This window comes from Lysinibacillus irui (assembly GCF_028877475.1).
Classification (GTDB): domain Bacteria; phylum Bacillota; class Bacilli; order Bacillales_A; family Planococcaceae; genus Lysinibacillus; species Lysinibacillus irui.
Genome location: NZ_CP113528.1, coordinates 115,344 through 230,686, shown reverse-complemented (window position 1 = coordinate 230,686; position 115,343 = coordinate 115,344). Strand labels below are relative to the sequence as shown.

General features: G+C 33.7%; 113 protein-coding genes (1 of these 113 only partly in view). 29 read left to right on the top strand and 84 right to left on the bottom strand.

The window, feature by feature from the left end; translation table 11 throughout:
• From OU989_RS23575 to OU989_RS23560, 4 genes are all read right to left on the bottom strand, one after another.
• Positions 1 to 3,798 carry the 5' portion of a leucine-rich repeat protein gene (locus OU989_RS23575; RefSeq protein WP_274797497.1) on the bottom strand. The gene continues 603 nt to the left of window position 1, outside the view, so the window shows 3,798 of its 4,401 coding nt (coding positions 1–3,798); the start codon lies at positions 3,796 to 3,798; its stop codon lies beyond the left edge, outside the window.
• Between the two features lie 262 nt (positions 3,799 to 4,060).
• On the bottom strand, positions 4,061 to 4,960 hold the full coding sequence (locus OU989_RS23570; RefSeq protein WP_274797496.1) for a tyrosine-type recombinase/integrase: 900 nt from the start codon (positions 4,958 to 4,960) through the stop codon (positions 4,061 to 4,063).
• Between the two features lie 409 nt (positions 4,961 to 5,369).
• Positions 5,370 to 5,648, bottom strand: a complete 279-nt coding sequence (locus OU989_RS23565; protein WP_274797495.1) for an AbrB/MazE/SpoVT family DNA-binding domain-containing protein — start codon at positions 5,646 to 5,648, stop codon at positions 5,370 to 5,372.
• Positions 5,649 to 5,732: 84 nt separating this feature from the next.
• Entirely contained in the window at positions 5,733 to 6,860 is a 1,128-nt protein-coding gene (locus tag OU989_RS23560) for a hypothetical protein (protein WP_274797494.1), read from the bottom strand.
• 325 nt (positions 6,861 to 7,185) lie between these two features.
• Between OU989_RS23560 and OU989_RS23555 the strand changes: the two genes are divergently transcribed.
• On the top strand, positions 7,186 to 7,524 hold the full coding sequence (locus tag OU989_RS23555) for a YolD-like family protein (RefSeq protein ID WP_274797493.1): 339 nt from the start codon (positions 7,186 to 7,188) through the stop codon (positions 7,522 to 7,524).
• Between the two features lie 64 nt (positions 7,525 to 7,588).
• Here the strand turns inward: OU989_RS23555 and OU989_RS23550 are convergent, their stop codons facing one another.
• Entirely contained in the window at positions 7,589 to 8,911 is a 1,323-nt protein-coding gene (locus OU989_RS23550; RefSeq protein ID WP_274797492.1) for an ISL3 family transposase, read from the bottom strand.
• 44 nt (positions 8,912 to 8,955) lie between these two features.
• Entirely contained in the window at positions 8,956 to 9,405 is a 450-nt protein-coding gene (locus tag OU989_RS23545) for an AraC family transcriptional regulator (protein WP_274797491.1), read from the bottom strand.
• 228 nt (positions 9,406 to 9,633) lie between these two features.
• On the opposite strand from OU989_RS23545, the gene OU989_RS23540 reads away from it, so the two are divergent.
• Positions 9,634 to 9,894, top strand: coding sequence for a YhjD family protein (locus OU989_RS23540; protein ID WP_274797620.1), 261 nt, complete (start codon positions 9,634 to 9,636; stop codon positions 9,892 to 9,894).
• A gap of 109 nt (positions 9,895 to 10,003) precedes the next feature.
• Here OU989_RS23540 and OU989_RS23535 read toward each other — a convergent pair.
• The 26 genes from OU989_RS23535 to OU989_RS23415 all read right to left on the bottom strand — a co-directional run bounded on the left by OU989_RS23535 (position 10,004) and on the right by OU989_RS23415 (position 38,544).
• Positions 10,004 to 11,577, bottom strand: a protein-coding gene (locus OU989_RS23535; RefSeq protein WP_274793282.1) for an IS3 family transposase whose coding sequence is annotated in 2 segments (ribosomal slippage) — positions 10,004 to 10,935 and positions 10,935 to 11,577 — 1,575 coding nt in all. Because the reading frame shifts where the segments join, the coding sequence is not laid out codon by codon here.
• Positions 11,578 to 11,736: 159 nt separating this feature from the next.
• Positions 11,737 to 12,315: a hypothetical protein gene (locus tag OU989_RS23530; protein WP_274797490.1), complete on the bottom strand. Its 579-nt coding sequence runs from the start codon at positions 12,313 to 12,315 to the stop codon at positions 11,737 to 11,739.
• 16 nt (positions 12,316 to 12,331) lie between these two features.
• Positions 12,332 to 12,844 carry a hypothetical protein gene (locus tag OU989_RS23525; RefSeq protein WP_274797489.1) on the bottom strand — a complete coding sequence of 171 codons (513 nt, stop codon included), beginning with the start codon at positions 12,842 to 12,844 and terminating at the stop codon, positions 12,332 to 12,334.
• Between the two features lie 9 nt (positions 12,845 to 12,853).
• Positions 12,854 to 13,186: a hypothetical protein gene (locus OU989_RS23520; protein ID WP_274797488.1), complete on the bottom strand. Its 333-nt coding sequence runs from the start codon at positions 13,184 to 13,186 to the stop codon at positions 12,854 to 12,856.
• 434 nt (positions 13,187 to 13,620) lie between these two features.
• Positions 13,621 to 14,133 (bottom strand): hypothetical protein, encoded by a 513-nt coding sequence (locus OU989_RS23515; protein WP_274797487.1) that lies wholly within the window; start codon positions 14,131 to 14,133, stop codon positions 13,621 to 13,623.
• A 72-nt stretch (positions 14,134 to 14,205) separates the two neighbouring features.
• Positions 14,206 to 14,823 (bottom strand): hypothetical protein, encoded by a 618-nt coding sequence (locus OU989_RS23510; protein WP_274797486.1) that lies wholly within the window; start codon positions 14,821 to 14,823, stop codon positions 14,206 to 14,208.
• A 4-nt stretch (positions 14,824 to 14,827) separates the two neighbouring features.
• Entirely contained in the window at positions 14,828 to 15,202 is a 375-nt protein-coding gene (locus OU989_RS23780) for a transposase (RefSeq protein WP_404809749.1), read from the bottom strand.
• A gap of 86 nt (positions 15,203 to 15,288) precedes the next feature.
• Positions 15,289 to 15,783, bottom strand: a complete 495-nt coding sequence (locus tag OU989_RS23505; RefSeq protein ID WP_274797485.1) for a hypothetical protein — start codon at positions 15,781 to 15,783, stop codon at positions 15,289 to 15,291.
• 7 nt (positions 15,784 to 15,790) lie between these two features.
• Positions 15,791 to 16,459 (bottom strand): hypothetical protein, encoded by a 669-nt coding sequence (locus tag OU989_RS23500; protein WP_274797484.1) that lies wholly within the window; start codon positions 16,457 to 16,459, stop codon positions 15,791 to 15,793.
• A 12-nt stretch (positions 16,460 to 16,471) separates the two neighbouring features.
• Positions 16,472 to 18,652 (bottom strand): peptidoglycan DD-metalloendopeptidase family protein, encoded by a 2,181-nt coding sequence (locus OU989_RS23495; protein ID WP_274797483.1) that lies wholly within the window; start codon positions 18,650 to 18,652, stop codon positions 16,472 to 16,474.
• Positions 18,649 to 20,577 carry a hypothetical protein gene (locus OU989_RS23490; RefSeq protein WP_274797482.1) on the bottom strand — a complete coding sequence of 643 codons (1,929 nt, stop codon included), beginning with the start codon at positions 20,575 to 20,577 and terminating at the stop codon, positions 18,649 to 18,651. The genes OU989_RS23495 and OU989_RS23490 overlap by 4 nt, the downstream gene beginning before the upstream one ends.
• 17 nt (positions 20,578 to 20,594) lie before the next feature.
• Complete coding sequence (locus tag OU989_RS23485) at positions 20,595 to 23,372, bottom strand: hypothetical protein (protein ID WP_274797481.1); 2,778 nt, start codon at positions 23,370 to 23,372, stop codon at positions 20,595 to 20,597.
• Positions 23,373 to 25,400 (bottom strand): VirB4 family type IV secretion system protein, encoded by a 2,028-nt coding sequence (locus OU989_RS23480; protein WP_274797480.1) that lies wholly within the window; start codon positions 25,398 to 25,400, stop codon positions 23,373 to 23,375. It abuts the gene before it with no gap.
• Positions 25,384 to 26,280, bottom strand: coding sequence for a hypothetical protein (locus OU989_RS23475; RefSeq protein WP_274797479.1), 897 nt, complete (start codon positions 26,278 to 26,280; stop codon positions 25,384 to 25,386). The genes OU989_RS23480 and OU989_RS23475 overlap by 17 nt, the downstream gene beginning before the upstream one ends.
• 12 nt (positions 26,281 to 26,292) lie before the next feature.
• On the bottom strand, positions 26,293 to 26,595 hold the full coding sequence (locus tag OU989_RS23470; RefSeq protein WP_274797478.1) for a hypothetical protein: 303 nt from the start codon (positions 26,593 to 26,595) through the stop codon (positions 26,293 to 26,295).
• 63 nt (positions 26,596 to 26,658) lie between these two features.
• On the bottom strand, positions 26,659 to 26,973 hold the full coding sequence (locus OU989_RS23465) for a TrbC/VirB2 family protein (RefSeq protein ID WP_274797477.1): 315 nt from the start codon (positions 26,971 to 26,973) through the stop codon (positions 26,659 to 26,661).
• Between the two features lie 178 nt (positions 26,974 to 27,151).
• Positions 27,152 to 27,595 carry a hypothetical protein gene (locus tag OU989_RS23460; protein ID WP_274797476.1) on the bottom strand — a complete coding sequence of 148 codons (444 nt, stop codon included), beginning with the start codon at positions 27,593 to 27,595 and terminating at the stop codon, positions 27,152 to 27,154.
• Between the two features lie 411 nt (positions 27,596 to 28,006).
• Complete coding sequence (locus OU989_RS23455) at positions 28,007 to 28,717, bottom strand: hypothetical protein (RefSeq protein WP_274797475.1); 711 nt, start codon at positions 28,715 to 28,717, stop codon at positions 28,007 to 28,009.
• A 49-nt stretch (positions 28,718 to 28,766) separates the two neighbouring features.
• Positions 28,767 to 29,783, bottom strand: coding sequence for a hypothetical protein (locus OU989_RS23450; protein WP_274797474.1), 1,017 nt, complete (start codon positions 29,781 to 29,783; stop codon positions 28,767 to 28,769).
• Between the two features lie 14 nt (positions 29,784 to 29,797).
• Entirely contained in the window at positions 29,798 to 31,933 is a 2,136-nt protein-coding gene (locus OU989_RS23445; protein WP_274797473.1) for an SNF2-related protein, read from the bottom strand.
• Between the two features lie 71 nt (positions 31,934 to 32,004).
• Positions 32,005 to 33,126 (bottom strand): DNA polymerase III subunit beta family protein, encoded by a 1,122-nt coding sequence (locus tag OU989_RS23440; RefSeq protein ID WP_274797472.1) that lies wholly within the window; start codon positions 33,124 to 33,126, stop codon positions 32,005 to 32,007.
• 250 nt (positions 33,127 to 33,376) lie between these two features.
• Positions 33,377 to 34,258, bottom strand: coding sequence for a hypothetical protein (locus OU989_RS23435; RefSeq protein ID WP_274797471.1), 882 nt, complete (start codon positions 34,256 to 34,258; stop codon positions 33,377 to 33,379).
• A gap of 59 nt (positions 34,259 to 34,317) precedes the next feature.
• Positions 34,318 to 34,542, bottom strand: coding sequence for a hypothetical protein (locus OU989_RS23430; protein ID WP_274797470.1), 225 nt, complete (start codon positions 34,540 to 34,542; stop codon positions 34,318 to 34,320).
• Between the two features lie 13 nt (positions 34,543 to 34,555).
• Positions 34,556 to 36,577 carry a DNA polymerase III subunit gamma/tau gene (gene dnaX / locus OU989_RS23425; protein ID WP_274797469.1) on the bottom strand — a complete coding sequence of 674 codons (2,022 nt, stop codon included), beginning with the start codon at positions 36,575 to 36,577 and terminating at the stop codon, positions 34,556 to 34,558.
• Between the two features lie 30 nt (positions 36,578 to 36,607).
• Complete coding sequence (locus OU989_RS23420; RefSeq protein WP_274797468.1) at positions 36,608 to 37,450, bottom strand: ThiF family adenylyltransferase; 843 nt, start codon at positions 37,448 to 37,450, stop codon at positions 36,608 to 36,610.
• Complete coding sequence (locus tag OU989_RS23415; RefSeq protein WP_274797467.1) at positions 37,447 to 38,544, bottom strand: hypothetical protein; 1,098 nt, start codon at positions 38,542 to 38,544, stop codon at positions 37,447 to 37,449. The genes OU989_RS23420 and OU989_RS23415 overlap by 4 nt, the downstream gene beginning before the upstream one ends.
• A gap of 285 nt (positions 38,545 to 38,829) precedes the next feature.
• Here OU989_RS23415 and OU989_RS23410 point away from each other — a divergent pair, with 285 nt between their 5' ends.
• Complete coding sequence (locus tag OU989_RS23410) at positions 38,830 to 39,051, top strand: transcriptional regulator (protein ID WP_274797466.1); 222 nt, start codon at positions 38,830 to 38,832, stop codon at positions 39,049 to 39,051.
• A 29-nt stretch (positions 39,052 to 39,080) separates the two neighbouring features.
• Here OU989_RS23410 and OU989_RS23405 read toward each other — a convergent pair whose 3' ends face one another.
• From OU989_RS23405 to OU989_RS23355, 11 genes are all read right to left on the bottom strand, one after another.
• A complete protein-coding gene (locus OU989_RS23405) occupies positions 39,081 to 39,914 on the bottom strand; it encodes an SH3 domain-containing protein (RefSeq protein ID WP_274797465.1) in 834 nt (277 codons plus the stop codon).
• A gap of 48 nt (positions 39,915 to 39,962) precedes the next feature.
• Complete coding sequence (locus OU989_RS23400; protein WP_274797464.1) at positions 39,963 to 40,715, bottom strand: HNH endonuclease; 753 nt, start codon at positions 40,713 to 40,715, stop codon at positions 39,963 to 39,965.
• A gap of 309 nt (positions 40,716 to 41,024) precedes the next feature.
• Entirely contained in the window at positions 41,025 to 41,861 is an 837-nt protein-coding gene (locus OU989_RS23395) for a type II toxin-antitoxin system PemK/MazF family toxin (RefSeq protein ID WP_274797463.1), read from the bottom strand.
• A gap of 155 nt (positions 41,862 to 42,016) precedes the next feature.
• The gene (locus tag OU989_RS23390; protein ID WP_274797462.1) at positions 42,017 to 43,102 is read right to left on the bottom strand and encodes a hypothetical protein; all 1,086 of its coding nucleotides are present in this window, start codon (positions 43,100 to 43,102) and stop codon (positions 42,017 to 42,019) included.
• A gap of 17 nt (positions 43,103 to 43,119) precedes the next feature.
• Positions 43,120 to 43,632 (bottom strand): hypothetical protein, encoded by a 513-nt coding sequence (locus OU989_RS23385; protein WP_274797461.1) that lies wholly within the window; start codon positions 43,630 to 43,632, stop codon positions 43,120 to 43,122.
• A gap of 10 nt (positions 43,633 to 43,642) precedes the next feature.
• Positions 43,643 to 43,981 (bottom strand): hypothetical protein, encoded by a 339-nt coding sequence (locus OU989_RS23380; protein ID WP_274797460.1) that lies wholly within the window; start codon positions 43,979 to 43,981, stop codon positions 43,643 to 43,645.
• A 35-nt stretch (positions 43,982 to 44,016) separates the two neighbouring features.
• Positions 44,017 to 45,102: a hypothetical protein gene (locus tag OU989_RS23375; RefSeq protein WP_274797459.1), complete on the bottom strand. Its 1,086-nt coding sequence runs from the start codon at positions 45,100 to 45,102 to the stop codon at positions 44,017 to 44,019.
• Positions 45,099 to 45,566, bottom strand: coding sequence for a hypothetical protein (locus tag OU989_RS23370; protein WP_274797458.1), 468 nt, complete (start codon positions 45,564 to 45,566; stop codon positions 45,099 to 45,101). Before OU989_RS23370 ends, OU989_RS23375 begins: the two co-directional genes overlap by 4 nt.
• Before the next feature lie 11 nt (positions 45,567 to 45,577).
• On the bottom strand, positions 45,578 to 45,910 hold the full coding sequence (locus tag OU989_RS23365; protein WP_274797457.1) for a hypothetical protein: 333 nt from the start codon (positions 45,908 to 45,910) through the stop codon (positions 45,578 to 45,580).
• An 85-nt stretch (positions 45,911 to 45,995) separates the two neighbouring features.
• Positions 45,996 to 46,892 carry a 5'-3' exonuclease gene (locus OU989_RS23360; protein WP_274797456.1) on the bottom strand — a complete coding sequence of 299 codons (897 nt, stop codon included), beginning with the start codon at positions 46,890 to 46,892 and terminating at the stop codon, positions 45,996 to 45,998.
• Positions 46,893 to 46,904: 12 nt separating this feature from the next.
• A complete protein-coding gene (locus OU989_RS23355; protein WP_274797455.1) occupies positions 46,905 to 47,156 on the bottom strand; it encodes a hypothetical protein in 252 nt (83 codons plus the stop codon).
• A gap of 365 nt (positions 47,157 to 47,521) precedes the next feature.
• On the opposite strand from OU989_RS23355, the gene OU989_RS23350 reads away from it, so the two are divergent.
• The 3 genes from OU989_RS23350 (at position 47,522) to OU989_RS23340 (ending at position 49,796) form a co-directional block, all read left to right on the top strand.
• Positions 47,522 to 48,472: a hypothetical protein gene (locus OU989_RS23350; protein ID WP_274797454.1), complete on the top strand. Its 951-nt coding sequence runs from the start codon at positions 47,522 to 47,524 to the stop codon at positions 48,470 to 48,472.
• Between the two features lie 122 nt (positions 48,473 to 48,594).
• Positions 48,595 to 49,419 (top strand): DUF4121 family protein, encoded by an 825-nt coding sequence (locus OU989_RS23345; RefSeq protein WP_274797453.1) that lies wholly within the window; start codon positions 48,595 to 48,597, stop codon positions 49,417 to 49,419.
• Between the two features lie 44 nt (positions 49,420 to 49,463).
• Entirely contained in the window at positions 49,464 to 49,796 is a 333-nt protein-coding gene (locus OU989_RS23340; RefSeq protein ID WP_274797452.1) for a hypothetical protein, read from the top strand.
• Between the two features lie 57 nt (positions 49,797 to 49,853).
• Here OU989_RS23340 and OU989_RS23335 read toward each other — a convergent pair whose 3' ends face one another.
• The 24 genes from OU989_RS23335 to OU989_RS23220 all read right to left on the bottom strand — a co-directional run bounded on the left by OU989_RS23335 (position 49,854) and on the right by OU989_RS23220 (position 69,826).
• The gene (locus tag OU989_RS23335) at positions 49,854 to 50,954 is read right to left on the bottom strand and encodes a hypothetical protein (protein WP_274797451.1); all 1,101 of its coding nucleotides are present in this window, start codon (positions 50,952 to 50,954) and stop codon (positions 49,854 to 49,856) included.
• A 23-nt stretch (positions 50,955 to 50,977) separates the two neighbouring features.
• Positions 50,978 to 51,556, bottom strand: coding sequence for an AbrB/MazE/SpoVT family DNA-binding domain-containing protein (locus OU989_RS23330; protein WP_274797450.1), 579 nt, complete (start codon positions 51,554 to 51,556; stop codon positions 50,978 to 50,980).
• A gap of 644 nt (positions 51,557 to 52,200) precedes the next feature.
• On the bottom strand, positions 52,201 to 53,271 hold the full coding sequence (locus tag OU989_RS23325) for a hypothetical protein (RefSeq protein ID WP_274797449.1): 1,071 nt from the start codon (positions 53,269 to 53,271) through the stop codon (positions 52,201 to 52,203).
• A 339-nt stretch (positions 53,272 to 53,610) separates the two neighbouring features.
• Complete coding sequence (locus tag OU989_RS23320; RefSeq protein WP_221682561.1) at positions 53,611 to 53,838, bottom strand: hypothetical protein; 228 nt, start codon at positions 53,836 to 53,838, stop codon at positions 53,611 to 53,613.
• Between the two features lie 948 nt (positions 53,839 to 54,786).
• Positions 54,787 to 55,059, bottom strand: a complete 273-nt coding sequence (locus OU989_RS23315) for a hypothetical protein (RefSeq protein WP_274797448.1) — start codon at positions 55,057 to 55,059, stop codon at positions 54,787 to 54,789.
• A 41-nt stretch (positions 55,060 to 55,100) separates the two neighbouring features.
• Positions 55,101 to 56,600, bottom strand: coding sequence for a DNA cytosine methyltransferase (locus OU989_RS23310; protein ID WP_274797447.1), 1,500 nt, complete (start codon positions 56,598 to 56,600; stop codon positions 55,101 to 55,103).
• Positions 56,601 to 56,732: 132 nt separating this feature from the next.
• Positions 56,733 to 56,870 (bottom strand): hypothetical protein, encoded by a 138-nt coding sequence (locus OU989_RS23305; RefSeq protein ID WP_274797446.1) that lies wholly within the window; start codon positions 56,868 to 56,870, stop codon positions 56,733 to 56,735.
• A 54-nt stretch (positions 56,871 to 56,924) separates the two neighbouring features.
• Complete coding sequence (locus tag OU989_RS23300) at positions 56,925 to 57,152, bottom strand: hypothetical protein (protein ID WP_274797445.1); 228 nt, start codon at positions 57,150 to 57,152, stop codon at positions 56,925 to 56,927.
• 75 nt (positions 57,153 to 57,227) lie between these two features.
• Positions 57,228 to 57,671 carry a hypothetical protein gene (locus tag OU989_RS23295; RefSeq protein ID WP_274797444.1) on the bottom strand — a complete coding sequence of 148 codons (444 nt, stop codon included), beginning with the start codon at positions 57,669 to 57,671 and terminating at the stop codon, positions 57,228 to 57,230.
• Positions 57,672 to 57,836: 165 nt separating this feature from the next.
• Positions 57,837 to 58,430, bottom strand: coding sequence for a hypothetical protein (locus tag OU989_RS23290; RefSeq protein ID WP_274797443.1), 594 nt, complete (start codon positions 58,428 to 58,430; stop codon positions 57,837 to 57,839).
• 40 nt (positions 58,431 to 58,470) lie between these two features.
• Positions 58,471 to 58,719, bottom strand: a complete 249-nt coding sequence (locus OU989_RS23285; protein ID WP_274797442.1) for a hypothetical protein — start codon at positions 58,717 to 58,719, stop codon at positions 58,471 to 58,473.
• A 236-nt stretch (positions 58,720 to 58,955) separates the two neighbouring features.
• Positions 58,956 to 60,101 (bottom strand): DNA polymerase III subunit beta, encoded by a 1,146-nt coding sequence (gene dnaN, locus OU989_RS23280; RefSeq protein ID WP_274797441.1) that lies wholly within the window; start codon positions 60,099 to 60,101, stop codon positions 58,956 to 58,958.
• 96 nt (positions 60,102 to 60,197) lie between these two features.
• Complete coding sequence (ssb, locus tag OU989_RS23275) at positions 60,198 to 60,740, bottom strand: single-stranded DNA-binding protein (protein WP_274797440.1); 543 nt, start codon at positions 60,738 to 60,740, stop codon at positions 60,198 to 60,200.
• Positions 60,741 to 60,768: 28 nt separating this feature from the next.
• The gene (locus OU989_RS23270) at positions 60,769 to 62,157 is read right to left on the bottom strand and encodes a DNA primase (protein ID WP_274797439.1); all 1,389 of its coding nucleotides are present in this window, start codon (positions 62,155 to 62,157) and stop codon (positions 60,769 to 60,771) included.
• Between the two features lie 405 nt (positions 62,158 to 62,562).
• Positions 62,563 to 62,778 carry a hypothetical protein gene (locus OU989_RS23265; RefSeq protein ID WP_274797438.1) on the bottom strand — a complete coding sequence of 72 codons (216 nt, stop codon included), beginning with the start codon at positions 62,776 to 62,778 and terminating at the stop codon, positions 62,563 to 62,565.
• A gap of 65 nt (positions 62,779 to 62,843) precedes the next feature.
• A complete protein-coding gene (locus tag OU989_RS23260; protein ID WP_274797437.1) occupies positions 62,844 to 63,659 on the bottom strand; it encodes a hypothetical protein in 816 nt (271 codons plus the stop codon).
• A gap of 93 nt (positions 63,660 to 63,752) precedes the next feature.
• Positions 63,753 to 64,979, bottom strand: a complete 1,227-nt coding sequence (locus OU989_RS23255; RefSeq protein WP_274797436.1) for a resuscitation-promoting factor — start codon at positions 64,977 to 64,979, stop codon at positions 63,753 to 63,755.
• A 181-nt stretch (positions 64,980 to 65,160) separates the two neighbouring features.
• Complete coding sequence (locus OU989_RS23250) at positions 65,161 to 65,451, bottom strand: hypothetical protein (RefSeq protein WP_274797435.1); 291 nt, start codon at positions 65,449 to 65,451, stop codon at positions 65,161 to 65,163.
• A 63-nt stretch (positions 65,452 to 65,514) separates the two neighbouring features.
• Positions 65,515 to 65,964 carry a hypothetical protein gene (locus OU989_RS23245; RefSeq protein WP_274797434.1) on the bottom strand — a complete coding sequence of 150 codons (450 nt, stop codon included), beginning with the start codon at positions 65,962 to 65,964 and terminating at the stop codon, positions 65,515 to 65,517.
• Positions 65,965 to 66,008: 44 nt separating this feature from the next.
• Positions 66,009 to 66,626 (bottom strand): hypothetical protein, encoded by a 618-nt coding sequence (locus OU989_RS23240; protein ID WP_274797433.1) that lies wholly within the window; start codon positions 66,624 to 66,626, stop codon positions 66,009 to 66,011.
• 33 nt (positions 66,627 to 66,659) lie between these two features.
• A complete protein-coding gene (locus OU989_RS23235; protein WP_274797432.1) occupies positions 66,660 to 67,193 on the bottom strand; it encodes a hypothetical protein in 534 nt (177 codons plus the stop codon).
• A 353-nt stretch (positions 67,194 to 67,546) separates the two neighbouring features.
• A complete protein-coding gene (locus OU989_RS23230) occupies positions 67,547 to 68,005 on the bottom strand; it encodes a hypothetical protein (protein WP_274797431.1) in 459 nt (152 codons plus the stop codon).
• Positions 68,006 to 68,026: 21 nt separating this feature from the next.
• A complete protein-coding gene (locus OU989_RS23225; RefSeq protein WP_274797430.1) occupies positions 68,027 to 68,980 on the bottom strand; it encodes a DNA-methyltransferase in 954 nt (317 codons plus the stop codon).
• A 270-nt stretch (positions 68,981 to 69,250) separates the two neighbouring features.
• Complete coding sequence (locus OU989_RS23220; protein ID WP_274797429.1) at positions 69,251 to 69,826, bottom strand: hypothetical protein; 576 nt, start codon at positions 69,824 to 69,826, stop codon at positions 69,251 to 69,253.
• A gap of 165 nt (positions 69,827 to 69,991) precedes the next feature.
• Here OU989_RS23220 and OU989_RS23215 point away from each other — a divergent pair, with 165 nt between their 5' ends.
• Entirely contained in the window at positions 69,992 to 70,087 is a 96-nt protein-coding gene (locus OU989_RS23215) for a putative holin-like toxin (RefSeq protein WP_221682545.1), read from the top strand.
• A gap of 289 nt (positions 70,088 to 70,376) precedes the next feature.
• Here OU989_RS23215 and OU989_RS23210 read toward each other — a convergent pair whose 3' ends face one another.
• Positions 70,377 to 72,701 carry a hypothetical protein gene (locus tag OU989_RS23210; RefSeq protein WP_274797428.1) on the bottom strand — a complete coding sequence of 775 codons (2,325 nt, stop codon included), beginning with the start codon at positions 72,699 to 72,701 and terminating at the stop codon, positions 70,377 to 70,379.
• 530 nt (positions 72,702 to 73,231) lie between these two features.
• Here OU989_RS23210 and OU989_RS23205 point away from each other — a divergent pair.
• Complete coding sequence (locus OU989_RS23205) at positions 73,232 to 73,429, top strand: hypothetical protein (RefSeq protein ID WP_274797427.1); 198 nt, start codon at positions 73,232 to 73,234, stop codon at positions 73,427 to 73,429.
• Positions 73,430 to 73,524: 95 nt separating this feature from the next.
• Positions 73,525 to 75,098 (top strand): IS3 family transposase gene (locus OU989_RS23200; RefSeq protein WP_274793282.1). Its coding sequence is split into 2 segments (ribosomal slippage): positions 73,525 to 74,167 and positions 74,167 to 75,098, totalling 1,575 coding nucleotides; the frame shifts between segments, so codons are not numbered across the junction.
• Positions 75,099 to 75,299: 201 nt separating this feature from the next.
• Here the strand turns inward: OU989_RS23200 and OU989_RS23195 are convergent.
• From OU989_RS23195 to OU989_RS23135, 13 genes are all read right to left on the bottom strand, one after another.
• A complete protein-coding gene (locus OU989_RS23195; RefSeq protein ID WP_274797426.1) occupies positions 75,300 to 75,641 on the bottom strand; it encodes a hypothetical protein in 342 nt (113 codons plus the stop codon).
• A 138-nt stretch (positions 75,642 to 75,779) separates the two neighbouring features.
• Positions 75,780 to 77,711, bottom strand: coding sequence for a vWA domain-containing protein (locus OU989_RS23190; RefSeq protein ID WP_274797425.1), 1,932 nt, complete (start codon positions 77,709 to 77,711; stop codon positions 75,780 to 75,782).
• Entirely contained in the window at positions 77,711 to 79,159 is a 1,449-nt protein-coding gene (locus OU989_RS23185) for an AAA family ATPase (RefSeq protein WP_274797424.1), read from the bottom strand. The genes OU989_RS23190 and OU989_RS23185 overlap by 1 nt, the downstream gene beginning before the upstream one ends.
• 153 nt (positions 79,160 to 79,312) lie before the next feature.
• Positions 79,313 to 79,918 carry an NYN domain-containing protein gene (locus OU989_RS23180; RefSeq protein ID WP_274797423.1) on the bottom strand — a complete coding sequence of 202 codons (606 nt, stop codon included), beginning with the start codon at positions 79,916 to 79,918 and terminating at the stop codon, positions 79,313 to 79,315.
• A 59-nt stretch (positions 79,919 to 79,977) separates the two neighbouring features.
• Positions 79,978 to 80,418: a hypothetical protein gene (locus tag OU989_RS23175; protein ID WP_274797422.1), complete on the bottom strand. Its 441-nt coding sequence runs from the start codon at positions 80,416 to 80,418 to the stop codon at positions 79,978 to 79,980.
• A gap of 252 nt (positions 80,419 to 80,670) precedes the next feature.
• The gene (locus OU989_RS23170) at positions 80,671 to 81,129 is read right to left on the bottom strand and encodes a hypothetical protein (RefSeq protein WP_274797421.1); all 459 of its coding nucleotides are present in this window, start codon (positions 81,127 to 81,129) and stop codon (positions 80,671 to 80,673) included.
• A 29-nt stretch (positions 81,130 to 81,158) separates the two neighbouring features.
• Complete coding sequence (locus OU989_RS23165; RefSeq protein ID WP_274797420.1) at positions 81,159 to 81,611, bottom strand: DEAD/DEAH box helicase family protein; 453 nt, start codon at positions 81,609 to 81,611, stop codon at positions 81,159 to 81,161.
• Between the two features lie 63 nt (positions 81,612 to 81,674).
• Positions 81,675 to 82,055, bottom strand: coding sequence for a hypothetical protein (locus OU989_RS23160; protein ID WP_274797419.1), 381 nt, complete (start codon positions 82,053 to 82,055; stop codon positions 81,675 to 81,677).
• 11 nt (positions 82,056 to 82,066) lie between these two features.
• Positions 82,067 to 83,248 carry a replication-relaxation family protein gene (locus OU989_RS23155; protein WP_274797418.1) on the bottom strand — a complete coding sequence of 394 codons (1,182 nt, stop codon included), beginning with the start codon at positions 83,246 to 83,248 and terminating at the stop codon, positions 82,067 to 82,069.
• On the bottom strand, positions 83,226 to 84,071 hold the full coding sequence (locus OU989_RS23150; RefSeq protein ID WP_274797417.1) for a S1 RNA-binding domain-containing protein: 846 nt from the start codon (positions 84,069 to 84,071) through the stop codon (positions 83,226 to 83,228). Before OU989_RS23150 ends, OU989_RS23155 begins: the two co-directional genes overlap by 23 nt.
• Before the next feature lie 200 nt (positions 84,072 to 84,271).
• Positions 84,272 to 85,213 carry a hypothetical protein gene (locus OU989_RS23145; RefSeq protein WP_274797416.1) on the bottom strand — a complete coding sequence of 314 codons (942 nt, stop codon included), beginning with the start codon at positions 85,211 to 85,213 and terminating at the stop codon, positions 84,272 to 84,274.
• A 152-nt stretch (positions 85,214 to 85,365) separates the two neighbouring features.
• Complete coding sequence (locus tag OU989_RS23140) at positions 85,366 to 88,611, bottom strand: type IV secretory system conjugative DNA transfer family protein (protein WP_274797415.1); 3,246 nt, start codon at positions 88,609 to 88,611, stop codon at positions 85,366 to 85,368.
• A gap of 158 nt (positions 88,612 to 88,769) precedes the next feature.
• Positions 88,770 to 90,191, bottom strand: coding sequence for a hypothetical protein (locus tag OU989_RS23135; RefSeq protein WP_274797414.1), 1,422 nt, complete (start codon positions 90,189 to 90,191; stop codon positions 88,770 to 88,772).
• A 506-nt stretch (positions 90,192 to 90,697) separates the two neighbouring features.
• On the opposite strand from OU989_RS23135, the gene OU989_RS23130 reads away from it, so the two are divergent.
• From OU989_RS23130 to OU989_RS23050, 17 genes are all read left to right on the top strand, one after another.
• Complete coding sequence (locus OU989_RS23130) at positions 90,698 to 91,903, top strand: ParM/StbA family protein (RefSeq protein ID WP_274797413.1); 1,206 nt, start codon at positions 90,698 to 90,700, stop codon at positions 91,901 to 91,903.
• The gene (locus tag OU989_RS23125) at positions 91,896 to 92,474 is read left to right on the top strand and encodes a hypothetical protein (protein WP_274797412.1); all 579 of its coding nucleotides are present in this window, start codon (positions 91,896 to 91,898) and stop codon (positions 92,472 to 92,474) included. Before OU989_RS23130 ends, OU989_RS23125 begins: the two co-directional genes overlap by 8 nt.
• An 805-nt stretch (positions 92,475 to 93,279) precedes the next feature.
• On the top strand, positions 93,280 to 93,975 hold the full coding sequence (locus OU989_RS23120) for a hypothetical protein (protein ID WP_274797411.1): 696 nt from the start codon (positions 93,280 to 93,282) through the stop codon (positions 93,973 to 93,975).
• Between the two features lie 821 nt (positions 93,976 to 94,796).
• Positions 94,797 to 95,543, top strand: a complete 747-nt coding sequence (locus OU989_RS23115) for a hypothetical protein (RefSeq protein WP_274797410.1) — start codon at positions 94,797 to 94,799, stop codon at positions 95,541 to 95,543.
• 105 nt (positions 95,544 to 95,648) lie between these two features.
• Positions 95,649 to 96,704, top strand: a complete 1,056-nt coding sequence (locus tag OU989_RS23110) for a hypothetical protein (protein WP_274797409.1) — start codon at positions 95,649 to 95,651, stop codon at positions 96,702 to 96,704.
• Between the two features lie 130 nt (positions 96,705 to 96,834).
• The gene (locus OU989_RS23105) at positions 96,835 to 98,259 is read left to right on the top strand and encodes a hypothetical protein (protein WP_274797408.1); all 1,425 of its coding nucleotides are present in this window, start codon (positions 96,835 to 96,837) and stop codon (positions 98,257 to 98,259) included.
• A 44-nt stretch (positions 98,260 to 98,303) separates the two neighbouring features.
• The gene (locus tag OU989_RS23100; RefSeq protein ID WP_274797407.1) at positions 98,304 to 99,263 is read left to right on the top strand and encodes an SAF domain-containing protein; all 960 of its coding nucleotides are present in this window, start codon (positions 98,304 to 98,306) and stop codon (positions 99,261 to 99,263) included.
• A complete protein-coding gene (locus OU989_RS23095; RefSeq protein WP_274797406.1) occupies positions 99,263 to 100,147 on the top strand; it encodes a P-loop NTPase family protein in 885 nt (294 codons plus the stop codon). Before OU989_RS23100 ends, OU989_RS23095 begins: the two co-directional genes overlap by 1 nt.
• 7 nt (positions 100,148 to 100,154) lie before the next feature.
• Positions 100,155 to 100,961, top strand: a complete 807-nt coding sequence (locus OU989_RS23090) for a hypothetical protein (protein WP_274797405.1) — start codon at positions 100,155 to 100,157, stop codon at positions 100,959 to 100,961.
• A complete protein-coding gene (locus OU989_RS23085) occupies positions 100,958 to 102,898 on the top strand; it encodes an ATPase, T2SS/T4P/T4SS family (protein WP_274797404.1) in 1,941 nt (646 codons plus the stop codon). The genes OU989_RS23090 and OU989_RS23085 overlap by 4 nt, the downstream gene beginning before the upstream one ends.
• On the top strand, positions 102,899 to 104,962 hold the full coding sequence (locus OU989_RS23080) for a hypothetical protein (protein WP_274797403.1): 2,064 nt from the start codon (positions 102,899 to 102,901) through the stop codon (positions 104,960 to 104,962).
• A gap of 59 nt (positions 104,963 to 105,021) precedes the next feature.
• Entirely contained in the window at positions 105,022 to 105,495 is a 474-nt protein-coding gene (locus OU989_RS23075; protein WP_221682518.1) for an ABC transporter permease, read from the top strand.
• Positions 105,496 to 105,558: 63 nt separating this feature from the next.
• Positions 105,559 to 105,933 (top strand): hypothetical protein, encoded by a 375-nt coding sequence (locus tag OU989_RS23070; protein WP_221682517.1) that lies wholly within the window; start codon positions 105,559 to 105,561, stop codon positions 105,931 to 105,933.
• Positions 105,934 to 105,952: 19 nt separating this feature from the next.
• On the top strand, positions 105,953 to 106,510 hold the full coding sequence (locus OU989_RS23065) for a hypothetical protein (protein ID WP_274797616.1): 558 nt from the start codon (positions 105,953 to 105,955) through the stop codon (positions 106,508 to 106,510).
• Positions 106,507 to 107,493 (top strand): hypothetical protein, encoded by a 987-nt coding sequence (locus OU989_RS23060; RefSeq protein ID WP_274797615.1) that lies wholly within the window; start codon positions 106,507 to 106,509, stop codon positions 107,491 to 107,493. Before OU989_RS23065 ends, OU989_RS23060 begins: the two co-directional genes overlap by 4 nt.
• A 13-nt stretch (positions 107,494 to 107,506) precedes the next feature.
• A complete protein-coding gene (locus tag OU989_RS23055) occupies positions 107,507 to 108,094 on the top strand; it encodes a hypothetical protein (protein WP_274797614.1) in 588 nt (195 codons plus the stop codon).
• A 288-nt stretch (positions 108,095 to 108,382) separates the two neighbouring features.
• Positions 108,383 to 109,237, top strand: a complete 855-nt coding sequence (locus tag OU989_RS23050; RefSeq protein WP_274797613.1) for a helix-turn-helix domain-containing protein — start codon at positions 108,383 to 108,385, stop codon at positions 109,235 to 109,237.
• A 193-nt stretch (positions 109,238 to 109,430) separates the two neighbouring features.
• Here the strand turns inward: OU989_RS23050 and OU989_RS23045 are convergent, their stop codons facing one another.
• Positions 109,431 to 110,330: an ATP-dependent DNA ligase gene (locus OU989_RS23045; RefSeq protein WP_274797612.1), complete on the bottom strand. Its 900-nt coding sequence runs from the start codon at positions 110,328 to 110,330 to the stop codon at positions 109,431 to 109,433.
• Positions 110,331 to 110,498: 168 nt separating this feature from the next.
• The gene (locus OU989_RS23040) at positions 110,499 to 112,277 is read right to left on the bottom strand and encodes a hypothetical protein (protein ID WP_274797611.1); all 1,779 of its coding nucleotides are present in this window, start codon (positions 112,275 to 112,277) and stop codon (positions 110,499 to 110,501) included.
• 293 nt (positions 112,278 to 112,570) lie between these two features.
• On the opposite strand from OU989_RS23040, the gene OU989_RS23035 reads away from it, so the two are divergent.
• The gene (locus tag OU989_RS23035) at positions 112,571 to 112,852 is read left to right on the top strand and encodes a hypothetical protein (RefSeq protein WP_274797610.1); all 282 of its coding nucleotides are present in this window, start codon (positions 112,571 to 112,573) and stop codon (positions 112,850 to 112,852) included.
• Positions 112,853 to 113,316: 464 nt separating this feature from the next.
• On the opposite strand, the gene OU989_RS23030 is transcribed toward OU989_RS23035, so the two are convergent.
• The gene (locus OU989_RS23030; RefSeq protein WP_274797609.1) at positions 113,317 to 113,988 is read right to left on the bottom strand and encodes a hypothetical protein; all 672 of its coding nucleotides are present in this window, start codon (positions 113,986 to 113,988) and stop codon (positions 113,317 to 113,319) included.
• 408 nt (positions 113,989 to 114,396) lie between these two features.
• Here OU989_RS23030 and OU989_RS23025 point away from each other — a divergent pair, with 408 nt between their 5' ends.
• Positions 114,397 to 114,945 carry a hypothetical protein gene (locus tag OU989_RS23025; protein ID WP_274797608.1) on the top strand — a complete coding sequence of 183 codons (549 nt, stop codon included), beginning with the start codon at positions 114,397 to 114,399 and terminating at the stop codon, positions 114,943 to 114,945.
• 174 nt (positions 114,946 to 115,119) lie between these two features.
• Positions 115,120 to 115,317 (top strand): hypothetical protein, encoded by a 198-nt coding sequence (locus OU989_RS23020; protein ID WP_099805584.1) that lies wholly within the window; start codon positions 115,120 to 115,122, stop codon positions 115,315 to 115,317.
• The last annotated feature ends 26 nt before the right edge of the window (positions 115,318 to 115,343 follow it).

The window sequence follows — 115,343 nt, the reverse complement described above, 5'->3', positions numbered from 1 at the left end:
ATCCGTATTATAGTGAGGAACTGTGGAGTAAACCCCTTTTCCTTCTTCACGAATAACTCGTTTTTTATCATAACTAGAAAGGCCGTTACTAATTGCGGAATCATATTGCTTTCCATCAATCGTCAGTTGAATGGAATCTTCATCTACTACAATATCTACAGTATCTTTGATGGAAGGATTACCTGGTTGAATATCTAAAACTAGGTCTCCATTTTCATTTTCTTCTAACTTACCGCCCGGTGTTGTTGAAGAATCTTTGTCCGCTTCATTATTTCCCTCACCAGTGTTACCATTGTCAGAACCGCCGTTGTGTCCTTCGCTTGTGCTGCCACCTTCAGAACCACCGTTGTTTCCTCCGCCTGTGTTCCCACCTTCAGAGCCACCGTCGTTTCCTCCGCCTGTGCTGCCACCTTCAGAGCCACCGTTGTTTCCTCCGCCTGTGCTGCCACCTTCAGAGCCACCGTTGTTTCCTCCGCCTGTGCTGCCACCTTCAGAGCCACCGTTGTTTCCTCCGCCTGTGCTGCCACCTTCAGAGCCATCGCTGTTTCCTCCGCCTGTGTTGCCACCTTCAGAACCGCCGTTGTCTCCTCCACCTGTGTTGCCACCTTCAGAACCGCCGTTGTTTCCTCCACCTGTATTATCATACGGTAAAACAGCTAACGAGAAGTTGACCGGAGATGGAATCGTTCCACTTGCTGTTTCTGCTTGAACTGAGATATTGTACATTCCTACTTGTTTTCCTTCGACCACCAGCTTGCCATTCACTAAGCGAATGTTTAAGTTTGCGTCATCATGGAGCGTAGTTGTTGTTACGCCTGCAGGTACTTCGAATACAAATGTATCAGTTGCATCGTTATTTGATACACTTAACGGCATCATATCAAGAGCAGCCATTAAGCCTTTACGATTCGTCGCATTGGTTACAAGTGTTGCCTCGTTGTCTACTTCCGAGTCTGGAGCGGTACCGTTTTCACTTGGTTCTTCTGTAGACGTTCCTTCACTACCTTCGGAAGTTGAAAGTTCAGTTTCAATTTCAATTTCTACCGGCTCTTCCTCAACAGGTGAAATCTCTTCCACTTTGACCTCTTCTGTCAGGCCCTCCCCATCTTTTGTTACGTCAACCTTGTATGTTACGCTTTCGCCATTAGCTGCATCCGCATACACATCATCTAGCTTCACCACATAGGCTTCAGCTCCCAATTTGATTGAACCATTCGCAATATAGTTAGGTGCTGTATTGGACGTTTCTAAGACATCAATCATGAATAAGAGTGCCGCTTTATTACCAATCTCATCTTGAATTTGGAGTTGCACATTACTAAAGCCAGCTTTTAAAGCTTCAAATGTTAAAGTTTTATTTTCGCTATCATAGACGGTTCCAACGGATTTTCCATCGGTTGTCTTAATAGTTGGAATTACTTTATCTAAATCAAATTCGTTGAGTAATCCATCCACAAAAATGACCTTCTTCGTGCCAATACCAACTAAAGGTGTGTTTTCAACCAACTTATAATTTAAAACAGGTGGCAATTTCCCTTCATCTACGGGAACCTTCGGTGGATCTGTGGGCTCAGTAGGCGGGTCAATTGGTGGTTTAACTTGTTCATCTACAACATTCACTGTAAAGGATAATTCTTCACTACGTCCTATACCATCTGTTGCGGATACAGTCACCCTATATTGGTCTTTATAAGCTGATGTAAACTTAAGTTCACCATCTGCTGTAACCCAAGCTTTTGAGGCCACATCATCTGATGTCTTGGCGCTAAAGGATAAATTATCCCCTTCAGGATCTGAAAAGTGTTCATTTAAGTCAATTTTTAAAATGTCGTTTTTAACTACTTCTTGGTTGTCTATTGTTTTCAACACTACAGGAGGATTATTTGACTTAATCTTGAAGGAGTAGGTTTTCGTTTGTTCAAATAAACCATTTATAGCTTTGACAACTAGGATGTTCTCACCACTATTTGTGATTTCACTAACACCATCGTAAGGTTTACCATTTAATGTGTACTCAACCAACTCAGCGTCTTTGATTGTGAAGGTAGGTGTCATGGAGCCCATATATGTTGTACCATTGACTATGTTTGAGCTTATACTCGGCATTTTCAATTCTTCATCTAATAGCGCGAAGCCTTTGCCCATAAATTGTTGTTGCGTGGTACTACCTTCATATCCATAAATATTACCATCAGTACCGAAATTGGCTATTTTGCTATTAGAAACGTATCCTTGATAATTTAGAAACTTATTTAAAACAATAATTTTATCTACCGTCTTAGTTGTTTCCGGTAAAAGAATATCTCTAAATGCATCTAACCCAATACTATTTAAACTTTTAGGTAGAATAATTGTTGATTTACTAAAATCATTTCCAGAAAACGCTCTATTCCCTATATGTTTTACAGCACCAAATGAAACATTCTTTATATTAGAATAATCAAAAGCTCTAGACTCTATATATTCAACAGAAGGTAAATCTAATGTTGAATTTCCAAATTTCGCATGACTAAAGGCACTATCCCCAATAGTTTTTAGTTTATTTCCTATTTGTAAATTACCTATTTGTGCATAAAGAAACGTATTCTTAGGAATATAATTAGCATTCTCTAAATTTAAATTGTCTATAGATGCATAGTCGAATAACCCCATACTATTTGGGTAGCGGAGTTTATAGTCTGTCATCCCATCTTCAGCTTGGAAAATCAAGTTGCCAATTTTAGCCCTGTAAAAAGCTTCTTCGCTACTGGTTAATGTTTTTGGTAATGTCAATTCTGAGATGATAGCACTTCCAAACGCTGCACTACTTCCAACCACTTCCACTCCTTCTCCCAAGATAAGTTTACCAATTTCTACACCACCAAAACCTTGTAACCCCTTAAAGCCTTCTTCAACTTCTAAAGTACCAAACTTACCAAATTTAAAAGTTGAATCTTTAAAACTTAGGTTTTTAGAAAGGAATAGCTTCTCAAAATGCACCTTGTTAAAAGCATTTACATCTATTTCAATTGCATTTGAATTTCCAGCTAAATTTAACCCTTTAAAAGGTTCTTTATTTACACTTGTAACTTCTTTAAAAGCAGAATCATGGATTTTCTTAATAGTAGAAGGTATCACAATATCAGGAATTGTAGCTCCATTTAGAAAACCAATAGGGATTTCTTTCATACCTTCGGGTAATTCTAATCTGTTTAAATGTACACCCTTAAACGCGTTGCTCTTAAACTGAATATCAGGTTTCTCAATTACTAACTCTTTTAATTGCGAGTTAGCAAAAGCACCGGAACCTACACTTGTAACTTTGTTAAAATCAAAATTAGTTAATCCACTTAACTCAAATGCATAATCACCAATTGCAACATTTTCTGAACTTATCACTAAAGAATTTAAATTACTTGTACCTTTGAATGCTGAGCTTGGTATAGCTGTAATGCCTTTGCCTAAAACAACCGAAGTTACTTTTGAGTTTTCAAAAATAGATCCCCCCATACTTACAACACTATCCGGCACTACAACTTGGCTTATATTTTCATTATCTTTAAATAAATTTGCATACAATGACTTAACTGGAAAACCATCTATTTCTTCAGGAATCACAACAGTTGAATCAGTACCAGTATATTTAGTAATCACTACTTGTCCTTGTACAATGGAATAAGTAAAGTTCTCTTTAGCTGTACTTTCTGCTGCCTTCACCGTATCAATTCCTACAACCATAGATGGTACAATGCCGCTAGTCGCAACCGCAAAAGCTAAACCTACATTAGTTATTATTTTTTTATTGTTCTTTTTTGACATTTAAAACACCTTTCTTGGTCGATTATTTAGTAATTTTATTGATTTTTACGTTGTTAGCTATTCATCCTCCTCAAGAAACAAAAAAAAGTACCAAATAAACGCACAAAAAGTGCATTTATTCGGTACTTCCGAATTTTGTAAGTTATGTTATAGTTATTAATATATTTGTTTCAAAAACCAATACTATGGAATCAAATATACAATTAGTATATAAGATATAATTATTCTATTCAAGAAAATTATTTAAATGTTGAAAATTAATTTAGATATAATCATCTAAATCAGCTGAATCTAATTTGATGTAATGTTCCGATATCGTTTGGACTGATTTATGGCCACTTTGTCTTGCTATGGTAGCTAGATCAGCTTTATTTCGGTGCATACTGGTAATTTGTGTTTTTCTAAGAGTATAAGGCGCCACATTTATCCACTTCTTTATGTTTTGTCGATATGTATTAGGGTTAATTTGAACTGAATTATAATTTCCCCACTTATCAACTTTCCCAACAAAAAAGTCTTCAGGAGTCAATTTAAAACTTGATATATATTTCTGAACAGCAAATAATGCTGCCATAGTTAACCGCTTCCGATGTAATGTTTTTTGCTTAACTAATTTAACCGCTACTTCTCTCCTGGAGAAATCAAAATCCTTTATACGAAGCCGTACCATCTCTGAAGGTCTGTTTGCAGTAATTAAATTAACTAGACAAATTGCATAAATACGAATGTCTTCAGGGTTTTCAGTATCATATTTATCTATAAGGGATAAGGCCTCTTCTTTTTGCATGGCAAATGTAACAGGATTGATTCCTTTTCTCTCCAAGTAAGGTTCAAAATTATATAGGTCACGCATAGCTTTAATGGAGTCGCTGAATTCTTCAGGTTCAATCTGAGCGTGTAACTCACTTAAATAGAAGCGGAGTGCAGCTACTTTTCTATTCATGGTATTAAGTCTAATACCTTTAATTTCAACTTCATTTAATAAGTATTTCTCGGCCCCGTGGAAATCAATAGAATAGTGGTTTGTTGAACACCACTTCTTAAATAAATTGAACTCGCCTTCATAATCTTTCTTCTTTTTTTCTTTAGTAAGCCCTTTTATTTCTTTAATTCTTTTCTCGTCTTGAAAGTGATTTAATCTTATAACTGTTTCTTCATTCATCGGGGGCACCCCATTATTATTGTAAATAGGTAATATAATTTCATCTAACTCTTTGATTCTTTATTAATTTGACTACCCAAATCGATAACATTGCTGCTACACCCGTTACAAGGCCCAATATTACTTTCAATACAATAACATCCCTAATATGAGCTATAACCAATGAAAAAATAACACAGATCGCTAAGAATGTAATCAAATTTAAGATAGTAAATTTCATATTTTCTCCTCTTGTTTATCAAATTAACTTCTTGATAGTTGCCACTCTGTTTCTTTTCCTTTAAAGGTCTTTATGGTCTTTAGAAATACACTAAGAACCTCCTATTAATATCATTTTTTACTATTCTATTTAACCATACTCTATTGCTGCTAACCATTAGCGCTCGAATTGTTTTATAAAATAGTTACCTTATTTTCTTGCCAATTTTTCAATCTCAGCTATTAATATTTTTGCCCCTTCTTCACTTACCACTAATTTCCCTCCTTGTAATAAAAAATTTTCATCGGAAATATCGCCTGTTACAAAGCATTCCATATTCGCTTCGTATTTTTTTAAAATGATTTTATCATCATCAGTAAAAACCTCTAGTGCATCCCCTATATTAATAGCAAAGGTTCTTCTCAACTCCTTTGGAATAACTACTCGTCCTAAATCATCTAATTTTCTTACTATACCTGTTGATTTCATTAGAGCCCTCCTAACTAAAAATTTATTTTTGTTATCGATTATATATTCTATTAGATATATTTCTCTTTTAACTAGAGTTTCTTCCTATTTATATATGTTATTTTCAACAAAGTATCCTTGAAGTAAGATCTTCGTTAAATCCCATTCATCCATATCTTTTAATAAAGGATGCAAGTCATTCTTATGCTCAACAATATATTTTTCATCATAGTTTAGTTTTAGTTCATCAATTACCTGCGATATTTTACTTGTTATTATAGGACTGTTTTTCAGCGGATGACCTTTTCTCTTTCTTGCTAAGTTTAAGTTACCTTCAAATTCATTTGCTCCATCAGATAATATATACTTCATGTGGCCTTTTTCTGTTATTATACAAAAAACAAAAAATAATTTATCAATTTCAATTCCACTTAAGTTTTGTTCTTCAATTATAGTTTGCATCATTTTCTCTTTATCAATATCTTTTGAATGTGAACATATAGGACATTTTTTATGTGTTGTACCTAATTTAACTTCTAATTTAATTGCACAGTTTATACATTCATATATCTTTTTGTCATTGTCCTTTCGAATAACTCTCCAATTACCAGTAATATCCCCAGAAAATTGAAGAGGTTGGATCCAACCTATAAGAGATACTACCTTTTTCTGAGAATTTACTCTTGAACATCCACAGGAGGTAGATAACATTTTCCTTAAACTACTATCTACAACTTCACGTTCTGTTCCACAATCACATCTACAAAGGTAATACCTATCACCAGATTTTTTTGCGCCCTTACTCCCTGGTCCAACAATAGACCAGTTTCCATATCTACAACCCTTCTTAAATCCCTCAGAACCCAGATTACACGAACAAATATTTTTCATAAGTTTATACAATTGGGAATGGAAACCTTCTATCTCAGCACCACAGTTCTTACATTCGCAATAATAGTACATATCATTTTTATTACTATTAAATATAGAATTAACTATTTCCCAACTTCCAAATTTTGTGCCAACATTAAACTCTTTACGTCGTTTCTGTCTTCTACATCCACAAGAGGTTGATAATTTATTAATTAGTGATTCCGCTCTCACATCTTTCTCATTACCACAAGTACAACGACATCTATAATACTTAAATTCGTCAGGAAGTGGATTATCTTCAGATTCCCCCAAAACTTTCCAGTATCCGAATATCTGATTTTTCTTAATTAGATCATTCATATAGCAACTCTCCAATTGTAATGTTTAAATATTGTTTATTTTGATTATTTTATATTAATAAGTAATATTTACTATTCCAATTATACCATCAATATCAACCACTGAAAAGGAACGTTTTTAGTGGTTGATTAATATGTTTTCATATTTTTTCGAGTATTATTTTTCTTTGTGTAATTCCGAAAAGTAAAAATAAGATGGTTGATTTTCAATTATTCGATTTTTCTGAATTGTGAAACAGGGGAAAAATTCCACTTGCTATACAGAACATTCGTACGTAAAATTATATCAAACAGACGTTCGTTCATTGTGGCATAGGAGTGATTAGATGATTAAAGACAGAGGCAATATTAAATGGGGTTCAATGATGTTACCTGAACATTTAAAGTTTCTTAGGGAATGGAAGCAGGAGGAATGTGCAACACAGAGAGAACTTTCCGAGTGGGAACTAGAAGAATTACAACAAACAATTGATCTAGCTTTTAATCAGCGAAAACAGGTTAAATTAAACGTTTGGACTGAAGGTAAAATCATCCAATGGGTAGGAATTATTAATTCAATAAATAATAATACAAACGAACTTATTCTTGAGGGTCTACTAAAAACAAAAATCATACCATTAAAAGACATTTATTCAGCGCAATTGGATAATGAGTTTTATGATTAAACCCGATGAGAGGCAACTGCTTCATAAATATTTAGGGTATTCGGATTTTATGGTGGAAAAGGGCTTATAAATCACCCTTCTCCAAATTCTTAATAAGTGTGGAAAAATCGACACCAAAGTTGTCTGTAATGTCGTGATCAGTCACTTCAAACCAATTGAAAGTATCGTATAACATAGCTTTGTTAAAAGCACTTGAATTAAATCGTGGTTTACGTTTCTTATGGAGCTTCTCATTGAACAGGATTTTGGCTCGTAAGGCATCAAAAGAGTAACCTCTACCCATTCGCTCTACCTGCCTAATAATGCTATTAATTGACTCCGTATAAGCGTTAGTGAGCCTTTTATCAAAGTAGTTAAATATTTCTTCTTGCCAGTTGTCTACGGCTCTCACAAGGTCTTTATAAGCGTCTTTATAGTTACTGGACATACAACGGTGTCTCCATTGACTATAACGAAGTAGACCTTCATCTGGATCAGGAGTATCCCAAATCCAGTAAAACTCTTCTTTGAGTTCATAGGCTTCTTTCAAAGCAGGAAGATTACCTAACCAAGTCTCTAAGAGGAATAATTCACGTTCATTTAGATCGTGTTTACGCTTTAGAAGGATAAACCTTTCACGCATAAGGGTACGTCTTTCTTTTTGGCTCATTTGGGCTTTCAAAGACTTTCTGACGTTATCTAAGGTTTGATTAGCCATTCTAACTACATGGAACTTATCTACGACAACTTTAGCGTGTGGAAGGACAGTGTTCACTGCGTCTTTGTAAGGCTTCCACATATCCATTGTGACGTACTCAATATAAGTCCTGTCACTGATTTCTGAAAGACGTTGGATGACTGTTTCCTTGTTACGATTAGGCTTTATGTCATAGATAGTTCTGCGTTCAACATTAGTTAATACAAGCCGAGGTTTACGAATAATATGTATCTCGTCTATCCCAAGCCATTTAGGAGTCTCAAACTGGTATTCACGTTCTTTGAGTGCCACATAATCCTTAAAGACGTTCCTAACAGTTTTCTCGTCAACACCAACGCTTTCTGCGACTTCTACAAAGGTCTTAGACATGGATTGCTCTTGAATGGACTTTAAAAGCCTTTTGGTCATACTACGCTTTTCATCAACGGATATTAGGCGTTCCCAGAAGGTAGATCCGCATTCACGACACTTGTATCGTCTGCGGTTCAATTGTAAGCCCACTCGCTTTAAACGAATGGGCAAATCCATAATTAGTTGCTTTCTTGAACTGTGTTTGTATAACTTGTCAAAACCACATTCAGGACAACGTTCAGGTGGCTCGACTGCTTCAACTTTAAACATCATATCGGTGTCATTTTCTTGTGGTGGTTCAATTGCAGTTAGATCTGAAATACATAGTAGGTCTGTCATGTTGTTCATCCTTTAAACAGAAGGTAGGAAATGTCCCTGCTTCGTTACTGTATAGGAACTAATATTTCACACAAATGATTATCAATCATTTGTGAAGTATATCTTTCTATAATTGGTTGTTCTCTTATTGATAGATTATTTCTTTCTATCTCAGAAAAAATATTGACCCAAAATTCACTGACTGCCTCTTTTGTATGGTCAAGCAAGAAAACAGCGTATTTCCCACCAGAAAATTCACCAACATGAGCTGGTTTTTCCACATTAAAATCTTTATTTATAACAACGCAAACATCATAACGACATTCCTCTTTAGGAGTACTCTCTGGGTTATCTTGCGGTATGCCTAAAATTGTAGAATTATCAAATACACCATTCGATTTTGCCCACTTTTTAAAATTCTCCATTAATTCTTTGTTTTGCTTTTCACCATACTCCCCAACATTTCGGAAATAAGCAATCCTTGATTCAGGTAATTCTTCAATAGTTATTTTCATATTTTAATCCTCCTTTCTTAGATAAGGTAATTCGATTTAAAATGTTTTTCAAGTTCTTTTTTAAAAGATTCTGATTATAGTATAGTTTAATTAATCCATTATTCCACTATATAATCCGATTTTTGATGTGATTTTTATCAAGCATTTAAAATAGTAATTCCACTATATAATCCGAAGACCCAATATTTATTGTTAGATTTAGCAGTGAAATCTTTGCAGATTGATTATATGAAAATAGAACAATTTAAGATGAAAAAGGTTTTTCAGCCATTGATGGATACTTTGTTAAAGGATCTAAGACAAGATTTATTTAACCATAAACGGCAACTTGCTCAACTTCGTATACGAGTAGTAGGTTGGCATCCCGTGGATGAATACTTTAGTGATGTTCAAATCGCAACTGCTGGCAATGATGTAATACTTCGTTATGCTAATCAAGCTTTAAAAACACAAGTAGAAAAATTACTGATAAATGAGTTAGATAAATAACTTAGTTCTGAAAGAAATTATACTATTCTTATTCAATTTAAAAAAGTTAGGCCAGCCTACAAATGAACTGCACCCCGTCAAGTAGACAGTGGAAATAATAAAAAATGTATTAAGCGGCTTGAGTCCTGAATTCTAACGGACTCAAGCCGTTTAATCGTTTCTGATAACGATAGTAATTATAAAAATGAATATACTCATCAATCGCTAGTTTTAACTCTTCATATGAATCGTACTTATGTAAATAATACTTCTCACACTTCAATGTGCCCCAAAATGATTCAATTGGTCCGTTATCAATACATCGACCAACACGGGACATACTCTGTGTCATATTGGCTGTATCCACAATTCGCTTAAATTCCTTCGATGTATATTGAAAACCTCGATCACTATGTATTAATGGCTGTTCGCCTGATTGTAATGATTGAATAGCTGATTTGATTGTTTTGAAAACAAGGGAATTATTATTCGAATGACCTAACACATAACTCACAATTGAACCATCATATAAATCGATAATTGCACTTAAATAAGCTTTTTTCCCGTTTCCATACTTAAACTCTGTGACATCTGTACACCATTTTTCATTGGGCTTTTTCGATGTAAATGCTCTATTTAATACGTTCTCCGCCACATGATGTGCTGGGGATTTACGATAAGGCTTGCGCTTTCTACGAATAACAGACTTCAATCCACTAATCTGCATTAAACGATAAATACGCTTTTCGTTAACCATCGTTTGATTATTTTCTTTTCGCTGACGATTGATTGTCAACGTTGTACGACGATAGCCGTAAATACCATCTACTTGTTGGTAAAGGAGATGAATGTCCTTTAAAATGGCTTCATTTTCAACTTCTCTGTTAGAAGGCTTGCGACTTAACCACTTATAGTAAGCTGCACGCGAAACATCAGCTATTTCACATAGTAAAAGAATCGAAAGTTCTTCCTCTCGATGTAAATCTTGAATCGCTAAATAGCGTTGCTGTAGACGTATTTGGCTTAACGATGCCTCCTTTCGATTTCCTCTAACTTTTTTAAAAATAAATTTTCTGCACGTAAACGTTCATTTTCACGTTCAATACGTTGAATCTCTAATTTCAATTTCTCCTCAACGGTTAATTCGACTTCATCTTTTGTGCGACCACGACGATCACGTAATCCCTCTTCACCATTCGTTTCAAATTTCTTCGTCCATTGATATACCTGTTGATACGAAACACCATAGGTATGCGCTGCCAACTGATAATTTTTCTGGTGCTTCAAACAGTACTCGACAATCTCAATACGTTCTTCAAAAGTTGTCTTTCTTCCTTCGGTCATAGCTTGACTCATTCCTTTACCTGAATCTTTTATTTCACTATGACTAGTATACTTTTTTACCCAGCTTTTTAAAACGGAGGTACTGCTAATCTCGTATTTCGCCAACACCTCCATCTGTGAATAATTTCGTTGAATGTAGTCCTCCACAGCCGCTAATTTTAACTCTTTTGAATAGAACTTACATGAAGTAGCTTCTTGTAATCCTTCACGTCCACCTGCCTCAAATTTCATTTTCCATCTATGAAAAGTTTGATGATCTATTGAAAACCTTTCACACAATTCATTGATAGAATAGTGACCTTCTTCGAACAATTGAAGGATATATAGTTTCAACTCGAGTGAATGTTTGCTTCGCCCCATAAAAAATACTCCCCTTAGATAAACAGATTTTATTTTTTCATCTGTCTACCTAATAGGGAGCATATCAAAACTAAACTGGTCTAACTTTTATTTCCTATTTTTTATAATTTCTTTGTATTTCTGATCAGCTGCTTCCTTAATATACTCTTCTTCTGTGAATTAGTCACATCCCCCACCGCCAGTATCTCCAGAAAAACTGCTATCATTAGATGATGAAAAACTACTTCCAAAGCTAGAATTCCCAGTATCAAAAACAGAGCTTTCATCACATCGATTGTTATTATCCATACTCACTGTTGAAGTAAATAGATGACTAGTTGTTGGACTCCATATATCAGTACTTCCGCCTTTTACTCTATCATTCTCTCTCTTATTAAATGCAATAGCAGCACTTCTTAGAGAACTTTGAGAACCTGGGCTTTGAGTGCTTTTGATATTTTTACTCTCATTATCCATTTTACTAAATTCATCTACAGCACTCTTCATAACATTAGTTGATTGTTGATTCGTTATTTCCTCACTACTTTTACTACTATTCATTGAACTAACAATTTTACTAAAAGAGCTATCTTCAACATTTAAATCCTCATTATCTAACGCCTTCAAAATTGAAGCCTCTTCTGAATAATCTTCAAATTGGCGTAATTTATGTCCCCGATATGCTTTATAACCATGAAAAGCACTTAGAATTGTAATTAATCCTAAAACACTTACTCCAATTATTGTAACAATATTCATCTAATCACCCGCTTTTCTAGACTATCTCATTTTCATTAAAGTTAATTTCTAAAGGATTGCTAGAACTTTTTTTGAAGGGGAGATACTCTTGATTTATAGTACAAATTCGGTTACATAAAACAACTAAGTCATCATATGCATAACCGCTTCCATCAATAAATAATAATGAATTCATAGATTCATCTAAGAATTCAATACTTTTGTAATATGAGTGGCTTTTTTGTTCATCTACAACATCCTGATCGATAAATGCAATATCACTAAAGTTCAGTTCAATTTCCTTATACTTTGATTTATAAATTAAACGATCAAAGTAAACATCAATAGTATCTTTATAAGGCATTGGAACAAATTTCAGTAAAAAGAATGTTAAAAATATAATTACTGTAGAAACTAAATAACCTAGTTTTAATAGGGATAAAATGTAAATCTCTATTAAAAATATAGATGCCTTCCCCAGTAATAAACTTCTAAACAACCAGATTTTATTGCGACAAGGAATAGTAAAATACACTTTAGCTTTTTTCATGATCAGTTCCTAGTGAATAGTCCTAACGAGTGATTGTAATTCACTCATAACGTTTAGACTTGTATGCAAATTAGGATTAAAAACTATTTTTCCAGCTGTTTCGCCTTTAGGTTGGAAATCCATTAACCCGATAATCATAAACTTTCTAGTGGATTTGCTTTTACTCTCTTCATATCTTAATTGCTCCTCGAAATCTTTATTTACCGGCCTTACAAGTTTTTCAATTAATTGATTGGATTGTTGTAGATTTTTATCCGCAATTTGTTGCATCATAGGTAATTTACCGACAGTCTTTTTTGGAATTAGTTGAACACCAACCACTTTAAAAGCTCTTTTCTCCAATTAGTTATCCTCCTTAGAATAAAAAAAAAGAACCTCAAACGTTTAGTTTCCTAGACGTTAAAGGTTCTTCCTTTATATCGTTCGTTATCTTTAGTTAATGTAATTATATTACTTATATCATATATTGTCTATAGTCAATTATTTAATTACTTTAGAAAATTTACACTTTATCATTAGATGATTTAGTCACAACAATTTACAAACCATTGTTCAACAAAAAAGGGAAGTCTATTGAATGAATTAATGTTTGAAGATAAATTAGTATTCTTATTAGAAATAGATAAGACAATCTTATTTTTATGCCTAAGTTCAAAATCACCATTAGTTGTGATTAGTGTCCAATCTTCACATTGCTTTGCTACCGTGGGGACACATTCAGAAAATTCATATGCTTTTACAATTAACATAGTTCGATATTCATTATTGTCCATGGCTTATCTTCCATAAACAAGGTATGGTTTTCTTAATTCTTCTTTACCTTGTATACCTCTCTCATTATCTAGCACAAGTAACTTGATTCCAAGACCTTCACATACTTTACCCGCTAAGTTAACGCCTATATCATAGATAAGCTCCCTTTGACCTTGAAAAGTAAACTCCTTTTTCACTCCAAATAAATGATGGCTCACAAGTTCAAGACCAGGGTATGCTGGTACTGCTCGTTCAACCCCTCTCTTTGTAAAGACAAAAAGAGGGATACCATTCTTATCTTTTGGTAACCTTGATAAATCTTCTAGTGGCTCTGAAGAAAAAGTCGGCTGCTCTACGTAGTTATAATAACTGTATTGTACGTTAATATTTCTAACAAATAGACCCTCTGATTTACAGGCCATTGCATCTGTTGAATTTTGAGGATATGTTTCTTTATTAGAGCTCATGCATTTAGATTGATTAGAATCAAAATAATTACATAATGAACATGTATATATAATTTGGCGAATATTCAACACCTTCTTCTTAGATTAATAAAATAAGACCATTCAGATTACATATTTGTAGTTAGTTCAAACACAATCTATTTATATCTCCGTTCGATTCTTTACTAGCTGCTGAGGTACATGTTCCTTGCAATAAGCAAACTTAATCCCGTTTATGCTCAATAGTAGTTCCTCATTTTGAGATAAAGGTTTCTTGCATTTTATACAACTTCTACCCTCTGATGGCATTACACTGTGTACATTAGGATCAAAACCTTCAATTACTATGCTTTCAGTAAACGGAGGTACATCATTCGATTGCATTATTCCAGGATTTGACGACCAATCTCTGTATTGCGCTAAATCATACCATCCCATTTTAAACTTATCACAAGCATCTCTAAAAGCTTCTGACTCAGCAGTCATAAGAGCATTTTTAATCGATGTAGTTTCATTTTTTGTAATTTTAGCTATCCCTATTCCCTGCCTTATTGCATCTACAAGTGTTATTTCACCTTTAACAACTACGAAATATTTTTCAAAATTAAATACAGGGTCACCAATTATTCTCCAATGCCATTGTGATTCAGCAACTTCTTCTAAACGAGACATATAAACTTGGACAGGAATATGACCTCGTTTTCCGTCGTTACTTACTTTAACTGTCCCAGGAGGAAAGGGCATTCTTAATTGTTCTGCAATCTCTGCGTAGGTTTTCATATTTCTAACCCCTCCTTTTTAAAGTTTGTAGAAGTTCAATGATAATTGTATTAGAAATTGGAGATGTACTAATAATTACGTCTCTAGACCAGAGTGAATTTAGATGAGGCATCTTTTCAAGCATCGCTTGATAGCACCTTCTTTTTAAATAAGAGACAATTTGATTAGGGCTTTTAGAAGGATCACCTATGCACTTTAAACTTATATAACACCTTCCAATTTCCTCAATCTCAACTTTCATGATCCCGTTCTCTTGGATATTTCGCAATGACTGTTTTACTAGTTCAGCAGCTTCACGATCCTCAAATATATTCCTTTTATATCTCGTTACAAATACCATGTAATAAATCAGTTGATTGGGTTCATATATTAAGTTCATGAAATAATTGTAGCAGAAATATACATTTACTGCTACAATTATTTCAAAAATAAGGTTATTCCCCATATTTAGGGAATAACCTTATTTTAAGAAGTCAGTACTTTAATTATTGATGGGCCAACCTTCATTAAACACCAGAGAAGCGGAACGCCTAAGAATATCCCATAACCTATACGCTTTCTACCTGGTATACTGCTGGCATGATGTAAAACTGCTACTCCAATTATGAAAACTGCTACTAATAAAGGTTGTGTAACTCGAACAATACCTTCATATAGTTTTGTTCCAGCAATTTCAAGCGATGGAACAAAAAGCATCAAACCAAGTTCTGCATCTGGTGTAGCAGGTTGTTTAAATACATAATACAGGAGTAGAACCGGTCCATGGATTACAGCTAACAATCCGATTGGCATAAATACAGTTAATACATAGGCTAGTCTACGTTTATGAGGATTCTTAAAAGCATATATGAACATAAAGATTCCAAATAAAAATCCGACACCGCATATAAATATAAAAATTAATTGGATGTAGTAAACTCCTATTAGTAAAGGCTCTGTTGCATCAATGCGATCTAGCATAATTCACCTACTTGTCTTCAATCAATTCTATAATATCCCATACTGAAGAGTGGATATAAGGTAAATCATTTTCTTTTTCATTGTCTGAATGATTATGTGACTGTTCTATCTTTTTAACAATTAAATTTATGCGTACTGGTTTTTTTAAGTCTTTATAGTAAATATCAAGGACCACTCGAACTGCTTTTGATTCCATTACCCACAAACTTCTAATTACTTCAATTTTTTCGATTTGTCCATTTCTTGAGATTCTATTCATCGACTCATCTATTTTTCTAAATTTCTCTTGTAAATTCAATTCTGGAAAATCCTTGTTTAACAATTCAGGATTTAGCGTTGAAATGAATAAGTCTGCATTGTTGGTGTTTGCAGTAAAGAAGAAATAATTAATAACACTTTCTATTTTGCTTCCATCTATAGTGGGAACTGTATTTTCAATTTCCTTGACTCCATCCAGTGTCTTTGATTTTTTTTCAAACTCTTCAGTTTGTAATTCAAAGTCTTTCCAAATGGTTTTATTTCCAATTTCACCTTTCGTTATTTCAGGTGTAAAGTAGGCCTTGTAAATAACAAAACCTACTAATAAAACAAGTAAAACTGAAAGTACTTTAAACCATGTCTTCTTAATAATATTCTCTCTTATTGCTAACCAAATTGCCTCTTTTATTTCCCGCATGTTATACACCTTCTATTTTAATGGTGGTGTTGGAATCCATTTTATCGGATTTCGAGGATTTGTTGCTTGCCTAACAAATTTTGGTTCGTGAATTTCGAAGTGCAAATGTACACCAAATGCCCTTCCCGTTTCACCCATAATACCAATCTGTTGTCCTTTTTTAACAGTTTGTCCTACCTTAACTTTGTATGAAGCTAAATGAGCATATAAAGACTCTACATCTTTGCCACCAATTACATGTTTTACCCTTACAATATTTCCATAAGTACTTAGAGGTCCGACATATGACACAACACCATCTGCAATAGTAACAATAGGTACGTTTGTTCTTCCACCTGCACCAATGTCAAGCCCATAGTGGAAGCCATCATCACGTCCTCCATATGGTGATGTAATCCTACCGGTAGTTGGATATGTAGTATCACCAGGAGCAACAGAGATTGGTGCTGAAGCGTTACCTAATTCATATTGTTTTCCGTTATTATATACATCTTGTGCATATTTTTGGGCTTCACTACTTTGCCAAGCTTTATTCCCACCATTATATCTTGCTAAAGCATTTTTAATGGCTGTTTCACTTCCTTTTTGATAACCAATAGTTTTTAAGTAACATGCTGCAGTGGTTGCCGCATCTATTAAATCCCATGGGCTCGCAACTCCATCATTATTACCGTCCATACCTCTTCCACCATACTTTTTGATATTTGCTGGAACAGTTATAAATGTAAGATCATCAACTAGAATATTACCTGCTGATGTCGTAGGGTAGTCTCTTGCGGCTGCCCATCCAAGCCAAGTCAATGGCATAAATTGGAAATGCCCAACAGCACCAACGAGTTTACCTTCTTTATTGCGAGAACCTAAAGATGGATCAGAAGCTACAGGGTTACTACTAAATGTTGATTCTTTCCCATGTACTGCTGCTAGAATAAACCAATCGATCCCACATGCATCTGCAGCCTTTTTATAAATATCTTCAAACTCTGTTGGATACCAACCTTCTAATAAACCTCCATAATCTCCGAGTGTTCCACCCAAAACAAACTCATCAATACAAGGATCTATGGACTTGTGCTTAAAGTAGCATTTTTTAAGCCCTTCATAATCAATATCTGGTTTAGGGAACTTCTCGTCTATCTCTTGTCCTAAATCTATAGAGTACTCTAAGTCCTGCACTTGAACTAATCTTGTATAATCCCCTTCTTTTGCTGTTGAAGTTAAGATACGCACTAGTTCTTCAGGAATTAATTCTACGCTCGGTGGAGATCCATCATCAATAACCCATAATTTCAATTCTGTTGTTATATCACTTACGCAATCACCGCTAGATGAGGTACTGTCAGTAATAGTGTGAAGTTCTTTATATGGTATTTTTGCTTTTAAGTAACCCATTTGAACTTCGTCAATCACTTCATGAGATACATTTTCTTTGGTAGTAGTTGGTCCTGACACAGTTGTCGTTGTATTACCATCTTCATCTGTATGAGTACAAGTAGTGGTAGTAGTAATTTTTACAAACTCATCGATAGGAGAAGAACCTTCCACAAAAATTGGCTTATAGTTAGGGGAGCCTTCAAAATAATAAGCCATTTCCTTATCTATTATTTCGATGAACTTTTTTAGTAATAATTCTTTGCTATCAGCAGAGTAATCTTTATATTTCTCATGCCAAGCTTTATAGTTCTCATTTTCGATGTTTTTGAAATAATGATGAATTGTTGGAATAGCAATACTTTGTTTAAGCATTTCACCTACTAGTATTAACCAAGACTCAGAGACAGGTGGATAAGGATATTCTGATTGAGTACTCCTTAGTCTATCTCTAATTTCAGCTGGTCCAGCTTCTAACCTTAGTTCGAATACCTCTTTTACAGCATTATCAAAAACAACTTCTGTCTCTGAACGGGTAGATGCTTTTTGGAATAAATCAAAACTTGCAACACTTTGTAGAACTAAAAGTAATAAGATGATTAAAATTATTACTATTAGTACATATGGTCCCAGAACTCCAAGGAGCCACTTGATACAGCTCATCAATACTTTTGAAATTATTGATTTTAGAAGTTTTGCAAACATTCCAAGCTTTCGAGCCCCACGTAAAAGACCAAGACCTTTCTTTCCTGCTTTTAAGGGGTTCGTAATCGCGCCTTTACCTACATCTGTACTACTATTGTTATTATCTGATTTACTCAATTTACCTCACCATCCTTTTCAGGTGAAATACTAGAATCAAATGGTGAATTTGTTTCTAATGGTTTAATAGGTGAAGGCATTTGCCCTACATTACAGTGTTGCTCTGGGCGAAACAGACCAGAATCAAAACCACTATCAACAAATGAGTTTCCACTTTTGTCTGCTAACATTGCATCACTTACTTGAGAATACATTTGAGTATTTGGCAAGGAATTACCTACTTCAATTTTGTTTATAGAATCTGTAGGTATATAATCCACAGTACGTGTCATACCATCTTTTAATCTAGTATCAGCTTCACCAATTGGAGAGATTAACTTCATATCTCCATTATCATCTAAGTAAAAACCGCTGCCTTCATTTGTTTGTTGAAATTGAATTTTTGCTTCAGGGTACTTTGTAGCTATATCACTAAGGGTAACGGACCCTAATCCCCCAAGCTCTGTAGAACCTAAAATTCTATCTTTACTTACACCACTTAATCGATATCCTATTTGTCTACCTATTTGCCCTTTTCCTACCATAGTTCCGATAGATTCGCCCATTGATCCAAAGTACTGTCGCTTATCAGAAATATTGTTTAGATTTAAAGAGTTGTTCTTTACTTTACCTCGTGTATCCATGACCCCTTTTACACCTGCTGCAATATTTCTTGGAGCCTGAAGGGTACTACCTACTAAACCAGATCCTAATGAAGCACCTAATGAAGACCCCCCTGGACCAATTACCATTCCAGCTGTACTGCCAAGAACCGCTCCTGAAAGTTGAGCACCTGCCTTAAATTTACTAAAAGAACTAGAGTTTGAACCTTCTGCCAAAGCTGAAATGGCCGTCTTACCGCCGGGTTGTTGCCCAAAACCTGGCTTACCTTTATACATTTTCCTTGCTCTTAAAGCCATAGCTGCTGTGTTAACCATTGATTGAGCAGTACGTGTGGTCATTGTAGCAGTTGACATTCCCATAATACTTAGCAACATTGAACTTAAAGGTAAAAACAAGAATAATAGAATCATTTTAAAAACAATGCTTATTGAGTTTAGATTGATAAACATCATAAATACAGCAAAATAAATTGCATGGATACTTTGCATAAAAACAGCACCAAGGAAATCTATCAACCACATACCAAAGTATTTTCTTGTTTTTTCAAAGATTAATCCAACAATTACTAAACCACCTATTAGTAAAAGAACCGTTATAAGAAATAGCCGGTACATGTATACTAAATTTAGAAACAGTAACATAACCCACTCTGCAAATAAGACTAGAATGTCACTAAAGTGAAATTCATCTTGGGTGGCAAGTATACTTAAACTACCTAGCTTCATCCCTTGTCCTTCAAGAACTTCCACAACTGAAGAGACAATTGCGTGATTAAAAATAAAAATATAATCGACGCTTGTCCAATATGTTATAAGTAATACTGCGGCTAAAAAGTACATAAAAAGTTCTTCACCGATATTAAAGCGTTTAGCAAAGGTAAACGAATACATCATCTTAAGACCGCTTATCAAAATGCTTAAGCACAAAACTAAAGCAAAAAGAAATGTAATGATGTTGAAAACTGGATCAATAACTTTTTCTTTTATCGATGTAGGAAATAAACCAAAAGTTAAGGCAGGCTCTTCTTCTTCACTCTCATACCATATACAATATGGATTGCCAAAAATTAATTGATTAAGGGTGTTCAAGTTAACTGCATTAAATGCTAATTGAGCTAAATCTAAGCTATATTCTTCAGTTAACGTTGCTCGTTCATCTCTAAAATCATCCACTTTATCCGTCGTTTCTTTATCCTTTAATGCTCCTACACAAGCTTTTTTGGAGTCTTCTTCATCGTTATTTGCATAGGCTAATGAAACATTTTGGAATAAAGAAGGGATCAAGATGAGAAAGACAAGTAGCAATCGCACACAAGTTTTCACATTTTGTTCCCCCTTTACTAGACGATTTTCTTAACACGCTGAGATTTAGCTTGATTTTGCGCTTTCGATTTCCATACATTCGAAATTTTACTAACACCATGGACTTTATCAGCTGCTCTATCGGAGCTTGTTCGTGTATCAGCCCCTGAAACATTATGATAAACATAAGCATCTGGATTCACTTTTTTAGCATTGAAACCTGGATCTTGATGTTTAGCCACATTAGTAGAAGCAACTTGTTGAACTGTTTTTGGGTTCATCGCTAAATTAGACTCACCAGTATTTACAATGTACGCCTCTGATTTTCTCATCACAGATGGAGTAGACCCTTGAAGGCCAACCGTTTCCATCCTTTGTTCTTGAGCATTTGTACCTTGAACCGATTGAGGTGGTAACGTATTTAATGATGAATCGGAATGGTTTTGTGTTGTACTTTGAGATTGAACCGTTCCCGGATTACCATTATCTACGTTTCTAGTTACGCTCGGTTGAGAAACATCACTCATAGGTGTATAACTATCAATCCTTGCAACACTATCTGTTGTAGCATTAACATTAGATCCACTTACTGAAGTAACAGAATCAGTGAAACCAGTTGTAGATTGCTGATTAAATACAGCTGATGTATCTGTTACTCCACTTGTAGCTGGTTGATTTATAGATACAGAACCTTGAGTCGAAGAACTACTTGAAACAACACTATCTACTGATGAAACTGAACCATTGAATGAGCTACCTAATGGAGCAGCAACATGGCCACCTGCCATTGCTTCTTCAAATGTTGGAACTGAAGATATATTCGACGCCAATGAACTATCAAAAGTAGTATTTACAGGGCTTGTAATTGCTGCTTCTGATAATGATGATGAATGCGAAGGTGCTTTATAAGTTCCGTTCGATTGATACTCATAATTTAAAGATGGATCAGCTAATTTATAGTCCATTACACGTGCTTGCCCATCTTTTAATGAAGAATCAGCGGCCCCTGTTAACCCAACTTGCTTCCAACCATCATTGGTACTTACATAGAATCCACTACCTTGATTTGTTTGCATCCATTTCATATCCGCATTTGGATACTTTTGAGCTAATGCATTAAATGTGGTTGCCTGTAAGTTTCCTGAAGCATCTCTCATATTGAAAGAAGATGACATTTCAGTAGCTAGTCGTTGACGAGAAACGCCACTTAACGCAAATCCTGCATTTCTTCCTATTGCGGCACCTCTTTGACCAGCAAGCATTACGCCAATAGACTCTCCAAAATTACCCATTGTTTGACGACGAGCATTTAAGGTATCAAAGTTTGCGTTACTTCCAAACAGGGCTTTGAAACCTGTCCCATTCTCATTCGAAAATTTTCTCGCTTGATTGAAATTAGAGTGAATGTTGCTTATACCTACACCCATATTTCTCCCCATCTGAACAAGACCACCACCAACGGCTCCGCCTACTTTCGCCCCTATACCGGCACCCATTGGTCCAGCTACTACTCCAGCACCTGCTCCAACAAAACCACCTAGTTTTGAACTAGTTTCTTTAGCCATATTAAATAGGGATGAGTTTGTTCCAGCAGCGGAAGAAGATATTGATGTACTTGCACTATCGTTAGCTAAACTATTTGCTAAACTTGTTAGCGAATCGCCTCCTGAGCTACTTGTCGAGTTATTATTGTTAAATAACCCACCGTTACTCAAAGAACCTCCATACATTACACTTTTAGCTTGTGAAGCTAACATCATAGTAGAAACCATTCCTCCAAGTCCAACCATTGTTAAAGCTGAGCCAACTTTAGTAGAACTATCGCCTATATTTAATAGTTTCGAAATCATTCCAGAGATAGGAATAAACATAATCATTAAACCAATTTTAAAGAATGGGCTTGCTCCTAATTCTGCAAACATGATCATCCCATAGAAAACTATAGCGTGGATGGATTGTAAGAATACGTTGCCTAATATTTCTCGGAACCAATTCCCAAAGAAAGCTCTTGTTTTCGCAAACATTAAACTATAAATTGCTACCATACCAAGAATGAGTAATAAGAGAATGATTACCTTTCGAGCAAGATAAACAACATTCAATATACCTGCTAATACCCATTCACCTAAAGCAACGATTAAAAATGATCCCATTAAACCTGGGAAAAAATCAGTTACAGAACTCATGGTGGATATATTATCAAGATTATCTGTTTGGGCTTCCAGTAAGCCTTTAATATCAAGAACTATTGCAGCATTGATTTGGAATAGCCAATTGGTCAAATCATTATAGAAAAACGCTAAAAACAAAGCTACAATCCACATTTTCGCATCGGACCAAAATTCATCCATAGCTTGTCCTCGAACGCTATTCCCCATTGTTTTCAACCCTGTAAGTAACATTGCTAGAGTTAATACTAAGAAGAATACAGAGCCAAATAGCTTTAACAATGGGTCTATAATTTTTTTTCGTTCGTCAATAGTAAATATTCCGTCAGCAGACATTTCGGCTTTTTTACCTGCCCATATACAGTACGGATTACCAAAGACTAATGTTGACATTCCGTTGATGTCACCAATATTGAAAACATTTTCAACCTGACTAGTTAAAAACTTTTCGGCCATATTAGCTTCATCTTCTTTATATTTTTCAATCTGATCTTTGACATCTTTAGATATTAGTGGATCACCACAAGGAAATGAGCCAAGAGAATATTTAGTATCTATTCCATTTGTTTCTGTATTTGCATAGGCAGTAATGGGACTTAGTAAAAATGTACTGATTAAAAGTAAAAGAAGCATTTTTACTTTACTCATTTAACCACCTCTTACTAAGGAATCCACAGACACGTTTTGGTTTGTATTAATGTATTTCCATTCACTTGGTGTAGGCGAACTTTGGAATGAAACAATTTCTTTCCCTGCCTTCAAGATGACTTCTCCCGTGTCAGCGGTTCGTATCATACGTCCCACTTCATCAGAGAAGCGGAAAGTTCTTAGTATAGGCTCAACATCCTGATCAGGTTGTTTCATAAATGCACATGAATGTAGCTGAGCTACAACGTCTTGCGCTTCTTTTGTTCTATCAAACATCTCATATCGTTGAGAAACCAACGTTAATGAAACGTTCCATTTTCGTCCACGTGCAGAAAGCGTTTTAAAGAACTTTACCATTGATGGATACTCTAACATCATCCAAGCTTCGTCCTGAATTACTCGTTTCTTTGGCTTAGGATTATTTACAATGAATCTGTTCCAGATCCAAGTCATTAAAACATGTTGTGCAAGTGGCCGCTCACTACTCGATTTACTCAAATTAGAAATATTAAAGTTTACAATTTGAGCTTTATCTAGCATTTCTTCGGGCAGTAAATTGCCTTCCTTATCAACAATTTTTGTTTGGCAGTCAAACATCCCAAAAGCTCGGCCTTTTACAAATAATGCAATAACACTTTGTAGTTCCTCTAGTCCTTTTTCTTTTTCGTCATTTATCAGTTTTGTAACTTCTCGGTCAACATCTGATATCTGTGGCATTCTTTTATATTTTCTGATGTATTCAATTTCACCTTTGTCGTTTACAGAATCCACTGTCTCGTACAAGGACTCTGGGTCCTCAGTAATTTTGCATTCTTCTTTATAAAGCCTTAATAAAATACGATCTAGAGCATTTAATTCGTATGGTGTTAAATGAGGCTTGTCATGAGAGGTAGATTCTTTCATAACTTTAAAGAATTCAATAGCTTCTTTTACTTTTTCATTAACATTTACTCGTTCAACCACATACTCATCAGGTTGATAACGATTAATAACCTCTTTTTCTACGTAAATATCAAGTGGATTAATCTGACTTGCCGATTCTACACCATCAGAACGAAGTTCAACTACAATGCCACCAAGTGCATATGTTAAACCCACATATTCTGGCTCAACATCCATAATAACTACTTTCTCAATACCATCCATAAAACCTCGGCCAATTAGTTGTTTTACAAAAACCCCTTTACCGGCTCCAGATTCTCCAAAAATACCGAGATTATAATTGGTTAGTTTCTTATCAAAATTATTAAAATAGATGTACTCCCGGCCGTAAATTCCAATTGGCATACCACCATCATGATTAAGTTTAGATGACATATGAGGGAATATTGCCGTTAAAGAGTTGCGGTCAAGATTTCGATACGATTTTTTTAAATAACTGGAACCAAGAGGTAAAGTCGATAACCAACCTTCACGTTGACGGTCAAATGCGTTAACTAACTCAATAGATTCGGCAGCAAGTTGACGTTCTATGGCAACACTTTTATCATTAAGTTCACTAAGACTATCAGCATAAACTGTTGCGGATATACTTACATAGAATAAACCATTTGAGTTATTACGGATTTCATCACGTAATGCTTTAGCATCCCAGTAATTTTGTTGTACCGCTTCAATCTTATTTCGATCATTTTGTTTTTCAGCAGAATACATTACAGCTTCATATTCATCCGCTTTATCTTTTAATTTCCTTACCGCATCGGTTCTATCATAAGGTTCAATATGTACTGAAACGTCCATATCATCCCCTGTAAATAGACCTTCTAACCAATTTATCCGAACATTAGCTGGATAACCGCTAGGTTTTACATAAAACGATCTTCCATACTTTTTTGTACCTAAAGCTGTTTGTTGTTCAAAAAAATCAGACTGGAATTTTATACCTTCATTTGAAATGTTATCAACTAGAGTGGGCTCTACAACATTGTTTTCCCCTTTAACAGGTTTAGGAGGTATTGTCTTTTTAAATTCACGCTTATTTGAATCAACATCATTTTTTGCTTTTCTTTTATTAAGCAGTCCCAACAATGTCCATCGCCTCCTCTAGGTTATTTACAAGATTCTCAAAGTCAGGAATAGTTGAGAAGTCCATCGTTACAAAAGCACTTAGCTTTTCTTTTTCTTGAACATCTTCAATTGGGTGTAATACAATTCGATCACGATTTAGAGCTCGTTTTAAAACTTCAGCAGCTTCAACCGAACTTAGAATAGTTGCATCTACTTTCGCTCTACGTAAAGCACGTCTAACTATTTCAGCTCGCAATCCAATGTTATCAATGATATTTTTTTCTCTTTGAGCTTTGTTTAACTTTGCCATTTTTGATGGCTCATAGATGTATTTAACGATGTAATAAATACGAAGGGTAATTCTGAAATTTTTCTCAGTCACAGTTTGGATATGGTCGAGAACATCTCGATTATAGTTAGCTGCGTGGTCATTTACTCTACTTAAGTTCTGTTCAAATCTATGACGATCCTTAGTGAAGTCTTGACGTACTGCCTGAGCCTGTAGTTGAACTGGAAAATTTATAACATTGAAAAGTTGTTGATAACCTTCTAAAATTGCAATTCGCTCTCGATCTTGCAGTAAGTGAAAGTTTACAAAATCTGAACTCAAAACTACTAAATGTTCATTTCGTTCGCGTTCCACAACACCTTGTTCAATTTTCTTCAATTCTAATAAATCAAGAATAGACTCATGTTCTTTATCCTCATGTGTGGTATCTACTTTCCTTTCAGTATTGGATGTTGGTGAGCTACCGTTTTTCTGTTCTTCAAGAAATTGTTTTCGTTTCCATCCGAATACTGGCTCATTTCGATCCATGCGCTTTTTTGCCACCATTAGCAACAAGAATACGGCTACAATAGCTATCACGCAAAAGAGCACAAGTAAATCTAAAACATTCAATTGGTTCACATCCTAGTTTGTATAAGTTTTTTGTGACCTCCAGAATTTATAACGACGTATGACAAATTCTGATAAATAGCAGTCATATTTCTCCAGATAAATAAAAGCTAGAGAAACAGATATACCGTTTGAAATCAGAACGATTAGAATCTTCCATAAAAATTCAAGCCAGCCACCAATAAATGGCCAATTAAATAAAACAAGTTGCATTACAGTAACAACTGCAATCGGACCAACTAACATTAATTGTCTAATCGAAAAATATGCCAATACTGTTTTTTGTTCTTGTGTAAGATCCACAGGTATTTTAATCATTTTTGTACTCCTTTCAAAAATGAGTGACTCATTTGTCACTCATTTTTTGAAATGATTAAATTATTAGCTAAATAAATTGGATAGAACACTTGATAGCATGAACGCACTAAAGAATAGTGCCGCTCCAGCTACACATGAGAAAAGTGCTGTCCACCATCTACCAATATTTTTAGGAGAAATAGAACCAAAAATAATTACCAAAGCAATAATTAACACAGCTAATGTGAAGCAAGCTCCCCCAATACCACCAACTAATTTAATGACATTTTCGATAATCTCCGATAGTTTTGTATCACCTTTGGTATAGATTTCTTTACCAAACTCCGGGTCAGCAGCTATTTCGATAGCTAGTAAGTTTAAAGATGTCATGAGACTCATTTAGACTATCACCTCCTTTTAAGACCAAAAGAACGAAAAAAAAAAGCACCGTGAAAGCAAGGCGCATAAACCTATATAGGTTTTCGCCTTATAACTTTCACGGTACTTCCGTGTCAATTTTAGTCTTATAAATTTAATTAAATTATTACAAATTTAGATATAAAAGTCAACGCGTTTTTTATTCATACTCCTTAATCACTTCACCGTCGCGGAATGGCTTTTCTGCGATAAAGTCCATTTCAAATTTATCCTGCCAATTCCCATCTTCATTCTCCTTAAATTCAAACGCAAAACGTAAGTGACCATGCTCTAATTTAGGAACGTATAGTATTGCTGTTGTTAGCAAATATACAAAACGACGATATACGGTCATTGGTACTCTAAATTCATTTTGAGCTTCCAACTTAAAATCATCATCAAACTTGTCAAAGTTGACACTCATGGAATTAAAATGAAATTTGGGATACAATAATTTGGAAACATTACCTTTCCTAATGAAAACATCCAGATAACCCTGTTCGTGGGCACAAACTGCTTCTAATATGTCGTTATTTTTTAACATCGCTTTTCTAAGTTGTTCTGCGATTTGTTCATTGTATGTTGGTACTAGTGTATTCTCCATTTTTCCTGCCTCCGTGTACGTACTTTTAAAATTAATATGTGTCAAAAAAGGAGCGATGTAAATATCCCCCGGTATAGATCTCCCTTGATAACGTCACTAATACTTGGTAGTTATTGCAAACGGTTCTGAAGACCCACTCATTCTATAGCATATTGTCCAAAAAAACTATATCTTTGCATACTTTTGATGTCGATGTTGAATAAATAGGTATAAAAAAATCCTGTTTTTTTAAATTTTAACATCTATTAATTATATATTAACAAAAAGAGTACGACAATAGACACGGCATGACAATAAGTAAGAATGACTATTAGTGAACCTATACCCCTCCCTTAAATGATTCAAATTTTATAATTTGTGCATTTGAATCATTTAAGGAAGGGGTGTGTAACCACACTCCTCCATGTATATTTATGCTGTTTTATCTAATACAAACGACTCTACTCCATAACCATGCTCAACTGTTTCAGCATCGTCAAAATGAATCACACGAAATTCCCCATTCGGTAGTAAAGTACCCTTTAACAATACAAAATCATCTTCTCCAGAGACTATTGGTTCAGTTAAGGAAAGCTTTAATTTAGAGCTTTCAAAGTGAATTGTATTGTCTTCAGAATTAAATAAACCTATAATAACTGACTGTTTATTCTCTTCTAAATCTGTTAAATTATTTGTAACTAAATTAGCTGTTTTTTCACCAACCAATCCCTTTATTTTGTCTTTAATTTCATTATTTAATTTTGATTCATTACATTCGAATGCATAATCATTCAATTCTAAATTAATGTTTTCTACTAATTGATTAAGATTATTACTTACTTCATTTGTAATTTCTGAATGTGAAAAATTTACTACTTCTCTATTATCAACTAATTGCTTATACAGAGCTGTATTATCCTCTAGTTGAACTTCTGGAATAATATCGTTTACAGGTACAGTAGTACTAAAGCTTGATGCTTCGTCAATTGGCTGTATAGTTCTATTAGCGTTTTGTACAGTACCTGCAGCTGGGAACGCCCATTTCGATTCCCTTTTACGTGAAAAACTTTCGCTGAAAGCACTTAATGCACCTATTACTATTAGTAATAAAAATGTCCCCACTAGTACGATTATTTCTAACATTGAATGTTAGCCTCCTTAAAATATGGGGGCAAAAAATGCGCCCCAAAATTTAAAATAGCAAAGTTTGTCCTTCGACAATTCCTTCTTTTTTACTCGTAAAGGTTGCAATATTTAGATCAATTTCTTTAGTATCTTCAATGATTTCGATGACAGGTTCAGCATGTTGCTGCTCTGTTTCAACAACTATATCTACTTCTACAGGATATTCATCTATTATTTCAATATCTAAATTATCCAAATTAAGTAGTGTTACATCATTAGAAACTCCAATAATTATGTCATTGGATAAATTAACTGATTCATTGCTCAACCCCAAATGATTTTCAATAACATTTTCAGCTTCTTCAATTTCAATTTTTATTTCTTCTGAAGTCACAAGATATCCATCACTATGAGCCCGTTTATCATTGTGTTCATCTTCGAAATTGTTTCCATCTTTACATTCATTATTTACTCTGTACTCTTTCCCACTTTCATTTTCTATTGGTGGTATTTCTCCTGGTAATGTTAACTGCTGAATTAGCGTTAGCCATTCTTCCTGCTTATCTAAAGCCATGTCTTCAAAATCAACATGATAAGGAGGAACCCAATTTTCATAGCATAGTGCACCAGTCTTTTTTTCAAATTCTTCTAAACAAAAATATAATCCTAATTCTTCAAAAAACGATGTTCTATTATATAAATTAAATTCAACAACTTCAGAGTTACTTAGTAATGTATCTTTAAGGTGATTCATCGATTCATTCAGATTATTAAACCATTCATGGATCATCCCTTTAATTAAAGGACTAACAGTTACTTTCTCTGACGTTCTTTCTAAAGTAAGTGAAAACCCTACTTGTTCCCCATTCTGAAATTCATCTATTGTATATGAATGCTTCTGAGCAAAGTGTTTCATCCATTTTGGAGCTTGTTCAGCAAAATGGATTTTAACTATTTTGCTACTGCTATTCTTTGGATGAAGTTGCAATAGACTTGGCTCTGCAACAAAATTTTCTTTCTTTTTTGAGTGACCACTCATAGTATGAAAAGTCACATAAGCATATTTACCGTCGTAAGTAATCAAAACATAGCCCTCCTCTATCCAACATTTTCATATTGGTTCCGACTTGTACCACGACTTAACATTTCTTTAGCAAACTCCTCATAATCTAAGCTTCCTACGCCTGAAATACCTTGTCCTTCAAACTCTTTTGCCACTTGTGCAAAATCAAGTTCCTGGCGGTCTATCGCTAAATCAACACTGCTTTGCTTGGAGAGTATTAAGCTATGCATATTCGCGTCAATTGTATCTACACTTATTAGCCACGTGATTTCTACAACTTCTTTTTGTCCTAAGCGAACAGCACGTGAGTAACATTGCTCAATTTTTTTAGCATTGTAATCTAAGTCATGTAAGATAACGCTTTTTGCTTGAGTTAATGTATATGATTCCGCACCAGTTTTCATAGTCATGATTAAAACACTTAAAGGATCTTCTTCATCCTGGAAGCGGGTTAACAGTTCAAACCTACGAGACATCGGTACCCCTCCATGAATATATCCAACTTCATAACCTGGGATATAAGCATCTAAAAGGGAACCTAACTCTTCACATGTTTTTTTATGAGCCGTGAATATAAGCATCTTTCTCTTTAAACGAGCTTCCTGTTGCATTTTTTCTCGTATAAATGTCAATTTGCTTGGGGGTACGACTGCATTTTTAGCATAATCCTCATGTATCCACGGACAACTTGCTGCTAATCGTAGTTTGTCTAACCAACCACATATTTCAATAGTTGTTGATTTATACGATTCTTCTCGACTAGATGCGAGTTTTCTTTGTCGCAACGTTTCATTGTACCATTGAGAAAAATCCGCCAAAACCTTCTTATACAGCTCTTTCTCGGCATCAGTTTGCTCAAGATGCAAACGTATATGGGTAGGTTTAGGTACACGGATAGTACGTTCAATTTCAGGGTCTTTCTTTAATTTCCTATACATAATAATGTCCTGCATTGCCCATAGTGCTTTTTCATTACTTGTTCGTTTGGAAATACTTGAACTATCCACCAAAGCAACTTTTGATACTCCCCCATAAACGTGATTGAAACAACGTTTACCGAAGTTACCATAAGCTTCAAATTTAGTGAGATCTACTTTATTCCAAAAGTGATGACTATCCCCCATTAACCAAGCTAAAGGCCAAAATAAATCAGAAGCACCATTCTCTGCTGGGGTACCACTAAGTAACACTCTTGTTTTAGTTTTGATAGCCATTATTGACTTACAACGCGCTGTTTCTCCATTCTTAATGAAATGTCCCTCATCAATAGCAGCAGCATCATATGACTTATCTAGGTATTTGTAGAGTGCTTTCTTTCTTTTTTCAATCACTGTTTCTCCGCACTCACAAAAATACTTATCTTCGTTCCATATTCTTGAACAAGCTGGACATCGATAAGGCAAATCCTTTTTTCCATATCTCTTGTTTGATTTGTTATCTTTTTTCCTAAACTTTATGGTTTCATCAGCCCAGGATTCGTATGAAACAAGGTGTATTCTTTTTTTAGATTTCATGTCCATTGGTTTCTTTAAGATGACATACTCATCTGCCAACCCTAATGACTTGAATTCATTTTCCCAATCACAAAAATTTCGGCTCATCGTAACAATTAGAATTTTTTTGTTTCTAGGATCCGATGTTAAACCAACAATTGTTGTTCGTGTTTTACCAAGCCCCATGTCTAGAGCATTTAGTAATCTGCGTCTTCCTACAATTAAAGAGGCGCATTCAACTTGATAGCTAAATAAGTTTGAACCATCAGGTAAAATTCCCCCATATTTAGCTAAAACCTTTTCTTTAGCTTTATTAAAATGCTCGGAGTCGATGTAAGTAGCAAGAGGAATACCCATAAAATCATGGCGTTTCTTTTGAATTTGATAAATGCGTTCAGCCTCATCAAGACCTTCAATTTCAACACCATAATTTTGAAGAGTTTTTATAGCACCTTGCTCTTTAATGGATTCGACATTTTCATGGTGTAATAAGTCGTATGTTAAGTAAGACTTTTTCCTACGTCGATCCCTTGTCGAACCTCTTAGAAGTTCCATATGGTAGTGTTTATGTAAACCCACTGAGCTTAATAGTGATAACTGAATTAAGTTGCTGTTTAAATCTTCTTTATTTTGGAAAGCAAAGCCCTCATTTTTATTCGTTTTTAATTTCATTTTCATTCAAAAAACCTCCAAAGATGAAAAGAAAGAAAAGGCGCATGTGCTCCATTTCTTTCTCTTAAATGATTTATTCATTGTTTTACTTGAGCAATCATGACTTTCAAGTTAGAACGACTGTTTTCACTTTCATCATCATCGCCACTTAATAGAGTAATAGGTGCAGCTTTTTGCGTGAATGCAAGTAAAACCTCTTCTGTTCGTAGCACTGTTAAAGCGGCCTCAAGGTTATTTGGATTCACAACAAAACCCTCTTCTTTTTCAGAATCGATAACTGCTCCAATTTTCTCCGTTAGAATATCTTTTAGGACAGCATAATGTTTAGTATCCTTTTTAAACACCGACATAATTGGCGTTTGACCACCTAACTTTTTAACACGACGAGTTGTTTCCAACAATTCCATTCGATCTGCTCTCCAGACAATTGAGGAATTTTTATCGCAAAATAACTTTTCAGTATTTGGAAAATTACCGTCAAGAAGTCTTGAGATCGCAAAAACTGAGGAACCCTCAATAATAATCTTTGTCTTGGTTTGATCCAAAGACACTGTAATTATTTCATTTGAAGGAACAATTTCAGTTATCGCGAAAAATGTATCACGTGGAATTGTTAATGCAACGTCAAACCAATCCATTTCTTCGATTGACTTAATGGCCTTCACGGAATTTGTTGCCTGCACCACTGTTCCAGCTTCAGATTTACTAAAATTGACACCAGCACAGGTTGGTGATTTATCTGCTGCTTTACTATTCGGTAAAGCGCAAAAAGTAGCAAAATTCAACGTGAAGTAATTCCATTTGCCTTGTGGAAAGGAGATAGATTTTATAGTCTCAGGTGAATTCAGTTCAATTCTCTCTTCATCAACAGTAAGTAAAATAATACCGCTTCCGTTACCCCATTTTAAAAACAATTGACCTTTGGGATTAAGAGCTACGGTAATTTCTACTTCATCTGGTAATGATGAAACTTTTAATTGAAATTCCAATACAGAGGTCGCAAAAGATAAATCTTCAGTAACTTCTGTTTCAATGGTTTTAACTACTGATAATACCTCTCCACTAAAAGAAAAACTCACAGTTCCTTTCTCTTTAGATGCCGACACAAAAATATAACTTTGTTGTAATCGCGATCTTTTAGCAGCTGTAACTATGTTACCTACCTCGTTTTGTAATCTTTCTACATTAATTTTGAACATTGCTGTTCCTCCTAAAAATTTATTTATCTATAAGCACGAAAAAAAGCACTCTTGATAAATGAACAGACCTCCCCTATATAGGAAAAGTTTGAACACTAACAAGAGTGCTTTAAGATGCTATTCACCGTGTGGTTATAGCTGATAATCGTTCTAAATAGATAAGTCCATTATATCTATTTCTTATGGTAATTTCAAGTAAGCAAGGAAATTACGTATAACTTTTTACACATCTCCATCACTAAAACCTGTCTTATATTCCCACGTTTTTACATACTTTCTTTAAAAAACTTTCCATTTGCAAGGTAAAATGTCCATTTGAATAAATACTTCGTGATAACTCATCAATGGCATTACCCCAAGTTAAAAGTTCTGGCCATGTATATTTCGGAACATTCCCCCAAAGGTGATAAGTTCCTTTTGTTTCGGCATAAAGAGCTTTTACATAAGATTGAATTAATCGCAAACAAATATTACGTTGTTCTTTATTTTCAAATTGTTTTTCCCATAACTGTACTTTTTGTATGGCATGAAGTTTTGAAGATTCAAGAACATCTCTTATTGCTTTTATCCAATCATCAGCAACATCTTTATATTGTTCAGCTTGATCAACATTAACATGAATTTCTTCAAAGATTCCTAAACCTTTAAACATTAAACCTCTACTAACCGCTTCATTCATAAAGCCATCACTTTCATCAAGTTTAACCACTTGAACACGACTTCTAATGGTTTCAATTAAACCTTCTTTTGATTGGCCCAGAAGTAGAATTTTAACATCTTGCTTTGGTTCCTCTAAAAACTTCAGAAATGCATTACTCGCTTGAATATTCATCCTATCAGCACTTTGGACGATAAATACTTGTCCATTTCCATCAGCACTTTTATATGCTGCTTTCTCATGGATTTCCCGTATTTGATCAACCTTAATATCAAGACCTTCCGGACGGATATATATTACATCTGGATGATTATGATTGAATATTCTTCGACAAGTTATACACTCTTCATCATGACCGCCACATAGAATTTTGCTAGCTAACCAAAGAGAAAATTTTTCATTGCCACCTTCTAAAAAGTAAGCATGATTAAGTCGATTTGTTCTAATTAAATTTTCAAATAGATCCTTTGACATATTATAAATCCTCCTTTGAAAAAAGATAGGCGTAGCCTATCTTTTAAATAGAGATGATATTATTCATCTTTCTCTTTATCAAACTCATCATATTGAGTATTAGCTTTAATTTCATCATAGAATGGATCAATCAAAGCTAATAAGTCTGAACTTTCAGTATCTGTGTACTCAACAATTTGGTGCCATAATACTTCGTGCTTCTCGTCAAACGGAACACCGTCATTTTTAAGTACACAAAGCATAGCTTTATATATCATTTCTGATTTTGCTATATTTAGTTCCATTTTATACCCCTCTCTATTTACCCTGTTGAGGGTTAGCTTCTTTATATGCTGCAACTACTGTTAGCCATTCTTCTTGAGTGATAGCTATATAATTCATATCCTTATAAACATTTTCAAATGCTTCGGTAATTTTATTTCTATGAACCGCTTTTTCAATTAACTTAACTTGAATTTTATGTTCATGTACTAAAATAACAGTTTTTTCATTTACTGCTTTCGTTGTAAATTCACTGAAAACTCGTTTAGAGGATAAATTTAAAGAATCTAACTCATTAATGATAGATTCCTTAACTTTATTAAAAGCGTCGCGGTACTCAATATTTGCTGTCTGTAGAACCCCTAGCACCTCTTGTTCCTTTTCAGATAAAATAATGTTACTTGTATTCTGAACTACTTCCTCTTCAAAACTTAGAATCATTGATTCATTATCAGTTTCAGGAGGAACTAAATCGTCATTAAGTTGAGGCATTGGCCATTCTGTATTTGGATCTTCTTCTGGTGAAGATGACTCCATAGTGTAATTTTCATTTTCAGGAGGAAGTTCTTTAGCCCAATCTGTGCCATTAGCTTCTGCTTCCCGTGCCATTTCAATAAACTGTAAAGGATCATTTACTTCAACGAACCCTTCATCCATTTGAGGTTCAGGATTGGATTCTTCATTACTTGGTAGAATATCCGTCGAAGGTTGAAGTAGTGTTAAATCAACATTTGATGTTTCGAAAATTGATTGATTATTATTTTCAGCATTTGTAAAATCGTTAGGCTGTTCTTGTAAGTTTGTGACTTCAGTATTTTCAATTCTTACCTCATCATTACCATTAGCTTTTATTGGTGCTGTTTGTTCTGATGCAAGTTTTGGTGAATTAGAAATATTTCCATTTATTATCATTGAACGGAGTTCATCAATTTGTGCCTGTAGAGATGCTTTTTCTCCATGAACCATTCGAATAATAGTCATCTCCATAAGTAGCTGTATATCATGATGAAATTTTGAATTGCTTAGTGTTTCTTGAAGTTCATTCAAGTAAATATAAACTTTATCCTCTTGAACACTCGCCGCAATATTAGGGAAGTTCTCATCAGTATTTGCCTTTTTTAAGGTAGCTTCAGGGCCAAGTCTTTTAAATATCAAAATATCTCTTAGGTAAATCATCATTTCCTCGATGAAAAATTTAGGCTCTTTTCCTGACTCAAAGCATTTATTAAAATGACTTAATGAGGCTTCAATTTGATTATTGGCTATCAATGAGATTAATTGTCCAATTACTCGAACATCTACTGCCCCTGTAAGTTCTAATACATCATTTAACGTAACCGTTTCAGACAGTTCTGTTTTTCTTGATAACGCTTGATCTAGTAGACTTAAAGCATCTCGCATACCGCCGGCTGATACTTGAGCAATTAGGTTTAATGCTGTATCTTCGGCAGCTCTTCCTTCTTCTTTAAGGACATACTTTAATCGGTCAACGATTTCCTTAGTAGAAATTCTACGGAAATCAAAGCGTTGACAACGTGAAAGAATTGTCGCCGGTATTTTATGAACTTCTGTCGTTGCTAAAACAAAACGAGCGTGTGCAGGTGGCTCTTCTAAAATTTTCAAAAGAGCGTTAAATGCTTGCGTCGTATACATGTGTACTTCATCCACAATATAAATCTTGTTTTTCCCATGCATTGGAGTTAGTATAATATTCTCTTTTAATTGACGTACATCATCGACACTATTATTACTTGCTGCGTCTATTTCGATGATGTCAGTTGAATCATTTGAACATGAATAACAAACACCGCAAGGATTACATCCATTAGGATTTTCACAATTTAATGCTTTTGCAAAGAGTTTAGCAGTACTTGTTTTCCCAGTACCTCTCGGACCAGTAAAAAGGTAAGCATGTGACACTGCCCCTTTAGCAATAGCATTTTCAAGAGTCGTTCTAACATGTGCTTGTCCTACTAAACCAGAAAAGTCATTAGGACGATATTTTCTATAAAGTGCCTTATGTTCTACTTGAACTTCAGTTTCTAATAAAGTGTTCATTTTACTACCCCCAATAGAGTTGTTTTATTTTTAACAAGCTGCCGTACTCTTGCTTTGCGCTTGTAATTCTTTAAAATATTTTTCAGTCCTAGCTTCAATGAAGCGGGCATTGGATGAACCATATCGAGCATTGAACAATATTTCATGCTGATAAATTTCACCTGTATGGAACAAGTTATTCATAATGATATTGGCCATCTGTGCGGCCATTTTATTAGTTTCTAATCTTTGAGGATTATTTAAAATTTCAGTGCAATTTTGGGTAGGAAATACAGATTCAGTATCACTAAGTACGTTGGGATAAACATCACAAATAGGTGGTAATATTAATTCACCATTTGTTTTAAAACCAACAACTACTTGTCCTGAAAAGCCACTACCAATAATCATTCGATTCATCTCATCATACGAATAATCTTTTAGCTCTTCTTTTAAAATGACACCCTCTACTCCTACATCAATGTAAAGTAAATCACTTACATAATTGAAATAGTCGTGCATTAATTGTCGTGTCCGGTTATTGTCAACACATCCAATTAGGATTTTAAAGCGGCCATCATTTGCAAATAGACGTTCTAACATATCGCAATCCGTAATGTAATCAGGAACAGCTAATACATCTATTCCATAGTGATCACCATAACGTTCTGCTAGTGCATTAACTTTATACTCCCCAATATCTTCAGGAGTAAAAAGTTGGTTCTTAATGTTCTTTTCTTCTGTCTTATCACCGTCAGCAATAAGCAATCGATTTTTTCTCATATCCCTACCGTATAATGACATGTCTTGTAATAGATTTCGAAGGAAATGAGATCCATTCGCTCCTACACCAATTAGAACAATATCTAAATTTTGACCATAAAGAATTTTCATAGGTAAAACCCTCCCATTGTTGTAACATTAGATTTCCAATGTTTAGGATAGGAGTAGTCCCTTCGATCTTCCTCTAAATCAAATAATTGTTCCGGATGAATCTCAATTACATCGTCTCTCATTTTTGCTCTAAAGACCATTTCGTACTGTTTCCGATTCAGTCTACCAAATACACCAAACACACCAAATGTTGTGTTAAAAGCTTGTTCGTCCGAATCATCTATTTCCGAAAAGAAAGCTCTCATTACATTATGAGAATGGACTTCCATAACAGGAATATAGCGAGTTGCATTTTTCCCAGTAAATTCCTCACTGTGCTGCAATTCAATATTTATTGCCGTTACAACCTGTTTAGGACAATCTACTACATATTTTTCCTTTTTTAAATCCCAATAAATTTTTAAAGCAACTTCATACTCCGCTTCTTCATGTATAAAGGAGCGGAAAAAGCCAATGATCTGTCTCAAAATCTTGTTTTCAATCTTGGGCAATGACCATTCAAAAGTAGCTGGCGTTATTGGGCACTCTGTAATTTCATTTAATCCTAAATCCTTAAGTGCTTTTGCTTTGGTCGCTTCACTAACCCCTTTAGTAGGTGTAATCATAGTCCCACATATAGATTGGTGAACAGAAAGAACCTTATTATCCCCACTAAGGATATAACGATAGAAGTTGTTTGCTTCAAAAGCATCTTCTGCGGAAATAAAAAAAGAAGGCGTAAAACGACCTTCTTTGGAATCTGCACCTTTACTCCCAGCAAATGCATCAGGGAATAGCTGCTTTTTATCCTTATCATAATCCCATTTTGTTCGTGCAGCGCTAAACTGCGGAAAATGTCTCTCGATGCCTTCTCTTAGTACCTCTAATGTAATACCTTCTTCAGGCATTTCATCTACGAAGTCACTCACATAGAAACGATCTGTTGCAAAATGAATTGTCCATTCGGCATTTACTAAAAGAGGTTCTTCTTTCTTCTTAGGGGCAGGTGTACTCTTCACCACACTACTCTTTTTACTACTTTCTTTTTTCTTTTGCTCTTCTGATTGTGTTGTATCCTCAACACCTAGATCAAATAAAGTTAGTTCCTGACTCATAAATAAGTCCTCCTAAAAATTTATTTATCTTGAGAAATGAAAAAACACTTCTCCGATAAATGTGCAGACCAATCCTGATAAGAGATTAGTATGGACACTATCTAAGAAGTGTAGTTAATGCTTTCACCGTATGGTTAAGCTTAGAATTTCATTAAACAAGTTATATAAAAAATTATATATAAAAAATACGGTGGGAGCAACCAAATATAAAAATTTTAACCATCATTTGATAATTTGAACAAAAAGAACAAACGTTCTATCATATGTACAAAGGAGTGAAACCTAATGAAAAATTCAATAATTAAAGTCATGAAGCAAAATCAAATAATTACTATGATTTATATTTCAAAAAGTGGAGCAATTACTCAAAGAAGAGTCAAAATTCTAAAGCTAACTAACAATACATTTACGGCCTATTGTTATATAAGAAGAGCAAAAAGGACATTTTATGTAGATAACGTTTTAGCAATTAATCCTGTTACTTATGAAAAAAAGAAAGTCTACTAGTCTTTCTGCTCACAAAATTTTAAAAGGTTTTATTTAAGGATTTTTGATTTTTCAACCCAACCAGTGTATGTTGATTCACCAACCAATACCATTATTTTCACCCAACTCCCTTTTCTACTGTTCACAATTACAAGCTGGCCAGTCTTTAATTTTTGTGGAAGAACTATAGGAGCGGTTTTTGAATTACCTTGGCGCAAGTATGTTTCGTTACGAATAGTGGCATTATATTCACCAGTTAAATCAATTTGAAATTCATCTTCCCATACCTCAGTTATGGACTCCTGTATATCCTCTGAAACTGCGTTTGAAAAAGGAGAAAAGATACATAGTAATATTGAGAATAATATCTGACCAGGGATACTATTTGAGAGCTTAACAAAAAATTCTTGGTAGGTCGTAGCTGTCGGCTCTTCTTCCTCATTAATAGCACTTAGTTGCGTCTGAATTTCTTGTTGAATATAAGCTTTATATTCTTCTGTAAGTTCCAGTTCCACATCATTTTCAATACTATCCATTTCATCAATATAACCAAAATCGATTGCTGCAAGCTCTTCAAAAGGAATACTATTACGAATTTCATTGGCTAAATATCCAAATGAATTTGCTAATTCCATAGATCTTTTAAGTGTATTAGATGCCTCCAAAGATAATTTTTGTTGAGTCTGTAGTGCTCTAATCATACTTGAATTCATCGAGTTAATAAATTCTTGCCATTTCATTAATGGCTCCGTTAGCATTGTACTAGCCTTTCTTGCTAGGTCATTGTACATTGATCCCGTTCTAACTATATCTGCTTGAAAGGAATTCATCATTGTTTGAATGTTTCTAATAGCTTCTAAATATTCTCTAGATGGGTAGTCCATTATTTAGTTCTCCTTTTCGTGGAATTTAATTCAACATATCCTATTTTATTATTCATTTATATCCCAATACCGTGATCCTAAGCTGTTGTAATCTTCGTTTCTATCTCGCTTTGACTTATTACACGTTTCACATGTTAGTTGAAAATTTACAGGGTCATTTGTTCCACCCTTTTCTAATGGAATTATATGATCATAATTTTCAGCTTTTTCTAAAGAGAATATCTTAGTTAAATCAGTACCGCATATTTGGCATCTTCCTTTATCTCTCATAAAGACACCTTTTTTTAACCATTGAGGTAAATATACTCTTTTAAAAACACCATTTTTCCTTAACAATTCGGGATGCTCTCGTTGATTTAAAGTCCTAACCAACTCCTGTATCTGACTATTAAAATCATATAAAAAATCTTTATTTGCAAATAGCACTGTAAATACATCATCCACAAATATAACTTCTAATTTCTCAAGAAAAAAACTAAATACTTTACGTCCGTAATCTTCAATTTCATCATTAACATCATCGATTTCAAGTTCACTATACTCCACATTTCCTAAATGAGAATAGTCTATACCATATTTCCGCATAATATCAGTAAGACACATAATCACCTCTATGGGCAAGTGCTTATGCAACAAGTACTCATTTTGTTCAATAAATATAAAACTTATGTAATTATGAAGTAATGTTTTTTTAAAAGGCTTTGAGCATTTTCTTATCCAATCAATCTCATCGTATTCCAACCAATTACTCACACTTAATTCATTTATTCCTGCCAACTCATCCACCATATGTGCTGCCATTGCTAACGCTTCATTTCCATTCCAGGAATATTTTGTAGCAAAGTCTTTAATGAGTAACCATTCCCTTCTTTTTATTTTCAATTTCAAAATTTAGGTACAAAAATATAATAGAAAAAGCCCTCTAAACTTTTTGTTAGAAGGCTTTTTAAATAAATAGACTCCTTAACAAAATGTTAAGGAGTCAGCACACAAAAGTGCCAAATCATTTTATTGCAATTTAAGTACTTAAAAGTACGGGACCATTTGCCCCCAAATATTATATATTAATATTACCTTATTATTAAATGGTTGTCTAGAGATAAATAAAAATTATTTTTTTACTCCTTTCATTTCATTTAATTCCTTGATAAGTTGCTTATTTTTTTCCTCAAGAATTTTTATTTTGTCTTCAAATTCTTGTTTTTCAACTTCTTTAATACTTAATTCTTCAGTTAAGGTAGCATTCAATGTATCTAACCTTTGATTTTCATCTTCAAGTATTGTATTCTTCCCTTCCAGGACAGTCTTTTCTTGTTCTAAATCTTGAATTTTTTTATCACGCTGCTTAGTTACAAATTCGGCTAATAAATTACTTAAAGCTTCTTGGATTTCATTTTGCTTTGGCTTATCTGTGACTCTTCCAATTTGTGATAATACACGATATTTAGAAACAAATCTTAATTGCTCTAACTTAATTGTAGAATCTTTAGGTAAGTTTCCGTATGGACGAGCTTTGCGATTAAGACGAACGTGCGTACTAACGTTAACTGCATTTGTATAAACCTTTGAGTTTGATGTAATAGGAGCAATGATCAACCCTTCTATAGAACTATGAAGAACAATAGCTGGATGATCGTAGATTAACTCCTTATCAAACCCTCCAAAAAAATCTAGCATCACAACAGTTCCTACAGGGTAAGTACGATAATGGAAGTTTGAAATTCTAGGCTTTTTCGCCAGAACATTTACATAATTTGCATATCCATAAATCCATCTAATTCCATCTTGTACGGATAAAGTATTAAATACTTTGTTTAATTGATATTGTCTTTCTGATATCTCTAACAGTAGCTTTGGCTCTTCTTCAACATGCTTACCTTCGCACTTTACTTTGTTAGTTATAATATCTTTTTTTAGTTGGTCATTAAAATACGAACGATTTTTCATACACACACCTCTACATTTGATAAAATTGGTTCATTTCCAGTTACGAATAACGCTACGAATTTATTATTTAGCACAAATTTAAGATAGCAAAATTATCCTAAATTAACAATATAAAGAACAAAAGCATAGATAGCTTTTGCTCTTTATATTTAATGTTAACACCAGTTTTCTATGGTTAGCTGCATAGGTTTTAAACTTCTATCATTAAAATTCTTATTTTGATACTTCTGAAATAATGAGAAAGTATCCTTATTTAAATGGCTGTTATTTGATGTACTTAAAAACATTATTGGTATCTGATCAATAGGAAGCTCATCCCATTGGGACCAGCATATTCTTCCGTCTGAAAAAACATTTGAATATGGATAATGGTACAATTCCGTTTCTAAATTTAATTCTGCTTTCCCTTTTAAAGCACATAATTTTACCTGTTGTACTTGATTATTTACACAGGAAATAGCGAATAAAAGTCTAGGATGTCCAACGTTTTCAAAGGCCACATCCTGAAACTTGACACGTATTTTTGATTTAGGGATATCATAAAAATAAGTTGTTCCCACTGAAGTTGTTGCTACAAAAGAAGCGTTTTTAGGTACTTTGCTGAATCCATATACCATTTTACTTCCCTCACTTTTTGCTCTTATTTCATCAAGCAAAATAGAGGTAGGTAAATGTTCAATATGCATTGCAACCCATTTATCTATTTCCTTCTTTTCTTTCAACCCTTTTAGATATTTATATATAGTTTTTAATAGTTCTTTTTGTACGCTTAAATCAGTTTCATTTGGTGAACCTAAAAAATATTGAAGCAGGTCCTTATATAACTCCGCGTATCTTGCATTACACGGTACCCGTTTTATTTTATTAATCCAAGATGATAATACTGTAGTTAATGCTTCTTCTGTTAGAGCATCATCTGCAGCTTTATCAATAACAAGCTTTGCTAATTCTGAGAAATTAGAGTTATCGAGCAACCCATCTTGTATCTGATTAAAAAGAATGACAAGAAACAGGTAGCCATTATCATTTGCTGCATTAACATTTTCAAAATAATCTATTATATCATCTGTTCTATTATTGATTAATTCATCAAATATCAAGTCAACCGATGCATCTTTGATAAAGGATCGTAACAACATTTCCAATGTAATTTTACGATTCCCTACTTTAACATCGTTTTCGTACCTTTCCATTAATGGGAAATTCCCTTCTTCCATTGTGAATACTAATTTTGTTGTCATATATATTCATTCCTTTATTACAAATATTTTTGGCATTCGATATGAGTATCTAATAGAATTTTACATATACTATGCCAGCAAATAGCTCCTTCTCTATCAAACGATAGGAAACCCTCAAATATTTGTTTATTCTCGTTGAAGTGACAATGTACTGAAAAACAAATACCATCCTCAACATTCGTAATTTTCTCACCAACTTCATCAATGAGAGTGTTTAATTCGATTTGCAAATCGGGTTCCAAATTAGTCTTTTTTAAAAACGCCGCACATACAGAATAAAGTGTCAGATTAAATTCTTCCCCGTCATACACTATTTCACCAATTTCCGTATGATATAGAAAAGAATCCAAAGGCCAATAAAAATCATCATATGATACATATTCTAAATTATTGACGTAATTATAAAACTTCTTTTGGTCTGGTAATTTACTATTTGTATACTCTTCTATTAACTTAAAAATTATCAGTGAATCAATCATATAAAGTGATGTAAACATCTGTTCAAATGTAATTTTCATGTCGAAATACATAACATATCTCCTATATAAATAACTTTTTATTATTTTTCAATTTATTCCAATAGTAAGAACAACTTAATCCGTTCCAGTAACTATTTTTAAATACACTAGATGTTACTTTTTCACCTAGTGTCTTACTCTCATAATCGTCATCATCAAATGAAAGTGATTTTTCCTCATTTATGGCCTTGAACAATTTCATGAGTTCTTCTTTTGATGTCGCATCAAATACCTCTCTTATTTGCCCTAAACTATCAAATTGATTAAAATATATTGCTTGTAGTAATTTTGATAGTTTTTCCATCTCATCTGGGAGCTCCATTTGTTCTAAAGTGTCTGCTACGTCAGAAATATTAATCACTATGTTTTCCTCCTAAAAGAAAAGAATTGCTATAGTTATAGCAATTCCTTTAATTTCCCGAGTGGTTTCAGTTTTGAGTCATCAAAATCTTTGCCCTCGTTTTCTTTATATAATTTTAAGCAATCAACACCATGGTTTGAGTTACTTGTAGATAAGAATAAATTTGCCATTTGTGGCAAATCACTCTTTTTAAAGTTCCCATACTCGTACCAGCATACTTTTCCATCAGAAAACACATGTGAGTAAGGATAATGATATACATCCATTAAGTCATGAATTTCTTCATTCTCTTTAACCGCTACAAGCTTCATTGATGAAACTTGTTCCTCGTTTTTTAATTTATATATAGCTAATAATCTAGGATGCCCTACATCTTCAATCGGTGCTCCATGGTATTTAACACGGAACTTTGATTTAGGTACCTCATAAACATAGCTCGTACCCAACGTATTTACACCCATATAAGATAGTCCTGGTGGCAGTGACCCGCTAAAGTAAGTTATTTTCTGTTTTATAGCTGTAGACTTTTCTATCATTTGTTTAAACCATTCATCATCCATATGTGGAGTAAGTTGTGAAATTACATTTTGTAATTCGTCTTTTTGTTCACTTGATAAAGTTGAAATAATAGCCTCAAATATTTGAACTTTTTTCTGTTCAAGTTCCTTGTTACTGTTTTCCCTTAAGAATCGCTTTAAAATTTCGATTACCAATGTGCCCAAGTTATCTCCCAAAGGGATTTCATTCACTTTGTGGGTAACAGCAGTAAGGAAATTAACAATATTCGGATTATCTACACTAATAGTATTTAATTTGGAGATAACTATTGCCAAAACCTCTAATAAAATAGGATTATCTTGATACCAAGAAGCAGATAAGTTTTTTAACAACATAGTTAAAAATTCATTAAAATTTTTAGGTTCATTTAATTCTTTTAAATATTCTTCTAACTCTGATGTTTCTGTACTTAGGTGTTCAAATATGGCTCCTATAGGTAATGGTTTCATCATTCCTCTACAATAATCAACAAGCCTAATATTTCGTTCACCCACACATACATTATTTTCATATCGTTTTACATTAACTGAATTATTTTCAGATATAGTAGTTACTACTTTCATATTAGATTATTCTCCTTTAATAACTCATAATATTTCCTAAAAAACATCAATGGAACACCATCGTATTCCTGTAAATTGAACCTTAAGCCATGTTCAAGGTATTCTACTACTTCTTCTAATTCCAATTCACCATATTCCTCAATGTCATCCCAGCCATAAGTTATTGATTCAGCAAATAGTTCCAGATGCTTTATTTTTGGGTCAAAATTAAGAGTTAATATATAATCATCTTCATCCCATGTATAATCAGCATTAACCGCATCAAAAAACTCTAATATATCATTCATGACAGCTTGAATTGGGTAATAAGAATAATCATTAGCTTCTTGTTTAAAAAAAATGTAATTTTGAATGTCGTGTCCCATCAATTCCAACACTTTTGCCATTGTTAAACGAGTCATTAATCTCTTGATAGTATCTCGATCGCCGACTCCTGTTTGACTTGCTTTCATCTCAATGTTCATGTCAGTTCCTCCTAAAAGAACTTTTGTCTTATTTTTGGTTTACTTACTTTAAACCAAATATACTCTGGTAAAATCGACAAATTGGAACCTTCAAAAAAGTCTATTTTTGAAACAAAATCTGTAATCCCAAACCGCGTCTCATGCCACATTTCACCTTCTAATGGTGGAAGTTGCAGTACCTGGTCATAAACCAATTCAAAATCCTCTAGATCCCAAGAATCAAAATGTACTTGTATATCTTTGATCAGCTCTCCTGGTGGATTAAAGTAGGTCCATGCAAGAATTTCAGCCGATATCGACTTTTCTTCAGCATTTTCAAGCTCTTTCCACATCTTTTCTAACATACAGTTAGCCTCCTTAAAATAAATCTCACAATAAGTAAGATAAAATTTATTAGTAATAGAAAAAGAACTGTCATCAACAGTCCTTTTAGTAATACATAATCATATTAATAATCGACTTCATTGCGTATATCTCACAAATGTTAATAAGCCCTGATTCGTTAATCTCATATTCTTTTATTTGAAGCGGTGTATCTACCTTCAAGGTAGTTAATTTTTTTGCAAACAAAGCATCGCTCATACCGCTGCCTTCAAATTTCTTCTCATACCTTTTTATTTCCTTTGGAAAAGGCATAACAATTTTTTCTACACACCCAAAATGTTTAATAATGTTGATTGCTCCTTTGTTTCCAATACCCATGACACCGGTTATATTATCGGAATCATCTCCAGCAAGTGCTTTAACATCTACTATTTGATGTGGATTTAAACCTTCCCAATCTAATGAAAATTGTTGGGGTGTAACCATTACATCGACCTTATTCTTTCTTACAACAACGGTAACATCTTCTCGAACTAATTGAAGTAAGTCCTTATCGTTTGAAAGAATATATTTATGGCCGCTTAACGAATTACAAGCTGCGCCTATAAGATCATCTGCCTCTAAATCCTCGTTCCAAAAATACGGAATACCAGCTGCAGTTAATACTTCTCTTATAACCGGAAACTGCTGCGTCAATAACTCTGGCGTTTCATTGCGTCCTTCCTTATAAGGAGGATATAATTTTTTGCGAAATCCCTTACCTTTATCAAAGAAAACTACAATATTAGCATTAATTTGTTTTTGGTAATTCAATGACATCTTCAAAAACTGTGTAACACCATTTGTCGGAGTCCCATCAGGTGCCGTCATAGTATTATTTGCAGTTGCGTAGTATGCTCGATTCATTAAATTGTTACCGTCTATTAATAGCCAATTTGTTCTACTGGGAGTACTTATTTTTTCCTCTGCGTAATAATCATCAAATATAGAGATTTGTCTCATTGATATTCCTCCTTAAAATAAAGAAAGTTGTCCATCGTCATCTGTTTCGAAAGTTTTTCTTTCGATTAATTGATGAGATTGATCAACTTCTACTGTTTCTTGTACATTCGTACATGATGCTGCTCGTTTAGCACGTTTAAAAGTGCCACAGGCTTGTTGTTTAGCTGGATTACTAACCTCATAGACACATGTTTCAGTGCCTAATTTACATGTCTGCCAAAAAGCACAGCAACCAAATGCTGTTACTACTTTTACCTCTTGCATAAGTTCCCTCCTTATTTAAAAACAAAAAAACTCATTATGAGGGTAGCAAAAGGACAGACTTATCCTGCTATTACCTCATAATGAGTTTTAAAAATTTTAGCCTTTCACCGTCTGGTTAAGGTTCTAGTTAAAAAAAGAAAAAGTGTATACCGAAATTATAGCATATTTAAATTTAAAATATACCTAAAATAAATTTTTATGGTAAAATGAGTTATCGAATTATTTTTTCTTTTACTACCCTAACCAAACGGTGAAGGGATTATTTAATTAAAGCATTCCTAGAGAATGAAGCTATTATGCTTTTTTCGCTATGGGGTGCTTTTTTTTATTTACCTAAAAATTCCATAGAGAAGGAAGGTTATTAAATGTTTAAACCTGTTTTAATCATCTTAGTGTTGTTTCCTGTTTGCTTGCTAGTTGACTATTTTAATGGTACTAGATGGCTTGCTGGTTACACTCAATTCATTCGTGAATGGTGGAATTTATTACTTGTACTCTTGTTGTGCAAAACCATATTCCCCAAAGCAAAGAATTATAAGTACGACATAATGGAGGATATGAGGGTTAATCAATATCTTGCTGAAATTCAGAGGTATTTTAACACGCCCTATGTTCCCCCTATTATGTTACTCTACTTAAAAAATCCTCCAGGGTCGATACGGCCAACTGATTATGCTTATATCAACGATACATTTTATCGCTTAGTCGTTAATTCGTTTCGAGATAGAGTATATGTTCTACAAGATTTCGATTCCATTGAACCTTGGAGTCGCCCCACTTATTTTGACGTAATCGGAATAAAGAATATTACCAAATGCCTTTTGTATCTCTTGGTACCTTTTATTTGGATATTCTTCGTTCACTTCATATTAGAGCAATCCATGTTAAAGGATTGGCCACTTCTGACGCTTCCTTTTACTCTAGCAACATTCCAACGCGGTTTATTCATGATTGAGGCTTTCATTAAGTTCAATCCCTTACGTTTGGATCGAGAGCTAAAAGAAAACGACTGCATGATACAAGTTACATGGAGAGATGCATTTCCAGATCGAGAAGTTGGTATTACTTTTGTAAGAGCCTATTATTTAGAAATGGAGCGTAGACAACGCTGTGAATTAACCATTCAAGGCCTTACTATTCCAGATCATTTCCCTGAATGGAAGAATCCACATTTTGCTCCATTCCCTTACCCAAGTAAGACTATTCCATCCTGGGGAAGTGAATATGAACCGTATTACGAAAAAAAATCTATGGAATTGAACACTCAATTATCTACTAAAAATAGTAATGTAGTTTCATTTCCAAAAATTAATTAAAGCCAATTATTTAGGCATATCAGTTTGATAAAACTGCGAAAGAGTTTTGTTGGGGAATCCCGCGAAACTCTTTTATTTTTTAAAAACAAATAACAATATTTCAAACAAAAGGAGAAATTATAATGAACACAATTAATGAATTAAAAATTTTTAACGAAAGCTACGACGAACAATACGGTGTTAATGAAATGGATCTAAAAAAAATAGAATCTCTTGTGCTACATATCGAGGGTAGTAGAGATATTACAACACCTCAAGTAGGAGATATAGTGCAGTTTACAAACAGTTACGGTGAATATCATGCTTATGCACATATTGAGAATGTATGTAAGGATCAACTATATATTTGTGAGAAGCCCTATGTTCCATTTATTGAAGCTAATCAACATACTAACAAAATAAAAACGTCCACCAGTGGCGGAGCATGGTTCTTTATCCCAAGTAACATTCGTTATGTTGGAACTGCTAGGAAATCATTTAAAACATGGGGCCATAATGGTCCATGTGCGAACGGAGCTGTTCAATTTACCGCTGAGGTTTCTGTGTGGGAGTATACAAAAGGAGAACACAAATTTACAACAAAGACACACGATAAATTCTTGGTACACAACCGCGAACATGACAAAGAAACAGATTATAATTACCTAATTTCAAAAGGTGGTCAACGTCATACTGCCTTTAAAACAAAAGAAGAATATCAACATTGGTTAAAAACTTTTAATGGTGTTGAAGCTGCAGAAAACAATTTCAATAGTATCGTCGTCTGGACTTACAAACAAGTCAATACTTCTATTCCGTTGGAAGAGTACCTAGCTTTGAGAAACGCTAATATTGATACAGTTCTTTGGAATGGTAAACATTATGAGTGTAAACGAGTAGTCGAAGGTACAACGGTTACAACATATATGCCTTACATGAACGATAGAATCGAAATTAATAAAATTTAGACTTTAAGGTAGTTAGATTATCTTAAATAAAAGGAGACTATTTTATGAAAACAATTACTAACGATAATAATAATAGTAAAGAATATATGGAATTAATCAGTAAATGTGAAATGTTAGATCCATTAGCTAAAGAAATTTTAAGTAAAAATCCTATTGCTTGGGCAAGGATGGCAACAAATGCTTTTGATGCTACAGTAAAAGGAAACAGCATTTCAGTTAACGCTTTTAATCGCTATATTTCTGATTGTTCATTTATAAACTTCTTAGAAATTTTAGAGGAGAATAAGATTATCCTTGCGGTTAATGAAGGTAATCTTGTCTTTTTAGGAACTGGAGATCTTGAAGACATTCTATTGGATGCTTTATTTCCATATTAAAGATAAAAGCACAAACCTTTCGGTTTGTGCTTTTTATTTTTTAATTACAATACAATATTACTCATTTCCTTTGTAAGTCATAGGGGTACTCATTGTCTCATTTACTTTCTCAATTATTTCCATGTTTATACTAAGTCTTTCAGCTACTATTTCTTTCGATAAAACATTCTTTGAGACATATCCATCAAGCAATAATGCAGCAAAGCATTGTGCATCTACAGCTTTTTTCCTTTCTAGTTCAAACGGTATTTTTCCATAGCTATGAGCAGCCGAATTTCTGAGATCAAATAGGTCATAGTAGAAATCTATGTAAGTAGTATCACCTTTTTCGAATTTATCGTCAGGATTAATTCCAACAACATTAAGCCATCTTTTTTTATGTTCTAAGAAACGACTTTTATTATCTTTATTTGTTGGTTTTCCTATTAAAGCTTCAACACATCTACAAGCTTGGACAATGGCCGCTTCATAATCGGATATTACATTTGCTTGCTCCCAAAATTTTGGTTCATGACTTGGATGTTCTTTATAGCTTGTTCTACCTAGCTCACAAATTAAACAACAATAATGTGTTTTCATAGAGGCATAAAAATTACTCATAGACGTATAAGCCTTATCATCGCGTAATAGAAGTTCTATAATAGGAGAAAAATTATACAGTTCAGTGAGCTTTAAAATAACACCATTTAATAAACTAAAGCTATCTAATTCACTACAATCATATATTTCTTGTTCAGATACAGATTTATTCGGATCAAAATAAAAACACCATTTATAATTTGATTCCATAGTATGTTCAAAATCCGTGGAGTAAGAATAGGCTAGTTGAATAATCATCCCTATATTCTTCCAGAAGTTTTTCTCCTTAATATTCATGGAAACACTAGAGACTAATGAAGTATATGAATTTTCTGTATGTGTCCATAAGAATAATTCTTCATCACCACATTTCATAAACGGAACAAAGTCGTACAGCTTAGGTTTAAAACTATTTTCAAATTTGATTCCTTGTATAAATGCATGGTTACACACTTTATTTGGAATATCAGTTGGATAATACTCGTTTAAATAAGCTTGGTGATTTCTATTATTTTCTTCTATTTCTTTTATTATTTCCGAAAAAAGGTTACTAAAACTATTGTTATTATCATTGCTCATAAATTCACCTCAAAAAGTTAAATTTAAATATTTTTCCTTTTCGTTCCCCAAAACCATGCTTTTACTTCTTCTTTTCCTTTTTGGGTTATAAAAAGTTCTAAAATGTTATTTAAATTTGAATCAAAAACATCAAGTGGATTGTATAAATTTTTTGGCGAATACTCTTTTAATAGTTCCATTTGAAGTAAATCTTGTATTTTATTTAGTACTGTCTCTGGATATACAATACTGGATAAAGTAATTCTAGGTATCTCATACATCTTAATACCCTTACCACTAACGGGCTCCTGTGTTTTCATGGTTAAAGTCACCTTATTTTTGGCTAATGTATATAGCAATTGAGGGTTAATGATTTGCTTGTCTTTAGTTATATATTTTGCTTGATCGCATAAGAAACAAGGTAAATTATTTTCAATAAATTCACCTGTTCCATTACAGGCTGGACATAGCTCTTTTTTTTCTACTTTTTCAAAGAATATAGTCTTATTATCAATATCTGTAACTGTAAATACTACCTCATCTCCCGTATCAAGCTCTAAAAAATCTCTAATTTCTTTTGGTATAGTCAATTGCCCCTTACTTGTTAGCGAAGCCTTATACATATACAAATCATCTCCATTCCTTACTTTTCCTTACTTAAACAATATGTCTTTATCCCATAAATGTCAAATAACACTATTAATTTAAATTCATTGATATGGATTAAATTAATTATTACTTTGGGAATAATAAAAAGAGATTACTAATTATGTTGGTATTCTGGTATTCATTCTTTAATTGAATAGCAAAACATAATTAATAATATAAAAATTAAATAGTAATTATCATTTAAAACATTAAAAAGAAAGACAACCTACTTGATCCACACTAACCTCTGCTAAATAAAAAATACAATAGTAAATAATCAATATATATATTTATAGGGGATAACTTACACCCCCTTAAACCCTTCTGGCATCCTACATTCATTCACTTTCCTTAAATCCTTGAAATACCTTATTCCTATCAATTAACAAGCAATAAAACTCTTATTAACTGTTTCAACATTTATGTAATTGACTTTCCACAACCATATTTCAACTACTAACAATATCCACAAACGTGAAATCGAATAGAAATTTTAGGGGGTTGTAAATAAATTACATATTTTGAGCAAAAAAAAGACGAGTTCTTTTGAATTTAAAAAGAGACTCGTTTTTAACAATGACAAATAGCCTTTTTCATTTTTTATTTTTGAAAAAGGCTGTTATGTAAATAATGGTGGTATTTCAGTATTTGTTTTCTGATAAGCAAACCGTATCAATGTTCTCGTATGCTCATCTGACTTAACAAAATCATTTAAGAACCCTTTTAAGCGAACTCGGAAGAGACCTGGAAGGTTTCTTGTTTTCGAATGTTCGATCGCATATATTGTTCTTGGTAATATATCTACTAGTAAATTTTTTGTTATATGTAATGCCATATCGTTTGCTACTACATTAGGCAGCTTGTGTAAATGTGTTAAAACATCTGACTTAAAGATATTAATACAATTTGTTAACTCACTATTTTTGTATTGAATAGAGCTGTTCTTAAAGTGTTTGCGAATTTCTTTTCTTGCAATTGCTGTAATTGCTTCTTCAATCGGATTAACTTCACGTTCATTAAACGCATCTGAATTGAACCTTAATTCAACTATAGAATTTCCGAATGTATCCCGTTGTTCAAAATTAACCTCTTTGATCAAACCATTTCCATTGTTGATAAGACGCTTCAACCAGTCTTTACCGCTTCGTAAGCTCTTCTTCATTTTTAACAGCAATGGTTGGATCTTACGTTTGATAACAGACTGAGATTTATTTGAATAATCGCGATATAACGCATTAATGATGTCCAGTAGCCCAACTATACCTGAAACATCTCTAGCTTTAATGAATGCATTTAAGTATCCATTTTCAAAAATGTAATGAGGGATACGGAAATAGTTGAGTTCTGCTGATTTTCTTGGGTCATCTTTTACTGCAAAACGTGATACTAAAGGTAGTTGTATATAAAGCTTCTGGTTTACGGATACTCTACATACAAAACCAAGATCTTCTAATCGTAATAAGCCTTTATTAATCGAACTATATGGAAGGTCGTATTTGTCAGTTAGGTGTTTAAGGATAAAATCATCTTCACGAATTAATCCTTCTTCATCACAATTGCTGCGGAGGAGTAAATATGTAACTAGGGATGCAGCTGTTAAGCTAGTAGAATATTCGCGGAAATGTAGTTTTAAAAACTCTAACTCAGCTTGATAGAAAATAATTCCATCTAATTTACGCACTTTAGCCATATATTAACTCCTCCTTTCTATGTAAAACACGTTGAATTTTTTTGTAAGACTTGTTATTATGTAAGTAACTAAACAAGGCCGTTTTTTGGCAATATTAAAGTGGCCCTTTTCAATCTAATTTTTTGAAAAAGGTTGCGTTAGTATTTATGTAATTGTATTTAGTAAATAGTTATTCTCAATTTTAAGACCACTTCGTAAAAACTGTGACCAGCAGCTTTTACACCAAGTCAATCGAATCGACCAAATTCGAATGACGACTTCTAAAGCATCCGCTTTGCAGACGACCAAATCTGTGAAGCGGTTTTTTCATTTTTGTCTTATATTTCTTGTTGTTTATTATCATTTAGTACTTCTAGTAGTTGCTTTAGAACGTTCAATGAGTTTAAACTCTCCACGCTCAAATGCGTCAATTGCATACTCTAACAATGCAATTCCTACTCTTTGATCTGTTTGGAGATCGTGTTTTTGACGGATTGCATCAACTTTTTTACTCATATCCTCTTCCAAACGAACTAACATAGATTTTTTTTGTCGCGCAGGTGTTGCTGTACGAGTATAAGTAACCATCCTAATTCCTCCTTCAGAAAAAAATGTGTTACACATTCAAAATTAACACACTAGAAAAGAGATTACAATAAATTCATTGATATATTTGGCAAGAGTTGATATGATTATTCTTAGAAGTCTTAAAAAAGGCAAAACTAAAGACGCCTCAAAAAATCCAGATTTTTTGAAGTGGTCATATATTCATTTATACATCTTAAAACCTAGTTTGTGAAAACTGTTCCCGCAGTTGTTCACGCCCGTCTAGAGAATTTCCCGATTCACTAGACTAAACCTAAAGCACGCCGTTTTACTTTGATTGGTCATTGTAAAGCGGCTTTTTTGTCGTTAATATTCCTTAAAATGAATTAAAGAATAAAAAAAGAGCATACGAAACTAGTCGTATGCTCGGTGCTTCCGCAACATATTACAAAACGGGAATATTTAAGATATTTTCAAAAGCAATTATCTTAAACTTCCGCTAATATGTCAAGGGCACGTTAGTTCGACAAAGTTTCTATTAAGCCAGTTACCCACTAGCTATACTTGCTGCAGCAGATGAAGAGGACCACGAAAAAAAGACCATCTATTAAACTAGAGGCCCTACCTATACGTCGCCAAAGAAACTTTGTTTACTGTTTATAAAAATCAGATAATTAGATAAACGATTAATAGTTTTATAATAAAATTGATTGCAATATTTTTTATTATTGCTTATAATTCTATTTGTATTAATCAATTTAAGAAATTACGATAAACAAACTTTGCTGGTGCGTATATCGTAGACCAAAAACCTCTTGCTGCCAACAAGGGGTTTTTTACTTGTATGAATTAATTACCTTAGTTAGAAAAATTAATTCATATACATATAATAAAACTAGAAACCAAGCTAGATGTCAAGAGAATTCCAAGGAATGACTTATTGATATTATTGAAAAAAGCGAATCTCAAAGATTCGCTTTTTTATTTATACTATCCCTGATGAAAGACATATTTAATATTATTTACAACGGGAACAGTTAATCCTTCTTCATTATTTTCATATTGAAATATTCTGCCAATAACACAATATCTCATTGCTAGTTCCTCAGATACTTCTATATGTTCGGACCCAATAAAATCAAGCCATTCATTATAAAGGCGTAATGCTCCGATATGCCCTATACTATAAAGTGTATCTTCATATGTTTCAAATTCATAAAATCCATTGTCCCAATTATCTTTATCAAAACTAATTAACCACATGTTGTTTACCTCTCTCTTTTTATATTTTTTGGATCGTTTATTTATACAAGCGAAAATGTTCGTCGGTTAATTAATGCATTAAAGGAAACGATAGCTTCTTTCACTTTTTGAACAACTGCACTTACCATCAGTACTGGTGTTGAATTAGCAATTTGCTGCTGCTTTGATTCTAGACTCCCCTTGAATACAAAATCATCTGGAATTGAAAATAGACGCGCACATTCTCGGACAGTTAGGATCCTATTCTCTTCGGGATGAGTAAGTAAGCATTTTCTTGGATTTACAATTGTACATGAAGGCTCGTCCCATTTTAAACGCTTATAGACATTGCTTTGAGTACTTCCTTTAAACATGCTTTTTGTTTTTAAGTGATCGGGCAAATCCTGCCAATTTCCTCCCTGAGGGATACATTTCATTCTCTCAATGGTGCCCTTTTTCGAGATTGTAAAATCTTCTTGGTTTGGTACCATTGTATCCAACCCTTCAAACGCTTCATAAACCGTTCTCGGTTCTTTTATATGAGGTTTTGGCAATGAAATTGGACCAATCTTAGATCCTATAAGAAAAGCCCGTGAGCGGTCTTGTGCATCGCCAAAATCCATGCTGTTAAGAACACCATGGGTAATATGAAAATCTTTAAGCTCATCTTTAATTTCTTGTAAGAACTGCCCTTTCCCAGCGGTTAAAATTTGGGGAACATTCTCTATGACAAAGATTTGAGCATACTTATTAGCTTTCACAGAACTAATAAACTCACGAACAAGTAAGTTATTTGGATTTTCTAAAAAGCTCAAACGTCTATTTGCATTTGAGAATCCCTGGCACGGAGTACCACCAAACATGATAGGAGCATGACATTTCATAAATATAGATTTATCGATTTGTGTTATATCAGCTACATGAATATGATTACCGTGATTGTATCGATAAGTTTCAGCTGCTTCACTATTTTTCTCTACCGCACATACAACTTCAATACCATTTTGAGTGAATGGAATATCCATGGCACCACAGCCACTGAACAGGCTGATAGCTCGCAGAAGAAGCGGTAAATTTTCGGGCAGCTTATAACCTTCTATTCCATTTGTTTGATTAAATGAAACCGTAAAGTCATGGCCACCTACTACTGAAACCAGTTCTTCTTTATCAATGGAAATATTAAATGTATTAGTAGATTTTTTAAAATCAAAAAATTTAAATATAGATGATTTTTTAATCTTACGCTCTTTAATTCCTTTTACAAGGATCTCATTTTCTAAAATGAGCACTTCTAAATAATCAGCGCCTTGAAATGCATTAAGGGCCTTTTTATCACGTATATCAAGTACTGGTTTATAGCCATCTTTTAACTCACGTTTAGAAACGATATTATTGGTTTGTTCTTCGCACGGAACAATTCGTATCTGTTTTTTGTTTAGATCAACTAAATATTTAAAGTTTTGTCCAATTTTAAAATTAGACTGAGTTAATTCCTTATCCTGAATGTAAATCCCGCGGCTAGATAGTTTAGCTTTACGTTTCTTTAACCATTTTGAAATCATTTATTTTCTCCTCTTTTTTTAGTTTTTCTTATAAAAAATAAAAAGAAGAACGATAATTTAGCATTCGTTCCTCTTTTAAAACAAGCTATTTATTTACTAGTTCATTTGGCCAAATGTTCATTAGTCATTTGATTAATTGTAATGGTCAAATTCTCTCCAAAATTCCAATAACAGTTCACGTAGCTCTTCATTGACACCTTCGTTGTCGTGAACTTCGTATGCGATTTTAGCTAATAACCCTGCTAACTTAGTAAACTCTGAATCATTCAATGATTTACTCCCTCTCTTCCTACACATCTAGTACATATGTGTTCAATTATTTAATTAAATATTTGTTATTAGATTAACACTAGGTAAGTACCTCATATTACGTTCTTGTAGATCGTATGCCGTAATGATGTAATCTTTATGCAGCACCTCGAAACCGCCAGTTACTATTACATAATTTTCGAATACTTCCTCAACTGCCAAGTCAAAAACTTGTCCATCCATTTCGAACTGAATAGAAGCTCCAACTTCTGCAATCTCTTTTACACCTACGTATGTGTTCATTTACTGTTCCTCCTGGCTTAATATTTAAATAGAAAAGAGGAACGATAACTTCGTCCCTCTTTTAAAACAAGCGTTTTATTTAGTTAGTAAGCCAGTTTTGACTTCGCCATTTACAAACTCATACATTCGGCTGGAATCCCATTCCTCGAATAGATATTCAATATGCTCTGCATTTTCAATAATATTCGGAAGAACTTCTTCAAAGAATTGTTCAATTTCACCCTGATCATTTATTAAACTACATTGAAATGTCCAATATCCCGTTTCCATATCGATCTTTCTTTCGAATCCATCCGTTGCAACTTCGTTTGGATATTCCCCTGTTTCCCAACTAGAAGGCATATAACATAAGCTACCTCTTGGGATAAATTCAGCTCTATCTTGTTTTGCGAAAGCTGCTATAAAAGAAAACCGTTCTGAAAAATCATTCCAATTAGCTCCTTCATTAATTGCCTTAATCATTTGGCGATACTCTTCTTTGACCGTTACTTTCAATCTTAATCCTGTATACATTCCCATTTTCATTCTCCTTTTTTATGAACATTTTCATTCCATGTTCAATAATATATATTTAAATATTTGTTAATAGATTAACCTTAGGTAATACCTCATACTAAGTTCTTATAATTCGTATGAGGTAATATTGTTCATTCCTTTATTATCAGCTATTGAAAATAACCTCTCTCAAACCCCCCATGTTCTTCGAACAGACTCTAAGGCTTCGATTACAATAATATCTTCAATTTTTGTAATACCTTTTCCCGTAAATTTACAACCGTAAATAGCTTCGGGATAAATTGTGTTTTTATGGTTTGATGATACAAACTCAACTAACCCAGACTTAATGAATATTTCTCCACGACTATACTTAGCTATTGAGTCAAACGTGATCATTTCTTCAGGCGAAAAATCGTCTGAATAACGGTGCGGATAATCAAAGTAAGTAGCAGAAAAATTATGCTTCACATTGTCACCTAATTCTTTGAAAGAATCAGGGAATAGGTTATTTTTGTGTGTCCCAAACATAATAGCGTTGTTATCCTCTTTTTCAGACGGGATATATACAGCTACGATATGGAAATCTTCTCGTACCATGACTGGTTCATTTATTTTGAAATAGCCGCTTTTGATATTGGATTCACACTTAACGCATAAATCTATATCATAATCAATCATATTTACTTCATTCTCATCAAAGGTTCCTCCACACTCTGCACAAGTAGCCTTTGTTTCATCCATTTCATCCGAAAATGAAATATTATCTTTAGTTTTATTCATAGCTAGCTCCTTTTCCTGGCACTTAATATAGGTTCAATTTTCAATCTACTTTTAAGACTTCTAATGAACCGTTTTTCATTTTAACTACAATCGTATAGACTCTAGCTATTAATGGTGAACTTAGAATTTCCTCTAAATAATCTGAAGCAGCTCGCAATGCATAAGTATGTTCTCTGGATGATTCATTGAAATTAATGAAATCCCCTTCTCCTTGTAATGTAGACCAAAAAGAAGACTTGTAAGCTGAGTTGATACGTTTCTCCAGACGTTTAATTAATTCTTGTGGCATAATATTGCCTCCTAAAAAATTATTTACTAAAGAAAACGCAAAAAAGCACTCCATTTAGTAAATGAACAGACTTATCCTATGTGATAAGAATGAACACTCATTAAATGAAGTGCTTTAAAATCCTCTACCGTTTGGTTGAGGGTATGCGTAAATTCAATAGTATGTTGATATTATATAACATTGATTAATAAAAATCCATAAGAAAAAGCCCAATAAATGGGCTTTTTAGTAAGTAGTTAGTATTTTATTGGAAGTACTAGTTGAGTGTTGCTTGTATCTTTACTAATAATATAAACAGGTTTTTGTTTGGACTCAATAACAATAGTCACTTCCTTACTGCTATGTGATTTGATTGCATCAATCATATACTTAGCATTCAAGACAATCTTCTCTGATAAGACTTTTTCACTTGCTTCTATAAGTGAAATTGTAGAAGTCATGGAACCGTCTTCAGCATTAGAGAAAATCTTAACGCTGTTTTCAATCATTTCAAGATGAACCATTGGTCGGCCTTTATCATTTTTAGCAAATGGAATAGCTCGGTCAATAGCGTTTATAAGTTCTTTTGCATTGATCTTAAGATGTGAAGATGTATTTGTATCTCCTATGTTAACTAATTTTGTAGTATCAGGAAAAACACCGTCAAGTAAAAGTATGAATACAATTCTATCTTCTTGTACTAATTTAACGTAGTTTTCTAAAGGTGTTAATTTAACTTTTTCATCTCCATTTAAAGTCTCTAATACACTCGCAAATGGCTTTGATGGGATTGTAATATTGTCAATAATGATTGACTGTTCGGCTTCATATTTACTTAATCTATGACTATCTGTTGCTACAGCTGTAAAAGTTTTTCCGTCTCCCTTAATGTTAATGCCTTTTAAGATTGGACGAGAATCACTTTCACCAGCTGCAAACCCAGTAGTAGAGATGATATTTTCAAAAAATGACTTAGGTGAATTAATCGATTCCCCTTCCTTCCCAGATGGGGGTGCAGGGAAATCATACTCTATAGTCGCTACTTCTGCATTTACACCATCAGAAGTAAGAATTAATTTTTCCCCTGTTACTTTAATATTTACTGTTTCTGAAGGGAATTTACGTAGCACCTCTTCAAATTTATGAGTAAGAGTTGCTTGGCCAGGTACTTTTACAACATGTACTTGTTCAAGATCTTCTTCTCCAACTATTTCTAAAGGCAGTATATTTTGATAGTAAACTTGCTTGTCAGTTGAACGAATTGTTAACCCATTTTCTGAAGCGCTAAGGGCAATATACGGACTACCTTCAGTAATTCCCCCACCTTTTATTTCTTTTCCACGGAATTTGCTAGCAACTGCTAACTCTTTTAGTAAAATTGATTTCGTTACGTTAATCTCCATAGTATTTATTCTCCATTCTCATAAGTAATTTAGAAAACGAACAGTATTTAAACCACTGTTCGTTTTAATTTAGTAGTATTCATTTGGTATTTTTTGTCAAAAAGGTAAATCATCTTCAGACACTTCAATCGGTCCTTTACTATTGGCAAATGGATCTTCATCTACTCGCGTATAGTTTGGTTGATTCATTGGTGGTTGATTTTGCTGATTACTATAACCACTATAAGAGCCCTGTTCACTAGTTCCGCCAAATTGCTGTTGCGGTTGCCCAGGCTGACTGTTTCCTTGGGTTTGTAAATTACTTTGCCCGCTGTTGTTATTACGAGGCTCTAAAAACTGTACACTATCCGCTACAATATCAGTAGTGTATACGCGCTTTCCATCTTGGCCTTCAAAACTACCAGTTTGAATACGACCCTCTACACCAATTAAATTGCCTTTTCTCATAAAGTTGGCAAGATTCTCAGCTTGCTTACGCCATGCTATACAGCTGATGAAATCCGCTTCACGCTCACCTTGTTGATTTGAAAATGTACGATTCACAGCGACTGTAAATCTAGTACATGCAATTCCATTGGGTGTATAACGTAGTTCAGGATCTTTAGTTAGTCTTCCGACTAATACGACACGATTTATCATATGAATTTCTCCTAATCATTTAAGTCTCTTATAATTTATGAACTGTATCGAGTGTTACAGCTCTCTGACTTTTCGTTGTTAAATTAAACTCTATTGGTAATTTGCGATTATGAACAAGGTCATCTAATCCTTTACCGTCTTTTAGGTTCCATGTCCATATAACAGAATGAACACCTAACTTTGCTACTTCAATTGCAAATCGATTAACAATCTCCATAAGAGTGGCTTGCTTTTTCACGCTTTCCTCTGAATCATCGCTACGTTGCAAAGTATCCATATCATAAGCAATTATTAGCTTTTGGATGTTCCATTTACGGATTAGCTTAAGGAGTTCATTAAAATTACCTGCACCTGGTAAGCCAGCTGCAAATACGTTAAAAGTCTTTGCACTAATTTTGGCCTTGTGCTCTCCTTCTGTAACTAATAAAGTTCTTGTTTGGAATAGGTTTGTAACATTGATTCCCCTCTCCCAAACTTTTAAGTAATCCGGTGGTACCTCTATTGTTATAGGGGCTCCACTAGAAACACCATTTCTTCTTGCTTTTGTAATCGTGTTCTCGATTTCAATATTATGAGTAGAGGAAAACCATACATATTTAGGACTTCCACTATCTTTTCGTACACGTAGGCGAACAATATAACCGTCTTCATTGAAAACAGGGATAAAGTATCCATTTGCTGCACTCAATACATAGAACCAGTGGCCATTGTGCTTTTTCCCTTTAGAATCTGTAAATACCCCTGCTTCACCAAGCTCTCTAGGTATTCTAGAATCAAAATAATCAGGTTGGAAGATTTGAGATAATCCCGGAATACGTTCGAAAGGATATTTTAATGATTTCAAATGGGCATAGATATTAATCCACTCTTCTAAAGAAGGGACAGATCTAAACATGTGAAGATTAATTTCTTCGATAGAGTATCTTCGCTTTCCCATTAATTCATCTACATGTTCTTTTCTTAGAGGACACAATTTTAATAATGCACGATAAAAAGCATCAACAACTTGAATAGGTTGAGACTCGAGTTCTTGTGAGATAATCTTTACTGAAGGCATATAAGTATTGCTACCTGACTTCATAATAACCCCACGTTCATCTTTCACTTCAATATCCATGAGTTGAGCAATACCTAATACAGACTCTTTAAATTTACCTTCTCTTTGACCGAATTGGTGCCAAGAGAATAATGCAATTGCATTATTTCCCTTTACATCAGCACAATGGAAACAATTAAAGATGTTCTTGTTTATCTCGATACAACATGTATCAAGCTTTGACTCACTATGAGAAGGGTTAGGACATGGAATAAAAAGTTGTTTTCCTACCCTTTTTGTTGGTAAGCCTAATGCTTGTGCTAGGTCAACGAGTGTTACTGCTTTGACTCTTTCCACACTTTCTTGACTGATTTTTGCCATTATAAATAGCCTCCTTAAAAAGTTTAACTCTTAGACGAAAACACAAAAAACGCCCTTTAAGAAACGAAGGCACGACAAAATCGAGTCGTATTCGTCACTCAAATGAGCGTTTTAAAAAAATACTGCTCTTCCGTTTGGATTGAGCGTAAAAGTTTCGAAGAAAAGTTATACTTTTAGTATATCGAACCAATCAAAATTTGTCATTATAAATATTCTCAGGAGGTTATTGCTTTAAAGTAACCCATTGATAAAATTTTTAATAACCTTTATAATTTCATTTATCCATTTGCAATAGCGATAAGATTTATCTATAGGTTCTATAATATTTCTTCTCACTTTTGTAATTGTCCTAAAAAGGCTCACTCGGTGGCTTCGAGTGGGTTTTTTATTTGTGGTTCAGTTAAGTTAATTCACACCTTCCCATGAATGCTTTTGAATAAATTCCACATCTAGCCCATCTTTTTTTAGAAAATCAAATAAATCCTTAAAACACTTTTTAAGTTTTATATTCATCCAATCTGAATTGCTGTCACAATAACAGTGTTCAACCTCAAAGTAAATTATTGCATGATCAAAATTTACAACTGCAATCCGTTCATTATTGATTCGTAGTATTTTCACAAGAAAACCCCTTCAAAATTTCAATCCTTTCTAACTATTATAAATCCCTCAATAATATTGAATACCTACCAGTTCCAGTTGTTATTAATAGCTAAAGTTTTAAGCGAACTAATAATCATCGGTTCCCCTATTTTCTCTACTAAAAGGAATATTTCATCTGGGCATTTCCAATGATTTAAATAGTTCTCTCTCAAATTAATTAATGTATAGTCATGAGATAAAGGAGCCGTGGTCCTTAGTATTTCAACATGACCAAATAAGTCATTGATTAGGCTTACTGCCTCTATTTCACTTAATCTATGCTTGCTAGAAATATGTGCTTCAGATGTATATTGAATGAATGCGAGTAATTGTTTAAATTCTAAAGGTTCAAAAGCTGTCCGTACATATAAGAAAAAGTCTGAATCAAGATTTTCTTCATCTTTTATCATGTAATCATATTTACTGACCCAACCGTTCTTCTTAGCTAATCTATTTAAGTAAGTAAATAGAGCTTTTACATTTCGCTCATCTATTAAGTTAGTAATTTCATCTTGCTTACGGTGTTGTTCTTTATAATTCTCTAACAATTTTATTTCTATATGTTCTTCCTTAAGAAACATCGTTGTTTTCAAAATAACGGTTCTTGCATGTATAAATACATCATTGATTATCTTTGCTAGTTCTATTTCCGTAAGAGTATGCTTTTTGCTGATTCTTGTAAATGAAAAGAACTGTATAAAGGCAAGTAGTTGTTTGAATTGGGTAGGTTCAATTACTGTTCTGACATAAATAAAGTAATTGGGATCAGCATTATCCTCGGTTCTTAGTGCATAGTCAAAATAAGGTTCAATTCCTTCAGCTGCATAATTTTTATTTATTTGAGTAACTATACTGTTCAAACAATTCCTCCTAACTTAATTTTAATGATATAGTCCTTCATGAAATCAGTTTCGCCTTAACTATCACTTTTCCTGTATAGATTTTAAAATTATTCATTCAAATACTTTTATGCGAACTTTCTTAACTCCCCAATTCCTTGCTTCGGTTTCAGATTGTACAAAAATGTCTATCTTATTCCCTTTAATTGCTCCACCGGTATCCTCAGCAACAGCTAATCCATAGCCTTCAACCCAAACTTTTGAACCCAGCTTAATAACGGATGGATCCACCGCAATTACTTTCAATCCAGGAACAGAGCCTGAGCGTAAATTAATTCCAGTGGCGGTTGTTCCTGAACAGCCCTTACAATATGCGGTATAGGCTGTTGCGGTTACATAAAATTCACTATTGTTATCTGGTTTTATTGATTCACTTGATTCACTTGGTCCACTTGATATTGTGGCTGCTCTTACCTCTTTCTCTTCTGTTTTAGTACCTACTGCAATCAATTGATTTTTAGGTTCTTTTAAAACTTTCTCGGATTGAAGATATGTAGCTACAACATGGCCATTTTCTTTCACAATTTCATAAGTCCGAGAAATAGTACCTTTCTCGCCCTCATTTACTACCTCTTCTCTTCCCTTTTGTAATGTAGCATCTTGCTTTTTTTCAACTGCAAAATCTAATGTGTCTTTCACTACATTAATATCCTTTTCTACGCGAACAACTGTGATAGTACTTCTTGGAGTAAGAATGTCCTCTAAGTCACTTTCAACACGGTCGAATTCGTTTAATTGCACTCCTTGTTGTTCTAAAAAATTAGCGACCGTAGTTGCAGTTGACCAGACGGTACTTTTCTTAAAACCATCGATTAGTGATACTTGGAATGCTTTTTGAATATCAATTCTGTTATCAGTTCCAATTTCTGACTCAAGACTCTGTACTAAAGTATCCCGCTCCGAAACCTCAATATTTGCGTCTTTTAATATGTCTTTGACATATTTTTTTGTTGTCCAAACTTTTGACTGATTTCCATTAACAGAGATAGTTACTTCCTTGGCCTGTTTCCATGAAATTGTTAAACCATTAACAATTTTGGTATTTAGAGAAGGTGCTACTTGGTCATGTTTTGCTACTTCTATATTTTTTTCTAATAATAATTGTTTTACAGTATTGGCATGTGTTACTACTTCAATAGTTTCACCGTTAGCATTGAGCTTAACGATTTTTTTAGTATCTTGATAAAGGACAAATGAAACTATAGATATAAACAGGACAAGTGAACTAATAATTACTACTCTTTGCTTAGTTTTTAATGATCTAATGAATGAGTTTTTCATGAGTTTAAAAGAGCAGTTTTCCCATGCATATTTTGAAATTCAAAGTAATTCATAATATTTCACCTTTCATTTTAGATTTCTTGCCATCTACTACTAAACTGCCTCTCGAAAGTAAATCCTCCTACTATAAAACTAATTATTTGTTTGCGTGGCTATCTTTATTTTTTATTGTATTTTCATATTAATTTGTTAAAGTTTCCTCTAAAATAATATGTTTATGAGCGTTAGGTGACCAAAGAATGCTAATTAAACAAATACCTAGGATTAAAGCCGTAGCAACTCCAAAGGAAGCATGTAAAAACGATGCATCGCCTTTAATGTATGTTGCTGTTGCCAATACAGTAGCTGTTAAGGACAATGCTCCAGCCAGTAATGGGATGATATAGCTTAAAAGAATAATTCCATAAGTAATCAATAAATACTGAGCTTTACTATTTATAACAATAGGTTCATGGTTCTTCGTATTTTTCAAGTGAATTCCTCCTCGATAGCCACGCAAAGAAATAATAGTTTTTGTTTACTTATTACTTATCGACTATTGGATTTCTAGTACAGTCGTTGTGTAATTGTCTATTGCATCTAAAAATTCATCCATATCCTTTTTTACGTCAATTTCTTTACTCTTCAAAACTTTCTCTTTGACACCTTCCAAGCTATACACAATTCGATCAAGTGCTGCACCGTAGTTGGCATACTTTGAATCTGATTTCCCGCGTGACAGCACTTCATATGAATTGCTTTTAATGCCTTTAAAGATTTCAACACGACGTTCTAATAGTTCTACTACATATTCACTTTCAACTTTTTCTTCGTTGAAATCTTGAATAATATGTATGATTTCACCTGTGTTGTTTACCAAAGAAACCTGGTCGGAAAAAAGGATGTATTTTTCTAGAGTCCAACTAAAGAAAAGGCTTGTGATAATACATCCGAGCGCCCCTCCTCCTATAAATAATAGGGACAGTTTAAGATATTTTTTCTTCATAGATTCAACCTCCATCAGACTGTGTTTGCTATCAATACATTTAATTACTTTGGAATTTCAAATAATGCCATGTACTTTGGCTTGAAAATGACTTGTCCAATAATATCCAAATTGCTGTTAGAATGAACTACTTCGTTCCAAATCTCTTGATGCTTTCTGGCTATTAGATAAAAATCAACAATATAATTAGTCAAGTTTTCTCTTTGATTACCAGCTTTTAAATCTGAAAGTGAAAAAGGAGCATTTTCTAATCCATCTGCTAACATGCAAGCAAGACTCCTGTATAAAGGATGGTCGATATCATTTAGGTACAATTGGCGAATAAAAATAATACCAAAGTGTGTTGTTTCAGTACTTAGTCTTAGAATTTCAGAATCAGTTTTTGTCTCAAGGTATTCATAGAACTTCTTAGTGCTAAAACTTGTTGATAAAAATGATAATAACTTTCTTGAAATATCCTCTTCTTCTTTACTTCTTATTCCTACATTAGGGAGTTCTGATCTTGTGTAAGCTTCACAAATAAATTGCTCATTGGAAATTTTATACTTCCTCATAAATTTGCTTTGAGCGTTTGATTTGCTAGATGCCCAAATAACAAAGCGAGCTGGACAATCAAATGTACCTCTCCTTTTAGGAGACAGTAAAATGTAATATCTAAACATTAATCACTACTCCTTATTTCTTTTAATACCGAATTACTTAGGAAACTGATATGTGATTGTATCATCATCATTTACAGTAAAATCGGCATCATTTTCTTCCAACAATTTAATGAATCCTTCTTTTACGGAATTATGACCTTCAACAAAATCAAATGATAATCTACGTATCACTTTACGTTGTTCAGTAGTTTGTTCTTCCTGTGATGCTGCTAAGAACTTATCTATAGTGTTAATTTGTAGTTTGATTGGAACGTTTAATGAATCATATTCAGCAGCTTGGATTGCCAACAGTTCCTTCCATTCTTTTACCTTGTTAAACACTTCATTCGTATCTAATTCTTTCTCATTCGCTAAATCATTCCATGTTGCAACGATTTCATTGGAATAAGTGGCGTAAACAGATTGAATATAGATTTCAGCAGGGTATTCTTCTATCAATTTCACTTCGTGTTTTTCTTGTATATCATTGGTTTGGTCAGCTAAATATGCTCCTCCCCCAATAGCACTTATGATTAATATAAATAACCCGCTTCTCAAGAATAGCTTCTTGTTCACTATGTTTTTCATGGGTTCACTCCTATTTTTGGACATAAAAAAACCACACACGTACCCTTTTGTACGCATGTGGTTCTTCCAACATGGCTAATGTTGTTATATGTGATTAAAGAGTATAATACTATAAAACTACTATTTTGTCATTATAAACTAAAAAAATAAATCTAACATCCTACATCTGAACTTTTTATCTGTAAATTTTAGATAGAAGTCTAAATGTTATTCTACGATTGTATACAAACAAAAAAACCACATACGTATCCCATAAGGGACGTATGTGGTTCTTCCAACATATAGAATGTTTATGAATTTGGTATATTTAATACTACTTTAAAATATTTCCAATGTCATCATAAACATTTAAATTAGCATACCTTACTTCTCTTTCGTATTTCATTTAGTTCTGCAGCAGGCTTACATGCAACATGCTGGACGAATAAAATTAACATTATTTCTTCAATTGTTGGTTCAATTTGTTTGTATGGTAATTCCACACGTTTAACTTCAATACCTGCTTCATAAATGCAAAGGTCTAAGCCAATTGGTTGGAAGCAATAATATGTTGGATACATAGTAAAATGAGCTTTTACCTTTTCCCACTGATCTTTTGAAAGCAGGAGGTCATTATAAGATTGATTTGTTCTTTTATGGATCAATTTACCGAATCCCATATATGTAATTTCAAGAACAATATTATCTCGTTCGATTTTCCCCACTAGCTCTTGTTTGCTGCCTATTTCAATAAACGGCTTACCTGTATATTTTGAAATGAAGCGGTCATTAATTTCCAAATGAAAACCATCAACTTCGTATTTTCGATACATAATGGTCATCACCCCATACATTTAGTTATTAGCAAAGCTGAGGTTATTACTCAACAATGATGACGTTGCTTCCTCAATATTTCTTTGAATCTTCGTAATGTTCTCTTTTACTATTTCAATTAAGCAGGCAAAACGATTAGTTTGTAACGCTGCAATACCTAAGTTCCCGCTTCCTGCACCTTGATCTAGAATAATTTCACCTGGTTTTGTAACCATTTCTATCAACTGTTTATATAGCTCTACTGGCTTCTCTGCTTGATGTATGCGGTCTTTTAGTGGAACAGACTGAACATTAAACATAGTAGGTAGCATTTGTGAAGTCCCTGACATAAAGCAAACTTCGCTTGATTGCTTCATTTTCTTTTTATCTAAACGTAAGCTTCTTGCTTTCGGTCCTTTTACTAGGAAAAGGATGTCCTCACTATTTTTACTTTTTCTTCCAGTGTTCGAAACGAATGTTCCCTTAATCCAAGTTACTTTGGAGTAATATGTTAATCCACATTGTTCGGCCATTTCTTTTATAGAATATATATATTTCCAATTATTGGCGTTTTCTGAGGGTAAAAATTCAATGCAAAAAGATCCATTTTTTAATACCCTTGCCTTTTCTCTAAAGTCCTCTAACTCATAGCAAAAGGTTGGATAGGTATTATCAAATTTTCTAGATCCTCCTGAATTTGATAAGGGGTCATACCATGCATGATCATTGATAATAGCATCGATGGACGCATCGTCAAACATTGATAAATCCCTGCCATCGCCTTCAATAAGCAAAACGCCAGCTTGTTCATCAGTAAGCCAATAAACTCCTCTAGCTACACGTTTAAACATATCCATATTGTCATAAATCCTGCCTCGAACTGTGCTACTAGGTTTATCTATAATTTCATTGCTTATTTCTTGAAGGCTTGCAGGTCTTCCTAATCTTCTTAAAACATCTGCAATCCGGTTTTTTAAAGTTTGAGAGTTAGACATATCGCTTACCTCCAAACGATATAATACTTAATACTTCTAAGAAATCTTCAAGCTCTAACATAATGTTGCCTCCTGGTATTTTATTTACTACTTGAGACAAAAAAAACACCCAAAGTATGTAAATGTACAGACCAGTCCATATGGATTGGTTTTAACACTTACATCTTGAGTGTTTAGATTATGCATTACCGTATGGATATGCATATTAAAGTCAATAGTAGTATTTTTTTATTGTAGAAGAGTGTAAATTAAAAGTCAATGCAATTTGAGCTACTTATCCTTGCTATACTTTGGTTTACCAAATACCTGATCAAACGAATCTTCATACATATCACGAACATTTTGGTTACTTTTTGGTGCAGCAATATAAACAACGTACCATTCAAATTCTTTAAACGGCTTTAAGGAAATATTAACTTTTGCGCCATTAATTGATAGCGTATTTCTATAGAAATTAGAATCTTTATTTAATTCCAACCCCGATTTCTTAAAATCTTCAGCATAAAGATCATTAAATAAATGGCTCTTTAAACGCAACCGAACATTATATCCTTCTCCCCTATAGATGGCCTTGATTGTTTTTTCTGGCAGATCGCTGAATATTGCAGTACAATCATTATTTTCATGATTAATATCAGAAAAGATTATATAAAAGCCTGGTTGTGAAGGAACTTTATCTAGACTTTTTATATCAGTTATTTTAAATGTGCGAATATTTCTACTATAGTCAGTAAGAGTTGAGTTAAAAGCTAAGGTTTGAAAAAAAGGTAAGACTTCTTCTTCTCTAATATTTTTTAGATATTTATCAATCTCTTCTCGAATGTACTCTATTTTGATCTTTGTCATACTAAATCACCTTATTAAGAGTTATTATGTATTAATAAAATTGCTTATGATTTTTTGTTTAAAATAAGCAAAAATGTTATAATTAAGTATACAAAATAAAGGTTTCAAGGGTGGTCGGCACATCTTCTTACTTTGCTTTTGCAAAGGAGAAAGGAGGTGATGTCGATGACAACATTCGAAACATTGACCCTAATGATCTCGTTTTCTTCATTAGTTGTGTTAATTCTTTCATTGTCATTTACTTTTACTAAAAAAAAGTAAATCACCCCACATATACCTTGGCCGGTTAGGGATGATTTACTCTCTCAGTGCCAATCGCCTTTGAAGCGATTTATTTTGTTAAAGGACTGTACAAGCGTTGCACCGCTGTACGGTCCTTTTAATTATTTGTTTATTTACGTCAAGTATACCATATTATTTACAAATTTCAAATGTTGTATATTACAATATGTTCACTCATTAAAATTAATACCAAACATTTATTCCGTAGAAAGTTTAGTCAATAATAATACTTAAAATACAGAACAGTCCTTTATTACACTCAAAATGGTTACCATGGCGGCCAGTGTAAATCAGGCAAAAGATCACCAACTCTTTCAATCACTTCTCCTGCTGTATTCCAGACTGTTCTTCCCCATTTACCTGCTCCATCCCAAGCTTCTTTTTCTATCGTTCCATCTGATCTTTCAGTTAAGCGCTCAATCATATCTTTAGCAGCTCCTTCTACGTTAGACCATACACCTTTCCAATATTTCTCCCCTTCTCGGTTCCAATATTCATGAATCAGAGTCCCGTCTATAGGATGAATCAAACGCTCAATCATATTTTCAGCAGCTCCGTCAACATTAGACCATACACCTTTCCAATATTTCTCTCCTTCTCGGTTCCAATATTCATGAATCAGAGTCCCGTCAATTGGAAAAATAATGCGTTCAATCTCACCATTTTGTTTCCAATATTCTTCAATAATACTCCCGTCAATATGATTAGTAATCCGCTCAAGCAAGTCCCCAGTTTCGGACCAAAACTCTTCAATAACTTTCCCATCGATTTTTGCCCATTTGTGTATTAGAATTCCAACTGGATTCCAAGTACTCTTTTCAATTAGATTACCCTGAAAAAATTTTTCGTTTGTGTATTCTAAGGTATTGGACCAAGTTTCTCTAATTAGTTCACCAACTTCATTTATTTTTTCTTGAATATAGTAACCTGCCTGGCTAAACTGCCTCTGAATCTCTGCAGTAAGATTATTTATAAACTGATTTGCTGCATCCCCTGCCAATTTCATAAAATCCCCCCACCAATCAGAAAGGGTATCGGTTAAACCCACAGGAGCCCCTTTCTCTGCTAAACCACTTAGAACTAAATAATCAAGGCGGGGACTATTATTACATTCATTTTGATTAATTATTTCATTTGATTGATCTTCTGGTTTCTTAAGCCAATCGTTAAATTTATCTTCTTGATAAGCGAATCTCCACCAATAATTCCAGTCTTTTGATTCGAATAATTGCAAATGTTCACTCACTCTACCTGAGTCTTCAGCAATCCATGCCCATAAACTATTTGGATTTTCATTACCTCGTAAATAGCTAAAGAATTCTTCAGTTTTTAATAAGTCCTTCATTTCAGGTCTCGCTTCACACTCAACAGCATATATCCATAGGGTATAACTGATAGAAGAAATACTCTGTGTCTTTAGTAGTTGTAAACTACCGATAAAAGTGAGTGCTTCTAACCACCCTGATTTAGTAATCCATGGTAGTACCTGTTGTATAGATTTTGTTAAAATAGTACGCCAGCTATCTCGTCCCAAAACATCTGGGAAAAGATCGAGAACACGATTAATTAAAATACCTAATAATTCATCACCCTGATAATCGTTATAATTATCAAGTCTCACGATTTCACGTAATAAATCTTTAATAGCTTCTTTAAAAGAAGTAACTATTTGATCACGAATACTTGAAGGAATTTCAAATGTAAATACACCATTTATTTTTCCTAAGGACCAATCTGGTGGACCTAATGGGATACTGTAGGGGAATGCTCCTTTGTAACTTTGCAATAAATTATCTAAAGCTTCTCCAGCATATTGAGCTATATATGGAGCAGCAAAATCTATAAAGGTTTGTTTAAGTTCTGGGGTCATGTTTTCCCATGCATTCCATTGACTTGTTGCTATGCCTAAATGAGCAGCGACATTCTGTAAAGCATAGATTTCGTGTGGCAATAGCATAAAAGAACCTGTTCCTTTATAGGACTTCCTGTTTTTTAAAGTATTGTCACTGTAGATATATTTATATTTAATTTTTTTGTCTGCATCTTTTACATATTCAAATTCATTTTCAATATATATTGAATGGGTACGCCATTGGAAAAGGATTAAGTACTCAGTCCATTTGGTCATTAAATCACGTGCTAATTTACGAACTTCCTGGCTTGAATTAGGACAGGCATAGGAATAGTATGAACCAGCTACAATTGCTCCAAAACTATCCTTTGTCAATGGACTCATTCGGCTTTTTACATCGTTTCTGTACTTATAGTAATCAATGTCCTCTGGATGACGAATTGGGTGATAACGACCAAGATTATCTTTGTTACCCCAACTTTTTTTAAGTAAAGTTGTTAATAATTCTTCTAGACTTTTATTTGCAGAATTTTTATCCCAATCATCTTGTTTATAATTACCGGTGGCAACAGCGATAACTGCGATTGCTGTATATAATGTGGCCTCTCCTTTTCCATCAGGTTTCATTACAGCATCTTTATTTTCTTTTTTTTGATGGACAATATAACCATATTGATCTCTAAATCCACTGTCTTCAGTAAAATCGGCTAAAAGTCTTTTCAGTTCTTCTTCGTGATTCAAAACTTTTACCTCCTGTAATACCTTCATTAACTGAATGTGCATGTTATAGGTTTTCAAATAAAACCTAAAATATTCACCTTATAAGGGGGAATTTCTTAATTACAGGAATTTGCTCCATTTATAACAACAAATATTTGCATCACTAGACAAATAATAACCAAGACGCTATTTAAAGTCTCTTGGTCTTGGTCTCTATTTCTTTAAATCACTTATTCGTAGAGATCGCATCATTACTTTAGCCATTTGAGCTCGTGTTATGTTATTTAATCAGTTGAAATCAGTGTCCTGACAACTAAGTAAAACGTCATGTGCAACTAAATTAAGTTATATTTTCGAGTATATATTCAACTACTAATGGGTTATATATCAAAATATGAGTAATAAATTTACATCGTCTGGTAAATGTTTTATAATAATAAATAATTAAATGACAGCGTATAAGGGAAAACCCCTCAATACTAGACTCTTTTTGAGACAGTATTGGGGGGTTTTCTAAATTTACGTATCATAAGAATGGAGGTGGATGTATAGTGATAACTGCTGCTATTATATTTTTTGGATTACTGATCATTTTGGTTATGCAAGTTATAGCGTTAACGATATGTGGACGTATCGTGTATGGGAACCTGAAGCAAAATACAAAGGATTACAAAGGTATAATTATCCCAATATCGTTCTTTATTGGTTTAGCTTTTATATCTGAACGGTTAATGGATTTTCCAATATGATAAAAAAATAAAGACCAAGACGCTATTATGATATGCTCCCTATTAGGTAGACAGATGAAAAAATAAAATCTGTTTATCTAAGGGGAGTATTTTTTATGGGGCGAAGCAAACATTCACTCGAGTTGAAACTATATATCCTTCAATTGTTCGAAGAAGGTCACTATTCTATCAATGAATTGTGTGAAAGGTTTTCAATAGATCATCAAACTTTTCATAGATGGAAAATGAAATTTGAGGCAGGTGGACGTGAAGGATTACAAGAAGCTACTTCATGTAAGTTCTATTCAAAAGAGTTAAAATTAGCGGCTGTGGAGGACTACATTCAACGAAATTATTCACAGATGGAGGTGTTGGCGAAATACGAGATTAGCAGTACCTCCGTTTTAAAAAGCTGGGTAAAAAAGTATACTAGTCATAGTGAAATAAAAGATTCAGGTAAAGGAATGAGTCAAGCTATGACCGAAGGAAGAAAGACAACTTTTGAAGAACGTATTGAGATTGTCGAGTACTGTTTGAAGCACCAGAAAAATTATCAGTTGGCAGCGCATACCTATGGTGTTTCGTATCAACAGGTATATCAATGGACGAAGAAATTTGAAACGAATGGTGAAGAGGGATTACGTGATCGTCGTGGTCGCACAAAAGATGAAGTCGAATTAACCGTTGAGGAGAAATTGAAATTAGAGATTCAACGTATTGAACGTGAAAATGAACGTTTACGTGCAGAAAATTTATTTTTAAAAAAGTTAGAGGAAATCGAAAGGAGGCATCGTTAAGCCAAATACGTCTACAGCAACGCTATTTAGCGATTCAAGATTTACATCGAGAGGAAGAACTTTCGATTCTTTTACTATGTGAAATAGCTGATGTTTCGCGTGCAGCTTACTATAAGTGGTTAAGTCGCAAGCCTTCTAACAGAGAAGTTGAAAATGAAGCCATTTTAAAGGACATTCATCTCCTTTACCAACAAGTAGATGGTATTTACGGCTATCGTCGTACAACGTTGACAATCAATCGTCAGCGAAAAGAAAATAATCAAACGATGGTTAACGAAAAGCGTATTTATCGTTTAATGCAGATTAGTGGATTGAAGTCTGTTATTCGTAGAAAGCGCAAGCCTTATCGTAAATCCCCAGCACATCATGTGGCGGAGAACGTATTAAATAGAGCATTTACATCGAAAAAGCCCAATGAAAAATGGTGTACAGATGTCACAGAGTTTAAGTATGGAAACGGGAAAAAAGCTTATTTAAGTGCAATTATCGATTTATATGATGGTTCAATTGTGAGTTATGTGTTAGGTCATTCGAATAATAATTCCCTTGTTTTCAAAACAATCAAATCAGCTATTCAATCATTACAATCAGGCGAACAGCCATTAATACATAGTGATCGAGGTTTTCAATATACATCGAAGGAATTTAAGCGAATTGTGGATACAGCCAATATGACACAGAGTATGTCCCGTGTTGGTCGATGTATTGATAACGGACCAATTGAATCATTTTGGGGCACATTGAAGTGTGAGAAGTATTATTTACATAAGTACGATTCATATGAAGAGTTAAAACTAGCGATTGATGAGTATATTCATTTTTATAATTACTATCGTTATCAGAAACGATTAAACGGCTTGAGTCCGTTAGAATTCAGGACTCAAGCCGCTTAATACATTTTTTATTATTTCCACTGTCTACTTGACGGGGTGCAGTTCATTATAGCTGTCTTGGTCTTTATTATTACATAAGGTTAACCATTTCAGGGTGTAAGCCATCACTAGCACCTCGATGCTGCGGTTCAAGAAACTGTTCTATAGTTTTAACTAGTAAATATAGAAATTGTGCTTAAGTAGAACAATTAAATTTTTTTATCAGTCTAGTGCCAAGTATTTCTCAAATAAGTTTTTGGCATCTTCATAAATATGATTTTGAACTGCTTCTTTAAATTTTTCTAAAGAATCTGTTGCAACTATGCCTTTTTGATACATTGCTTCTAATGAAGATAAAACATCATTATCATCTATTGTATATTCCGTTAGGATAAATGGTGTTGTACTAAAATTGTCTATCAATAAAAACATTCCTAAGGGTGTCTCTTTTATATAATATTCATACCCCTCGAAATTACTAGTGTATTTAATACAATCTTCGAATTCTATTTTTGCAAATGGACCAACTACAATACCCATCTCAGCTTTATTTTTTCTCATCATGTTTCTCCGATCTTATCTTTTATACTTCATAGCTTGAAAGTCTTTTGCCATTGTTCATTAACTTTTTATTGACCAAAATATTTGGTAATAAATCGTCTCATCTTAAGGTTTATCAAGAACCTTCCTCACGATTCACCATTATAGTCCTCGGCGGAGTGATAACACTTTAATTAAATGTCTTTTTAAATCAGATGCTAAACCTGATTTTGAACGTATTACTCTATTTCCGTACATTCTTTTAGCACATTGATAACCCCAGTTATCGTTCCCAACAAATATACAAAAAACATCAACGCCATTTTTGTTTGCTGATTTAACCATCTCTTTTATGGTTTCTTCGGATTCATTTTCATAGAAATTTGGTGCCCCATCACTAATCATAAATGCCAAGCGAATAGACTCTTTACGATCTTTCACTTGATTTAATAAATATTGGAGCGCAATGACATCACGGTTGCCCATTTCTGGACGTAAACCGCCAATAGCCCCCTTATGCTGCGGTTTAAGCAAGTGATCGTTTGGCTTCAAATGATAAATAAAAGTGTCATTAGTAGCGAAATCACTTGTAAATGCAAAGGCTTTTGACGGTAACTTAATATTATGTGCAGCTGATAAAACAACCGATAAGGCCTCTTTCATTTCAGTGATAACTTGCTTTTGGGTGCCACACATTGAGGTGGTAGAATAACTAATATCAACCATTAGGGAAATACTAGCGTCTTCCTTAGGTGAGCCCCTATTAATTTTTGTACGTATATTATCATCATCACAATAAACAGCACGCCATACGCTATGTGGGCGTAGCCGACCTCGTTTTTGATTCTTAGATCGAATTTCAGGGATTGGTGCTAAGATGACTTGCAAGGCTTTTTCAAGAGCAAATATCTGGCGTCGATTCGAAATTACCATTTCATCAAACACCGCTTCATTTTTATGATCATAACTACATTCCTTAACTGTGTCGTTAATGGGAGTATTATTTACCATGACGGCAATTGGTGATTCTATAATTTCATCTTCTTTTAACTCTTCATGTGCCTGCTGGTGAGTATTTTCTACTTCTTTCTCAGTGTTAGCAATTAACCTTTTAAAATCAGGCTTGGTTCTAGGTTGAGTGTTCTCGGGAAAGATGATTTGAATAGTGTTCTCTTTAGGCTTTAAATTATCTTCTAAGCCGTCTTCTTTGCCATCTTCAATATTGTTATCATCATTGTCTATAGACTCGTTATGAGGGCTTTCAGCGCCGTTAAACATATCCTTTAATTTATCCAAGATTCGTTGGACGTTATTTTTAACCTCATCAGAAGTAGCCCACTCTGAATTTTCAAGATCCGCTTCTTTGCTAGTATTCGAGCTAATAGAAGCGGGTTCTTGTTCTTCCTCTTGTATCCATTGATACAATGTTGGCCATACAGCTGTTAAATGTTCTTTACTTTTATTTAGACAGTCAATAGTAGAAGTTTGGGTAAAGGATTCGTCCAATAGTGGTTGATACTGGTCCATTAATGAAACTACATCGCTGTGCCAGCCTTCTAAATCCTCCATTTCTAAGCACCTACGACCGTACATTTCAAGAAAATCATTAACTTTGCTTTCTCCCCGTCTTTCTTCTGGTGAAGGAGGATAAGCCCATTCATAATTTAAATAATCAATTTCATCAATCGTAAAAGGATAATCGATACGTAGAAATCTCTCTAACCTACCGTCCAAAGCAAGGTTTCCCCAAGTGTGAACGATGTTCTTTGGCCATTTCGTATTTTTTTCCCACTCCACTTTATCTTCTGAAGAATTACTAAGTATCCATTCTTTAAAGTCACTCACAATATCATAAAGTTTATGACCCATCTCATGGTAAGCAAAGCCGAGATGTAATATATGGATCTCGGCTTCAGAAAACAACTTATTAGGTTTATGGACATCATACTTTACGAAAATTGTTTTTCCGTCAAAATATGCCGTACTAAAATCTGTCCAATCAAAATCAAAATCGCGTCTATTGAATTTCTTACGAAGATAACGGTGTAATCGTCTACCCTTTACTTCTTTTAATTTTACATTTAAGCTGCTCATTAATTATCGTCCTCCTGTGCATTGGAATAGGCTTTCTCTTCCTCTGTGAAAGGAAATGGCGATAATTTTAATTCAGAAAATGCCTCACGTACTGCGTTTCGAGCTTCGAAGTATTCCTCTGTGTCTTCCACCTTGTTGATTATATAGTCTTCAACAACTTCAATACGTGTTTCATTGTTAAATCCAAAATTTAAGAAGTATTTTGCTGCATCGATATATCCTCGAACTGTATCTGCGCTGTGACACAAACCATCAAAGAATAACTCTTCTAGATTTTTCTTTATTGTAGATAGAAACTCAAGAGCATTAGAATCTACCAAACCACTTTTTTCTTTAATAAGGTTCTGGAATTCCATTGTTTGTGGTAATCGAACTACTGCAAAACGATCTTTAAATGCATCATTCAGTTTATTAACATCAAAGTATCCATTACCAACATTCATGGAGCAGCACATTAAAAAATCTTCGTGTGCTTGAATTGGACCTAAAGGCGTTGCTAAGGCTTCATTTTCATCAAATAGTGAATGAAATACAGAAGTAATATCCCCTTTTAGAAAGTTAACTTCGGCATAGTTTACTAATCCACCATGCTGAACAGTTTTAGTAAATTGGGATAAATCATAAGTACTTTCATTATCACGGAATGCTGGCTCAGCAACGATGGTTTCTCTTGATGTATCTTTGTCGCCAATTTGAAGAAGTAGCGGGAAGTTAAAGATCCAGGCAAGTGTATTAATCAAAGTATCTTTACCGGTACCTTTACCCCCGATAAGAATTAAATGCTTATCATTAAAGATATGTCGCAATACTCGTCTGAAAGTCTCTCCTTGATATGGTGTAGCAGGTTTTGAGGGAGCTGTTTGTTCCTGTTGAATAGGAACATGCATACTAATCCGTTTTCTCCGCTCCAGAATTTTATTCTGTAAGGCAATATCAACACCTTGAGAATCTAAATAATCTTGTACCCCATTCCAACCAGTTTCCCAATCGCGGTCAATTAGTTGTTCAACTGGTACTGTTTGTTTTTCTACTTGGTTAGTAGCAGGTAAAGTATCTTTTATAGTTGGGATTAGCTTGAATTCATCATTTTTGTTTTCCCATCTAACTTTTTCAAATTGCTTTTCAAAATCTTTGTATTCAACTAACTTTGTCTTAGTATTGGTTAATTCAATTGAATGGCCAAAATAATTAGCTATAGCAGCTAATAAATTCCGATGTTTACATGGTAAATTCTTTTCAACTTCTTCACAGTAATGAACCATTAAGCGGTTCTTTGAATCGATTACCATATAAGCATGAAGGTCAAGTTTTTTAAACTTAACTCGAATGTATAAGTTATTCTTTGTACCTTCGAAAGCATCGATATTTTCCACAAAGCCTGGAATGGAATCCTTTACTGTATTGATTGCAACATCTGAAATCGTTACTTTTTGAAAGTTAATAGTCATATTTAAATTTCTCCTTTTTGCTATGGACAGCATTATTATTTTTCATTGAAAAAGGAAACAACGTAGTTAATCGTTGTTTCCCTTTTAATTAGTTCTCCCAGTATTTAGTTGAACAGTATTTTGACAGGATGCTTTGAAGTGAATTATTGAATTTCAAGCATACTGAAGTCCCTTTCTATGCTGCTTATAACACACAGCGTTTGTAAATAAGTATGGTTTTTCTTGATTCTTAAAGTTGATTTTTCCACGTTCAACCATTGATTGGACAATTGTTTCTAAGCTAATAACACGATCAGCAATAGTAGATAGTTCACAACCAGGAGTATAGTCACTCATGACAACATGTACACGAACACCCATGTTCTGAGCTTCTTTAACAGCTGGCACAAGATCACTATCAGCTGAGCAAACTATAATGTCACGTGCGCCCTTTAAAGCCTCTTTGTAGATTTGTAAAGCGACTAAAACATCTACGCCCTTCTCAATTCGATTATCTTTTGACTCTCTAACAGCTAGCCCCTCAAGAACATTTACACCGCGCTTACGCAATGCATTAAAGAAAGTAGATCGATTAGTATGAAAAACTTTATCTTTACGTTCTACGTTTGCACAAGCAAAATAAGGAGTTATCTTAGCATTAGCCATATAACCTAGTGTTTTGTAGAAATTGGTCCATGAAAGTCCATGGACATTAATTTTGTGTAATTGATGAATAACATTCATTTCGTCTTCAATTATTGGGATATTAACATTTTTCATAAATATCTCTCCTAAAAATTTTCTTATCTATTAAAAGGTCGTCAAGCATACAAGATATGCTAAATCGAGGACAATTCTTCTAATGATAGCTGTCTAAATGTTTCCTGAAAATATGGGAAAGCTTGCAACATTCTTAAATCAATGCCGCTTCCACTACGTTTATCTAACTGCAAACACCATTCCTGATTGCCATAAGGTATAGCAAGTAATGAAATATCGTGTAATGGTAAGATATAAAACATGCCGTTATGAGTAAATCCATACTTCTCCATTCTAGGGATATTACCAGTTTCAAATAATTTGATAGACCTACAGAACAGCTTGTTTCTTTGAAAGTAAGTAAATATCTCTCTTACATCGTTAAGATCCACACACTCACCCTCAAAATAAAACAATGTACAGTGATTACCTTCAGATACTCGAATAGTGCCCCAAGGAATATTATAGATTTCCTTCGAATGTTGTTGTCTAATTCCAGACCAAACCATGTTTACACGCATGATGTCATTCCTCCTTTGTTATATTTAGGCAACAAAAAAAACGCCTATTACAAGGATTGAATCGTTAAAGACAGACCTGTGCCTTTATCAATCGCTGTAATAAGCGCTTTTAGAAATAATGCTCTTCACCGTTTGGTTAGAGAAAAATAAGTTTAAAAATATACTTTGAGAATACCACAAATACTGGTTAAAGAAAATAAAAAACAAGTCCATTGATAGAACTTGTTTTATTATTAAGGAACATACTTATCCTTATTCAGTTAATAGTTCTAGATTAGTTCTGATTATATTTTTTTCATCTTTAAAAATATACTTTTCATCGATACTGAATTTTTTCCCTTTCGTTTTATTCTCTGCTAATTCCATAATGTTGTATAAATCTAAAATTAGTAATTCAGCTTCTTTGGCTAAAAATTCGATTTTAAAATCCTCCTGATCGTTATTGAATTGATACATTACATACTTACTCAATTCTTCACTTAGGAACATTATCATGTACATATGAAGTGCATTGTTGTGCCTTTTTCTAGATAGGAGTTTAATAAGTGGAGAAAGTGTAGAGTAAACTCTCTTCGCATTTACATCGTTGTAGAAATCTACTGAGGCTGGTGGTGCTTGTTTACGTCTCCCGTATACATTATCTTCTAGAGAGTGGATTAACTCATTTTCCAGTGTTTTTATTTCATTGACTTTATTACTGAATATATTCATAAAATTATCCCCTTTCATTAATCTACTTTTTAATAGATTATTTCTAAGTCACCTTCTTGATTTTTAAGGTAAACTAATTTGCTGAAATAACTATCTAAATTCAACTTGGCTGCAACTGCAATAAAGTCATCCGAATTTGTAAATTGAATAGACGCTACGATTTGTATATCATTACTCACCTTTTCTAAACGTAACCCCTGGGAAGATAAAGCACGTAACTCATCAATAATCAGTATTTTATCCGTACAATGTGTGTATATATTTTCTTTTACTATTTCAACTTCCGCTTCTGTAGTACACATAGAAAAATAGGCAGCACTATTCTCTTTTTTCGCATTCAATTTGTTATGTATTGCGTTTAACAAGCTTGTTTTACCGGTCGCTAAATTGCCAGCAATAATTACGTTATCTCCATCATGTAAAGCGGTCTCTATAATTGCTACCTGTGTTTCAAGTTTTGATTTTAAAATTTGAACGTTCATGAATAATCCCTCCAATTTATATAGGGTGTGTAATGTTTTTCACTACACACCCTTTGCTATGTTTTAAGGAAATCGAGTCATAGGCAACTTGGCCATAAATTGCTCCTTGATTTGTGAATCAGCTGCAAATGAAGTACCAATTCCTAAGCGGATTTTTTCGTCCGCTTCACTTGAAGGGACACGATCTTCATTTTTATAATAAGCAAGCAATTTAGTAAATAGATACTCATCTTCAATGATACGAAGCTCCACTTCACCATTTTCTTTGTTATCAACTAACAAGAAATGAATATCTCCGTTAATATCATGGCCAACAACGTATAAGTCGCCATCATATGGTTTTGGATATCTAAATGCTTCATCTGATACAACATGCGTTAAATCACGGTCTTCATTAATTTCTTCAAGAAGAATTATTACCCATTTATCTTGTGCAAATGTCAAATCTCTACCTCCTAATAGTCATAGTCCGCGTCATCCATTAGTACGTCTTCATTGTAAAGAGACGCATGATATTCAGAAGCAGACATACCTTTCCATTCAGGAGTTAGGAATTTGATTTTCGATGATTTTACACCTGATGCTTCAAAATATGTGTAAAAGATAGCGGGATCATTTTTCTGTATTAATCTTTCGTCAGTTGTGTAGCGGATTCTACTGTCTGGCATATATTGTTCTGCTAATTCTGCAATATCAGGGATCCTAGAGACATCATCGACTAACAAGATAACAAGTTCTGGTCGAAGATCGTCTGACAAAGAAGTAAATGCTAATTGAATTTGTTGGAACCTTTCAATGCAGTCAGAGTACCAATTCTTCACTGGTCGAATAACTTCCAACCAAAGGTATTTAAAATCTTGTTCATCTTTGATTGTTTTAATTGCATAATGTGGTCTAAAATAGCGGCCATTTGATAAATCAAATTTCTCCTGCGATGACCATTCAATTACACGGTCTAGCTCTCGCAATTTACAGTAGAATTCATTAGCGATAACTGTAGAAAAATAGTCGGTCATCTTAGGCGCATTACCAGGTACATATTTTATCGGTAAGAATTGATAGGAACGCGGAATATGCGTTCTAGGTAATATAAGGCTTGCAGCTTTTGCACCAATTGGTGAAAGTCCATAAAGGTGAGGTAATAACTTTTCACTTTCACAAGGAGAAACCCATTTAAAAGCGACAATTATACCGCTTCTTAAACACTTCCTTATAAATTCTTTGACTTTTGTATCTGAATCAGTTGATGAAAAGACTGCTCTTTGTATCTGTGATCGTGTAGCGACACGATGATTAGCTAAGAAGGTTAATAAGGCAATTTCATGGTCAGTAAAATTGTTATCTTCTTCTTTTCCACGTAACCAATAGTTACTGTTGCGGATGACATTGTATTCTACTGGTAAAAAATATAGCAGGGCATAAGGGTCTCCAAATAAACTAAAAGGGTTACCATTTGGCGGTAGATATTGTAATATATCGCGTGGAAGCGATGGCGACTTATATGGTATCGTCGTAGCGTATGTAGGAGATAATTTCTGTTGAGGAACAGCTCTTGCTTGTTCCTCAACATCACCTACTACAAAATTTTGAATGCTAAGATCTTGTGCAGTCATTTTATGAGCGACGTGCCTTTCCAATTTGGTTAACCCGTGGAAGTACGATATGCCCATAAATATGCCCAATTTGTGTATCTACACGACTTACTTTTAGCTGACATTTTTGCCCTTCTTTAAGGTGAACACCGACACGCATGGAAGGGAATGGTGCTAATGCCGAAATGTTATGTGGTTTTAAGGTTACAAAGACTCCTAAATCAGGATTGATATTGTTGATCTCAGCTGCATAAGTGCCACCAGGTTTATAATCTGCTAAAAATACAGCAGGGTCCGCTTCTAAAACACGGCGACTAAACTTAACCTTTTGTTCTTCCACGTTAATAGAAGTGATTTTTACCTCAATTCGTTCACCTCTAGCAACAACCTCTCGCATATCTCGGTGATAAGCATAAGAATATTCTTCCTTTGGCATACGTGTTCGAACACCATTAACAATCAAATACAGGTTAGCTTTATCTACGCCGGATACAAATGCAGTATAGACTTGCCCTTCTTTAGCAGAATTCCAGAATAGATTAGCTTGGATGTTTAAAGCATCTGTTCGATTTCCGATAAAGAAGGCATTGTTCTCATCAGCTATTACATCTTCAACAATAACCTCAAAATCACCATCTACAAATGCATGAAGCGATCTAAATTCATAGTCATCCATTTTGTTCTTAGGGATATAACCATAAATACCATCGTAATAGACTTTCAGGCATTCAATCGTTTCCCCTGCCATTTGAAGCTCTTCAACACCAACACTAGTTACAGTAATAAAACGTTTGAAGCGGCGTGCATCTCTTAAATTGGCCTCAGCATACATTCGCTGTTCTTTCAATTGTTCTTCTAAAATTGTCATATCAACATTTCCTCCTTGTTTTACAATCAAAAGAACGCAAAAAAGCACCAAATCCACGTCTAATAAGACGAAAGATTCGGTGCTTCCGAACATTCTTCTGAAAGGTTTATTAACTTAAGTTACAAATAATATACCCTTTCTTTCTAAATTTTGCAATACCTAACATTCTGCTTTTCTTAAAAGTAAACTAGAGCTCGATACTAAAGAACTTTACAAGGATAGAAGATGATTGGAGTTGATCTAACACCAGCTTGTACACACTCTTTTGTATATTGAGTAACTGCGTTTTGAAAATGGGTTAAGAATAGCTGACCGAAAAACGGCGTTTGTTTATTCTCCGTTTCAGATGTTGCAGAATTGACCAATAATACACCACCCTCTTTAATAAACAACCCTGTATCGAAAATTTCTTTTCCATCATCATAGTTAAATAGATTTGACATTAAAGGATTGTTTGAAAATTCATCAAAGAGATTCTTAACACCGGTAATATAGCGATCTTTTTTATTTTTTACAATCTGACGACCCGCATATCTATGTTCATCAGGGTATGAAACTTCACCCGCTTCAGTCGCTTGATAATCAAGAACATCTTGCTCAAAGTAATCTAGTAAATCCTGGACAGTTTTTATTTGATTGGAATTAAAAATTCGTTGATCTTTATTGTTATATCGCTCACGGAGCTCTTCAACTATATCTGCTAAATAACGTGTATCTAAAAATAACTGAATAATATGGTTTATGGTTGTTTTTTGTCCAAAGGATATAATTGATAACAATGTAATTGAAAAAATATGTGTGCTTTGTTGGCTTTTAAAAAACTCGTTATTGTTTGATAATAAAACTTCCATAGTTTGTAATAGGTCCCCAGCGGAGTTTAGGGCTCCTTTGAATGGCTGAAATTTTAATGTCCATGACTTAGTTGGGTCAATTACTTTAATTTTTTCATTAGGGATTTCAAGTCTCTGACATAGGCTTAATACTTCATCGATTTTATTGCTATTGGAGTCAAATAATACAAAGCCACTCTTGGATTTCCCACTTACAACTTTAATTATACTTTGGTATAGCGGTTGACCAAGAACGGTTAATACATCTTTATAAAGAGGTACTTCATTTGTTTTCTCTAGTAATGCTTGCATGTTATATCCTCCCTTTTCATTTAGAAAAACGAAAAGCACCGAATCCACGTCTAAAAAAGACGAAAGATTCGGTGCTTCCGAACATTCTTCTAAAATGTAATAAATTAAGTTGAAGTCATTATATCAAGTCACGGTAGATACATCAATTGATTTTAAATATCTTCTTCAATCACATCTTCTGAAACAAAATGATTACCTGGTATTACCACATCTCTTTTTTGATTTGCTTTTTGTTGAGACTGTACTTGCTGTTCAGCAACTCTTTCGTGCTTCTTTTCCACTTCTTGTTTCTTTACTGAAGAACTACTTTCTCTACCCTTTTGAATTCTTTTTGATTTTTTATTTTCTTTCACAACGGGTTCATCTGGGAAAAGGCTCATTTGATTCATGACTGGAACTGAAGCTGCTTTGTTATCAATTCCACTAGTGTTTTCAATATTGTGGTTAGTACTTTCAATATCTAACATTGGTGGCTCCATCATAGGAGGATTAAATGGTTCATGCTGCACATCATTTTGCAATGGCAAATCAACGTGTTCGATGTTAGTATTTGCAGATTTCTCATCAACCTGTTCAAATACAACAGGGACAACGACATCTACAGGGGGCTGTTCAACCATTGAATCTAGTTTTTCCCACGTAACATCTGAAGTGTTTTCAGCATCATTTTCATCCATGAGACTTAGCCATTCATTTGTATCATCAGTAGAAGCGGTTTCGTCCATCATATCAGCTGATAGATTTGACGCTTCATTACCTATTTCAAAGTTAAAAGGTATCCCCACTTCGTTTTCGATTTTCTCCTCATCACCATAGAATGAAATACTGGTATTTTGCTCTTCATCCTCACTATATTCGAGATTGTTTGGTCCTTCCGCAGTTGGGAATGGAATAACGTTATTGTGTTTCTTTTCATTTCTTTGTACTGGAATAGCTTGTGATTGTAGTGGTGGAGACATAAAGCCGTCGTCATTTGAATATTGTTCAAATTCTTTTTGCACCGAATCACCAATAGCAGATACATTGGCCATAAATTCATCAGGAATAACACTATGGAAGTCTGTAAGGTTTAAAATTTCATCAGTAGTTAAAGATTCCATTGATTCGTAACCTGCTTTTACATTTGTTACAAGTGTATCTAATTTATCTTGAGATATATGATCAGTAACATTAAATTCCTTTTCTTCTGTAGACTTAATATCACTGGCTACTAAATCCATAAATCTGTTAATAAATGCTGATTCATGAACAAACTGACCAACAGCCTTCTTAGGTATACCAATACTATTTCGTTCATTGACCACTTGTACTATCATTTCTTTAAACGGTAGTTCTCGAATATCGGTAGGCGTGAACCTTGGTTGCATTTCTTTATGAGTATTTAAACGGAAGCCCCATGTTTGCTTTTCGCTAGTCATTGGAGAACCTGATTCATTCATTGATTCTACAACAACTAGATGTTCACCGAATTCTTTAGAGAAGTATTCATTATCTTCTACAGGTCCACGTCCAAATACTGTTTTGTGTGAAGCATTACCCATAACTGATTTACGATAAGACTGGCCAACTGCGTCTAATTGTGCAATAGATTGCATAGCAATAACTGCACCAACCTTATAAGAACGCCCTAGCGTTAAGAAACGTTCAAATGCTTCATTAGCGTATAGAGGGAATTCGTCCACATAGAACATGATTGGTATTCGTTCAATACCTGTCTCTTTACACTCCTTAGCTCTTCGGAAGACAGCGCTTTGGAATTGACGGATGAAGAACTGTCCGAATAAAAGAGATAATTCATCTAAGTCCCCCAATGCAGTATTAATTAATACTACTCCGCCTTCACGTAAAAACTTGTCCGCATCGAAAGCTTCTTCTCCATCATTGCAGACAAATAGACTTTTAAGCATAGAGTTTAAAGCAATTTCATTTAGGTACTTTTTAGCACCCGTAACAAACTTATCCTTTTTATTTTCAACTAATGGACGTCCAGCATATTTGTGACCAGGTGGATATAAGACTTGTTTAATATCTTCTTTATCACGGAATGTTTTATAATCCAACACCTCATTTTCAAAGTAAGCTACGATTTGTTCAAATGAACTTAATTCTGCTCGCATACTGCTAGTTAGTGATGGATCTTCCCTTTTAGAATCAATTGTTTTTCGAACAAATTCTACTATATCTGCTAAGTAACGAGGGTCTGTAAACATTTGCTGAATATGAGTGATATTTGTGGCGGGACCAAAACGGATCTTTGCTAATAACGTAAACGTACTAGCTGCTTCATTTTGTTGTCCTTTAAAGAACTCATCTTGATCACCAGTCAGAGCATTTAATGTACCTTGAAATCCTGAAGCAGCTGACTCTCTCGATCCTCCAAATGGATTGTATTTCATTGACCAAGATTTTGTAGGATCGATAACTTTAATTTTCTCGTCTGGAACGCCAAGTTTTTTGCAAATGGTCAATACATCATCTACACCATCACCTTTTGGTTCCAAGAAAACCAAGCCCATATCCCGCTGCCCCGTAGCAATCTTTAATATATCTTGTGCTATCCGTAACAACAAAGTTGTAGATGTTTTACCTGAACCAGTTGCCCCTATTATGGCCTCATGTAAAAATCGTTCGTTTTCTTTAATAATAATTGGTTTCTTAGTATCAAATTCGAACCCCACTATAACATCACATGTTTCCAATTTGTATTCGTGTGCATATTTTTTGATGTAAGGAGCTTCCCAAGTCATAAAATGCTTTTGAAGCAAATCCTTATTTATCATATAATCACGCGCTTGTAAGAAAAGAGAAAGGGCGCTAAATATAACAGGAATGACAAACAGAACTAATATCAAAGAATCCAAATCATCTGTCATGATAATGTCTTTGTAAGGTTCAAAAATCCGTACACTGGTTAAATAATCTAAAAAGTAATCTACATTATATTTTGCAAATGCACACCAACTTAGAATATGAAAAGGAGCTAAATTAAAAATTGCTGATTTCCATCTTCCCTTTTTGGTCTTTGACCAATCTTTAAGTATTACGGGCCCTTTTTTCTGAGGTATTGAGATTGTACTATAATGCCATGTAAAGTACGGTAATAGCCAAATCAGAATAAAAAGCCACCATGGCAGTTTGTTTAATAAAGCTAGTTCAAATACACCTAGTAAATTCATTACCCATGTAAAAATAGCTATTGGTAGTAGAACAGCAACATTAAACCAAGATAATACTGAAACTATTCGGTAGTTTAAAGTCATCCGAACGAATTCTTCCCGTTTCGTTTTCTTAATAGCCTTTTCGAAGCGGTATTTTAAGAATTCTTCACGTTCGATAACATATTCAGTATCTGATTGTAATCCGACCTCTTGCTTCTCCTTTTTTTGTAAGAAGCCCATTAAATCCCCCCTTCTTTGTTTGAAAAACAAAAAAGCACCGAACCCAACACCTTAAAATATCTTTAAGGCGTAGGTTCGGTGCTTCCGAACGTACTAATTATTTGTTTTTCTTAATTTCAATTATATGTTTCTAACTTGTAAAGTCAAGACCAATAAAGCTACTTAACTACGAATACTGAATCCCTAAAATCAATAGGTTCTAAATCTTTATAGAGAACGGGTCGGTTAATACGAAGATCCATCATATGCAATCTTTCATAAAATAACTTATCTTCTCCAGCTTTTAATGTATTATCAATAAGTCCTACAGAATAAGGAGTTAGCTCTCTAAAAACAACTATAGGCACAATTATATATGTTTCATTCTTTTCAATGGCTACCTTTTGAAGATTATTAAATATCTTAATACACCGTTTCCATTTAAGAGTATTTAACCCTTCAATATTAAAGAAAACACAGTAATATTTTCTGTCACCAGTAAAACGACCTAGTACATCGCCAATGTTTTTAAAGTAATCAAATAATAGTCCGTCAGTATTCGGATCAGAATAATTAAAAGTCTTTTGTAGTTCCTTGAAGCGGAATGCATCAATGAGTGGATACTTAAAGTCTTTACTATATTCGGTTCTCAGAGAAAGAATGGTACTTTCAAGATTACTACTAGTAGTAGCTATGATATTGAAATCATCAATGAATTCACCACACATAGCATTAAAGGCTTTTAGGAAATTAAGATATCTAAGATTCACCTGTAAATCAGTGGTCTTTTGATTGTTTGAGTACCGTGGATTTTCTAATACAACAATCATCCCTTTGTAATACCTTAACTCATTATTCTCCTTAAGTTCCTTCAATCGATTATTAAGTCGTTTGAATTTAGCAAGTAGCCTTTCACCGTACTCTGTTTTTCTATCATATTCCATGAAATAATAAGCTAATTCACCATGGGTATCTATAAGATTCCCTTGCTCATCATAACGAGATAGATTTAAACAAATTTCGCCATCAGGTTTATATTGCATACTTTCTTTAATTTTTGATTTCCGAGGCGATGCATGTAAGTTATCACGTAAAGAACATATGTTCGTTAACTTAACTCCACCGAAAATCCATTGTTCATTTTCCGAATCTCTAGCAGCTTCTTCTACTTGCCGATTAAATGCTAAAATATTGCATTGTATCTCTGTTTGAAAACGGGAATGTATGTTCTCTAATGGTGGGACCCTCCAAGGGAAAAATCCCAAATCAAAATCAAATCCTGAGTGCTTATTCTTATCCAGTTCCGTGATTCCCATGAACGAGTAAATTTCATTCTGACCCTCTTGAGTCAAATAATAGTAAACTTCCGTAGAATCAGAAACCCTATGTTGCTTTATGTAACCAGCATCCTGTAATAACTTTATGGTTTTACTTAAAACCTTTCTGCCACTTTCAAAGTCCTTATCCTGTCGAGTTTTACCCTTAAGTTCTGGTCTTAAATAACTCAATATTTGATGTATCTTAGCCATTCTAACCTTTAAAATGAACCTTAAAATTTCCAGTTGTTTATTGCTTAATTGCTTGTATGTTGGGGGTGCCATTTATTAATTTCTCCCTTCTCCTTATTACTCCGATTTTAGGTTAATGAAGTTCGGAGTGCAAGAAACTTATAGAAATGTCTTGACAAAACAATAAAAACCAATATTTTATAGGGCGCTGATATATGGTGCTGATATAAGGCGCTTGCAGCACCAATATGTAGCACCCTAGTTTGGGAACGATTTTTAAACTATTATCAGTTTAGAAAACCTAAGAAATTCCCCTGAACAAATTTCCAATTTCTACTTACACATTATAGATTTTTTTGTTCTAGCAATTTACATGCAAAGCATTTTTCCAAAGAATATAGCTGCTTTAAAATTAAATATATAAGGGAAATTTAATTTTTATTTTATACACACATTATACTTACAATGTATTTATAATTTATACATATATTGTGTGTATAAAATGTATGTATAATGTGTTGACGAGTGGCAATCTTACCCTGTATAATAAATACAGAAACACAGGTTTCAATAGGACAATTATTAGGAGTGAATTTTGAATGACTAAAAAGAGAACTAAAAACGTAGTAAGAAAAGCTGGTGTAGATGGAGGAAATGGTGAAACAAAGATGTATTTTGAGGGAGTTGATGAGGGACTAGCCATCCCAACAGCAGAACTCATTTTGTTAAATGCAAATAGTAAAAGTAAAGGTAATTTCTTAGCTAATGATGTAGTAACGCCTAAAAATATTCATGAGCACTTAGATATTACTTTCTTATCATCTAAAGCTTTATCAAAATCAAATGAACGTTATCTTATTGGAAAAAGAACATTAAAAGCTTTGGGTGCCAAACCAAAAGAGACACCAAAACATGCTCAAAAACATACTTCTGAAATTGTGGCAAGAACAGTACTTGCAGGTTTATTAGTGGATGCTATAAGAAACAACCCTGAAAGTAAGACAATTACTGCCCATTATGATTTAAATTTGGCTTTACCTTTAAATCAAATTGACGAAGAAGCATTCCAAAAACACGCTGAAAGATTTATTGGAACTCATGAGATGAAATTCCATTACCCGAATGGTGAAGAAATCCTCGTAACAATCGTTGTAGAATTTGCGATGACTTTACCTGAAGGAGCAATTGGAGGTTATGCGATTGTTTATAATCTCGATGGAACTCCAAAAATTTATGAAATTCTTGAAGAAGATGAAAATGGTGATCAAGTTAAAACAGAAGTTACTTTTGAAGATAGAGAACTTTTGATGGGTGATATTGGTGCAGGTTCGTTAGACTGTGCAGTAATGTTTGGAGTTGATTTTGATTATGAGAACTCTGAGGGATTTGAATTAGGAACAAAAGAGTCAGTAAATAAGATTCGTACAGAATGGAATAAACTACAAAAACAAGATCAAATTAATTCTCTAACACAATTCACGGAAATTTACAGTAACACTGAGATTTTTAACTCTGCAAAATTACAGAACTTCTCAACTATGTATCTGAATGATGATGCAATTGTAATTGCTGACAGTCTAAAGAGTATTTATGAAAAAATGCCATCAAGAGCTCGAATTGTTTTATATGGTGGTGGAGCTATCCTTTATAAGAATGCTTTAATACCATTATTAGAGGAATACAGTGATAAGGTGATTTTTGCGCCAGATCCTAAGTTTATAACTGCAAAAGGATTACTAATTTTTGCCCTTACCCCTGCATTTGAAGAAATCAAAAACAACTACTTAGAGGCACTAAGTGTCTAAACGTAGAACAACAAAATATGAACATGGGGATCGTTATCAAGTCTATATAAATAGAACTGTTGATGATGAACTACTATCATTTATAAACAAGCAATCTGATATATCTGGTGCAAGTATGTTAGGACTTATATTGCTGTATCAAATGTATGGGAATACCGATATTGATGATATGCTGCCAAGGAATTATAGAGTAAATTCAAACATTCCTAATTCAACTATTAATGTTCCTAACTCTATCCCGAAAAATAAAGTTAGAGTTCCAGATGCAACAGTTGTATCTTCGGATAGTCAAAGTAATAGTACTGAAAACACTGGACGAGATAATGCTCCTAATGCTGAATCTCGTCCAGCATTACAAGTGGTAGTAGATTCAACTACATCTGCTGATATACAGAATATAGAAGCAACTGATAATCTTGATAACAAAAATAATCTAGTCTCCCCTATTCAAAATGAAGTTATTGAGAGTAAAGAAGAAACACCTAGTAGTAAGGGTAATGGTTTAAATTCTATTAAGACTAATTCTATGATGCCGTTTGGCAACATGATGAAGCCAAATAAGGGTAAATAAAAACACCGTACTAAATGTACGGTGTTTTATTTTGATACATATATTGGTGAAGAAATCAATAGATCCTTTCGGTATCTCTACATATGAATAATTATTTTTTGTGTTATCTAGGTTATTTTAATCCTTTAATAGCATTCCCCAGCTTCTGAAATTACTTTTCTAAAGTAAGGTCTTTAATAAAAAATAAAAGTAAAATATAGCTAGTTAAATTAAATGCAATACTTAATTTAGCCACATTAGAGTCCTTTTACAGTCCCCCACCACTCTTATTATGTGAAAATTATCTCTTGCCCAGTAAGGGTTGAATACCAAATAAATCATGCCCAGTAACCCAGTGGGCAAGATTTATTTGGCTAATGTAGATAAACAGTTATCTTGGGGGAGTAGACGTTATGTATAACAGCAATTAAGTTAATTTTTTTGCTGCTAAAATATAAACCATAAAAATTTGGTTATTCTAATAAATTATTTTTTACCTTTTTTTTCATGCTGTGTCCCTGATTTCTTTTTTACTGGAAAGCCATATTTTTTAGAATGATTTTTCATTTCAGCAATCAATTTGTTCTTTTTTTCACCCATGCAATCACCCCTCTTCATTAGATCCATACCCAATAGACCAGTGGATCAAATTTATCATGCTGTTTCCCCCTATTATCAAAATAAGAGAAACGTATCTTCAAGTTAGTCATTTATGCTTTAATAGTTACAAATTTAAGACTCAAAAATTATTGAGTCCCCCTTTCACTAGTATTATGACCATAAAAACTCTTATCTATACTCATACAATTAGAGAATTACACATACTATGGAAAAAATACCTCTTGCCCACTGGGTAGAAACGAGAAAATGGGTGATAAATATGTTAGTCACTAAAAAACGTAAAGTAAGAAGCGATAAAAAAGTTAATATAAAGCCAACAATCTTGTTGGATGCTAGAACTGCAATATATCGACTATCTGATATAACTGATACCCCTGTTAAAGATATTGGTGAATACTTATGTAAAGAGGCTCTTACCAATAAAGGTATTATAGATGAGCTTGCAAAGCATTTAAAACGCGACGTAGCAATAGATAATACATTATATAGAGGTAACCCAAAGAATCCTTCTATTATTCGTAGAGCTGAATCAGGAGAATGCGATCGTATTACTATTAGGGTCACTGTTGATATGAACAATATACTTGAGAACCTGGCATATTGTTTAGGTTGTGCAAAGGCACGTGTTACAGCAGCTCTAATTGAATATGCAATAACCGATTTTAGTATAGTTGATGATTATGTAAAAGGGTTTTTAGAGGAAGGTATTGATAAACATAAAATGAAAGAGCTAAAGAAACTGTTCAATTATGTTAATGATAATGAATCAGGTAACGAATATTCTTGGGCTTCTATGCTATCTGTAATTGTGGATGAGGTTAGATCAAATACAGCCACCCTACTAAACGGTCCTAATGAAATTATCGAAGAGTATTTGATTAATAACTGGAGAGATAACTAAATAAGCATATTGAACACCACTAACTATGTGGTGTTTTTTTATATTCCCCCTCCCCTACCCCTTATTTATCATTACAATATGGTGATAATATATGTATATTTTATACGTATAAAATATAATTTGAAGGAATTTATACATATAATACATACGGATATTGTGTGTATAAAAACATATATATGTATATTATCGCTATATTTTATATGTATATTATACATATAAAATATAGCGATAATTTAATTCGAAAGCTATTCAGTGATTATCGTTCATTTATTCTGTTCAATTATCGATAGTATTTAGTTAGATTAATCTAAATTAATAAGTTAATGGTCTATTAATGCGATTGATTATTGATATTCTTTAGTTAAGATAACTATTAGTGATATACTAATCGTTCTATATCGATAACAATAAAATAGTATATTTGGATATATACTAGTTAATATAATCTTGATAGTTAAATTAACAAGTTTGTAATGGTTGATGCAGAGTTAATTAATTGGATATTCCGAGAAGTACTTAATGTTAATAAGATAATTAATGATAGATTAACTGTTAGTTGAATGGTCGTTATTGGGATAACGAATAAATAGATTAATGTCGTATTTTGCTTTATCGTTAAGTTATTCCGTTTGTGTGAATGGTTTAATTGGATAATTTAAAGTTAACTAACTTTGTTTAATAAGCGAGTTTCCTTAGTTCGTTAAACTATCGGAAGCATTGATTAAAATTTTATTAAAAAGCCTTTAATATCAAGCGTTTGTTGATTATCGATAGATTAATGTGGTATTTTATTTATAGAAGGAAAGAAAGGAGGGGTAGTATTGTCTGAAGAAATAACTAAATTAGCTCTTGTTAATGAAGGGGAAGAAAATGCAGCTTCAGATGTTGATTATTTGCAAACTTGGAAAATAACTGAGTTTACTGAAGTTGTAAATGAAACTTTTAAACAAAAACATAATATAGAACTAAATATTACTGTTAATACACTTAATAATTACTTTAGAGAATTAGAGAATGATGATATTCATTATTTAAATCGATTAAGTGGTGTAAAGATTTATGATCAAATGGATTTGAATATAGCGGAATACATTGCTATTAGGCGTTCCAAGAAACTCAACAATGGAATAACGTGGCAGTTACCCCAAATTTTTGATGCTATTAAGAGAGATTTACCTTGTCGTCCCAAACCTGAAGCAACTGAGTCGAGTGAAAGGGAAACGTCAGAAGACATTACAAAACAGCTTGAGGAATTTAAAGAATCATTTAAAGAAACTTTAATTGAAATTGTAAAACATGAAGTTGGTCAAAGAAATGATATTCAACAACAATTAATCGAGATGAAACAAGCTAATGAAAAGCAAGTTAGTCGAACAATGGTTGAAGTCGTTCAAAAACAAGGTGAATTCAGAGCTCAAGCACGTGCTGAATGGGATAAAAAGTCACCATCAGAAAGACTTGAAGGATTGATTTTTAAGAGAGAAAAAATAAAAGAGCGAGAACAATTTATCGACGAGTATGTCGAGAAAAAATTTATGGAATGGATAATTGAACAAACCAATAGTTGAATTCAAATTTCTTTTCCAATAAAATAGTAGTATTACTAGCGAAGCACGCAGTAATTCCTTACGGGATTACTGCGTGCTTTTTGTGTGAAAGGGGAAAATAGGGATATGACTAATGATGAACTAGAGTTAGAGGTTATAGATGAAGAACCTAATAAACAAGAAACATTCAAGGATCATTTTTATTTAGCGTATAAGCCACATGATTTCTCGATAACATGGGACTGGCAGCATTCCATTTTTGCTAGAGTCGGATTTATGCATGATGATGTCTATCATCCATTTATTAATCATATAAAGACAACTGCTCGAAAACATCAAATGCGTATATTACATCTCTCAACTGAAATTATCCAAGATCAGTATGAAGATAAGGATATCATTAACTTGTATGATTTTGAGCTATTGCCAACAGAAGAGGGGGCAACTGAATTAGAAGATATTAGAATGAAATGGGTTCAACTTTATCTAAAATTGTTATGCTATGTAAATGGAAAAGAAAGAGCACACTTTATCCCTCAAATGAAATATTATCGAACGGAAGAAGGGCCTCTTGCAGGTTATTTAAGAGCAATTGACGAAATGGCCGATTCAACTGATAAAACAACATTATTGAGACATCTGGAGAAACTTCAAATTGTAAAATGGGGTGTTAAATATAATGATGAAAAAGGAATAACGGATTTTATATATCATATTAAAGGTTCTTCATTTAAGGAACAATTAGAGTCTTTCTTTATAGGTTGTTGGGCAGTTATGAATGTGCATTATGCAAGAGATTTTAATGATGAAAATATGGATAGCTTATTAACAATGGTTCAATTTAGTAAAAACTTTATTTATCCATCAATTGATCAAACTGGAAGAGACATTATTGAGGGTGTTATTCAATTGCTAGCTGATTTAACTATGATCTCAACAGATGAAATTCTAGTAAAACAAAAACATGCTCTGTTTATTCAATCACCACAGCTGTTTCCTAATCATTATCCGCAAGTAAGTCACATGTTTTATGGGATGGAACATTCACCAGACTTTAATTTGCGTACTATGATAACTGATTTAAAGCCATTAATGGAAAATGAAGCTATATACAGAAGTAAGGTTGTATTAAATGACGGAAAAGAATTTATCAGAAAAGTATTTTTGGCTATTGCAACCTAAAAAGGGATATGCTAATATATTTCACATAAAGCAACCAATTTAATACTAAAATTTACAATGCGAAGCACGCATTATCCTTTAATAGGGGGTAATGTGTGCTTTTTTTGTTTTTTTAAAAGGAGGGATAAATTTGAATCTTATTATCGCCACTTCAAATACTGATTTTGCAAAATCACTACGTGAAAAACTGAAAGAGGTGGATTGCAATGTTCTGGACATTGTTTCATCAGTAGAAGATTTAATTTCTACAATTAGTGAATATCCAGGTAAAATCGATGGAATTCTTCTGAAAACGGATTTAGCTAAGAAAAACAATGATTATCGTCTAGAAGTATTAAGTGACGTTGTACTAAGTATTCGACAGACACCCGAATTCGAAAATGTTGTTTTCACAGTGTTATCTGACTATCCCAAAGGACACCCGTTATTGGCTGAGTTTTTAAATATGGGTATCTACAATTTCTTTGCTCGGAACGGTATAAAATTTACTGTCCAAAACTTAAAAGACTCATTTATAAAACCTATGTCTTTTTCGATAGCTTTGGAGTACGGAACTGTTAACAAGGAAATTCCGTGGCGAAGGGATCTAACAAAACCTCAAACGCTTGAAGTTAAATTTGTTAATCCAGAAGCTGAAGCGCAGAAATTAGAACAATCCACCGGTGACATAGCTATAAATGATAACTCTGATAATGGCTCTGAATCAAAGAAAAATCCAATGGACTTTTTATCTAAAATTCCAAAACCAAACATACCAAAACCTAATATTTCTTTACCTAAGATGCCCGTGCATGAGAAGGATACTACAAACGAATCGATAGATGATGAGTGGATATTTGAGAAGAATGAAAATTCTTTCACAAATAAGATGCCTGTAGTTGGTACGGTCCTGATTGGAGTTGCTGCAGTTCAGAAGCATTTAGGTGCAACAAATACAGCAATCAACATAGCAAAGTTTCTAAGTAAAGCAGGGCATAATGTTGCTTTGGTTGAGGCTAATAAAAATATGGATTTTGATAGGATTCATTCGTTAATTGAGGGTGAAACCATAACTCTAAGTGAAAAGGAGTTTAACTTTCAAGGTATCACCCATATCAAATATAGGGATGATATGGATCTTAGTGGTGTTTATACCAAATTCCAATTTGTAGTTTTAGATATTGGAGATATCCGCAACTCACAATTTAAAGCCGAGTTCAACCGCTCCCATATTAAATGTGTTGTAGCTACGGCAGATGAGTGGAAATACCACTGGATAGAAGAGTTTTTACTTAATGTTGATTCGACAGAGGATCTTGTCTTTTTGGTGCCAAGTAGCGATTTTAAATCCGCAAATGATCTTGAGTCGAGGCTGAAAAAGCACCTTGTATATCCACTAGAGAAACACTCGAATCCTTATGAAGTACCAGAGGAGTCAGGTGAAGTGTTTAAGCAACTTTTAAAACTCTATCTTAAAAATCATGAACTACGGCTCAAGGGTAAACATCTATTGTTGACAGCGTTATTGGGCGCATTAATTTCTGCTATAGGTTTTACATTCTTTATTTTTAAATAATAAAAAAGGTGGTGAATCCTGTTCGTTAATCGAATAGGGGGAATTTGGGAATTCGACTAAAGACAAAGAAATTAATACTAGTTGGCACAGCTGGATTTATGTTGGCAACAGGCATTTATAGTGGCGGTGTTTATTATTGGCACACAAAAGTCCAAGAGAATGAATTGAAGTTAATTGATAAATATGAGAAGCAGATTGAAATCTTAGAAACAACTGCAGCTCAGAACTTCACAGCTTATGCACTGAAAAATGATGTCAAGAAGGGGGATGTAATTACACCCGAAATGCTGACGTCAGTTTCTGTACCTGAAGCAGCAAGTGCAGTTGATATTGTAAGACCAAGTGATTTAAAAAAGGATGACAAGTTTGTTCTGTATGCAAAAACTGATATGAAATCAAGGGCTGTACTTGTTAAGTCAATGGTATACAACACAGTAAATATCACGAATGACATTCGTGAAGCTGAATACAGTTTCATCGAACTTCCATCAAATATCTCTACAGATAGTTATGTTGATATTCGTATCAAATTCCCAACCGGGGATGATTATGTAGTTCTAACCAAAAAACATATCAAAAAGCTATCTGGTATAACTGTATGGTTTGATATTGGTGAATCCGAATTGTTAACGATTAGTTCAGCCATTGTTGATGCATATTTAGAGGGTGCCAAAATCTATGCAATTCCATATGTAGATGAGCACATGCAAGAAAAATCAACAATGACATATCCAATTAAGCCGAATGTACAAGAATTAATTAAAGAGTCGCCAAACGTTGTAAATCTTTATGAAATGGAACTAGAGAAATTAAATCGTGGCCGTCTTGATAACAATCTTCGTGAGTTAAGTGAAGAACAAAGATCGAAAATTCAAGATGGTGATCAACAAGTACAATCCAAAGTCTCAGATGAAAATGCTAAAGCAGCTGAAGAAGAGCGATTAAATGCTATGAATGAACAAGCTCAACAACAGCAAGCTTTGATAGGAGGCGAAAGTGAGTAATGAAACTAGTTCAACTACTGGGTTCAAGAAGTAAAGCAGATTTTGCTATTTATCTCGGACATACTATTGCTGGCTTAGGAGAACGAGTATTAATCGTTGATTCTACAAATAACCTCGAATATCAACATTCATATATTCATTTGGAAGGAAATGAAGAATTGTATGAATTTCAAGATGTGGATCTTCTTATTAATACAAAATCATTGCAAGATTTAATGACAAAACTTAACAACGCAAATGAAACGTTGGAAAACTATGATGTCATTATTGTGGATGCAAATGACAGTAGCACTATCCTTAACGATTGGCCAAAATTTCATGAGGTCCTTTATGTAAGTGATAATACTCGTTTTACTATTACCCAAGATATCGACATCCTAAATGATTATGTAGATTCAACTGGCAATACAGTACTTAAACGTGTACATTTCGAATCAGCTCATAAAATACCAAATGATTATTTAGATTTATTAATTAACAACAGGTTGGAATTCAAGCTAATCGATGATCCTTTAGAATACGACGATTTAGAACACAAATTACGTAATTTTATGCAACATGAGGGTCTTATTCCTTATAACAAACTACCAAAGGATTATAGGAGACTATTAAAATCCATTGTGACTGAAATGTTTGATTTAGGGATAAAAGATTTCGAAGCAAATACTCGGAGAGGTCCATTCAATTTCTTATTTGGCCGCTTCAAATCAAAGAATAAGACTAATAACGAAAGCAATTTGAGTAATCATGAGGAAGATATAAAACCTGATGAGCAGGCAACTTTATTAGTTCTAAACAAAACAAATCAAAGTACAACAGATTCAAATAAACCTGATGATAAGATGACTAGCAATAAAAAGACAAAAGAAGTAGTAGGAGGGTGATCATCATATGGGCAAGACAATAGTAAGCTGGTCACCAGTACATGGCCAAGCAGCCACTACATCAAATGTTGCTGCATTAGCTGCACACTTTGCGTTAATTTACAATCATCAATCATTGATTACACATACACAGTTAACCTATTCTTCCTTAGAATCTTTATTCAAAAAAGAGATGACAGAATCAAGAGGGTTTGACAGTGGAATTGAGGCATTAGAACGACTTGCACATAGTAGTTTACTAAAGCCGGATGCAGTAAGGGATTATACTGAAACAGTTTATAAAAATCGATTGGACTTACTTGGTGGTACTCAAAATCAATCATTAGAGACGCCACATCTTTTAGAAATACTGTTAAAGGTTGCTGAAAGTGCCTATGACATCGTATGGATTGACGCACATTCGGGAACACGTAGTTCTACTTCAAAAAGGTTATTAAAGAAAGCAGATTTAGTAATGGTAAATTTGCCTCAAAACCGTTTTGTATTAGATCAGTTCTTTTCTGGAGAAGGATTCCCGGAAGAATTAAAGGACAAAGAATTTATTGTTTTAATAAGCCAGTATGATCAGAATGTCAAACCAGGGATTCAAAAAATAAAAAGTAAGTATGGTAAGAATCATCCAGTGTTTGCGATAAATTACTCCAGCAAATTTAAAGATTCCGCAAACAAATTTGAGTTCACAGAGCTTTTTTACAGGGTAGTCCACTCAAGTAAAGGGTCCGACATGCAAGACCTTATTAATTCGTTAGAAACAGTAAATAAGTACATCTTGAAAAAACTTGATTTGGAAGAATTAGAGGAGGAAGATGAATGACTTATTCACTAAATCTTCTTATCATTATCGGAATCCTTTCATTAATACTCTTTCTAATACTAATGAAGCTAGCTCAAGCTAAAAAAGAAAGTAAAAGCTTAGAGTTAAAAAAAAGCGACATCAATAAAGAAGAGTATACCGTTGCTGCACTACAAGATTACATAAGTGAGGTAATGATAGCTAATACAACAGGTAATCTTTATGAAGAGGGTCTGACTGAAGAATCTTTTAATCGGAAGAAAAGACGAAGAAATGAACTAAAAGAGGCACTCAAAACCTGTAATACTGGTAATCTTGCAGCAAAAAAACTAGTACGTGCTTATATTTATGATTCGCTTAAAAAAGACAAGAAAATTAATGAAACAACAATCAATTATGCAATTCCTTTTAATGTTCCCTCAAAAATGACGGCACGCGATAAATTTGATACAGCATTATATGTAGCATTCAAAACGAAGAAATATAACGCATTAGGATGGCTAATTGAAACATTTAAATTAGATGAACCTAAAGAAGATGGTGGATTACGTGTTTTAGCAGAAGAGATTGATAACATTTATGATCAAGTGGTGCTAAATTATCCATTAAAACTATCTGATAAATTGCATGTGTTATCACAAAGAATCTACTCGCATTTTAAAGGGTTCGGAATAATTGATGAAATTCGTGACATGAATATTGATGGAACATCAGGAGGCGTTTCAGGGTTACCAGAGCGATTAACTAATCTTATGGATATTGAGGACCCTTACTATTTTGATAATGCAGATGGAACTGAGATTGATGAGGTATTTGCTGAGCATGTGATGAGCCAGAATCAAGACGAGTTTACATTCTTAAATAGTGCTTGGATCATGTACAAAGGTAAAACAATACACTTATCATTCCTTTCATTTGAACATGAAGCTGAACTTATTCGTGTAACAAATAATGTTTATAAGTATGGTTATCCTGGACAGCTATCAGAAACAAGACCAGCCATTATTAATGAAATGGCAGATGGTTCGAGGGTAACAGTAATGCGTCCAAAACTTACCGAGTCATGGGCATACTTCATTAGGAAAAAATTCAATGCAAAGAAGATTTCAGTTGGAGAGCTATTTAAACAAAAGAATAGTGAATTGCTTATTGCTACGCTCGGATTCTTAGCCAAATCGAACAGATCGTTAGCAATAACAGGCCAACAAGGTAGTGGGAAAACGACACTTATCATGGCATTGTTTGACTTTTTAAGCAAAACCTTAAATATCCGTGTACAAGAAACAAAATTCGAGCTTAATTTACGAAATCAGTATCCAAAACACAATATCTTATCATTCCAGGAGACGGAAACTTATAGTGGTCAGGATGCTTTGGATTTAGCAAAGAAGACTGATGGTGATATGACAATCTTGGGGGAAGTTGCAACTGACCCAGTAGCAGCTTGGATGGTTCAATTAGGACAAGTTGGTTCACGCTGTATATGGTTTTCTCACCACGGTAAAACCTTGACAGACTTAGTATTTTCTTTACGTAATTCTTTGCTAAAAACGGATATCTTCAGTGATGAAAAAATTGCTGAGCAACAGGTTGTGAGCGTCCTTGAGTTTAATGTTCACATGAGGCAGGACAAAGCAACAGGTGAACGATTTGCAGAAAGAATTACTGAATGTGTACCAATTACTTATCAAGATGAAAAATCTTCTTTTGAAGAATTAAACAACTCTAAAGATAAGGAATCGAAGACAGAGTTGTTAATCAACTTAATGGCTAACTTCTTCCACCAAAGAACACAAACTAAGCAATTTATTGAAAATACAATCTTGGAGTATCGGGACGGCCAGTATGTAGCTGTAAATCGCATTTCAGATGAACGAATAAAAGAAATTAAACTTGAGCTTTCTTTAGAAGAACGCGAACAGTTTGATGCATTTATTCGAGAATATTGGGGGGAGTAAATGATGAATATGCTTGCTCAATACATCATAGTGGTTGCATTAATCATTACTATCCTGTATGTAGTCAACCAATATTATAAGTATTCTCGGGCAAAGCGTAAAAGACAAGAGACTATTGGTGCTGGGAAAGGTCTACCATTCCCGCGGATATTAAATAAGTATACACAAAAGGGATACAACGTAATTTTAAGAATTCCCATTCTACGAACGGTTCTTATAAAAGTACGTAAAAAACTAGAAACTTTATCTGTTTATGACGAATATACACTTCGCCGTGAAGTCATGAAGATTATATTCTCCATAATTGCACTATTTAGTGTTGGATGTCTGTTTTTAGTCATTATCCGACCTTCTTGGTTAGTGATATTCTGGATTCTTTTAGGAATATTATTGCTTTCTGGGATTTTAATAGACTTCTTTGTTTATAGAGTCGAAAACCGATTGTTGAAACAACTCAAAAATTTCATCACAAGAGTAACTTTTAATTATCAACAAACAAAGTCGGTTGATGAAGCAGTATTTGATTCAATACAGTACGCTGGACCAGAAATGAAAGTACACGCTGAGCGTATTAATAAAATTCTGAATGCACTTCATTCAGAAAAGGAATTGGCTGCTTATGAAGAAGTTGCACCATCTCGTTATTTACGTGTTTTTGCTAGTTTAGCAGTTTTAGTTAAAGATCGAGGCGACAATTTTGATGAGGAAAAAGGAAGCTCGTTTGTTAGAGGTGTAACCTCCATTAATAAAGAGCTGAACGATGAGATATTATATCGCTCGAAATTGTCCTATGCCCTTCGTAGTATCAGTGCATTAGCGTTAATTCCTATTTTCTTAGCCTTACCAACAAAACATTGGTCTATCTCTCAATTTCCAACAACTGAATCATTTTACGGTTCACGAATAGGATTTCTAGCTGAAATAGCGGTATACGCCATAAGTGTTGCTTGTTACTTAATCGTTAGAAAAATGCGGGAAATCAATGACAATTCAACGGAATTTAAGCCAAAAAGAATTAGATGGGAAAGATGGTTATTTAAAAAGATCCCTCTTTTAGAAAAGTTTTGTAAGGCGTTATCGCCACAAGAATTTACAAAGAAATATCATGAACGCCAGCAACTTATTAAGGAGGCCAATGAAAACTTAGAAGTTAAAGAGTTAACTTTACAACAGGTTTTATCTTGTCTAGCAGTATTCATTGTCTTGGTATCAGCATTTACACTAGCTCACGTGCGTGAAGCCAACACCGTGTTAAATCAAGTTGCTACTCAATCCATATTCACATCGCAATTAACTGAAAAAGAATTGCAAGGAATAGCGGAAATGAATGAATTCGATAAAAGCGTAATTGAAGATTTGAAAGAGATGAAGAAATTGCCTACGGATGAAGAATTAAGAGAAATGATTGCTGATCAACTTAATTTAGATTCAAGAGATTTAGAGGTAACGAATGCTTATAAGCGTATCACTGGAAAGTGGATAACTATTTCAAATTCATTTCTTCAATGGTGGGAAGTGTTAATAGCTATAGTAATAGCTTTCACGAGTTATCTCATACCAGTTCAAATTCTAATAGCTAAAAGACAAGCTCGTCTGAAATTAATGGAAAGAGAAGTCTATCAATTACTTGTATTGATTTCTATATTACGTGATTTCGAAGGAATGAGTGTTTCTATTATCCTTAACTGGCTGCAACGCTTCTCATTAGTATTTAAAAAGTCGATCACTATTGCGATTGAAGAGTTTGATAGTGGTCAAGAAATGGCCCTTGTTAAACTTTCTGAGAATAACACATTTGAACCTTTTCAGCAGATAGTAGAGAGATTGAGATTGACGATTATTCGGTTATCTATTAAAGAAGCTTTCACGGACATTGAAATGGAACGTGAATTCTACTTAGAGCAACGGCGAGAAGATCAAAAGAGATCACTCGAAAAGAAAAGTCAAATAGGGGAGTTCTTAGGATTAGGACCATTAGTATGCCTAACATTCATTTACTTAATATTCCCAATTATTTACATCGGGGTAAATGAATCCAAAAATATGATAAATATGTTTACTTAGCTACTCGTGGTTTAAGCCACTAGCATATAAAAAATTAGGAAAAGAGAGGTTTTATTTCAATGTCAGAAACTACAGCAACCGCACTCAAATTCGCTGCCGGTATTATACTAGCAATCGTATTAGTTAGTATCGCCATTATGGTATTTACGCCTGCAGCAGACTCAGCCAAATCAGTAACAACAGATTTTACGGCAAACACTACAGAATTACAGGATCAAAAATACTTAGTTTATGACAATACAGTGGTTAGTGGTTCTCAAGTATTAACAGCTCTACGCCGCTTCGAGTCTCAAGCTAAAGATGAAACAATTGCACTTTACGTACAAACTGGTAAAAATGCTACTGGTCAATGGTATTACTCACGTTTTGAAACAGACAAAGTAGAAAAAGGTGGAGCAGCTTCAGACATTTCTACAACAACAAATGTTACTCACGCTGAGTACATCAACCCATCAGGTATGTTTGCTGCATCTGTACACCGTGACTCAAATGGTGTTATCCGTGCAATTAAATTTGTACAAGAAAAACAATAATCCATTTTAAATGGAAAGGAGGAAGGGGGCCAATCCGCTTCAACGGAAGCCCCCGCCTTATTTATGAACAGTACTGTAACTACAGCCATAAACTATGGTCTATCTGCTTTAATATTTGCAATGGTTTTGGCTTATGCATTGAGTCCTATAACTAACATACAAAAAGAGTTTGAAATATCTCCTGGAACAGTTGATACGGTTTATTCTGTGCAAACAAAAATCCCTGAAGAGGTTTTGTTCACTGGCGCAGAAGTTATAAGTTCAATATATAAGCTAAATCTTGATGGGATTACAGTAAAGGTGAATGGTATTACTTTTAGTACGCCTAAAGACGTAAAGGACAAGCTGTTTCATATCTCAAAGTATGTTAAATACTCTCAATCCATTACATATGACACTAAAGGAAAAGTTGCTTATATAACTTATACTTCAAAATAATGAAGAAAGGTTGATTTTAATGCCAAATGCCGTTGCTAAGATATTCGCTATCATTCTTATGGTTGTTTTGTTTTACTTTTCAACGTATCAAAACTATAAGAAGGAGGAGGATCTTGCTTATATAAATACCTCCAATGCAGTAACAAAATTTGTTGATAATGTTAGGTTAAAGGGATTTATTACACCATCTATGTATGAGGACTTTGTTAATTCACTCCATACAGGAAACCAAGTATTATTCAATATCGAAATAGAACATGAGAAAAAGCAGTATACACCTGTCTATAGTGATCCTGCAAATCCTAATAGTTTTACTGGTGAATATAAAGTTCAATACACTGGTATCTATTGGGACCAAATCAAGAAAACACTATTTGAATCGAATGTGCCATATGACAAACGAATGTATAAGTTAGAAAACGGTGACTTTTTTAATGTATATGTTGAGAACAAAACTAAATTTAAATCGACTATGCTTTTTGACTTTTTATCAGGTGGAGCGGGTACAGATGGCCCTGTAATAGCTTTCCCTTATGGAGGCATGGTACAAAACCAAGATTGGAATGATAAACAATGAAATTAGCTCATTACATAATTTTGTTCGTTATCATTTATTCATTTCCTCTTTTATTTACGGAGTATCGCTATCAATACGCTAAACAAACAATGCAAGAAAACCATAAACATGAAGTGAGTATGACCACCGCAACGCATGATGCAATAAATATTTTGAGAACAAACGTGAAAACTGAATTAGAGAATGGTTATGAATCATATAAAATCAATCCAGTAAACCCACAACCAGCGTTTGAGACCTTTATGAAATCATTATCTTTACAATACGGAGTTGAGTTAGATTATTCGATGAATAGGCTAGCCAGATACGTTCCAGTTTTCGGGATAGTTGATTATGATGGATTACTTCTAAATGTTTACAAAGAGTACAAGGATGATAGGGGAGATAAGGTTTTAGATCGTGTATGGTTGCCAAAAATTCCATTTTCGTATCTAGATAATGAAGGAAACATTATTAACTTTACTATAGATGAAGAAGTAGAAGTATATGATGTTGAATTGGGTGAGTGGTTTGAAGGTACACGTGAAGAGTTGATTAAAGATCCAGAAGTAACTATTTCATTTTTAGAAGATAAAGAGACTTTTCATAACGTCAGACGAACAACGATTGTTAATACATTACAAGAACATCTTGCCTATTATATTAACGAACATAACGTTTATACAAAAAGCTTAGATGTAACATATAAGTTTATGCTTCCTTATATTCCAAAGGAAGACTGGTATAACACTGTTGATGATATTTCAATCCTAGCTTTCTTCCAAGGGTATCCTTCTATTTTAGAGAATGTGTTTTATCAGCAATATGCGTTTGTTGGTACCCGACTTCAATTTAACGACCGTATATTAGCTGGGGATGTTAATGGCCAAAAGAAATTTTGGTTTGAATCATGCGGTTATCCTTATACTGCAAAAGAAATTTATTCTTCTAAAAAAGATGCAGCTGCAAAAGGATATAGCGAATTATCATGTCTAAATAATTAGGGAGGTAGTAATTATGGGAGTTTTACAACGGATAAGTGAGCAACCAAGAGTGCCAATCGGTAGAATTACATTTCACCTTCAAACATCTATTTATCGTAAAAAAGGTGGGGAATACGAAAAAGTACGTGAGTACCTAAAAATTGGAGAAACTAAAGATATATACGGTGTTAACGGGGATTACATTGAAATTCAAGATGGGCTCTATATTAGAAATATGGATGAACATCAATATACCATGACTTTTGGGGAGCTTATCGTGCAAGGAGCAAATGTGAAGTCCTGTTCTAAGAACGGCATTATACTTAGAAAATTGAGACCTGGTTTAATACTAAGGGTTGTATCATTAAAGTTTATTTCAAATGATGTAACAGTCTATGGTATTAATGAAAAAGAGTTTATTAGCAGCGATGAAGAGGTTCAGTATGTTATGGGGATATTCGAATTTGATGCCGATTCAACTGTATTAAAAAATGGTCAAACAATAAAATTCAAAAAAGGTGATACTGCTCCATATCAAAGAGTAGATGGCCATAATCTTTTACTATTGGATGGCACGTGGCTAGACATATCTAGATTAAATGGATCTTTTCATGGGCTTTAATGAATACAGAAGGGGGAAACTTTCGGTTTTTAACTATTCTTTCTTTGTTCGTATCAATAGGGTTTATTTATCTTGCACGACAAGAATTAGTTAAACAAAGCCAAGCTAATAATAAAAAGGTAATGCTATTGTCTTTAAGTGGTGCCTTATTTGCCCTTGGAACCGTTGTTTCTTCAATCAAACACCTTATGACTTAGTAATTAAAAATGAAAAAGAGTAACCTCATTCATACAGGGGTTACTTTTTAATTGCCATGAAAGCAGAATCACAATTTTATTGGAGGAGAATATGATTCATTCAAAAATGATTAAGAGTAACAAAGATTTAGTCGCTTTAAGAATTAACACAATCAGATCTGATTTAGGTTTATCGATAGGCGTTATGGCAGAAAAAATAGGAATATCCAAGAGTACGCTAAATTCATACATTAGGGCGTTAGCAATGCCTCCAGAAAGAATTGTATATAAAATATCTATTTTGAGTGGGAGAAGTATTGAATGGATTTATTTTGGTGATAAGAGAGATTATATTAGGCAGCTATTAGAATTCTATGGCTATAGTCAATTTTTAAGTGATTATCCAACTACTATTGATCATGTACTGGACCGCTCCCAAGAATACATGGTTTATCCTATTGAGCATAGGTACGCACACGATTTACATATAAAAGAGGTCTTTGAACAAATTTACTATCCGATTTTTGCTAGATACGTCGATGAATTAATAAATAAATATGTAGATGAAATTCACAAGTACCCGATTTATCCTGGTGATGATGAATATCAAAGATCTAAATATTCCAATTTAGTTCATAAAGTAATTAAGCAAAATACAGCTAAATATGGAGAAGAAGGAAAAATCTTATTAGTGGCAGAAACAGAATTTAAGCGATTTGTAGATCATTACACTAAAAATAAGGAGTTGGTTCCATGTGATGATGAACCGCAACCGTTTCCTTATCGTTTAAGCACTAAATTAAGGGACAAAAAGGGGACCATAGAGGTTATTGAATATTTAAGTCGTTTTTATGGAGAAGGCTTTGATACCAAAAATGAAGCGGCAGATGAAATCATTAAAGCATTTAAGGATTTAGGTTTAGAACTTGAGAAAATTTACACAAAATACTCGGATCCGACTTACTAAACAAAAGATGTTCATTTATTTTATTAAAAAGACCGAGACATGTGTCTCGGTCTAGAAAATCGTAAGAGGTGACAATTGATTACACGTGCGATTTTTTCTTGTCTGCCTTAAAGTCAGAATATTTCAAAACAATAATAACGTCAAGCAAATTTTTAAAAACATGACATAAATTAGAGTGACATCCACCCTACAACTAAGATGTTTGTTTCTCTATATTATTTTCTAAACAAAAGCCCTTAAATGAGGCTATTCTAAGTAATCCTGTTTTTGTTTTTTCCAGGTACTGCACCTTACAATTTAGTACTGGTTCAATCCAAGTAATATTGCGTTCGTTCTTAATTATTAGTTGCTTTGCAATTTGCCGAAAGGCCATCTTCTCTTCTCTAGAGAATCCAAATTCAATGTTGGCAAGTCTCTTATACTTCCCATTGCTCAAGCGGGTACCAACTAGTAGTGAAAATGGTTGTTCACTGAAGCCCAAAATAACTGTATTGGCTATTTTGAAATGTTTATATTTTAACCAATCCTTTGATCGGTGATTAATTTTGTATAAAGAATCACGTCGTTTGCCTACGATTCCTTCCATGTTCTTATCCTTTGTTAATTGGAATACGTGGGTACCATATCCTTCAACGGAAGGGGTAACGATCATACTATTTGAAGGTTTAATAATCGAAGATAACATTTCTTTTCGTTCAAATAAAGGGTACTTCATTACTGGGTTATTCGTAGCCAAAATATCAAAAGCTATAAATGTAGCTGGGTGGGTTTTAGTAGCTTGTTCTATTTTGTCCTTATTGGAAAGGCTACCTCGATAGGAAAAGTCCTCAAAAACCGAATTGCCGTTTCTTAATACAACACCTTCAGCATCGATAATAGCTGTATGTTCCTTAATGGATTGACCAACTTCTATTAACTCTGGGAACTTTGAAGTGATGTTGTTACCTTCGCGTGTAAACGCCTCAACTCTATCGCCTTCTTTATGAATAATAGTACGCCAACCATCCCATTTGATGTCGAAAATTGTGTCGGTATTATCTTTAACTTCCTTGCCAGTAGCAAGTAACATAGGTTTAATTGGAGTAAATAGCATTTTACTTTCCCCCTTAGATTCAATTATCGCATGTTTAAAAGGAGGACAGTACCATCAATATATACCAAACAAGGTATTTATGTCTTAGTATATTGTGCAATTCATTTAAAAAGACACCGCTTCAGAAAATATGTACCTGAAGCGGTGTCAGTAAGTTTAAAACATTTGTTAATGTTTCATGTTCTTATACAAGTGATAAATAGGAAATTTTTTATAGGCTTCTTTATATTCATTAGAAAAACTTTCAAAATAAAAACTTGCTTCACTAATGCTCCCAAGCAAAACGCTTGTACAGAAAAGTAATTCTGAATTTATAGCAGTTTGTTTTAATTCCACTATTTCGGCAAATTCTTCGGATGATAATTCTCCGTTTAATCTTAAATTAACTTGTAGACGATTTATTTGGATAACACTTTCCATGTCTTCTCCTAGGCCACCTGTATGTAGAGAATATATATAATCTACAAGCTCTAAAAACTCTATTCTATTGGTTTCATCATATCCGTTGATACAATTAAGACAAAAGGAATTGACAAAATCAAATGTCTCAATTTCCATAATAGGATTCATTAGAGAAAAACTATTTTTTAAGGTTACAAAATCTGTATTTACATACTGAATCAATTCTTGATATTTCATTTTGATATAGGGTGAAGTTCGGCAACTTTTAATTAAAATCCCAGCTGCATCTTTAACCTCTAGAATAGGGTCTTTCAATAGTATATCTCCAGAAAAAGCACTTATAAAATGAATAGTCGGGCTTGATTCCTTTAACAATAAGAAATTCAAACCATCTAAATCATAATTAAAAAGTGAGTAATCATCTAAAGAGTCAGTCTTCAAATTAGTTAGTTCATTATGAACAATTAAATCAACAAAATGTCTAACTTTACTAAGAAAACTGTTTGATTCATTAATAAATTTAGTACTCGGATCTACATTAAGTCTTAAAAATGCTTCTTTTAGCATTATAAAATCATTTTGCAGTGATTGGAGCTTGGATACTGTAGAAGAGTCTTGTGCTAATCCCTCACTAAAAATAAGACCTGTTTTTTCAAGCTCTATTTCTCTTTCAGATAAGAATGCAATTAAGATTGGTAATACTTTGAGTTGGGTTTCTACAGAAATATATTTCTTAATTTCATAAGTGAAACTTTGGTTATCTATAGCTATCTCCAAAGAATCTTCAAAAGTAAAAGTAGTTTTCTTTTCACTTTCATTCTTCTTTATTTTTACCATGACCTTAATTGTTTCTTGTTTATCAATAATCACTGTTTCAAGAATTTCATTTGCTGTTTCTATTAATCTTCCAATACCAATAGGTACATGAAAATTATTTACAATACCATAGAATGTAAAATCATGTTCCTCAATATTTGTGTCGATTTTTGGATTAAACGTTAAACTTCTAACAGTAAATGAAGTAAAGTCTTTTGTGGTGAAAGGGTTATTTTCTATAAGATTTGTTGGTTGCAGTTCAGCCTCGGATAAAAATCGTTTACATACTTCGTAGAGTGATGTTCCCTCTAATTCTCGTAGTTCAATCGAACGGGATTTTTGATGACCGTATTCGGTGATAATGAACTTCAATTCATACGGTAGTAACTGTTTATAGAAGATTTTATTTTCTCCAGTGGTTTTAACTTCTACGACAAACAAGATAGCTCCATTGTTCTTGTAGAAATTAATATAGTGGTCCATATTTAAGGAGTAGTTTCTTACTCCTTTCGAAAATTTCTCAACCTCTTTTCCTTTAACTTGAATAGGGACTTTCCCTAAAAATGCAGTTCTCTCTTCTGATGCATTTATCATAACATCGATATGACCATCAAAAGATATACCTTTATCTCCAATGGGGATATTAGGCGCTAGTGGGTGAAGAACTGATGCTGTTGTAATTGCTGTTACTGCAAGTGCTTCTATTTGTGAATTATTTAAAGTGGCCATTTTTTCACCATCCAGTTATTTCTTTCAAATAAATTATATTCCCTTATGCATATTTTACTATTAAATTCCTTGATTATCTATTGATGTATGATTTTGCGAAGTAATTAAATTAAGAGGAATTGAATCGATTGTTGTATGAGTAGAAATTGGATTGTCGTTTAAAGAAATGAAAAAGAGTAGCTCTTTTACATGAGGGTTTTACTTTCTATACTTAATTAAGAGACGATATAATAATGGAAACCATATACATAAAATAATGCAGATTGCAATCTGATTAGGGGAGATGACCATTTATGACAATAGATGAAATAATAGAGCAAACTAGTCAAAATAGAGAGACAATTGAGGAATTTAGGATTAAGCTCCAAGAGTATGGTTTAATTGGGATACATAAATCTTTAGATCAAAGAGCTGTCGAAACGTTTAGGAAAGCAGTTGAGTATTTCGAAGCGATTGAAGATAAGGAAACGGATTGGAGCGATTCAGTACAACGTGCTATACAAGAAGAATATGGCGAAGAGATGAAGTTACCATTTGTTTGGGAGAATGATATTTTATTAAAAAATTTAATTTGAAAGATAAAGAACAGACGAGTTAATGTAGGACGAGCTGATAACGAAATTCGGGGAACTGAACATAGCGAAGATTTCCATATTATATATCAAATCATAATAGACAATTTCGAAATAATGGGTAAAACTATAGACGTTTACAATAAATGCTATGGAACAGATGGTAATTCTGCATCAACATTCATTTGTAAAGGTAAAGATTATATATATTATATAGTTGGGAAGTATAATAGTCTTACCAAACAGGAAGATGTCCATGTGTTTTATAATGATGGAATTGAGTTTAATTTAATGAAGTGCAAGCATATTTGTGGAGGATATAGTGAAAAAGGGAGATTAAAAGAACTATTGGACACTTGTTCATCTTTTGCCCCAGAATTATGACATTGAAACATAATAACAATTAGTTTCCTCCACTTGAAAGAAACCCGCTTCAAAAGGAGCGGGTTTCATTTTATATTAAAAAACTAGAAATTAGACTTAATACCTTTAGCACTAAGTTTTTCCTCAAGAAGGTCAAAATTGAAGTGTTTTAGTGTTGGATTATCTGTTCGAAGATCATCAACCATTTGTGTGAGTGTACGATTCTTTTTATCTTTTGCAATCACATCATTTACAAATTCGATACGTTCGAAGAAAGGCTCTCTATACTTATATTTCATTACATCAGCTTTATAACGAGCTAACCTGCCGTAAATGGGGACATTCCAACAAACGATAATAAGGTTAATTGCCGTATGTAGTTGTTTAGCGAGTGCATTCCACTTGTTCTTATAATCATCATCTTTCGGTGAATTGCCTGTGCCTTCAGTTGAATTTTCATTATGTGGAGTATCATCATCAAGCTCCATTGTGCTTTCTCCCGAAAGAGGATTAAATATTTTAATAGGTTCGAGGTTAGCTAGACGTATAAAACTCTTGGCAGCTTCAGACCCACAAAAGAAGGAGCCATTATCATACTTGTCTTTTTTGTTTTCGTACTGGAACGTATAATATTTATTCGTGCACTTTGCACCGGCGCAACTGATTTTATCTTGGCCCTTTAACAATTTTGTATGTGCGATTAGTTTTATATTGTACTTTTCAACAATTTCCTCGCGCCTGTGTTCTTCTCGGCAATTTAACTGATTTGCTTTCATTGTAATACCTCCCTTATTTCATTAATTTGGCTATATAACTGATTCGACTCTAGTCCTTTTAACATTGCTGACTGGTAATTATATAAGTAAATAATATCAATACTCCAATATAATTCCAACTAACTCCTTACTACATTAGCAATATAAAACTAGATTGACATAAAATGTGTTGGATGGTAAATTGGTTCTATACTTGATTAAACGACTTTTCTGTTCCGCCACACGGTAGAACAATTTTTTAAACACTTTCTTAATGGGTGTTCTAACGATTCTTTAGGGATTCGTCTGAACTTTATTTGAGAAAGTGTTTTTTGTCGTTCTCAAGTAAAGAAAGGAGGGCTGTTATATAGAGAAATTCTCTAAAAATTTGAAATGAATTCAGCATAGAAGCTGAAATGGGAAAGGGGAGTGTTATCTATAGCAATTTTTGATTTTATACTATCCGTGATGCCAGCTCTATATGTAATAGGGTCAATTGTGACTCTAGGTGCATTAGAAGGTGTGGTGGAGGAATACTTCAAATTCATGGATACGAGAATTTTAGAGGTCGCTGCTACAACGGAAGATGATCAGTCTAATCCTCAATCACCATCAACCTTTTGGTCCAAGCAAAGGATAGTTAGGTTTATCTTCAAATTGTCACGTATGTTGATGATTTTGATCATTCTATCCATTTCCTTTATATCTACTTTAAAGGTTATCTTGGCTATTATGGATGGTGGAGTTGCTAGTATTAACTGGAACTACGTGTTGCTAATGCCTTTATTTAAAATGTACAAGGCATTCACAAAAGTGATGAGTGATGTGGTGAATAATACTGATGAAGCGGCTAATGATGCATCGAAGGTATTTTCAGGCTACAACACTGTATTTGGGTTGTATGAAAGTTTAAAATCATTTCAGTCATCAACTACAGAGAGAGAAGAAATAAAAAAAGCCGACCAATACAGAAGATGAAACACAGTAAACTGGTTTATCTAACGTATTAGGCCGAGCAAGGTAATTTCATTCTAGCCATTTACAAATACAAAGTCAATTTTTTGTTGCTGTAGATGGCTGAATGAAATCTATATTACCGTTCAGAATATGTTATACTAATTGTAAGTATATTCTGAGTAGGAGGGAGAAAAAGTGAAATTGAACGCTAATGTGGATGAATTACGCAGATTAGTTGAAAACACACGAAATAGAAATGTATTTGTACGTTTTTTAGTCTTTTGTACAGTAACAAAGGCAGTTGCCCCAGGATTTATACGTTATCCCAAAGAAACGTTGAAATTGTATTTAAAACACCTTGCCTCCGATCAAAAGGGCAAGTTTCCAGTGTAAACTATCCCCCGCTTCAACCAATCTAT

What these genes read in the sequence shown, in the direction of transcription:
- OU989_RS23570 (WP_274797496.1), bottom strand. Translation starts at nt 4,960, where the DNA reads ATGAATGAAGAAACAGTTATAAGATTAAATCACTTTCAAGACGAGAAA.
- OU989_RS23565 (WP_274797495.1), bottom strand. Translation starts at nt 5,648, where the DNA reads ATGAAATCAACAGGTATAGTAAGAAAATTAGATGATTTAGGACGAGTA.
- OU989_RS23560 (WP_274797494.1), bottom strand. Translation starts at nt 6,860, where the DNA reads ATGAATGATCTAATTAAGAAAAATCAGATATTCGGATACTGGAAAGTT.
- OU989_RS23555 (WP_274797493.1), top strand. Translation starts at nt 7,186, where the DNA reads ATGATTAAAGACAGAGGCAATATTAAATGGGGTTCAATGATGTTACCT.
- OU989_RS23550 (WP_274797492.1), bottom strand. Translation starts at nt 8,911, where the DNA reads ATGACAGACCTACTATGTATTTCAGATCTAACTGCAATTGAACCACCA.
- OU989_RS23545 (WP_274797491.1), bottom strand. Translation starts at nt 9,405, where the DNA reads ATGAAAATAACTATTGAAGAATTACCTGAATCAAGGATTGCTTATTTC.
- OU989_RS23540 (WP_274797620.1), top strand. Translation starts at nt 9,634, where the DNA reads ATGAAAATAGAACAATTTAAGATGAAAAAGGTTTTTCAGCCATTGATG.
- OU989_RS23530 (WP_274797490.1), bottom strand. Translation starts at nt 12,315, where the DNA reads ATGAATATTGTTACAATAATTGGAGTAAGTGTTTTAGGATTAATTACA.
- OU989_RS23525 (WP_274797489.1), bottom strand. Translation starts at nt 12,844, where the DNA reads ATGAAAAAAGCTAAAGTGTATTTTACTATTCCTTGTCGCAATAAAATC.
- OU989_RS23510 (WP_274797486.1), bottom strand. Translation starts at nt 14,823, where the DNA reads ATGAAAACCTACGCAGAGATTGCAGAACAATTAAGAATGCCCTTTCCT.
- OU989_RS23780 (WP_404809749.1), bottom strand. Translation starts at nt 15,202, where the DNA reads ATGAACTTAATATATGAACCCAATCAACTGATTTATTACATGGTATTT.
- OU989_RS23505 (WP_274797485.1), bottom strand. Translation starts at nt 15,783, where the DNA reads ATGCTAGATCGCATTGATGCAACAGAGCCTTTACTAATAGGAGTTTAC.
- OU989_RS23500 (WP_274797484.1), bottom strand. Translation starts at nt 16,459, where the DNA reads ATGCGGGAAATAAAAGAGGCAATTTGGTTAGCAATAAGAGAGAATATT.
- OU989_RS23485 (WP_274797481.1), bottom strand. Translation starts at nt 23,372, where the DNA reads ATGAGTAAAGTAAAAATGCTTCTTTTACTTTTAATCAGTACATTTTTA.
- OU989_RS23470 (WP_274797478.1), bottom strand. Translation starts at nt 26,595, where the DNA reads ATGATTAAAATACCTGTGGATCTTACACAAGAACAAAAAACAGTATTG.
- OU989_RS23465 (WP_274797477.1), bottom strand. Translation starts at nt 26,973, where the DNA reads ATGAGTCTCATGACATCTTTAAACTTACTAGCTATCGAAATAGCTGCT.
- OU989_RS23460 (WP_274797476.1), bottom strand. Translation starts at nt 27,595, where the DNA reads ATGGAGAATACACTAGTACCAACATACAATGAACAAATCGCAGAACAA.
- OU989_RS23455 (WP_274797475.1), bottom strand. Translation starts at nt 28,717, where the DNA reads ATGTTAGAAATAATCGTACTAGTGGGGACATTTTTATTACTAATAGTA.
- OU989_RS23445 (WP_274797473.1), bottom strand. Translation starts at nt 31,933, where the DNA reads ATGAAAATGAAATTAAAAACGAATAAAAATGAGGGCTTTGCTTTCCAA.
- OU989_RS23440 (WP_274797472.1), bottom strand. Translation starts at nt 33,126, where the DNA reads ATGTTCAAAATTAATGTAGAAAGATTACAAAACGAGGTAGGTAACATA.
- OU989_RS23435 (WP_274797471.1), bottom strand. Translation starts at nt 34,258, where the DNA reads ATGTCAAAGGATCTATTTGAAAATTTAATTAGAACAAATCGACTTAAT.
- OU989_RS23430 (WP_274797470.1), bottom strand. Translation starts at nt 34,542, where the DNA reads ATGGAACTAAATATAGCAAAATCAGAAATGATATATAAAGCTATGCTT.
- dnaX (WP_274797469.1), bottom strand. Translation starts at nt 36,577, where the DNA reads ATGAACACTTTATTAGAAACTGAAGTTCAAGTAGAACATAAGGCACTT.
- OU989_RS23420 (WP_274797468.1), bottom strand. Translation starts at nt 37,450, where the DNA reads ATGAAAATTCTTTATGGTCAAAATTTAGATATTGTTCTAATTGGTGTA.
- OU989_RS23415 (WP_274797467.1), bottom strand. Translation starts at nt 38,544, where the DNA reads ATGAGTCAGGAACTAACTTTATTTGATCTAGGTGTTGAGGATACAACA.
- OU989_RS23410 (WP_274797466.1), top strand. Translation starts at nt 38,830, where the DNA reads ATGAAAAATTCAATAATTAAAGTCATGAAGCAAAATCAAATAATTACT.
- OU989_RS23405 (WP_274797465.1), bottom strand. Translation starts at nt 39,914, where the DNA reads ATGGACTACCCATCTAGAGAATATTTAGAAGCTATTAGAAACATTCAA.
- OU989_RS23400 (WP_274797464.1), bottom strand. Translation starts at nt 40,715, where the DNA reads ATGGCAGCACATATGGTGGATGAGTTGGCAGGAATAAATGAATTAAGT.
- OU989_RS23395 (WP_274797463.1), bottom strand. Translation starts at nt 41,861, where the DNA reads ATGAAAAATCGTTCGTATTTTAATGACCAACTAAAAAAAGATATTATA.
- OU989_RS23390 (WP_274797462.1), bottom strand. Translation starts at nt 43,102, where the DNA reads ATGACAACAAAATTAGTATTCACAATGGAAGAAGGGAATTTCCCATTA.
- OU989_RS23385 (WP_274797461.1), bottom strand. Translation starts at nt 43,632, where the DNA reads ATGTATTTCGACATGAAAATTACATTTGAACAGATGTTTACATCACTT.
- OU989_RS23375 (WP_274797459.1), bottom strand. Translation starts at nt 45,102, where the DNA reads ATGAAAGTAGTAACTACTATATCTGAAAATAATTCAGTTAATGTAAAA.
- OU989_RS23370 (WP_274797458.1), bottom strand. Translation starts at nt 45,566, where the DNA reads ATGAACATTGAGATGAAAGCAAGTCAAACAGGAGTCGGCGATCGAGAT.
- OU989_RS23365 (WP_274797457.1), bottom strand. Translation starts at nt 45,910, where the DNA reads ATGTTAGAAAAGATGTGGAAAGAGCTTGAAAATGCTGAAGAAAAGTCG.
- OU989_RS23360 (WP_274797456.1), bottom strand. Translation starts at nt 46,892, where the DNA reads ATGAGACAAATCTCTATATTTGATGATTATTACGCAGAGGAAAAAATA.
- OU989_RS23355 (WP_274797455.1), bottom strand. Translation starts at nt 47,156, where the DNA reads ATGCAAGAGGTAAAAGTAGTAACAGCATTTGGTTGCTGTGCTTTTTGG.
- OU989_RS23350 (WP_274797454.1), top strand. Translation starts at nt 47,522, where the DNA reads ATGTTTAAACCTGTTTTAATCATCTTAGTGTTGTTTCCTGTTTGCTTG.
- OU989_RS23345 (WP_274797453.1), top strand. Translation starts at nt 48,595, where the DNA reads ATGAACACAATTAATGAATTAAAAATTTTTAACGAAAGCTACGACGAA.
- OU989_RS23340 (WP_274797452.1), top strand. Translation starts at nt 49,464, where the DNA reads ATGAAAACAATTACTAACGATAATAATAATAGTAAAGAATATATGGAA.
- OU989_RS23335 (WP_274797451.1), bottom strand. Translation starts at nt 50,954, where the DNA reads ATGAGCAATGATAATAACAATAGTTTTAGTAACCTTTTTTCGGAAATA.
- OU989_RS23330 (WP_274797450.1), bottom strand. Translation starts at nt 51,556, where the DNA reads ATGTATAAGGCTTCGCTAACAAGTAAGGGGCAATTGACTATACCAAAA.
- OU989_RS23325 (WP_274797449.1), bottom strand. Translation starts at nt 53,271, where the DNA reads ATGGCTAAAGTGCGTAAATTAGATGGAATTATTTTCTATCAAGCTGAG.
- OU989_RS23320 (WP_221682561.1), bottom strand. Translation starts at nt 53,838, where the DNA reads ATGGTTACTTATACTCGTACAGCAACACCTGCGCGACAAAAAAAATCT.
- OU989_RS23315 (WP_274797448.1), bottom strand. Translation starts at nt 55,059, where the DNA reads ATGTGGTTAATTAGTTTTGATAAAGATAATTGGGACAATGGATTTTAT.
- OU989_RS23310 (WP_274797447.1), bottom strand. Translation starts at nt 56,600, where the DNA reads ATGATTTCAAAATGGTTAAAGAAACGTAAAGCTAAACTATCTAGCCGC.
- OU989_RS23300 (WP_274797445.1), bottom strand. Translation starts at nt 57,152, where the DNA reads ATGAACACATACGTAGGTGTAAAAGAGATTGCAGAAGTTGGAGCTTCT.
- OU989_RS23295 (WP_274797444.1), bottom strand. Translation starts at nt 57,671, where the DNA reads ATGGGAATGTATACAGGATTAAGATTGAAAGTAACGGTCAAAGAAGAG.
- OU989_RS23290 (WP_274797443.1), bottom strand. Translation starts at nt 58,430, where the DNA reads ATGAATAAAACTAAAGATAATATTTCATTTTCGGATGAAATGGATGAA.
- OU989_RS23285 (WP_274797442.1), bottom strand. Translation starts at nt 58,719, where the DNA reads ATGCCACAAGAATTAATTAAACGTCTGGAGAAACGTATCAACTCAGCT.
- dnaN (WP_274797441.1), bottom strand. Translation starts at nt 60,101, where the DNA reads ATGGAGATTAACGTAACGAAATCAATTTTACTAAAAGAGTTAGCAGTT.
- ssb (WP_274797440.1), bottom strand. Translation starts at nt 60,740, where the DNA reads ATGATAAATCGTGTCGTATTAGTCGGAAGACTAACTAAAGATCCTGAA.
- OU989_RS23270 (WP_274797439.1), bottom strand. Translation starts at nt 62,157, where the DNA reads ATGGCAAAAATCAGTCAAGAAAGTGTGGAAAGAGTCAAAGCAGTAACA.
- OU989_RS23255 (WP_274797436.1), bottom strand. Translation starts at nt 64,979, where the DNA reads ATGAAAAACTCATTCATTAGATCATTAAAAACTAAGCAAAGAGTAGTA.
- OU989_RS23245 (WP_274797434.1), bottom strand. Translation starts at nt 65,964, where the DNA reads ATGAAGAAAAAATATCTTAAACTGTCCCTATTATTTATAGGAGGAGGG.
- OU989_RS23240 (WP_274797433.1), bottom strand. Translation starts at nt 66,626, where the DNA reads ATGTTTAGATATTACATTTTACTGTCTCCTAAAAGGAGAGGTACATTT.
- OU989_RS23235 (WP_274797432.1), bottom strand. Translation starts at nt 67,193, where the DNA reads ATGAAAAACATAGTGAACAAGAAGCTATTCTTGAGAAGCGGGTTATTT.
- OU989_RS23230 (WP_274797431.1), bottom strand. Translation starts at nt 68,005, where the DNA reads ATGTATCGAAAATACGAAGTTGATGGTTTTCATTTGGAAATTAATGAC.
- OU989_RS23225 (WP_274797430.1), bottom strand. Translation starts at nt 68,980, where the DNA reads ATGTCTAACTCTCAAACTTTAAAAAACCGGATTGCAGATGTTTTAAGA.
- OU989_RS23220 (WP_274797429.1), bottom strand. Translation starts at nt 69,826, where the DNA reads ATGACAAAGATCAAAATAGAGTACATTCGAGAAGAGATTGATAAATAT.
- OU989_RS23215 (WP_221682545.1), top strand. Translation starts at nt 69,992, where the DNA reads ATGACAACATTCGAAACATTGACCCTAATGATCTCGTTTTCTTCATTA.
- OU989_RS23195 (WP_274797426.1), bottom strand. Translation starts at nt 75,641, where the DNA reads ATGATGAGAAAAAATAAAGCTGAGATGGGTATTGTAGTTGGTCCATTT.
- OU989_RS23190 (WP_274797425.1), bottom strand. Translation starts at nt 77,711, where the DNA reads ATGAGCAGCTTAAATGTAAAATTAAAAGAAGTAAAGGGTAGACGATTA.
- OU989_RS23185 (WP_274797424.1), bottom strand. Translation starts at nt 79,159, where the DNA reads ATGACTATTAACTTTCAAAAAGTAACGATTTCAGATGTTGCAATCAAT.
- OU989_RS23180 (WP_274797423.1), bottom strand. Translation starts at nt 79,918, where the DNA reads ATGAAAAATGTTAATATCCCAATAATTGAAGACGAAATGAATGTTATT.
- OU989_RS23175 (WP_274797422.1), bottom strand. Translation starts at nt 80,418, where the DNA reads ATGCGTGTAAACATGGTTTGGTCTGGAATTAGACAACAACATTCGAAG.
- OU989_RS23170 (WP_274797421.1), bottom strand. Translation starts at nt 81,129, where the DNA reads ATGAATATATTCAGTAATAAAGTCAATGAAATAAAAACACTGGAAAAT.
- OU989_RS23165 (WP_274797420.1), bottom strand. Translation starts at nt 81,611, where the DNA reads ATGAACGTTCAAATTTTAAAATCAAAACTTGAAACACAGGTAGCAATT.
- OU989_RS23150 (WP_274797417.1), bottom strand. Translation starts at nt 84,071, where the DNA reads ATGACAATTTTAGAAGAACAATTGAAAGAACAGCGAATGTATGCTGAG.
- OU989_RS23145 (WP_274797416.1), bottom strand. Translation starts at nt 85,213, where the DNA reads ATGCAAGCATTACTAGAGAAAACAAATGAAGTACCTCTTTATAAAGAT.
- OU989_RS23140 (WP_274797415.1), bottom strand. Translation starts at nt 88,611, where the DNA reads ATGGGCTTCTTACAAAAAAAGGAGAAGCAAGAGGTCGGATTACAATCA.
- OU989_RS23135 (WP_274797414.1), bottom strand. Translation starts at nt 90,191, where the DNA reads ATGGCACCCCCAACATACAAGCAATTAAGCAATAAACAACTGGAAATT.
- OU989_RS23130 (WP_274797413.1), top strand. Translation starts at nt 90,698, where the DNA reads ATGACTAAAAAGAGAACTAAAAACGTAGTAAGAAAAGCTGGTGTAGAT.
- OU989_RS23120 (WP_274797411.1), top strand. Translation starts at nt 93,280, where the DNA reads ATGGAAAAAATACCTCTTGCCCACTGGGTAGAAACGAGAAAATGGGTG.
- OU989_RS23110 (WP_274797409.1), top strand. Translation starts at nt 95,649, where the DNA reads ATGACTAATGATGAACTAGAGTTAGAGGTTATAGATGAAGAACCTAAT.
- OU989_RS23095 (WP_274797406.1), top strand. Translation starts at nt 99,263, where the DNA reads ATGAAACTAGTTCAACTACTGGGTTCAAGAAGTAAAGCAGATTTTGCT.
- OU989_RS23090 (WP_274797405.1), top strand. Translation starts at nt 100,155, where the DNA reads ATGGGCAAGACAATAGTAAGCTGGTCACCAGTACATGGCCAAGCAGCC.
- OU989_RS23085 (WP_274797404.1), top strand. Translation starts at nt 100,958, where the DNA reads ATGACTTATTCACTAAATCTTCTTATCATTATCGGAATCCTTTCATTA.
- OU989_RS23080 (WP_274797403.1), top strand. Translation starts at nt 102,899, where the DNA reads ATGATGAATATGCTTGCTCAATACATCATAGTGGTTGCATTAATCATT.
- OU989_RS23075 (WP_221682518.1), top strand. Translation starts at nt 105,022, where the DNA reads ATGTCAGAAACTACAGCAACCGCACTCAAATTCGCTGCCGGTATTATA.
- OU989_RS23070 (WP_221682517.1), top strand. Translation starts at nt 105,559, where the DNA reads ATGAACAGTACTGTAACTACAGCCATAAACTATGGTCTATCTGCTTTA.
- OU989_RS23065 (WP_274797616.1), top strand. Translation starts at nt 105,953, where the DNA reads ATGCCAAATGCCGTTGCTAAGATATTCGCTATCATTCTTATGGTTGTT.
- OU989_RS23060 (WP_274797615.1), top strand. Translation starts at nt 106,507, where the DNA reads ATGAAATTAGCTCATTACATAATTTTGTTCGTTATCATTTATTCATTT.
- OU989_RS23055 (WP_274797614.1), top strand. Translation starts at nt 107,507, where the DNA reads ATGGGAGTTTTACAACGGATAAGTGAGCAACCAAGAGTGCCAATCGGT.
- OU989_RS23050 (WP_274797613.1), top strand. Translation starts at nt 108,383, where the DNA reads ATGATTCATTCAAAAATGATTAAGAGTAACAAAGATTTAGTCGCTTTA.
- OU989_RS23045 (WP_274797612.1), bottom strand. Translation starts at nt 110,330, where the DNA reads ATGCTATTTACTCCAATTAAACCTATGTTACTTGCTACTGGCAAGGAA.
- OU989_RS23040 (WP_274797611.1), bottom strand. Translation starts at nt 112,277, where the DNA reads ATGGCCACTTTAAATAATTCACAAATAGAAGCACTTGCAGTAACAGCA.
- OU989_RS23035 (WP_274797610.1), top strand. Translation starts at nt 112,571, where the DNA reads ATGACAATAGATGAAATAATAGAGCAAACTAGTCAAAATAGAGAGACA.
- OU989_RS23030 (WP_274797609.1), bottom strand. Translation starts at nt 113,988, where the DNA reads ATGAAAGCAAATCAGTTAAATTGCCGAGAAGAACACAGGCGCGAGGAA.